Origin of the sequence: Lactobacillus sp. W8093, from assembly GCF_016100925.1 — a bacterium.
In the GTDB taxonomy this organism is placed as follows: Bacteria; Bacillota; Bacilli; order Lactobacillales; family Lactobacillaceae; genus Lactobacillus; species Lactobacillus helsingborgensis.
The window spans coordinates 1-115,343 of the sequence record NZ_JACFRL010000003.1; the positions used below are offsets into that span (position 1 = coordinate 1).

The window sequence follows — 115,343 nt, forward strand, 5'->3', positions numbered from 1 at the left end:
AAGGTAAAAGAAAAAGAACCAAGCAGTTTTTTAGCTGCTTGATTCTATTCATTTAAGCTCTATCAACAGGATTTGACAAAGAGCCTGATTTATTAGCCTTTTGTGTATGTATTATTTATTTTTCTAATTCATTGTCAGTAGTGGTTTCGTGCCAGACTTTAGCAGCAGCTGGAATTGAACCTAGATTAGTTACATTATCCTTGTCGACTACTATGAGGTTATTGGGTCCTTTTGCCAAATTATTGAAACTGTCCAGACTTTGATTTTTAAAGTAGCCGTCGCTTGCTTTTGCGAGACTTGACTGCAATTGGTTGATCCGATAAGCTTCAGCATCGGCTTCTGTTTTGACTGCCTCAGCTTTGGCTTTAGCTGTCGCGATCAATGCTTCGTTTTTAGCCTTAGTCGTTAACTCAATATTTTTAGCTTCACCCTCGGCTTTTTCAATAGCAGCAATTTTTTCTCTATCAGCTGTTAATTGCTTGTCCATTGCTTTTTGTATTTCAGTGCTGGGCAATAGTTCATCAATATTGACGCGGACGACCCGAATGCCGTAAATATCAGTGAGATCACCTATTGCTTCTGATAGTTGCGAGTTAATGCTGCTGGTGGAACCTAACGCATCATTTAAGTCCATCCGACCAATAATATCCCGTAAATGCCCTCTGATTAATTCAACCATTGATTTAACGGAGTCGGTATTGTTGTAAAAATATTTGTATGAATCAGTCACCAAGTAGTTTAGGGTCAAGCTGGTAGTAATTTCTGCATTATCTTTGGTAATAATAGAATATTTGGAAATTTCCGCCGGAAACATGGCTAGAGAAACTTTACGTAACCTTTGAATTACCGGGATAATAAGAACTAATCCAGCTTTAACAGTTCTTGAGTATTTGCCCAAAGTTTCAATTAAGCCCTCATTGTTTTGCGGGACTACTCTACAGCATGCCAACACTATACATATGATTATCATGATTAAAAATAAGTATTTCATGAAAGTCCTCCAAAAAAATAATATTTTATTCTATATTTATTAATTATAGGACTTTTTATGATTTTTACTAGACTTGTTTTCTTTTTCTGTTAGGTGATTACCAGATACAGATTCTGGAATCGTTGTAATCTCATATTCTCGTCCTTTTAACTCAACTGCATCTGTTTTGTAAAGACTGGTAGTTGATCTGCGGTGTTTGGTTATTAAAGCAGTTGACTTATTTTTTAAACGGTATCTGAGATTTTCCATTTGAATATAATTGGTTAAATAGTCAAATTCACTAGGATCAACCGGCTTGAAACCTTTTGGAGTATAGAAGCGGAGCAGATTATGGTTATTCAATAAATCGGAATATTTCAGCGACTGTTTTCCTTCTTTTGCTAATTTGGTGATTTCGTATTTTTCCTTCGCGGTAAAATTAATAATCTCTTTACCGCTTTTACGGTCATAAACAACACCCTTAAGCCCCTTGCCGCCAATAATGACGTATTTTTGACTAACAATAGTCCCATTTCTAAAAACCAACCACGGGCGGTATTTTGGCGCTAAAAGATCGCTGCCAAATTGAATATAATTCTTGTTAGATATTCCTAAAAGATGCAGCAGAGTAGGTAAGACATCAATTTCTCCTGCAACTTCATGCATAATTTTTCCTTTCAAATTGGGCGAATAGATCATGAAAGGTACGCGCTGCATTTGCACGTTATTATAGCTGTTCCAGGTGTCAGAACTTTCTCCAACAATTGGCGCTAGAGTTTCATTTTCAGAATTAGTCAGGCCATAGTGGTCGCCATAAATTACTACCATGGTATTTTTAATTAATCCCGATTTTTTTAAATAAGTGAAAAATTCACGAATTGCCTGATCAAGATAATGGGCAGTTTCAAAATAATTATTAATGGACTTATCCGCTGTATCGCTGGTTTTAAAATTTGGATCCAGATCTTCTTCATCCATATCAAAAGGGGTGTGGTTAGTTACGGTGATAAATTTTGTATAAAAGGGCTGCTGCATTCTTTCTAAGTACTTAATACTCTCTGCAAACATGACCTTGTCTTTGATACCATAACCAATATGGTCATTTTTATCATGGCTGAAATAGTTCTGGTCAAAGAAATAATTATAGCCCATGTTTTTGTAAACATCATCACGGTTCCAAAAAGAACCGACATTGCCGTGAAAGACAGCAGAAGTATATTTACCATGTTGCCGTAAAATTTGCGGTGCAGCCTGAAAAGTATTGGAACTGCCCATTGCAGTGAACAAGGAACCATCCGAAATGCCGTAAGTTCCTGTTTCCAGCATATTTTCGGCATCACTGGTGCGGCCAATACCGACTTGATGGTAGAAATTAGCGAAGCCTAAAGTATGTTTATCATGGTAGATGGAATTAAGAAAAGGCGTAACTTCTTTACCGTTAATCTTGAGATCAATTAAAAATTGTTGGAAACTTTCCAGATGGATCACGATTACGTTTTTACCCTTGGCCTTACCAAAATATTGCGAATTTACCGGCAATTTATTTTTTTTAGTGTAAGACAGGATTTTATTCAAATCGGCAGTATTCGCATTCTTGTTTACTTGTTCTGTTTGTTCGTTTTTTATGCCGTCATAAACGGTATAAGTATCAATTCCCAGATACTTTACGATATATGAACGATCAAAAGTAGTACCTAAAAGTCGTGGTCTGGATAACTCAGCCATAAAAATATTAAGGACTAAAACAAAGGCCCCAACAGAAGTTACGGCAAATGGTGTCAGCAAGCCATAGGACTTTTGGTCAATTTTTATTTTGTGCGCTATTAGTAAGCCCGTTATTACAATTAAATCCAGCCATAATAAAAGATCTGACGGCTGGAGCAAAGCGACAGCACTTTTTCCCAATCCCGGCGCTACTTTACCAGCATTGTTAATTGTTTTTACAGTAATAAAATCTGAGAATTGCCGGTAATACAAAATATTGGCAAATAACAGACCTGAATTTGCGACGTCAAGTAAGAGCATAGCGCAGTATGAAACTATTGGTTTAGAAAAATAAAGTCCAATACTAATTAACAAAATTGCGCTGCCAATGGGGCTAATCCACATGATGATGTGTTGATATGGATCTGAAATACCCAGGTTGAAATCATGATACGCAGCAAAAATGTATTTTAGAGTAAATAAAAAAACTAAAAGGCAAAAAAAGCCAGTACGAGTCTGAATGAAATTAGTCAGATTTTTTTTATTCAAAATAAAAACTCTCCCTTATCTGACTATTTTAAAAGTTTCTGGGGTTTTAGACAATCTTTTTCGTATTGTTAGTCCTTTTTTAAGAATTAATTGACCAAGATTGAGTATAATTTAAATGAACGCTATTTTAGGAATTGAATGAGAATGATATTTTTAGGACCACTATATAACCTGCTTTCGCAACTTTACGCTACTAAAATTAATCATTTTGCTTTGATTAAGCTGATAATATTGGCACTTGATAAAACGATGTTTTATTTTTTGTTTTTCATGGTAATCCGTTTGATCTGGCTAATGACTATTAGAAGTAGGCGGACAATCAAGTCAGAAGCAGCAGTATGGTTATTTGCTTTTTACTTAATCTTAGTATTAATGTTGACCACATTTCGCAATACTTATTTCCCGTGGAATTTGACTTTTAACTTGCACAGACCACTTAATGAAATCAATTTTGTATTTTTAAAAGAAACTTGGAAGATGTATCATGCGCAAAGTCGGTTAGATTTTGTCTACAATTCCTTTGGTAATGTCCTGTGTTTCGTTCCGTTTGGCTTTTTATCACCCTTTGTTTTTGCAAAAAAACAAACTTTTGGTCGAGTACTGCTTGCGGGGCTGATATTTTCGTTATTTATAGAAACAATGCAATTTTTGCTTGAAACTGGTGTTAGCGATATTGATGATGTCTTTTTCAACAGCTGCGGGGCAGCAATTGGCTACTTCTTGTATTGGGTTGTCATGCTAATTAGAAGAAAGTCGAAAACTATTTAAAAGCACTGGTAATTGCAAATTAAGATTGCTAAAATATTCTTGTGAAATAAATATTTAATTCAGTAAGGAGAGCGTATTTTATGAGTTTAATAAAATTTGATAGCACTAAATTAACGCCGTTTGTCCACGAAAATGAACTAAGTGAAATGCAGGCTATGGTTAATGCTGCTGATAGTGAACTAAAAAACGGTACTGGTGCAGGTAGCGATTTCCTAGGATGGGTTAACTTACCAGTTGATTATGATAAAGATGAGTTTGCCAGAATAAAAAAGGCAGCAAAGAAGATTCAAAGTGATTCTGAAGTTCTAGTTTGTATCGGTATCGGCGGCTCTTATTTAGGCGCTCAAGCCGCCATTGAATTTTTAAATGGTGCTTTTTATGGCAGAGGCAAAGATAAGCATACTACTGTGGTATTTTGTGGTAATTCTTTGTCAGGTTCGTACCTACATGACTTGATTGAATGGCTTGGAGACAAGGATTTCAGTGTTAATGTTATTTCTAAATCTGGTACTACTACAGAGCCAGCCGTTGCTTTCCGTATTTTTAAAGATAAATTAGTTAAAAAATATGGTGCTGCAGAAGCTAAAACCAGAATTTTCGCTACCACTGATCGCGCCAAAGGTGCATTGAAGACTGAAGCAGACGCCGAGGGCTACGAAGAATTTGTTGTGCCAGATGATATTGGTGGCCGCTACAGCGTTTTATCAGCTGTTGGTCTTTTGCCAATCGCAGTTTCTGGTGCAGATATTGACCAATTAATGAAGGGTGCTGCGGATGCCAGAGCAGATTATAGCTCTACAGACTTAAGTGAAGCTACTCCTTATCAATATGCTGCTTTACGTAACATACTTTACCGCAAGGGTTACACTACAGAAATTGTGGAGAACTACGAACCAACTTTGAGAATGTTCAGTGAATGGTGCAAGCAATTAATGGGCGAATCCGAAGGTAAAGACGGTAAGGGTATTTGGCCTGCAAGTGCCAACTTCACTACTGACCTTCACTCACTGGGTCAATACATTCAAGAAGGTTTGCGTAACCTGTTTGAAACTGTCATTAGGGTTGAAAATCCTGCAAATGATGTGGAAATACCAGCTGATGACCGTAATTTGGACCAATTGAATTTCTTGTCAGGCAAGACCTTGAACTACGTTAACGAACATGCGTATGAGGGCGTGGTTTTAGCTCATACTGATGGTGGCGTTCCGGTTATGACAGTCAATATTCCTGATCAGACTGAACATACTTTGGGTTACTTAATTTACTTCTTTGAATTAGCTATCGCAATTTCTGGTTATCTTAATGGTATCAACCCATTTAGCCAACCAGGCGTTGAGGCATATAAGCGTAACATGTTTGGTTTATTGAACAAGCCCGGCTATGAAGAATTACATGATGATCTTGTAGCTCGCTTTAAGGAAGAAAAATAATTAGATAATTGCTAATTTCATGAATTAATACTATTATTATATGGAACCTATTATTGATAAAATTAGATAGTATTATTCATCCTGTACATTTTAAATTATTGATGTAATACCAATTATGGAAAGGGTAAAAGTTTAGGCTTTTAACCCTTTTTTATTAAGGAGAGAAATATGGAAGCAAAAAGAGAAACGCCAAAGAGGGTACTGGCTATAATCAGTTGTGCTTTAATGGCATTTGTGTCGATTTTGACTGAGACCAGTTTAAACGTCACTTTTCCTACACTAATGAAGCAGTTCCATATTAGTTTAGGCCTGGTGCAATGGACTACAACCGGTTACTTATTAACAATTTCTGTAATAATGGTGTCAAGTTCATATTTAAATGACCGCTTTTCAGCTAGACAGCTGTTTTTGACCGCCGCCGTGGCTTTTATCGCGGGCTCAATAGTTGCGGAGCTTGCTCATAATTTTTGGGTATTACTCGCTGGACGCATAATATCATCTGTGGGAGCCGGTCTGTCAATTCCGTTAATGTTTAACATGGTCGTAGAATTGATGCCGCAGGAAAAATGGGGCTTTTACATGGGTCTTACTGGTCTAGTAATTATTTTAGCTCCTTCTTTAGGACCTACATTTGGTGGTACTGTGGTTTATTACTTCGGCTGGCCTTTAATATTTGAAATTGTGGCTATCATTGCTGTAATTATCATGGTTCTGGGTTTGTTTGTCGTTGAACAATATCATGAAAAAAAGCATCCCAGTTTTGATTGGTTAAGCTATATTGTGATTGCCAGCGCTATGATTATTTTTAATTTAGGTTTTAATCGTATTAGCAATGGTTTTACAGATTGGGGTTTTTGGCTAAGCATGGTCGTGGTTGCGCTTTTGCTATACGTATTTATCAAATTGTCTCGATCAAGTAAAAAGAAATTGATTAACTTAGACATATTTAAAAATAAGCCCTTTATTTTTGCCATGATTTCTTATCTGCTTTTGCAGTTTATTAATATTGGTACCAGCTTTGCAATTCCCAATTATGTTCAAATTGTTAATCACGCCACTTCTTTAATTGGGGGACTAGTTTTGCTTCCCGGCTGCATTATCAGTGGTCTATTGAACCCTTGGTTTGGGCATGTTTACGATAAAAAGGGGCCACGGTTGCCACTTCTAACCGGAACTGTCTTTTGTCTAACAGCTTGTCTGCTTTTTGCCATTTTTAGCTTAAAAATCAGTACGTTAATGGTCGGCGTTTTTTATGGCATTATGATTATTGGCAGGCAAATGGCCTTTAATAATACCATGGCAGAAGCGTCCAAATTGCAGCCAGAAGAATTACATACAGATGCCACAGCGGTTTTTCAAACTGGACAGCAATATGCTGGCTCAATGGGGACAACCGTCATGGCTGCCATCATTTCTTCTTGGCAAAAGAGACCGGGCAATTATGGTGCACTGACAGCACAAGGTAGTCAAGAAGCGTTCTTGTTTTTAACTTTTGTTAGTGTAATTATCTTGCTCAGCTACTTAAATTTATTTAGACTTGAGAAAAAAATGAACATCAATTAAAGTCAAAAATTGCAGCAACCTAGTTATCTAGGCTGCTTTTTTTTAGCTGAAATTAAACATAATTAGAAAATATTAAGTTTTTTGTGTACTTTTTTAAATAAAATGATAAAATACTTAATAATTAAATTTAAGGAGGAAACAATAATGCGACGAATTTCACTTCACCATATTTTGATTTTGTCCCCAATTATTTTGCGGACAAAGCGTACCTAGAAAAATCTGAATTTTAAGGAGTATGAAATATGGCTGATTCAACCAATTCTAATAAACTAACAGTAAAAACTTTTCTTAATAAAATACTAGCTGGGACGGCAACAGGAATTATAGTGGGCTTAATTCCCAATGCCGTACTCAGTGCAATTTTGAAATTATTTGGGCAGAACCCAGTAGCAACATCATTAAACCAAGCTTTGCTAATTTTCCAGTGTGCAACACCATTGCTCATCGGTGCCTTGATTGCTATTCAATTTAAAATGGTGCCTTTGGACGTGGCTATTGTAGGAGCCGCAGCTTATGTTGGTTCCGGCGTGACCAAGTTTGTGCCACAGATCGTAAATCCAGCTACAAAAGCTCAAGGTGTATTTGTTTCTGCAGGAACCGGTGATTTGATTAATACGATGATTACCGCCGGTCTGGCTGTGGGGCTTTTGCTACTAGTGGGTCAGCATTTTGGTTCGATTAAAATCGTTGCCGCACCAATTTTAATTGGTGGTGGAGCCGGTTGGATCGGGATGCTAATTTTGCCTTATGTTAGCAAGATTACGACTTGGTTAGGTACAGTTATCAACTCTTTCACAAATTTACAGCCTATCTTTATGTGCATCTTAATTTCTTGCATGTTTGCAGTGTTGATTATTTCCCCCATTTCAACAGTTGCAATTGGTATGGCTATTCAATTAAATGGCATTTCAGCTGGTGCGGCGGCAATGGGAGTAGCTGCCACCACATTGGTTCTGGTAGTGCATTCGTGGCGGACTAATAAGTCGGGTGTGACCATTGCTATTGCATTAGGTGCAATGAAAATGATGATGCCCAATCTTTTCAGACATCCAATTATTCTCCTGCCGACATTAATTACTGCTGTCGTTTCAGCTATTCCTGTGGCCCTATTCCATGTTAGCGGTACGCCAGCTTCAGCGGGTTTTGGTCTTGTCGGTTTAGTCGGGCCGCTAGCTTCTTTAGACGCTGGAAAAGCCAGCATTAATTTTGTATTGGCGCTAGTGGTCTGGATTGTAATTCCTGTAGTAGTTGCACTTATCTGCCGTTTTCTTTTTGAAAAAATATTCCATGTTTACGATGAAAAAGTAGCCTTTGCATATTTAGGCGAATAGTTCTTATTAAATATCTGTCATTACACTTACATCAATTTATTTAAAATAAAAACCCGTGAAAAAACCTTTCAGGGCTATGGAGTGCTCCATAATAGTTGGCCATTAATCTGACTATTAGGAGCACTTTTTAATGACTAAGTATTTGATTATTTTGAAAGTTGCAGTTGCTTGTAAGTATCTAGCAGGCTGAAACTTTTTGAAGCCGAACGAAAACATTACTTTATGCCACTTAATTGGTACTTCTGATTTAATTTAGCAGATTTTTTTTGCCAATGACAAAGAACAGCTATCGATATTTGCAGCAGGTGACGTGCTTGTCACCTTATTTTTAGCAAAACCAATTTGCGTGCCCGTTAAGTTGTGAGTCTTAAGACCTAGTTCTGCGATATTTTTCTTTCAAAAAATCTTTAAACTGTCTTGCTTTGTTCTTCATTTTAACTTAATGTAAAAAGTAAATTATTGTTAAATTACATGAAAAAATGTCTATTTCACAGAAGTTATAACACGAATAAAAAGGTAGCCCAAATGCACGAAAAAATTATCCAAATGTTGCGTCAGAATAATGGTTTTCGAGATTGGAATATGGTCTTGCAGAATTTTAGATCTGGTGATTTCAAATTAAAAATTGCTGGTCATATCAATAGCGAGCCAATTTATAAATTTTTCAATACTTATTCCGATAATTTTGTACTAAACAACAGCTCAATCACAATTTCTGTTCAACCTGTAAAATCATACATTCCGTTTCATATTCATAATTATGTTGAAATAAAAATTCCTTTGGTAGGTAATTGTGTGGTGGTAACAGAACACGAGCGGATTAAGGTGAAACAAGATAACATGATTTTTATCGGTATCAAAACCCCTCACAAGGTTGAACCGATTGATGAGAAAGGGGTAGTTTTAAACATCGCACTTCGTACTTCCGCTTTTTCATTAAATGTGCTCGATTTTTTACAGTCTAAGGGCAATGGTATATCTATTTCAAGTTTGCTTTTTTCCTTACTATCCGATGAAGATCACGGTGAAGGCCGTTACAGTTTGTTTGAGATTGATCACGACCCTAAAATTACTGCAATAATCTACGATATTATTGATGAATATTATGCTGATAAAATTCAAGCGGACCAGATCATTAAATTAGAAATGTTGACAATGTTTTCTTTATTAATAAGAAAAGCATATTACCGTCAACCGCCAGTGACTGGTGCGAAAAATAAAAACAATAATTTATTGTCGTTACTTCTTTACATTGAAAAAAATTATTCCGAGATCAAGTTAGAAGAAATGGCACAACATTTTGGCTTTAATCCTAACTACTTGTCGGATCATTTAAAAAATGAAACCGGTTTGTCATTTATCAAGTTAGTGCAACTGCAAAGAGTGAATGTTGCTGCCAAATATCTAAAGTATACCAAGGTTTCAATTGAAAAAATTGCTACCAGCGTAGGATATGAAAATGCGTCTTATTTTTATAAAATTTTTAAGCATTATTTTGGTATTTCTCCGGCAAAATACCGTTCTAACGCGAGATGAGAGGGCGCAATAACTTAGGGTGAAATACCATCCTGCAAAGTCGTGACTTAGAAAAAGATTGATGAGTAAGCTTAAATGTAAAAGGTTATTTTGTAAAAACTTTTCTGAATAATATTTAAATCACGTCAAAGAGTACTTGCGGTAATCCAATTAATTTTTAAATAATAAAAGAACTTTAAACTATTGTGCTTAAAGTTCTTTTTTATAGTTGCAAAAGCAATTAAATTACATAACAAATAAAAATCAGTAAAGTGCTTTCATCAAAAAAATTATTTTACAAAAAGTTTATTAACGCTTACGAATGTAAACATTTTTATATAATAACATTTATTGTAAATAATTTTGGCAAAACGACTTTTAAGTGATTAAATAACTAAAAAAAGCCCCAATTTTTGCATAAAAAAAGGTATAATTTGAAATGAATTGAAGGGAGTTTTTTTACAAATGATGTGTGATAATTTGTTTTTCAAAATTTTGTGGGTAGTCGTTTACGCTATTACCGCTTATTATACCTTTACCGGCAATATGATGATGGGGATGTACTGGATGGCAGGCGGTATGTTGGCTCAAGCAGTAGTTGACCTTGTCTATCATTTTTGGCCAAATCGTAAAAAGTGCTAAATAAGTTTTAAATATAAATAGCGTAAGTTTATTAAGGATTAATTTTTAACTCAGTGGGTAAAGAATTGTCCTTTTTTGTTTTCCTTGATAATAAAAACCCCGAAACTTATCCAGTTTCGAGGTTTTGTTCTTAGCTAATTTAATTCTTAGCAACATTCACTTTGCGGATGTAACGGTTTTTGCCAATACGGTAGAAGGTTTTCTTCTTAATACGGTAAGTTTTGCCGTTGATTTTGACGTATGAGCCTTTCTTAAGCAGTTTCTTAGATACACGTTTACCCTTGCGAGTATAGCGGTAAGATGCTTTACGCAATCTTACTACTCGTGACTTAGATTTGCTTGAAGTGGATGAACCAGATGAATTTGGCGTGTTGCCACTAGTCGATCCGTTATTACCATTAGATGAGTTAGATGAGCCAGAGTTACTGTTATTGCCAGAATCTGAATTACCACTTACGAGGTGACCAGTCTTCTTGTAGCTAGCAACGGCATCATTGATTTCTTTAGTTAGAGCATCAACACTCTCCTGAGTTGCACCCATAGCTTTAGCAGCATTATAACGGTCTGTAAAACGATAAATTTTTTCACGATCTTGTCCAACCACGGAAGATTTACCAGCAATTCTTGTCAAATCAGCGTATGCTTCTTCTAGCGCATCAAGATTTGCACAAGGTACATCAGGATTGCTACTATCTACAGGATGAAAATCACTAGATTTTAAATCATTGTAATCTTCGGTATTTTGTACTAATACGGTATAATCTGATGGATAATCAATTTCATGCCAGTCTTCATAATTAACATAAGCCTCAGCAATCTCACCGCCACCAACGTCTTGTAATAGCTGATTGCCGGGAATGCCACCAATAACAAGTGTCAAATAAAATGGACGACCGTGCATTGAAATAGGTGGCTTAGCATCGTCACTAAGTTCACGTACTACTTTAGTACCAGCAGGATATACTCTACCTGATGGCCCTTTTAAAGCATACTTTAAAGTACCATATTGGAGCCAAACTTTGGTTCCTTGGTGGTTGGCTGAAACGGTTTGAACATTGTCAAAGTTGAAGACTGCTGTCATTGGCGCAGCCAGACTTAAAGCGGCAATTGTCGCAAAGATTATGCGTTTATTCTTCTTCATTTTTTCACTCCTTATAACAAAAAAACTATTGCTTTACTGGCAGAACTGATATCAACGAACTGGGAGTAAAATTCTGTCTTCTTCTACCAGTATACTACAAGCTAATTTTGAAAAGGAGTGCCAACTTCAGCTGTAATGCGATTAAACTATTTTTTTATTGATCGTTTTCTTTTAAAAAACTCTGAATAATTCTTTCTCTCATAGTTAGAAAGACCTGATTATGACCAGTAGGGTGAATACGATTGGTTAAAAGAATTAGACCAGACTTTTTTACACGGTCAAGAAGCATAAGAACACCAGTGAAGCCTGTATGCAGAATTAGGGGGTAATGCAACTGAGGGTCAAAGCGCAAGTCCCAGCCCCATGAGCGCGGTTTGACGCCCGCCGGATTTTTATTATCGAATAACATTGCGACAAGTTCTTGACTGAAGGGCAGAATTTGTTTATCTAAGCCCAAGTAACCTTTACTTAATTTAACCAAGTCATTCATTGTGGAGAAAAGTCCTGCTGAACCGCAATCACTGCCAAGCTGGCGTGCTTTAGGATCGTGCGGCTCACCCTGCAAAACTTTCCCTTGGTAAACAGCAGTGGGCACACATAAGTCCTTAGGGGGATTGAATGTCGTGTTTTCCAAACCAGAAGGCTCGATTATTAATTTTTGACCAACTTCTTGAACTGGCTGCCCAAATATTTTTTTAACAACCAACCCCAACAAGATAAAATTCGTATCGGCATAGCGCATTTTATGTTCAAACTCGTCTGTGACAGGTAAATGAATGATGGCATTGATTAATTCGTCGTGGGATAATTGATCTCGCTTTTCAATCCAGCCACGGATTCCGCTGGTGTGGGTAAGCAGATGAAAAAGGCGGACACGTTCATCTTTAAATTCAGGAATAAAGTCGTGCAGTGGTTCAGTAAAATTGAGCTGTCCGTCTTGATATAATTTAAGCAAAATATTTTCAGTAATAATTACTTTGGTCAGACTGGCTAAATCATAAAAGGCAAATGGGCTAAGCTGAGTAACTGTCGGGTAGGTACTTGCAAAGCCGACAGTTGAAGTGAAAACTTGTTCATTTTTAAAAAAAGCATAGTTTACGCCCGGTACAATGCGTTCTGTAACCATTGATTCAATTAAATTTTGGGTGTTTGAGTAGTCAATCATAAAATCTGTCTTTCAGTTAATATTTCTAATTATATTATATCTAACTAAATGACATTTATTATCTTTTCACGCAGTTTGATACAAAAAAACTTGAAAGCTAATCAGCATTCAAGTTTTTAAATATTACTATTATTTTTATTTAGGGATTTTTTCGTTTAATTGCTCAACCATTCTACGAGAAAAGAACATGGTGGCAAGCCAGATTATGAAGTAAACTACGCAGTAGTTGAGGGTGTAACCCAAAAAAATTGTGAGATTAAAAGGCATTCCCGCAAGGATAGACAGGGGCGTCACCAACATATAGGTAATGAGAAAATGACTAAATGTTTGGTGGGTAATGCTCCATCTGTCTTGTTCAAAAATTATGGTACTGCCACCGTAAATCGCACCCATTAGCGCCCATATAATCATGGATACAAAAGTTGCCTGCACCGGATTAGCAAATAAACTGACAAAATTTTCAGTAGATGGGGTAAATTGTGGCTAGTTATTTACTTGACAAAATATAAGTGCAAAAATTAGCCCGATAATCACTCCGATCGGTGCAGAGATAAGGGAACGGCTAATTATAGATTTGAGATTTTTCATGATAAATACTCCTTTTTGATTTTTTGCATATAACGGCGGGAAGTGTAAGTCATTTTGCCGTTTTTGAGAATAACTTGATAAATTCCGTTTTGAGCCAGTGCAAATTCTTGAATGTAGCTGAAATTAACAATTTCTGAACTGGATATTTGTACAAAAAGTTGTGTTGGAAGCAAAAACTTGACTTCATAAAGACGTTGCTTTATTCGGTACACATCTTGCTCAGTTTCGCAGACGACTTCCTTGTTTTGTGTATGAATTGAAATAATTTGGTGAAAAGCAATAATCTTTTTCCGTCCAGATTTAAAACCGATGAGGATTTGCTCATTTAAAAAGCGATCCAGATTATCACGCAGATTAGTGCTGTTCTCATCAATTTGGGGTGTATTGACTGTCACGAACAATTCTCGCTAGTGAGAAATTGCTTTTTGATTTACTAACATGGCTTAATTTCCTTTCCTTAGCATCTAAGATAGCAAGGGAGCATCATTTTGTGAACAAAATTTGTATAAATGGTAGTTTTTCTATGACAACTGGAAGATGGGGGATAAAGCTTATTACAGCAGGCTTTAGCGTCTTTATTCAATCAGAATTGCTAAAAGGTTAGCAAAATCTTTCTTTTAGAGTAAAAAGCACTTGACATCGGACCCCGCTTCAAGCATAATAATTACTGTTGATTTTGCCCGCTGGTCAAATGGTTAAGACGCCACCCTCTCAAGGTGGAGTTACGAGTTCAATTCTCGTGCGGGTGATTTAACACTGGGATATAGCCAAATGGTAAGGCACAGGTTTCTGGTTCCTGCATGTTTCGGTTCGAGCCCGGATATCCCAATAAAAACAGCTCAACGGCAATCGTGGTGGTAGCTAATACCCATCAGAGCGTTAAGAAAAGCTAGATGAATCATATTCATCTAGCTTTTTTGGTTTTATGAATTAGCCTAAATGGGCTAAAACTTTAATTTTTTAAATTGATTGGTAAGTGGATTAATCTATTAGTATTTAGCTAAAATAAAATCTCAATTTTGTTTTAAATATAAAAGCTACCTCAAAGTATAAAATTAATGTCTATATACCGATACATGCTTTTTATTAATATGCAAAATATCTTTCTAACTGAAAAATAGCGCAAGTCCAAAAATTAGTATTACTGTTAAGAAACTAAGTGCAGACCAATTAAAAATTTTTTCCTTTTTATCTATTTTCTTTTCTTTTTTATCATCTTTATCAATTTTATCATCTTTTGTTAGATTGATTTTTGAAATCCAAATAAACAGTATTTCAATAAGTCCCCACAAGGTAAAGCCGAAAACGGAAACAAGAATTAGAGCTTGACCTAATGAAGCATGTGTACTTCTCATATTCTGGAATAAGTTGCTAAGTAAGTTCATTCCACCGAAAATGGCAAAAGTAATAGCGGTGAAGATACCCAGAATTGCAATGAATTCTGGATAAAGCTCCTTTTTAATATTGTTTTCTGCCTCTATAATATTATTTTTTATATTATTTTTTGCATCTATACTATTATTTTTGACTCTTCGGTCTATGTCATCGAGTCTATCCTTAATATTAGTCAAATTCCCTTTTTTAGTTATAACACTATAATATCGTTTATATGAAGTGATTACATTGTTATAAAGCTCTTTACCATCAGAAACTTTAAGATCTTTTAATATTCCCAGATAAAGTGGTAAGTTATTTTTATTAACTGGCTCCGAATCTGATTTGTCAAGTTCATCATAGCAATTTTTTAATATTTCCTTGAATCCTTTATCATTACCAATAACAGTGTTATAGATAAGATCTTGAATATCTATATCAATGTACCTTAAAGCGATCTCTTTACCGTTGAGCTCTTCAGCAAGTTTCTTTAGGTTTTTTACTTGTTCCTTTGTACAATATTTACCTGTAAATACAAGTTCAACCAAATCGAACGCATCTTGCTCAACATTTGGATCTGTTTTGTTTTCTGAATCTGGCTCTTTACCCTGTTTAGCATTTTCCTTTGATTTTTCATTCATTTTCCTCACCTCAAAAATAATTATACATTAATAAATACCATTTTTTTATGAATATTTAGAATAGTAGTTTACATATAGTAAAGTAATTAATAAAATTAGTTTTGTCAATTAAATTTTTAATTAATGTCCAATTGAGCAGAAAAAATATGAACCGTATTTTCTCACTCTCAATCAAGGTTTGCGAGACCAAACAATTAAATTTGCATAGATTACCTAATAAAAAACTAGATGCGCTTTGCTCATCTAGCTTTTTTGTTTATTTTAAATTAGTTTGCGTTTTAGATACCAGCTTATCGTCAGTAAACGAAAAACTGGCACTTGCACCAGCATTCTTAGCTTTAATTCCAGTGAAGTAAACTGCGGTGACATTTTTCTTACCCAAAACCACATTTTCACTCAGTCCGTCAGGTTCACCATAGGTGTTTACGACAGTACTATAAGAGCTGCCGTCTTTCAAACTATTAAATGCTTTAAGTGATAGCTTATTGCTGCTGCGAGTCCATTTAAAACCCGAAACTGTCTTAGTGATAGCCTTTTTATGACTGAATTGCACCAAAATAGTAGTGTCATATTTGGTCCAAGAATATGATTTCACCTTAAAACCCTTAACTGCAGTGGATGAAACCGACTCAGGCTGACCCAAAATGCCTTTAACATCTTTAATGGTGCTGCCACCGTTACCTTGTTGCATGACATCACCAACTTTAATCTTGTCGTATGATTTTCTAAAAGAAGTTTTTTGAGTATTAGTTTTCTTTACTTTCTGGCTGCTTTTGGGCTTACTGCTGCCAGATTTACTATTATCAGAACAGCCAACTAAAGATAAGGCAATCATACCAGTTGCTGCCACTGTCAAAATCTTCTTGAACTTTTTCATTACTTCCTCCTGAAGTGCTATTGCCGTAGGTTTAATGTCACTGAAGTGGTGGACAAAACAGAAATTAATGTTTGCTCATAGCATTAATGAAATATTTTTGAATTCAAAACCACATTTCATCATCAATTTCTAATCCGGTATAATTTAATTTTATCCTAGAAACTTATTAAGGTAAATAACTCAAAAGCTTATTTTGACAAATATGAGAATGACTAGTTTTTCGGCTAGAATAGGTCTAACAGCAGTAATGAAGGGGAGTTTAGCTATTAGTGCCTTTTAAAAAATTAAGATAAAATCTAATGAAAAGATAAACAAAAGTTATAATCTGTAAAAATTGGAGCTGATTTTAATTAAAAAGCAGAATATCTTTTATCGCTGCAGTATTTCTCTAATTAAAGATAGTAGTTTTGCTTTCTGATGAGATAGGCAGGCCAGATCGTATCTAAAAGCTGCTCTGGAAGAAGAATTTGGAAAAAAGTTTGGTTCAACCAATCTGAAGAAATAACTAATAAGTGTCAGGCTGTTTAAGCAGTCTGGCACTTTTTAGTTTAAAAATGATAAACAAGAATATTGAGAGTTCACCGCAAAACACAAATTCACTAATGAGCATGACAGAAATTGGACTTAATTAGTGATTTAGCAGTATGTGTAAGCGCTTATAATCGAATTGAGCGGAAGGAGGTGAATGAATTGAGCAGCCAGAATAAAGAAATTTTAGTAAGAATAGCGAAAGAGGGCACAGTTACTAAAAAAGAGCTTAAGGAACAGTTCAAGTTGACGGATAGGCAGGTTAATTATGCTATTGCCAACATCAACAGCTATCTTAAACTGCAGAAGTTACCATTAATTGTCTTAAAAAACAAAACTTATTTTGCCAAGAGAGAACTGGTTAATTATTTTGCTAATCACAAAGAAAAAAATAATTTACGTACTTTTTTACCTGACGAAAGAGTGTGGCTTCTCCTAACTCTGATCTTGAGCAGAACCAGTCCACTCTTTCTAAACGATTTTGTTTTTGAATTTCATGTTAGCAAGAACACCGTTTTAGCCGATCTTAAGAGGACCCGCTCCCAAATTGCAGACCTTGGACTAAAGATTACTTTTTCCCGTAAAAACGGCTATCGCCTAATAGGACACGAATGGGATAAACGTATGCTGCTGTATAAATGTATTTTAAAGATTTATACTGCGCTGGGTTTTGATACCTGCCTCCAGCTGTTACCAGACATCAATGATAACTACCTTGCAATTGAAAACAGCTTGTTGAAAATAGAAGAACAGCTCGGGAAAAAATATACTGATGATGACTTCTTTCTTCTAATTTTGTTTTTAACAGCAGTCACTAATCGGATCAAGCAAAATAAAAATTTGATTGCTAATGAACTGGCTAACGATGAAGAAATTAAGCAAACAGCAGAATATCAGGCCCTCGAACAAACTTTTTTTGATAAATTTTCACTTCAGGAAAAAAGTTTTGTTGCTCTTTTTATTTTAGGGGCAAATGTTAAGCAGCAGCAAAAAATATCCGCTTCTGTGCAAACAAGATTGATTAACGCATTGTGGGAATTTTTGAATGAATTTGAATTAAAGTCATTTATTGTGCTGCCGAATAAAAAGGATCTGTTAAAAAAGCTGATTGATCATTTTAGACCAGCTTATTACCGCATTAAATATAAACTGCCAGATAACAATCCTATGTTTAAGGAAATTATCGCTAAATATCACAGCCTGTATGAGATTGTGGCGCAGTCAATGACACCTTTAAATAATTTTTTTGGTACTCAAATTTCGCCTGACGAAACTGCTTTTGTGACTATTTTTATTGGCGGTCACCTCATGGAAAATAAGGTTAATGACCGCAAAAGAAAAATAGGTCGGGCAATACCGGTTTGTCCTAACGGAGTTTCAACCTCAAAAATACTGGAAAATAATCTGCGGGTGGCTTTTCCTGAGTTATCGTTTTATCCCGCTTGCTCTGTGCGTGAATATAAAAATTTTGTTTTGCCTTATGATGTGGTTTTTTCCACGGTGCCGCTTAAATCGGAAAAAACAGTTTTTGTTATCAGTGAAATTTTAAATGAGCACAGTATTACCAAACTAAGAAATGATGTTTTTAAAAAATTGTTGAACTTAAACTTCTCTAATATTGATATTCCCCAAATCATGAAGGTAGTTGCTGACTTTGCTGAAATAAAGGATAAAAAAGGTCTTGAAGACGGTTTGACCAAGCTACTAATACCGGAAAGTAATTTATTTGACGAGATGTCACAAGAACAGTCAAAGAGCAAACCTTATATTAAGGTCATTTTAACCCACCAGCAATATTCTTGGACGAGGTTAATAGCAAAAATTTCGGAGCCAATGATTAAAAGCAAAATTGTGAATGACGTTTTCTTCCTAGCTTTGAAAAAAGAGTACCGTGATCAACCCGACTACATTTTGTTAAATAGGCAGATACCACTGTTACATTTAGATCCAGACGTTTATCCCCAACAATTAGGACTGACACTATTAGTTTCCGCAAATCCCGTCAAATACGGGTCAGCCAAGGTCAATGTTGTCGCTCTGTTGACTACACCGAATAAGACAGATCATTTACCTTTACTTTATCAAGTTAAGAATATGGCGGAAGATACGGCCTTTATTCACAAGCTGTCTCAATCTGCAAATACCAAGGAAGCAGAAAAATTAGTCCAAAAGTTTCTTACCGCTTAAGAAAGGAGCAAATAAGTTTTGCAATTAACCGATTATGTTAAAAAAGATACGATTTTTTTGAATTGCCAAGCTCAAAGTAGGGCAGAACTCTTTTCAAAAGTGTCAGACAAGCTTTTGAATGAGGGTTATGTCAAAAAAGGCTTTTTAGATTTTATTAATCACAGAGAGGATAACTATCCTACGGGGCTGCAGCTGCAAAACCATACTGTAGCAATTCCACACGGCGATCCCCAGTTTATCAATAAGCCTTTTGTAGCTGTTATTACATTGACTAAACCAATTACTATGAGACGCATGGATGATGCGACAATTAAATTACCCGTAGACACACTATTTACGCTTGGTCTCACTAATGGTAGTGATCACCTTGATTTACTTAAAGAAATTATGAAATTACTGCAGACCGATTCATTTGTTCAGCAAATCAAAAATTGCACAAATAAAGACGAAGTGGAAACAGTAATTCGCGTTGCAGAAAAGAAGAGAAAGGAAAATTCTGATGACTGAAAAATTAAATATTTTAGTTGCTTGTGGCAGTGGGGTAGCGACTTCAACTATTGCTGCAGACGATATTAAGGATGTTTGCCGAGAATATGGGATTACTAATTATGCCATTTCCAAATGCAGCATGACGGAAATGCCCAGTATGAGTCAAAACTTTGACATTGTGTTTACCACTAATAATTACCGCGGCAAAATTGATACGCCCTTAATGAGCGTCACCGGCTTTATTACAGGGATTAATACTGCAGAACTAAGGCAAAAAGTAGGCGAAAAATTGCTTTCTTTAACAAAGGACAGGGAGTGAAATTATGGAAATACTAGGACAAATTTTTAAGACCATTATTAATATTGGCGCTACAGCTCTGCTGCCAATTATCATTTTCATTCTGGGCATGATTTTTAGAATGAAAATCGGGGATGCAATTAAGTCTGGTCTAACTGTCGGCATCGGATTTATGGGACTTACTTTAGTTGTTAATCTGTTAACTGCTTCGTTAAAACCTGCTGTGGACTATTATTCTAAGTTAGGTACCGGCTACACGATTACTGATATTGGTTGGCCAGCGGTTGGTGCCGCTTCGTGGGTAGCACCTTTTGCTGGCTTGGCAATCCTATTAGGAATAATTATCAATATTGTTTTGGTGCGAACCGGTTTAACAAAAACAATGAATGTCGATATTTGGAATTACATGCACTTCTTAATACCAGGTTCATTAGCTTATGTTTTATTCAATAACTTTTGGATTGGTTTGCTGGTGACGGTGAGCATGTCAGTTATTGCGCTTTTCATTGGCGATAAATTAGCACCAAAATGGCAAAATTACTTCGGTTTAGACGGCACCACCTGCACTACGATTATCTATACTGCCTGGGTCATGCCTTTTGCTTGGCTAATCAATAAATTAATTGATTTTATTCCTGGGTTAAATAAGGTTGATCTGAGTTTAGAAAAAGTAAACAAAAAGTTAGGTGTTTTTGGCGAATCTTCAGTTATTGGCACCATAGTCGGTATTTTACTTGCACTTTTAACCCGCCAAAATTTGGCTCATACAGTTACTATGGCGATTGGAATAGCCAGCGTTATGGTTTTGATGCCAAAAATGGTGGGAGTGTTAATGGAAGGTATTTCTCCAGTTGGCAAAGCGGCACGTTCAACAATGACGAAACAAATGGGTAAAAAGGCTAATTTGAACATTGGAATGGATATTGCTTTAGGCTTAGGCGATCCAGCCACTGAAACTGCCACTGTCATCACCATTCCGCTGGTGATTCTCTGTGCTTTGTTTTTGCCAAATATTAGATTGTTCCCAGTGGGCCTTTTAATGTCAATTATTTATATTTCGGTTGCGGGTACTTTAATGACTAAGGGCAACTTGTTTAGAACTATTTTGATTGGTGTGATTTTCTGTAGCGTAACCCTGTATTTGGAAGCTTATGTTGCCCCCGGCGCAACCAAAATGATTCAAACCGGCGGCGTCCATGTCAGTGGATTGTCATCTGACCTGACACTGTCGGAACCGTGGAATGCACTAATTTACTGGTTAAGTACTATTTTTTAAAAAGATATATGGGGTTATCCAAAATATGAGTGAAATATTACCGTCAATTTTTGGCGCAGATATTCTTAATCTGCAAAAGGAAATTGACATTTTAGAAAGTGAAAACGTTAGGACTTTGCACGTAGACATGATGGATGGCAATTTTGTTTCCAACATTGCTTTTGGTCCTAATCAGGTTCAGGCGCTAAAAGAATACAGCAATATGAAATTTGATATACATATGATGCTTGCTCAGCCGTTGGCACATTTAGATGATGCTATTGCTACAGGTGCGGAAATGATTTGCGTTCATTATGAATCGACACCGCACATCCATTTTGTTTTACAGCAAATTAAAAAAGCTGGTTGCAAAGCTGGTGTTGCTTTAAGTCCCGGAACGCCCGAGGCAGTCTTGAAATACCTCTTAGATGAAATTGACTATGTATTGGTCATGTCGATTAATCCTGGTCAGCCTGGGCAAAGATTTATTCCGCAAATCGTTGACAAGATTAAAAACGTACGGAAAATGGTCAAGGGACGCGACATCAAAATTGAAGTGGATGGTGGAATAAATGATAAATATGCCGCACAGTGTGCTGCTGCAGGAGCAGATATGTTGGTAGTAGGTGGTTATTTATTTAATGGTAACCAAGTGAAACAGCAACTGCTTAAGCTTAGAAATGCGGTCAAATAGTGATGAAAAGAGAAAAGAAATTGCAAAATTACACATTAAAAATTTTAAACCAGTTGACACATTATGCGGAACAAGAAGATACAGCTGATATTGCTTTAGTTGTGACTGAAATATTGCATGCTAATCATATATTTTTAGCAGGTGCTGGCCGTTCTGGCTTGGCTGTGCGGGGCTTTGGCAATAGGTTGTTGCATTTAGGATTTGCAGTTAGCATCGTCGGAGAAATCAGTTCACCCCATTCACAGCCGGGAGATTTATTAATTATCTGTTCCGGCTCCGGAGAAACTACTAGTTTAAAAGCCTTAGCGCAAAAAGCTGCAGCCGCCAAAGTAAAAATCATCTTATTTTCTACGACTAAGGAATCTACTATTGCGAAAATTGCAAATTATACAATGATTATTCCGGGAAAAACCAAGACAGCGCAGGATAAAACTACTGGTTTTACGCAACCAATGGGCTCGGTATTTGAACAACTATCATTTTTAACTTTTGACGGCATAGTAATGAATTTAATGGATCAGACCGGTGAAACTTCAGCTTCAATGTTTCAAAGACACGCGGATTTTGAGTGAGAGAAAGGATAGATAATATGAAAAAGTTTGACGGACAGGTTGTACTGGTAACAGGCGGCGCTAACGGTATTGGTAAAGGAATAGCAGAAAAGTTTGCCGCAAACGGTGCGAATACGGTCATTGTTGATTATGACAGTGAAAAGGGAAAGCAAACTGCGGCAGAGATAACAAATAAATATCAAAGATCTCTTTTTATTAAAACGGACGTTTCTAACTATCAGGATTTACAAAACGTTCATGACCAAGTAATGGCTGAATTTGGTAGAATTGACGTCCTTGTACTTGATGCAGGTATTGCCTACGCTGATAAAGTATCCGAAATAACACCGGCAGAATGGCAAAAAGTGCTTAATATCAACTTAAGTGGTTACTTTTACACTGTTAAAGCCTTTTATCAAGAATTTCTGGAGAACAAGGGCAGTATTGTATTTATCAGCTCTGGTTCAGCTCTTAGTGGAACTGGCGGCGGCGTAGCTTATCCTGCTTCAAAAGCTGGCGGAGAAGGACTGATGCGCGGTCTTGCTAAGGAACTGGGACCAAAAGGGGTAACCGTTAATGCTATTGCACCACGGGTAATTGACTCCGGCTTGTTAAGCGTGCATTATCCTACTAAGGAAAGTTTGGCGCCTTTGCTAAAACAAATTGCGGTTAGAAGAATTGGCACAGTTTCGGATGTTGCCAATCTAGCATACTTCTTAGCTAGTCCTGAAAATTCGTATATTCAGGGTCAAACAATTTTGCTTGATGGCAACAGAACGGTTAGATAATTTAGTTTTATAATACCCCCGAATTAAAAAGATTTGGGGGTATTATTGTGTCTATATTTTCATACGCTAACTAAAAAAGGGACTATTAAACGCATTTAGTTATAGCAAAAATCTTAGTTAAATTTGCAAATCAACCTGTTAGACTTAATCATTTGTACCAATTTCATATTTGGCCTAAAATGCAGTCAGTTAGAATTTTCGTTACTAAAATGATAACTAAATATGCACTTTTTATAATAAGATTACAAAGATGGAGTTAGGTAAATGATTAAATGGCAGGAAGACTGGGCTTATAACAAATACTGGGTAATGGCTCACTCTCAAGCATGTTATGAGCAGATTCGATTGTTAGCTAAGGATAATATGTGGTCAGAACAAAAAGAAACTGAATTTGAGCACTTGCTAGCACAAGCAGCCAGTCAAGCGCCCACTACTAAAACATTAACCAATGCCTATCAGCATGTCTGGGGTTATTTTAAGAAAATTTGTACACCTCAAGAAAAACAAACTTATTTACTCTTGTTGCAAAAATTGACGCCGCAAGACGATGAATTAGGTCCGTTTTTAAGCGGTCTAACCAACAAATATCAAGTTACCTACTTATTAAATTCGCGGTTAATGCAGGAGGCTCAAGCACAATCATGAGATTATGGCACCAAGAACTAATCTGGCAATTGCCCCGGCAACAATTATTAGGGCAACACCGTGAAATTGCTGCTTTACGCGGGCGTGGCTGGGGTAAACCTCATGCCACTGTTAACTATGTTTTTCAATATTCGCCCTATAAACTCTATCAATTTCATTTATTGGTATTAGCTGAAATGGCGAGGCGCCACTATCATCCGGATATTAAATGGTTTGATCCATATTATCGCGGACAGTATTGTGCTAGATACGAAAATTTAGCTGCTATTCCTTGGACAGATCCCATCTATCCAGAGCATGATGCTGCCTATTTAAAAGCTTGTTTGGCTAATTTGCACCAAAAAGGCATTGACTTAAATATAGGTAGGGACAATTAGTTTTAACCATTCAAGTGTTCTAATTAAGTTAAAAAATAAAAAATATCCACAAAACATACAACCAGCGTTTTGCGGATATTTTTACTTAAATAACTACATGCCTGCCTTAACGATTTTCTTTTCAGCCATAGTTTTACGTAAAGAAAGCATAGCAGTATAGGTAGATAAAATGTAAACTTTTTTAGTTGGCAAATTGGCAATATTGGCGATTACTTCCTCATTATCTGTGCAGGTAACCATTTTACCGGGGTCAAAGCCGGCGACTTCAAGACGAAAACCCATGTCATGCCAGCGCTGTCCACCAACCAGAATTTTTTTAATTTGATCGTGATTTAAGTCTTCAAATTGACCGTCCCATATCCAAGAAGTGTCGATGCCGTCAGCGTGATTAGCATTGAGCAAGGCAACTAGGGAATAGTCATCTTTTTCAGTGTTAAGCATGTGGAGTACTTCGTCTAATCCCACAGGATTTTTAACCAAGATCAGATCAATTTCTTTTCCTTCATATTTAATTAACTCTTGTCTACCAAAAATACGTTTATTTCTGGCAAAAGCTTGCGCAATTTCATCTTCGCTTAAGCCAAAATGACGTGCCACAGAATAAGCTGCCAAAGCATTATAGATGTTATAAGTACCACCAATCTTTATAATGTAGTTTTTGCTACCCATCTGAAACTCAAGTTTATTCGGCGTTTGTTCAATAATCCTGTTAACAGAATATGTTAGCTCCGGTCTGTGGTATTGGCAGTTGGGGCAGAAAAAATCACCCAAGTTAGCGTAAATGCGCTCGTGATAATGCAAAATATGATCGCATTGAGGACACAGGATACCGTCAGTATTAACGGGAGCCTTCAGATCATTTTGCGGATTATCATCTGGCAGTTTAAAGCCGTAATAGATTTTTGGATTAGGCAAGTCAACGGAAGAAAAGATACTGGCATCACCATTTGCAATGATGGTTGCTTCAGGTGCTAATTTAATTCCAGCAACAATTTTTTCGTAAGTAGTATAGATTTCACCGTAGCGATCCATTTGATCGCGAAAAATATTGGTTAAAACAAAAACGCTGGGATGAACCAGTTCCGTTACCATTTTGACGTTAGCTTCATCAACTTCCAGTACTGCTATTGGCCTCTTGGCCTTTTTCTTCTTGTGTGCCAAAAAGGCGGTAATGATTCCCTGCTGCATATTAGAGCCGGACGGATTGGTCAAAACGTCGCCGTATTTTTCCCGCAGTGCTGCTACGATTAATGCCGTTGTCATTGTTTTACCATTTGTTCCGGTAACAATAACCGTTTCGTAGCCCTCAGCTAATGTTTTCAAAATTGCAGGATCAATATCCATAGCTAACTTGCCGGGGAAACTGGTTCCCCCTTTAAGTACATTATGTAAAAACCAGTAACTTGATTTGCCGGCAACTTTAGCAATTCCAGATTTAAAACTCATATTCTTCCCTCGCTTTAAAATCATTAACAACTATAGCATAGCCACGAACTGAAAACGAGTTTTTAGCGACTATTTAACTGCACTTATTTTATTTTTACATTATACTAGATGAGTTAGGTGAATTTAAATGAAACAAAGGAGCAAGAATGGCACAACTATTTTTTGAGTATGGCACTATGAGCAGTGGCAAAACTTTGGAAATACTGAAAGACGCTCATAATTATGAGGCTCAAGGTCGGAAAATTGTTTTATTAACAAGCGGTATTGATAATCGCAGTGGAGTTGGTACCGTGGCGTCAAGGATTGGATTACACAGAAACGCAGTTCCTATAGATCACGACTTTGATATTTTTGCTTATATTAAGGAAGTAAACGAGCAGGAAAAAGCGCGCGGAGATGGTGAAATTGCCTGCGTGTTTGTTGATGAAGCACAATTTTTAGAACGGCATCATGTAGTGGAATGTGCCAAAATAGTTGATGATTTAGGTATTCCGGTAATGACTTTCGGCTTAAAAAATGACTTCCAAAATAATTTATTTGAGGGAACGAAAAACCTGTTGATTTTTGCTGATAAAATTAAAGAAATAAAAACAATTTGCCACTACTGTGGTAGAAAGGCTACAATGAATCAACGGATACATAATGGCAAGCCGGTTTATGAAGGAGAACAGGTACAAATAGGTGGGGATGAAAGCTACTACCCAGTTTGTCGTTTTCATTATTTTCACCCAAGTCAATCAAGATAGAGAGGGATTAATAGAACATGGATAAAATTATGGCGCAGCTTGAAGGTCTTGTTGCTCATTATGATGAACTGCAAGAGATGATGGCCGATCCAGAGGTTATCAATGATACCAAGAGGTATATGGAGGTATCAAAAGAAGAAGCAGATCTGAGAGATGTGGTTCAAAAATACCGCAAGTTTAAGGCTGATAAAAAAGAAATTGCGGATAATAAAGATATTATTGCAAGCGAAAGCGATTCTGATTTGGTAGAAATGGCCAAAGAAGAAAATAATGATTTGGAAGATGAAATCGCCCAACTTGAAGATGAAATTAAGATCTTAATGCTGCCTAAAGACCCTAATGATGATAAAGACATTATTATGGAAATTAGAGGAGCAGCAGGTGGGGATGAAGCTTCTTTATTTGCCGGTGATTTGCTCAGAATGTATGAAAAATACGCGGAAAGACAAAACTGGCAGGTTTCTGTAGTTGATAGCGAACCGACAGAAGTTGGTGGCTATAAGCGGATCGCAATCATGATTACGGGCGATAAGGTTTATTCTAAGCTTAAATATGAAAATGGCGCTCACCGTGTGCAAAGAGTTCCTGTGACCGAATCACAAGGTCGTGTACATACTTCAACAGCAACTGTAGCGGTTATGCCTGAATACGAACAGGTAGACCTTGATTTAGATCCAAAAGATATTCGGGTTGACGTCTACCGCTCAAGTGGTGCCGGTGGTCAGCACATTAACAAAACTTCCAGTGCGGTCCGCATGACGCACCTGCCAACTGGTATCGTTGTCGCAATGCAAGACCAACGTAGTCAACAACAAAACCGTGAAAAAGCGATGCAAATTTTGAAATCACGTGTTTATGATTATTATGAAAGTCAAAACCGTGATCAATATGATGCTAAACGTAAAAATGCTGTCGGAACTGGTGACCGTTCAGAACGGATTAGAACTTATAACTATCCGCAAAACCGCGTTACCGATCACCGTATCGGTTTGACTCTGAATAAACTTGACCGCATAATGAACGGCGAGCTTGACGAAATTATTGATGCTTTAATTTTATATAATCAAACTAAGCAATTGGAGGAGCTGGCCGAACAAAATGTCTAAAATTGACACTTTAAAAAGTCTGCGGATATGGGCAGCTGAAACAGCACCAGAAGCAAGACCTGAGGATATTGACTTTTTACTGGCTGAAAGGCTGGAGTTAAATCCGAGCGGGTTCCAATTGAAACAAGATCTGCAGCTTACTCCGGATCAGGTTAAGCAAGCGCAAAAAGACGTTAAAAAGCTGGCTAAAGGAATTTCACCCCAATATATTTTGGGCTACTCGTGGTTTTTAGGCTATAAAATTTTGGTTCAGCGGGGAGTTTTAATTCCGCGCTTTGAAACTGAAGAATTAGTAGAATGGGCCTTAGCAGATTTAACTACTGGTGATAAGGTGCTTGATTTGGGTACTGGCTCAGGCTGCATTACGGTGGCTCTAGCTAAAGAAGCAGCCAAAAAGAATATTACAAAGCTTGATTTATATGCTTCTGATGTTACTGATGCTGCTTTAAGAACAAGTGAGGAAAATTTCTTAATTCATAATGTTGATGTGACAGTACGCAAAGCAAATATTTTAATTGGTCTGGAAAAATTCGCTAAAATCATTTCCAATCCTCCTTATATTAAGGAATCGGAAAAAGATATTATGGATCAAAATGTTTTGCAAAACGAACCGCAAGAGGCACTTTTTGGCGGTCAGAATGGGATCGAATTTTACCAGAAATTTGTCAAACAGGTGCGCGATCACCTCAATACTGGCGGAGAATTTTTCTTGGAATTTGGCTTTAGTGAAAAAGATCAGCTGGCAGAACTATTTGCTCAAGAATTACCTGATTTTACTATTGAGTTTAAAAACGATTTGTCTGGCAAGCCGCGGATGGTTAAAGGGAAGTGGAATAAATAATGGAAACTAAAATTTTTTCACAGAATCAAATTGATGATGCAGTAAAATTACTCGCTCAAGGAGATTTAGTCGCCTTTCCCACTGAAACAGTTTATGGCTTGGGTGCAATTGCTACTAACGAGCAAGCTGTTAAAAATGTTTATGCAGCAAAAGGTCGTCCCAGTGATAATCCCTTAATTGTCACTGTTTCTGATGCCACTATGATGGCCCAATACGCTAAGGAAGTTCCAGAACGTGCGCAAAAATTAATCAAAAAATTTTGGCCTGGTCCATTGACTTTATTACTTTACGTTAAGCATCATAGCTTGCCTAAAGCTGTGACCGGTGGACTTGATACGGTAGCTTTTCGGTGCCCTAAGGATAAATTAACACATGAACTAATCAGTAAATTAGGCTACCCAATAGTCGGTCCTTCAGCCAACACTTCGACTAAACCAAGTCCCACTACTGCCGAACACGTATATCACGACTTGAAAGGTAAAATTGCTGGTATTATTGACGGCGGGCCAACAGAGGTGGGATTAGAATCAACCATTATTGACTTGTCAGTAGCAACTCCTATTGTTTTACGTCCCGGTGCTATTACGCCTGAAGAATTAAGTGATGCTTTAGGAGAAAAAGTTTTAATTAATACGGGCAAAGTTGCCGATAAAGATGTACCTAAGGCTCCCGGTATGAAGTACCGTCACTATGCTCCTAGTGCCCCAGTTGTCGTTGTTGATGATCCCAAGGATTTTGCTCACCTCAATTTGACTAATGAAACAGGGGTAATGGCATTAAGTAAAATTCTCAATGAGATTGAGTTGCCAGCTGCTAATAAATTTAATTTGGGTAAAAATTTGGCAAATGCTGATCATAATCTTTTTGGAGGATTACGTTACTTTGATGATAAACCTAATATTAAACAAATATTTGTGCAGGGTTTTTCTGGCAGTGAAGATACTTTGGCTTACATGAATAGGCTGAATAAAGCCGCTGCTGGTCATCACTATATGCCAAAATAAAAATTTGATAGCAAAGGACTTTAAACCCTTTGCTTTTTTTATTAAAATACTCGTAAACGTAATTATGTTTATAGGAGGAAAAAGATGGGCAAATTTACGGTTTTGAATCATCCGTTAATTCAACACAAGTTAACAATTATTAGGCGTAAGGAAACAAGTTCCAACGAGTTTAGACGCATTGTTGGTGAAATTGGTGGGCTGATGACTTACGAGATTACCAGAGATTTGCCACTAAAAGATGTTGAAATTGAAACACCAATTGGCAAGACCACTCAAAAAGAGATTGCCGGTAAAAAGCTGACTATTGTGCCAATTCTGCGTGCAGGTATTGGTATGCTTAACGGTGTAATGGAAATGATTCCATCAGCTAAAGTAGGAGTAATTGGCATGTATCGGGATGAGGAAACTCTTAAGCCGCACGAATATTTCTGCAAGATGCCTAAGGATGTTGCAGAACGTGAATGCTTAGTAGTTGACCCAATGCTTGCAACCGGTGGTTCTGCAAATATGGCAATTGGTGCTTTGAAAAAGCGTGGAGTAAAAGATATTAAGCTTGCAGTTTTGGTTGCCGCACCTGAGGGAGTTAAGGCTATACAAAAAGAAAATCCTGACGTTGATATTTATACAGCAGCAGAAGATGACAAATTATTGCCAAATGGCTACATTACTCCCGGTTTAGGTGATGCTGGCGACCGGTTATTTGGCACTAAATAAATTTTTTTGCGTAAAATAATCGTATAATTCGCTTTCATTTTTCACAAAATTATTGAATGGTGTTAATATTGTATGAGTGTTCGATAATTTGGGCACAAGAAGGGAGGTCACGAAGTATTGGAGAGATCATTTGTGTTTAAATTCTTGGGTCTTAAATTTGATTTAACAGGAATTATAGGCTCAACATTGATGGCAGTTGTGGTTTTGTTCGTTTGCATTTGGCTTTCGCGCAAAGTTGAAATGAAGCCAAATAAAAAGCAAAATGTGTTAGAATATCTGATTGATTTTACTGATGGTATTGTTAAAGACAATGTCAGTGATCCTGATGCCAGAAGGCACCTTTCACTTTATGCTTTTGTTCTGTTTATCTATATTTGGTTTATGAACCAACTGGGACTTTTCTTGGAAGTTAAAGTAGGCGACACTATGATTGTTAAATCACCTACGGCAGACCCAGTGACAACAATGTCATTTGCAATGATGACCTTGCTTCTTTCATTCACTTTCGGAATGCAAAAATTCGGTACTGGTGGCTATTGGCGCAATTATGCCGAACCTGTTAGTTTCCTGTTTCCAATCAATATGATTGAGGAGATCACTAACTTCTTGACATTGTCTTTGCGTTTATATGGTAATATTTACGCTGGTGAAGTGTTATTAACTTTAATAGGAAATAGCTTTGCTCCCAGCTTTGGTGTTACCACTTTGGTTTTAGCAGCACCGTTAGCTATGATCTGGCAAGGATTCTCTGTCTTCATTGGCTCTATCCAGGCATATGTTTTCGTAACTTTATCCATGGTCTATGTCGGAAAAAAGGTTACAAAAGAATAATTTTTTGGAGGTTTAAACATGTCACAAGCTTTTAAATATATCTCAGCAGCTATCGTAGCTGGTATTGCTGCTTTAGCAGCTTCTTGGGGTAACGGTAAAGTTATTACTAAGACAGTTGAGAGCATGGCTCGTCAACCAGAAAGCGCAGGTAACTTAAGATCAACAATGTTCATTGGTGTTGGTCTGATTGAAGCCGTTCCTATTTTGGCGATTGTTGTTGCTTTCCTGATTCTCTTCGTTTAATTTTATTTAAAATAATTTAGGTAAAAGAGAGAAGGGCAGTAAATGACATTTCATAACTTATTTGCAGCCTCAGCAGGTCATATTTATCTAGGTAATACTTTGTGGTATCTGATTGTTTTCGCAATTTTGCTTCTTTTGGTTAAACATTATGCTTGGGGACCAGTTTCCGACATGATGGAAAAAAGACGCCAAAAGGTAATTAATGACCTTGATTCAGCTGCAGACAATCGCAAAAAGGCCGAAGTTTTGGCTAATGAGCGTGAAGCTGCCTTGAAGAATTCAAGACAAGAAGCAACGCAAATACTTACTGACGCAAAAGCAAATGCGGAAAAAACAAGTACGCAGATTGTGGCAGAGGCTAATAATAATGCTGCTTCAATTCATGAAAAGGCAAAAGCCGATGCTGCACAAGCAAAAGCTGATGCGTTAGATGAAGCTCGTGCACAAGTTGCAGATATTTCTGTGACGATTGCGGAAAAAGTAATTGCGAAGAATTTATCTGCTGATGACCAAAAAGATTTAGTCGATCAATTCATTAAGGGGCTGAATAAATAATGGCCTTAAGTAAAGCAGAAATTGCTGCACGTTATGGTACTGCACTATTTGATTATGCACAGGATATGGATGCTTTAATAGCTGTTCATGCAGATTTGCAGGAACTGGCAGAAGCCATTTCAAACTATCCTCAGATCTTGAAAGTTTTTAGTGATCCAATTTTTAATAGCGCAGAAAAAGCTCACTCACTTTCTGTGATTGCACAAGGTCTGACTAAGGAAGTTCAAAATTTTTTGAATTTACTGTTAGATTATGACCATTTTTTGGAACTGCCTGCAATCATTGATTGTTTTAATAGTCTATACAATCAAAAAGAAAAAATTGCAACTGGCGTGGCTATTTCAGCCGTTGCACTAGATGAGCAGCAATTACAAAAATTGGGTGCTGGCTATGCCCAAAAATATGGCCTTAAAAAAGTCATTCTTAAAAATGAGGTTGATCAAGGTCTGATCGGCGGCGTAGTTTTAAAAGTTGGTGATTGCGTAATTGATGGTTCAGTCAAAAATAAACTGAATAAGATTCGTGCGCAGTTAATTAATAAAAATTAAAAGAGGTGAAACCATTGAGCATAAAAGCAGAAGAGATTAGCTCTTTAATCAAGCAGCAGCTTGAACACTATGATGATAAACTCGACATTAATGAAGTCGGAGTTGTAACATACATAGGTGATGGTATCGCCCGGGCTCACGGATTGAACAATGTTTTGGCCAACGAACTATTGGAATTTGATAATGGTTCTTATGGTATTGCACAAAACCTTGAATCAAATGATGTTGGTATCATTATTCTAGGCAATTTTGATGATATTCGTGAAGGTGACCAAGTCAAAAGAACCGGTCAAATTATGCGTGTACCGGTTGGTGATGCACTAATTGGTCGCGTTGTTAACCCATTAGGACAGCCGGTTGATGGACTTGGCGAAATAAAAACGTCTAAGACTCGTCCAATCGAGGCTTCGGCACCGGGTGTTATGGAACGCCAGTCAGTTAATCAACCGCTGCAAACGGGTATCAAGGCTATCGATGCTTTGGTCCCAATCGGTCGCGGTCAACGTGAATTAATTATTGGTGACCGTAAAACTGGTAAGACTAGTTTGGCAATTGATACTATTTTAAACCAAAAGGGCCAAGATGTAATCTGCATCTATGTCTTTATCGGTCAAAAGGAATCAACTGTCAGATCCCAAGTAGAAACTTTAAAACGCTTTGGCGCAATGGATTATACGATTGTTGTTGAAGCCGGACCAAGTGAACCAGCACCAATGCTTTATATAGCACCGTATGCTGGTACGGCAATGGGTGAAGAATTTATGTACAACGGTAAGGATGTTTTAGTGGTCTTTGATGACCTGTCCAAACAAGCCGTTGCTTACCGTGAACTTTCTTTGCTTCTCCGTCGTCCGCCTGGTCGTGAAGCTTATCCTGGTGATGTTTTCTATTTGCACTCACGTTTACTTGAACGTAGTGCCAAGTTGAGCGATAAATTGGGTGGCGGTTCTATGACTGCCTTACCATTTATTCAGACTGAAGCGGGAGATATCTCAGCTTATATTCCAACCAACGTGATTTCAATTACCGACGGACAAATTTTCTTGCAAAGCGACTTATTCTTTGCGGGAACTCGTCCAGCCATTGATGCGGGTAACTCAGTTTCCCGTGTTGGTGGTAGTGCTCAGATTAAAGCGATGAAGAAGGTAGCTGGTACCTTGCGTACTGACCTTGCCGCTTTCCATGAGTTAGAGAGCTTTGCCCAATTCGGTAGCGACTTGGATCAGGCAACACAAGCAAAATTGAACCGTGGACGCAGAGTTGTGGAAGTATTAAAGCAGCCACTCCACGCACCTATTCCAGTTGAAAAGCAAGTTGTTATACTTTACGCTTTAACTCATGGATATCTAGATTCAGTTCCTGTTGATGACATTGCCAAGTTTGAAAAAGAATTATATGACAATTTCGACAGCAACCATGCTGATCTGCTAAAACATATCCGTGAAACTGGTGAATTGCCGGATGAAAAAGAATTGCAAACAGCAATTGAGAAGTTTGCGGATAGTTTTTCACCAAGTAATAAATAGGAGGTAGCTTTATGCCTGCATCTTTACTTGCGTTGAAGAGAAAAATTGCTTCAGTTAAGCAAACTGGTAAAATCACTGAAGCCATGAGAATGGTTTCCGCGTCAAAGTTGAACCAAACGGAAAAGCGGGATAAAGGCTACACGATTTATAATAATCATGTGCGGCAAACTTTATCGCGTTTAATGAGTGCCGAGGTTGTAAACCACTTGCATAAAGCAAATGTGGCGATTGACAATGAGAGCATTAGCAAAATCGATTACGAAAATGTTTTCGGCTTAGGTATTGTTTCCGATATGGTTCAAGCACGGAAAAAGGTTAATTCCACAGGTTATTTGGTCATCACTGGTGACCGTGGTTTAGTTGGTTCCTATAATAGTGCTGTCATCAAAAACATGATGGGATTATTTGAAGACTCTCGCGCTGAACATAAAGACATCAAAGTTCTGGCTGTAGGGTCTGTTGGGGCTGACTTTTTCAAGAAAAATAATCTGAATGTTGTCTATGAAAATGACAATATTAGTGACGTGCCGACCTTTGATGAAGTTTTACCAATTGTTTCAACTGCGATCAAAATGTATTTGAATGGAGTATATGATGAGTTATATGTTTGTTATACTCACCATATTAACTCTTTGTCATCTGCATTTAGGGTTGAAAAAATGTTGCCAATCGTTGACATTGATATTGGCGTCAAAGAAGCTGAAGCACATAAAGATTTAGAATACGATATCGAACCAAACGTTAATGCTGTCTTAACCACATTAATTCCTCAATATGCCCGTTCAACTATTTACGGCGCAATTCTGGATGCCAAGACTGCTGAACACGCCAGTTCAATGACTGCGATGCAGAGTGCTACGGATAATGTTGACGATTTGGTTTCGAGTTTAACTACTAAATTAAACCGTGCAAGACAAGCAGAAATCACTACTGAAATTACTGAAATTGTCAGTGGTGCTAATGCTTTGAAATAATTAAGAAAAGGAGGTAGATGTTTTGAGTGAAGGTGAAGTTGTTCAAGTAATCGGCCCTGTTGTCGATGTTAAATTTCCGCTTGACAAAAATCTGCCTGATATCGACAATGCTTTGCGTGTTATCAAATCGGATGATGAATCTATTGTCCTTGAAGTTACGCTGGAGCTTGGCGACGGCGTTTTAAGAACAATAGCCATGGAATCTACCAATGGTCTTAAGCGCGGCATGAAGGTTGAAGATACCGGTGGTCCAATTTCTGTACCTGTTGGTAATGATACTTTGGGGCGCGTCTTTAATGTTTTAGGTGAACCAATTGATAACGGTCCTAAATTTGAAAAAGATCATGCGCGTGAAAGTATTCATAAAAATGCCCCGAAGTACGATGAACTGACTACTAGTCAGGAAATTTTGGAAACAGGTATTAAGGTTATTGACTTGCTTGAACCGTATGTTCGTGGTGGTAAAGTTGGATTATTCGGTGGTGCCGGTGTTGGTAAAACTACGATTATTCAAGAATTAATTCATAATATTGCCCAAGAACATGGTGGTATTTCAGTCTTTACCGGTGTTGGTGAAAGAACACGTGAAGGTAATGATCTTTACTTTGAAATGAAAGCATCTGGTGTTTTAAGTAAAACCGCCATGGTTTTCGGTCAAATGAATGAACCGCCTGGTGCCAGAATGCGTGTTGCTTTAACCGGCTTAACATTAGCTGAATACTTCAGAGATGTTGAAGGTCAAGACGTTTTACTCTTTATTGACAACATTTTCCGGTTTACTCAAGCTGGTTCCGAGGTGTCAGCCTTGCTAGGACGTATGCCTAGTGCCGTTGGTTATCAGCCAACATTGGCGACTGAAATGGGGCAACTACAAGAGCGTATCACTTCTACCAAGAAGGGCTCCATTACTTCAATTCAGGCGGTTTATGTGCCAGCCGATGACTATACTGACCCAGCTCCAGCTACTACTTTTGCTCACTTGGATGCTACGACCAACTTGGAACGTAGCCTAGTTGAACAAGGTATTTATCCGGCTGTTGATCCGTTGCAATCCACTTCTAGTGCTTTAGATCCTGAAATTGTTGGTCAAGAACACTATGAAGTTGCTACTCGGGTACAACATATTTTGCAACGTTATCATGAATTGCAAGATATCATTTCCGTTTTGGGAATGGATGAGTTGTCTGATGAGGAAAAGGTTATTGTTAGCCGTGCTCGTAAAATTCAATTCTTCTTATCACAAAACTTCTTTGTGGCAGAACAGTTTACTGGGGTTCCCGGTTCTTATGTTCCCATCAAAGAAACCATCAAAGGTTTTAAGATGATTTTGGAGGGACACTTAGATGATCTTCCAGAAGATGCTTTCCGTAGTGTCGGCCCAATTGAAGATGTCTTGAAGAAGGCTAAGCAAATGGGTGTAACTCCTAGCGATCCAGAAGCTAAAGCATTATTAGAAAAGTAAGGTGATGTCAAATGGCAGATCCAGAAAAGCTTTTTATGGTAAATATTGTAACTCCTGATGGTCTGATTTTTTCCCACCATTCCAGCATTGTAGAAATGCGAGCAATAGACGGTCAACGCTCGGTCATGTATAATCACTTGCCGATTTTGACCCCACTTGCAATTGGTGAGATTAAGGTTAAGAGAAGCCGTGAAATGAACAATGTGGTCAACCATATTGCAGTTAGTGGCGGTTACTTTGAATTTTCCAATAATGTAGCTACAATTATTGCTGATAGCGCAGAACGTGCCGGTAATATTGATGTGTCTCGAGCTAAGGCTGCTAGGGAACGTGCTCAAAATGCCTTGAAGAAGGCTCAAGCAGAGCATGACCAGAAGTCTCTTGAAAGGGCACAAGTTGCATTAAGAAGGGCAGTAAACAGAATAAGTGTTTACAACTCAGACAAATAGAATTAAAGTTTTAAGCGGATGCACTACTTTGTGTGTCCGCTTTTATTGTGACTTAAGAAAAGTGAGAAAAAATATGTTTCAACTTGGCGTTCATGCCTTAATTAGTATAATAATTTATTTAATTACGATTGGCTTGTCCTTTCAAATTATGAAAAGCGTACGTATTGAAAACATAATTCGTAAGAATAAAGTATTTGAAGCCCAGCTGTTTCTGATTTTTGCGGCTATTGCCTTAGGCTTTCTGGTAGGTAATTTCTTCATTACCTTAATTGACACTTCTATGCAACTGAGCAATTTCTTTTAAGACTTGGTAAAGCGGGTAAAGTCGCCCACAAACTTAAAATCTTTATGGTAAAATATACATTGAATATGATGGAGGATTATCGTGGCACGAGATATAGGAATAGATTTAGGAACAGCTAATGTGCTTATTAACGTTTCCGGTAAGGGAATTGTTTTAAATGAGCCTTCAGTTGTTGCTGTTAATACAAGTACAAATAAAGTGGTAGCTGTTGGAACAGAAGCTTATAAGATGGTAGGACGGACCCCTGGTAACATCAGAGTAATTCGTCCTTTAAAAAATGGCGTGATAGCAGATTTTGATATCACAGAGGCAATGCTGTCCTACTTTATTGAAAAATTAAACGTTAAAGGCTTCATGTCCAAGCCAAATATTTTAATTTGTGCTCCTACAGGAGTAACATCAATTGAACAGAAAGCAATTATTCAGGCTGCTGAAAAGTCTGGTGGAGGCAAAGTCTATCTTGATTTTGAGCCTAAAGTTGCTGCTGTTGGTGCGGGCCTTGATATTTTCAAACCTCAAGGTAACATCGTAATTGATATTGGTGGTGGTACTACCGATATTGCTGTTTTATCAATGGGTGAGATAGTTACGAGTCAATCACTGCGCTATGCCGGGGATCATATGAATCAGGCAGTTGTTTCTTACATTAAGAACAAACATAATTTACTGATAGGTTCTCGCACAGCTGAACAAATTAAAATTGAAATTGGTAGTGCTTTTGAACCAGATAAAAACGAAACTATCACAGTACGTGGTCGTGATGTAGTTGATGGTTTGCCTAAGCAAGCAACAGTGTCTGCTCCTGAAATTCAAGAGGCACTGCACGATGGCTTGATGACTATTATTGCAGCTACCAAAGAAGTTTTAGAAAAAACTCCGCCTGAGCTTTCTGCTGATATTATCGACAGAGGAATTATGCTGACCGGTGGTGGAGCATTGCTTAAGAATATTGATAAGCTAATTTCTTATTACCTCAAGGTGCCTGTGTTAACGGCTGATCATCCACTTGAAGCCGTAGCGCTGGGAACTGGAATTTTGCTCAAGAATATCGAAAAACATCAACGCCACTAGTTTTTGGAGGCCCGATTTGCGAAAAATTTTAATTTATTTAGTTAAAATCTACCAGAAATTTATTTCTCCGGCTTTGCCAAAATCGTGCCGTTATTATCCGACTTGCTCAACTTATATGGTTGACGCTTTAACTAAGTTTGGTCCTATTTTAGGACTAATTATGGGTATTGCTCGAATTTTACGGTGCAATCCTTTTGTGCGCGGCGGTGTTGATCCGGTACCAGATAAATTTACTATATTTCGTAATCCTCATCCAGAAAGATATGAAGATGAAATTATTGCAAAGAAATTTCATCCAAATATGAAGTAGGAGAATTTATGTCAAAAAAACCTGAAAATATTAATGTTGAAATTAACGAAGTCAAAGGCAAGGAAAACCCAACATGGGAAGTAGTTATTCCCCAGAAAAAATCTATTGGTGTAATTGAAAAGTTAAGCGGACGATACCGTGCGACGACTGGCAAAACCAATAGTATCTTGTATGCTAAAAGTTTAGAAAGCATTATTAATGACTTGCTCTCATACTTTGCTTTGCATGAAAAATAATAGGTTGTGATAGTTAATGGTCAAAGTACAAAATAAAACCAATCTTTTTGATCGCATCGCATGGAATATTGTTGTCCCTGTGCTGCTTTTAGCAGCAGTGGGCCTATATTCCATTTATTTTGCGGCAATTGATGACCCTAGTCACATGGGCAGCCCAGTAAGAGCTGTGGCAATGCAGGCTCTCTGGTATATTATTTCATTTACCATCGTGATTTTTGTCATTCAATTTGATGCTGAACAGCTCTACCGGATTGCACCTTATGTATATGGATTAGGAATAGTACTTTTGATTGCGGTTTTGTTCTTTTACAATCGCAGTATAGCTGCAGATGCCGGTGCCAAAAGCTGGTTTAAGCTAGGACCAATTTCTTTTCAACCGTCAGAGGTCATGAAACCGGCATTTATCTTGATGCTGGCGCGGGTTGTCCGTGAACATAATGACAAGTTTACTCATACCATTAAAAACGACTGGATTTTAATTGGGAAAATGCTTGCTTGGTTGCTACCAATTGCCGTACTTTTAAAATTGCAAAATGATTTCGGCACGATGCTTGTCTTTTTCGCTATAGTTGGTGGGGTAATTATTGTTTCAGGAATATCTTGGAAGATAATAACACCAATGTTTATAGTAGTTGCAATTATGGGTGCAATAGTGATTTTTATGGTCACTACACCAGGCGGTCAAGTTATTCTAAGTCATTCTTTTCAACCGTACCAATTTGCTCGTATCATGTCATGGCTGAATCCATCTACGGACACGTCTAAAGCAGCATATCAATTGTGGCAGAGTATGCAAGCGATTGGATCAGGACAGATTTTTGGTAATGGCTTTGGAAATCTAAGTGTTTACGTACCAGTTCGTGGCTCAGATATGGTTTATTCAGTAATTGGTGAATCATTTGGTTTTGTCGGTAGTGTAGCAGTTATTTTGCTTTATCTATACTTGATAGTCCAAATGGTCCGGATAACATTTGATACTAAGAACGCATTTTATTCTTATGTGTCGACCGGCGTAATTATGATGATCCTTTTCCATGTTTTTGAAAATATCGGTATGAGTATTGACCTTTTGCCATTGACCGGTATTCCATTACCATTTATTTCCCAGGGTGGATCAGCCTTAATTGGAAATATGATTGGTATTGGAATGATTTTGTCCATGAAGTTCCATAATAAAGACTACATGTTTAGCCGGGCAGGAGACTTTTAAAATAAATTAATACATAAAAAACAATTCAATTTTTATTGAATTGTTTTTTTATGTAGTTTAATTTTAATTTCCATTTATCATCAAAGTTGGTTTTATAAGCTTAATTTGTATATTAAACATAATATTCAAATACCGGATTAATATTAAATTATACAAAACTTGACAAAAATGACTAAAAAAGTAAAAATGTATACATAAACTGACCTATAGATTAAAAAAGGAAAGGGAAAATAATGACTGTATTAGAAAACTTCATAAATCATCAGGCTGATCCAAAATTACCAGGTTTTCTTTCGAATTCTATCAAAAAAGGATACAGTTCATTTAATGAATTTGTGAAAAGAGAACCTGAATTACAGTTGTACGAGTCACGTAATGTATACGGCTATTTACGTCATATATTTATTGATATTATACTCAAGCGTGATGCTCATAATTCAGGTATTGATCTTAAGGTTAAAACTAGAGAAATTCCCGAAAACGGTTATACTTATTTGGTAATTGAACATAAAAATTGTATAATTACTGTTCACAAGACGAGTTTAAAAAATAGTCTTCCGGCTAAAGCAGTTAATAGAACTATGCGGAGTAAAATTAATAATGGAATTCCGAATATAGATCTACAATTATCATTGTTTGAAAATCCCCCGTTAGAAAAGGAACAGATTAAAACGGGACAAATTTATTTGATGGTTACATATGGTGGATCACATTATAAGCTAGAATATGTAAACTTAGGAATGCCTAATGATGGAGTTACGCGCTGGTTGGATATTAAAAATATTACTAATTCTCTTACTACTACTGAAGATGTAAGTGAAACAGAGCAAGCACAAATTAATTTGGAATTTCAAAATGAAGTAAAACGTATGTTAGAAAGAGAGAAAAAAAATGGAGGTCAAATTTAATCCTAACCAACTTAAAAAAGCCAGACTAATGAGAGGACTTAGCATGACAGAATTGGCTGCTAAATCTTCTCTTTCGCGGGAATCAATCAGTAAGTATGAGTTAGGTGCTACTAAGCCTCGTGGAGAATCAATTTTAAAGCTTGCAAATGCTTTAAAATTTCCAGTTTACTTCTTTGGAAAACCAGATATCGTTATTCCAATGGGTACTGTGTTTTTTAGAAGTCAAGCTGCAAGTACAAACAAGTTAAGGGAAATGCAAAAAATCAGATTAGAATTGGCGGCTCAGAGTTTATTATATATATCTAAATATATCAAACTACCGAAACTGAATATCCCTGAACCATTAAATCTTAAAATTGAAAAAATTACGCCAGAAATAATACAACGTTTAGCTTCGAAAACACGTAAGATGTGGCAGTTAGGAAATGGACCAATTAAAAATCTTACTAATGTTATGGAGGCAAATGGTATTATTATTACTGAAACGACTATGCATAGTGAAAAAATGGATGCCGTTTCTACATGTATAAATGATGTACCGCTTATTGCATTAACAGATAATAATGAATCTGTTATGAGAAGACGCTTCAATTTGGCACATGAATTAGGACACATATTACTACATAATAATGTTGAAAATATTTTTGACCTGAATAACAATAAATATAAGAACTTATTGGAAAAGCAAGCTAATCAATTTGCTTCTTACTTTTTAATTCCTGATGAGTCGTTTATTGACTATTTAGTGTCTGGTAGTATGAATTTTTTTAGGCAAGCTAAATTATACTGGAACGTTTCTATTGCTGCTTTAATATATAAAGCCAATGAATTGCACTTATTATCCGAAAACCAATACATTTATCTGCAAAAGCAAATTTCAAAAAAACATTGGAGGAAACATGAACCTGATGATAATAAGTTACCACAAGAACATCCAAGTATTTTCAAAACTGCTTTAGATATGCTTTTAGATGCAAACTTAGTAACTAAGCAGGATTTAATTTCAGTTTCAGGTTTACCTATCGAAGAACTAGAAGCTATTTTTAGAACGTCTTTCATTGAAGATAACATTAATATGTCAACTAAACCATATTTAAGGTTAGTCAAATAAAAATATGAGCTTTGGATTATAAAAGGTATGAATAACACACAAAAAGAGCATTTCAGATATGAAATGCTCTTTTTTACTTAGTTAGATTTTCATTTGAACGGCAAACCAAAACGTCACAATCTGCTGTTCTGGTTACATATTCAGTTACACTGCCGATCAATATTCGTTCAACGGCATTAAGTCCCGTTGCGCCTAACACAATTAAATCAATTTGGTGCTTTTGCGGAAACTGATGGGCAATAATTGCTTTGGGAGAGCCAAATTCAATTGAGTAATGAACTTCCTTAACCCCAGCTTCTGTAGCTTTATTGTAGTAGTTCTGCAGTTTTTCTTTAGCATCATTAGACACTTGTTCTACCATCTCGGAATCAAAACTAGACACGTTTTGAAAAGATCTAGTATCAATGACATGTAAAATTTCCAAAGCAGCTTCGTTTCGCTTAGCAGCAGCGATAGCTTTTTTGAAAGCTAAATCGGCTTCTTTTGAGCCATCAACTGCAACTTGAATACGGTGATATTGTTTCATCATTAAAAACACCTCTCTTACCACTATTTTACCAAATTTTAGTCCAATTAATCATCCTTTTGATTAAGTAAAAGGCTAAAAATTAAAATAGTAACTGTACTAAGTGCCAAGGTAATGAGGTTAAGATATTCATTAGACTGGAAAGCCAGAAATATTCCTATCAGACTTTCGATAACCAGTAGGATAGCAGTTCCAGTCATAATTGAACTGAAATTAGCAATATTCTTGCTGTTATATATTAGAAAGTGAGTCTTGCGATTATGCCAGAGATAATAGGCAGTTAAAAGCAACACAGCTAAATAAATTATGATAGCAACTTTGATAATCATAAAAACTCCAATAAAAAAAACGGTCAACAGACCGTTTCCTAAAATTCTCAAGAAATCCGAGTCGTCGAAACATAGCAAAACAATGCTTGTTGAACCCGCAGTGTTCAAAAAATGAGAAGTAGCGCAACGAATATGGATCCTATCGCAAAAGATAGTATTCCGATTCGAAAGTTATTTACTATCTCGCATGTCTTATGTTTGACCGGTCAACCTTATACAATTAAGCTAGTCGATCAACTCAGATCAATTATTATACTACTAAGCATGACTTCATTTGTCAAGATAGAGATTTCAAATATCCAAATTCCTTATGATAAAAAATAATTTTTTCTCATACAATTATGGTACTAATTTATTATTTTATAGTTTGTATTTATTTTTTAATAGCAAAATAGATTAAAAAAAAATCGGTATGAAGCGCGTTTTTTATTATTAGTTTTCTTAAAGATAAAAATAAAACAAGTTATTAAATTTTTATGAATATGTTTGAGTATGAAAGTATAGATTTATTTTAAATTTTTTGGTTTGTTATGAAATCTACTTAATTTTTATTCTTTCGAAACCCCTACTAATATCACTAAAAAGTTTTAAAAATAAAGCATAATTTAATGTTTTTAGTAATTATAATACAAATAGTTTTAAAAATTATTATATTATATTTATCAGAAAATTATTCCGGATAAATATTTAAAAGTCAATTTTAATGCTCTTTATTATGTTATTTTTAGCAGAAAAATTAAGAGCTTAATAAAATATTTAGCAAATATATCGTTTTTTCTTTTTTAAAATTTATCAACTTAAATTGTGTAGTTATTTATAAATACAACATTAGTTATATATATTATATTGACATTAATATTTGACTATTCTAGAATAGTATTCGAACATACTAAACATACATACTTTTTTAGGAAGGATAAATATGCTAGGAAAAAATAATTATAATGAGAGACTAAGGAAGATGGAGATGCAGGACAAGCAGGACCACTTCTCAATTCGTAAATTGAGTATTGGTGCTGCTTCTGTTTTGCTGGGTTTTACTTTCTTTGGTTTGAATAGCCAAAGCGTAAAAGCTGATACTATAGATCCATCACAAAATATCACAGAGGAGTCGAACAGGGATAACTCTAATACTGAAACTAAGCAAACAGGTACTAAGGATAAAACCAAGTCAGACGCTGCTGCGTCTAAAAAGAAGAATGAAACGGACTTGTCAACTTTTTCAGGTTTGAGTTCATTCTTAAAAAGCTCAAAGACTGATGAAGTAAAAGATACCAGTTCTAAGGACAAGACTGATACTACTGCTAAAGATAAAACTGATAAGGATAAGCAGGAAACTCCAGATTCAACTGGCAATAGTGCAACTACTCCTGCAACCGGCTCAGATGAAGGCAATCAAGATACCACTACTGATAAAACTCCAACTGACATAACTGGTTCAGATGATCAAAATTCTGATAGCAGTAAGTTGCCGGCTGATGTGACTGGCGATACTACTAATTCAGGTAAAGATACTGATACTACTCAAGATTCAAAAGCTAATGAAGCTAAGAAATTGGCTAATGATACAGCTAACGACGATAAAACTGGTGACACTCCAACTGTCATAAATGGAATAGCACATGTTTATAATTGGAATCAGCTTGTTTATGCTCTTGATAATAAAGAGTGTTTTGATAAAGATAGACAAAACCCTGATGAGACTAAACGTATTTCTGAAATAGATATTATGAATAATATCGTAGCGGATAATAAAGGTGGTCAAAATGGGTTAGACGTATATGGTAGAACTTTATTGATAAAATCTTATGATGCCGATGGTCGTACGAATAAATACAAAATAGACTTTAACGGTTACCACCCTAGAATTAGAGGAAACAGCTCTGAAGTTACTAACTTAACGTATAGTAACCTTGAACTTTGGTGTGCCGATTATTGGGGCATTATCATGACTGACCGTAATAATAGTTCAAGTAAGCCTCATGATGGTAAGGGAGAAAAAATAGGTGTCTCCAATCTAACATTTAATAATATTGACTTCCATGGTTCTCAAATGGTTCACTCTGCTTCGGACACTCATATTACATTTACAGGGACAAATACCGCTGAAACAATCTATACTCCTTATAAAGATGGGGGAGCAAGCAGTGCCAATCACCAACAATTATTTGAATTTGGTGGAAGTGATAATAGTATCGACTTTAAAGGCGACTTTACCGGTGCCACATTTGGTGGTAACGTTATCGAAATGGGGGGCAGTAACTGCTACGTCACAGTCGAAAAAGACGTAACAGTAACCTTAAATCCAAGACTTAATTCTGACGGGAAAACGTTAGGAAATAATCCAGCAGAAAATACTGGTGCAGTCCACGCAATCTATATCTCAGGTACTGGAAAAGTTGACGTTAAAGGTGAATTAAATATTAACGTCGGAATTGAAAAAGGAGATAACGCTTACCAAGGCAAACTTGATGCAAATAGAGCTACAGCCATCAGATTAAATGACAAGGCATCTCAGTTTACTGTTGAAAGTGGTGGCTCGGTTAAAATTACAACAAACGGTGATATTTCAGACTCTAACAGTGGCAACCTGATTTATGACGGTGGTAATTTTACTGTCAAGCCTGATGGAAAATTAAGTATTATCGGTAAACATATGGGTGATTATAAGGGTACTTTGGTTCAAATTGCTGGAGTAGCTAATGTCCAAAACGGTACATTCGAAATCAGACTTGAAGAAGACCCGAACCATCCTTATGATAAAAGCGATCCAACCAGTGCTCAAAATAAGGATGCTCAAATCTTTGGTGCAGGAACTAACCCAATTGTGTTAGTAGACGTTACTGGTAGTGATAGTAAATTGATTGTGAACAACCCACAGTCACTTGTACTTGATTCACATTTAAACACAGCAACAGGCACAAGTATTATTGGTGATAGTAGTGCTGTCACGATTACCAATGTCCGCCAGAAATTAAACTTTTTAGGTAATAGTCTAACTTTGCCACCATTCCATACTTTACAAGTTAGCAAAGATAGCAAAACTAAAAATATTGTAGTTGATAAACTTGTACTACTTAATGGACAAGGTGGTAAGAATGGCGAATATATGTTTACACCTGAGTTGTGGGCGAAAGTTAGTGAATTACCTTACTTTAAAATTCCAGCATTAAAGAACATTAAGACTTTATTAGATGAATTGGCTGCAGAAGGCAACCCAATAAACTATGATACAATTTTCTCAAAAATTATTGATGCTGCTTTCTCTGATCCAAAGAACATTGGATATAATGACATTGCCTTTGGTCCGGCTAATAGTTCTGGATTTTTAGATATTAAGCCTGAAAATGTCACTGCCACAGCAAATGTTGATGCTTCAGGTAAAAAAGATGGTTCCTGGACAATTTCTGGAACTGTAGATGGTTATAAGAGTGATAAAGATGGACCTGATTCAGATCTCAAAAACCCATTTAGAGAGTTTTTGAAGTTGCCTCTTGGCACTAAAGCATATATCATGGCAGAGATAGATTATGGAAAAGGCACTACAACTTTAAGCTTAAATAATAATATCGAAGATCCTCCATATCAATATACAAATAATGGTGATAACGATTTGCCAACTGCTTTTGCTGGTGAAGTTACCAAATCTGAAAATGGTAATTATATATTTAAGGTGAATGTACCTGCTGATGTTGTGGGCAAGATTAATTCCAATACTAAAATCAAACTAACACCTACTGCTAACTTTATTGACTACAATCCACTGGATAAAGACAGTAAAGAACGTCCAGTAATTGTAAGCATCTTAAAAATAGCACAAGATACTGCTGCTAAAAATATCAAATCAAAAGTAAACGCAGCTAATGATTTAGATAATCAATTCCCTAAGTCAGATCCTAAATCTAAAGAACAAGTTGCTCTTGAAACTGCAATTAATAATGCAGCAGAAGTTGCAAAAACTGCACTGGATCCTGGTTACGAGTCTGGGAAATCTGTATATGGTGCGGGAAATGTAAATGAAGTATCTCAGCGTGAAGAAAATGCATTAAAAGATTTACAAACAGCTATGGATGCAGCCCAGAAAGTGGTTAAACAAATTCATGACGCTGAAAAGGCTAAAGAAGAAGCACAAAAAGCTATCACTACTGCAGCTAATAACGCGATTTCGCGTGTAAAGCAGCAATCAGCCTTAACTGATGCGGAAAAAGCACAATACATTGACGCCATTAATAGCGCTGAAAAGGTCGCTCTGGAAAACCCTTCGACTAACAAGAATTCAATTTACAATCCTGCGAATAAGCCAAGCGATATTACAAACATCCAAAATGCATTTGAAAACAAAGTTAATAAAGAAGCAGCAAAAGCCGAAGTTGCTGGCTATACTGAAAACGGCAAGAAAACTTTAGGTGTTTCTTCAGATGAAATTGATGAAGCTTTGTCTGAACAACTTAAGGCTATTGACGATGCTACTGACGTAGTTAAGGCTGAAAATGATGCCAAATCAACCATTTTAGGCAAACTAAAGGCTTCAGCTAAAGCTAAAGTTCAAAAAGACGCTAGAGATGCCAAAACAGGTCTTGGAGTTGAATCCGACAAAAACATTGATAAAGCAGTTAGTGATGCTGAAGCTGACATTGATGGTCACACTGATTTTAATGAAATCAAGAAAGATATGACTAATGGTCAGAACAACGTCTTAAGCAAATATAAGGACGCTGCTAAGAATCAGCTTGCTGAAGTTGCTAAGTCCGATAAAAAGGCACTTGGTGTAGAATCTGACTCTAATATTGACCAAGCTGTTGATAACGCCAATACTTTAATTGGTCAGGCTAGCTCGGTTGAATTAGTTACTGAAGATTTAAACAGTGCTAAGTCCAATATTGCGGACAAGTTCAAGGACTCTGCTAAGAAGCAAGTTCAAGATTATGCCGATGAAGCTAAGAGCAACCTCGGTGTTGACACAGATACTGGTATTGATGCTGCTGCTAAGACGGCTGAAGATGCTATAGATGGTGACACCGCAGCAAGTGCCATTGGTACTGATATTACTAACGGTAAGAATGCTATTTTAGCTGCCTACAAAGACTCGGCAAAGAAGCAACTTGATCAAGCTGAAAAGGATATTGAAAGCAAACTTGAAAACGTCAAGGGCTTGACTGCTGATGATATTGAAAAAGCTAAGAAAGTAGCTAAAGGTCTGCTAACTAATAACGAGAAGACTGGTTACAAGGACAAAGTTGATGCTGCTGAAACTTTTGAAGATGTTAATACTGCCACTAAGGATGGTATTGCTGCTCTAAACAAATTATTGACGGACAAGTCCTCTCTTGGTAACAAGAACGATGCAATCGATGCTATTAATCAAGCAAGAGACAAAGCTATTAATGATATTAATGATAAAACTAAATATCCTAACTTATCTGATGAAGATAGAAATTCATTAATTAACACTATTAAAGATGATGCTACTGAAGGTGTTGACAATGTCAACAAAGATACTGATCCTGCTAAAATCAAAACTGATAAACAGGCGGCAATAGACAAAATTAATAGTGTCACGGCCACAGCTTCAAGCAAAGATTTGGCAGATCTTAAGAATGAGCAAAAATCACAAACAGCAGCTTTACAAGATGCAGCTGCAAAAGCTAAGGAAACTATTGACCAGATTGATAACAAGTATCTTAGCCCAAGTGACAAGCAGTACTACAAAGATTTGATTGATAAGCATGCTGCTTCCGCAACTAACGCCATCAACTCAGCAAGTAACAAAGATGATATTGATACTGCTGAAAAAGACGGTGAAAGTAACATAAATAGTGATCTTGTTTCAGCCCAAGTTGCTGCTGCTAAATCACAAGCAATTGCGGAACTGAATAAGGCAAAGAGTGATGACAAGAAAGCTATTAATGATGTTCATAAGAACGGTACACTTTCTGACGATGACTGGGAGAAAGCTCTTGATGCTATTGACAATGCCTATACCACTGCGATAACTGCTGTATCTAATGACCATACTCCAGCCGATATTGTTACTGACAAGAACACTGGTATCAATGCTATGCAGACAGTTGTTGACAGCGTTTCTGGAAATGCAGAACAGGCTGAATTAGCAAAAACTAAGAATAAAGCGATTGCAGATCTGAAAGATCAAGCTCAAGAACTGCATGACCATATTCAAGCAGACCCTAATTTATCTAACACTGAAAAGAACGATTACCTTGACCAGGTTGCTTCTGCTTTGAATAATGCAGAACAAGCTGTTAGCGCAGCTGATAAGAACACTGTTAATTCAGCACACAATGCAGGTATTGAAGAATTAAATAACATTAGAAATAACGCTGACTTGCAATCTGCTAGAGACAAGGCTCTAACTGATTTACAAAACGAATTCAATACTGATAATGCAGCTATTGACGGCTTAACCAATATTAGCACTGCTGGTAAAACTGGTATTAAGACGGACCTGCAAAATGCGTATAATGAAGCCGTCAACAAGGTTAAAGATCCAGCTTCTAATACTATTGCTTTGATTAATTCGGCAAGTGATGCTGGCATTACCAATATGGAGAATATTCTGGGTAAGGCCAAGGGCTTAGACCAGACAATAGCTGATGATCAGCAAAAGCTGGAAGACTATGCTCAAAAAGCAATTGACCGGATTAACAGTTCAACTATGTCAGACGCTGATAAAGGAAAAGCCATTAAGGATATTCAAAATGCCCGTGATGATGCTCAAGGAGAAGTTGGCAACAAACTTACCGTTGAAGATGCTAATCAGGCCGAAAAAGATGGTGAAACCAGCATCCAAAAAGCTGAAGCTAATGCTAATCAGACAGATTTGAACAAGGCCAAGGATGCAGCCAAAGCTAGAATTGATGGTGCTAGAGACAAAGCTTTACAGAACTTAAAGGATGTATATGATACTCTAACTGACGATGAAAAGAAGCAAGCTCAGGCTGCATACAATAAGGCTGTCAAAGATATTCCAGCACTTGCTGAACAAGCTGAGGCCGCAATTGATAATGCCTTTGACAAAGGTGCTATTAGTGACTTAACTAACGATACCATCAATTCAATTAACTCAACTGGTGACACAGCCAACGTAGCAATGACTAAGGTTGTCGCTGTTCAAGCTGTTAAGGATGCTGCACAAGCCGCTAAGGATAAATTGACTAACCCAAGAGACAAAGCCGGCGTTGATGATGTTGCTAACTTAGGAATTGCTGATATTAATGCGGCAACTACCAGTTCGACAGTACTTGACATCAAAGATAATGCCCTTAACAGTATTAAGAACATTAAAGATTCTGGTACTGGTGATACAGATAAAGATAATGCTCTCTGGGATAAGAAGAATAAGGCTAATGCTGAACTTGCTCAAGAATTAGCCGATACTACCGCTGCTATTGACAAGCTGACTGATCTAACTTCTGATCAAAAGAAGCAATTTAAAGCTCAGGCTCAGGCTGCTCACGATAGAGCACATATCAGAATTGAAGGTGCTGCTGAGGATCAAATCGATTCTGAAAAAGGCCTTGGCAAGACTAATATTGATAAAGCACTAACAGATGCTAAACTGCAAGCTGTTAAGAATGTTGCTAAAGCTGATGTTGACAAGACCGCTGATGATGCCATTGATCAAGTTAATAAGGACGATACTATTAATAAAGATGATAAACAAAATATCATCGATAATATCAACAAAGACCGTGACAAGACTAAAGAAGACATTGATAATGCCGACACACCTGATAAAGTTAATAATGCTAAAAACGATGGTGAAGGAGAAATCAAGGGTCACGTTGATAATGGTACCTCATCAGCTAAAGAGAAACAGACTGCTAAAGATAAGCTTGCTGCTGCCGCTGATAAGATTTATGACCGTCTAAAGAATGACAGGGATAGTGGAAAGCTAGATTATAATCAATATCAAGACCTGAAAGACAAGGTAGATAATGCTGTTGATGCAGCAAACGGAGCTATTTCAAATGCTGATGGTACATCAAACATTAATGGTGCTGAAAGTGATGGTGAAAGTGCCTTAAGCGGAATTAATACCGATATAGATAAAGTCGAAGCAGTTAATACCGCTTTAGGCAAATTATCTGATGCGGTTAACAAAGCTAATGATGCAGCTGATGCGGTTGCTAAAGAAGTAGGCAAGACTGAGAAAGAGCAGAAAAAACTTGCCAAACAAATGAAGGATGCTATCGAAAAACAGCGTGCTGCTGCAGCTAAGAACATTAAAGATGCTCAAAATGCAGCAGATGATCCATTAAATGCCATTAAGACTGCTGGTCAAAAAGGTGTCGATGCCATTACTGGTCTGACTAATGATTACACCGCTAAGGTTGACCAGATTAAGACCCTGAAACAAAAAGCCGATGCAGCTAAGGATGATCTTAACAATCTTAAGACAGATGAAAATGGCAACCCTGTACTTACTGCAAGCGATGTTGCACAAGGTGAAGCTGATATTGACGACGCTGTGCAAACTGGAATCAGCGATATTTACCAAGCATCTTCTGTAGATGATGCAAAAACAGCGGAACAAAAAGCTGAAGAAGCGGTTGAGTTAGCGAAATTACCAACTGAACTTCTCGCAGAAAAGAACAAACAGATTGCTGCTATTAACCAGTATGCTGCTGATGCTGACAAGACAATTGATGGTTTTGCTCAAACCGATCAGAATAAGGATGGTCTACCAGCTGATACTATCGCAGAACTTAAGGCGCAAGTTGAAGCTGCTAAGAAAAAGGCTATTTCTAAGATTAATGGTGTTACCTTAGCAGAGGGCGCAAGCCAAGATGACTTTGACAAAGACAAAACTAAGGTTGAAAATGCTGAAAAGGGTGTTCCTGAAGATGGCGAAACAGTCGACTTTGGTGAAGCTGGAATTGACAAAGTTAAGAAACTTGCTCAACAAAAAGCCGATATTGTTAAGGCTAAGAATGACGCAATTGCCAGACTTGAACAGGAACACGAAAAAGAAATCAACGCCATTGAAAATTCTGGTATGTCTGATGCCGATCAAAAGCCTTTGAAAGATCAAGTCCAAAAGCTCGTTGATCAAGCTAAGGATCAGATTATTAATATCTCTGACACAGATGATAAGGGTGAAGTTAAGACTCCTGAACAGGTAACTTCTGAAGCAAATACAATTATTCAGAATACTGTTGATGGTTTCGATGAAAATGGTAATAAAGTAACTGGAATCAAAGATATTGTTGATCAGGCTAAACTTGAGGGTGCTAAGACCTCAGCTGAGACCATACTTAATGATAAACGTGCTCAAGCTCATGATATTATTAAGGGCTCACAGTTAACTGCAGACCAAAAGCAAAAAGCCAATGAAGCAATTGACGATGCCTTTAATACCGAAAAGTCTGCTATTGATGGTAAGACTAACATTAAGGATGTTCCAACTAATAAGGACGAGATTGGTCAAGCAATCGATGCTATCTGGACCAAACCTACTTCTTCTGATGAAAAGAATGAATGGTTCAATGACGAAGAAAAGAATGCTTTGTCAGGTACAGATGGTGTAGCTGGTTTAGAAACTGGTTTTAAAGAATTAACTAAAAAGCAAAAGGATGATCCTGATTACAAGGATTACCTCGACGATATTACTAATGCCATTGCAGCAATTAAAGATGCTAAGAACATTAAAGACGCCAGTTCTGCTTACGACAAGGGTATGACTTCACTTAACAAGTTGAAGGCTCTTGAACAAGTTAAGACTGATGCTGATAAGGCTAAAGGTGATATTGATAGCAGTAAATTAAATGATCCAGCTAAAAAACGTCTAGAAGGTGACGTTGATAAAATTGTTGAAGACACCAAGGACAAGCTTAACCAGATCGATTCTTCTGTCGGTAACGCGTCAACTAACAAGGACAAGATTGATCAGATTACTCATGATGCTCAAAGCGATATTACCACCATTGAAAACGACTTCGGTATTGAAGACCAGTCTAATGATGTTATTGATGCCAATAATCAAATCTCCCAGAACCATAGTGATGCGGTAGATACGATTCACAATGAGTTTGGTGATGACAGCAAGACGCCTAAGACAGATGATGCTTATGAAAAGAACAAACAAGTTCATAGTACAACTGATGAAGGTATCAACTCTGATAAGACCAACGCTGATAAGGAAATTTCTAAAGGCGCAATTGACGATGCAGCTGATATTGCTAAAGATAAAGTCAATCATCTGAAACATGAAGACGGTACCGATTACACTGATGCAGATAAGAATAAGATTAATGAGCAGATTGATAAAGATGCTAAAGATGCCAAGGATAAAATCGATAAAGCTGACAAAGTAACTGATATTGATAATATTCGTGATAACGGTATCCACCAAATCCATCAGGATTGCTCTGACCCAGCTACAATTGATAATATTTTGCATGGTAATAGCAACAATGGTAATAACGGTGGTGGCGGAGTTGTTGCTCCTATTCAACCAGCAAATCCTGCTAAGAAGCCGACTACTACTAACACTTCTGACAAGGATAAACCTAACGGAACCAATGTTGATTTGAGCAATGCTTCAGATGTAACTTTGATGCACAACGCATATCTTTATGATGAAACTGGTAAACGTGCTAACAAGATTACTCTTGGAGCTGGCTCGGTCTTGACTACTTACGGCACTAAGACCATCAACGGTAAGGACTACTACGTTCTTGTAGACAAGGGTGCTAACAACAAGAAATATTATGTTGCTGCTGGTAACATTGTTGCGGCTACTCGCAAACTGAAGCATAACGCATATATTTACAATCAATTTGGCAAACGGGTAAAGAATACTGGTGTATTCAAGAAGGGCAAGCTAGTTAAGACCTTCGGTAATGCTGTCAAGATTCGTGGCAAGAAGTACTTCATCATTGACAAGAACCGCTTCATTAAAGCTGCTAACTTTGCTAAAGGGGTTGTTACTGTAAGCACAGCCAAAGTTGAAGTAGTTCCAACCAGTGCAGTTGCGGAGAAGCCACAAACTGTTGTTGAAAAGACTTTAATGCATAATGCTTATCTGTATGATCAAAATGGTACTCGTGCTAACAAGTTGATCTTCCAAGCAGGTTCTCAAGTTGGAACTGTTGGTAAGAAGACAGTCAACGGCAAGGTTTGTTACGAACTTCCAGATGGTATGTTTATTGCAGCCGGCAATATTGATGCCAAGAAGTTGAAGTTGAAGCACAATGCCTATGTATACAACCAATATGGTCATCGTGCAAATAAGAAAGTGCTGAAGAAACGTAAGCCAGTTAAGACTTATGGTAATTCAGTCAAGATCAACGGCAAGAGATATTTCATTATTTCAAAAGGACGTTTTGTTAAAAAAGCTAACTTTTAAATTGAAATAGCTTAAATAAAGTGTCGCGAATTGTTAAAAACAACAATTCGCGGCACTTTTTTTGCACTTTTTTAAATTTTCTATAAACACAGAGTATATAAATATCATTTTATATAATATTTATTAAAACGATAGATTTAATTTTAAAAAATTAAGCTATTAACGGGTTTGCATAAATAGTTGAATATAGTAAATAATATTTAAAATCATGTATAGTATATATAAATATATGAAGATATAGAGTAATGAAAATATTTCTTATATACATAAAAATATTAAAAATTTCCGTTTTTTTATAAATTATTAATGTTATTTTATATCAGAATAAACCTATTATTTATAGTAAAGTTAAGATATTTTAAAGTTATTTAAAAAAACTAAAGTTTTATTTTTTATCTATATGTTATTTAAGATTAGTTTATAATAAATACTATATTGACAATTATAATGCCTAGCATTAAAATATTGCTATAAATAGTATTTTTGAGAAAGGATTATTTTATGCTAGGTAAAAATAATAATAAAGAAAGAATACGTAAAATGGAAATGCAGGCAAAGCAAGACCACTTCTCAATTCGTAAATTGACAATTGGTGCTGCTTCTGTCTTGCTCGGTTTTACTTTTTTTGGCTTGAATAGTCAGACCGCTAAGGCTGATACTGTTGATCCTGCAAAGGAAGAAATTAATACTAAAACTAATGAGTCTCAGACTGAGCTTGATCAAACAGCAGATAAAGCCCAAACTCCAAGTGAAAACAAGCAAAGTAACTCAACAAAAAAGGATGCAGACTTAACTACATTTTCTGGTCTGAGTTCTTTTTTAAAGAGTACCGATACTGAAAAACCGATCACTTCAGGAAAAGATTCTACAGACAAAACTGAGGATTCCAAGACTGATGATCCAAAAGATAAGGACAAGGATAAGGGTAATACTGTTGACGACAGTTCAAAAACCCCTGATCAGGATCAAAGTAATGCTAAGGATCCATCTAAGACTGATGATGACACAAATCAGGATACTTCAGAAACGAATGATCCTGAAAAAACTGATTCTCAGGATCCTGAATTAGTTGATAAAGATGCAAAAAAAGATGCTACCAGTACAATTGCTGAGGTAAAAAATTGGGACGCTTTTTGTGATGCTTTACTTAGTGCAAATGTGAGCGAAATTCGTATAATGAATGATATTGCTCCCACAAAAGATGGTGGACACGTGTCTATTGGTAGAGTTCCCGGAAGAACGCTGCGCATCATATCCGATGGGGATACGCGACATTTAATTGATTTTAAAGGATACCATCCTGAAATTGTTACGAATAGTTCATTTGACGTAACTTTTGAAAATGTTGCAATGAAAAGTGCAGACTATTATGGCGTATTTGACACTGGTGGGCTAAATAGTAGACAAAATGCCAATATCACATTTAAAAATACGAAATTTGAAGGTTCTCAGCTAATTTATTCTGGTCGAAACACTCACATCTTCTTTCGTGGTGATAATGAAATAAGAACGATTAAAACACCTTATTATGATGGTGGACCATCTGACAGAAACAACCAGCAGTTATTTCAATTCACGGGTTCAAATTGTAGTGTTGAATTTGTAGACGGTACATTCACAGGCTCTACTTTTGGCGGCAGCATGATTGAAATGGAAAGCGATAATGACGTTGTTACGGTTGATCAAGGTGCCATTGTTAATTTGACGCCCTTATTAGAGTATGACGGTTCTCATGGTTCAAATGGTGAATGGGGAAGACCATTTACTGTTATTGCTATTACTGGTAGTGGCACCGTAAACGTTGCGGGTACACTAAATATTAATATGACTGATAACTCAAAGGCAAATCCATATAAAGGAACTCGCAATGACAATAAATGTAGAGCCATATATTTACGGAATTCTAAATCTAGCTTCAATATTGAAACCAATGGTACAGTGAATATTACCACTAATGGTAACATCAGTGACGCAAATGGTGGTGGCTACCTTATTTATGATGGTGGTAATTTTAACATTAAACCTAAGGGTACCTTAAATGTCAAAGGTCAGGACATGGGTGACTATAAAGGAACTTTAGTCTTAGTTAAGGGTAAAGCTGATGTTGAAAACGGTGCTTTTAATATTGTTCTCGGTGGTTCCACCGACATTGATAACCGGCCAAGCGCGGGAAATGGCGCTATTACGTTAGTAGACGTTCAGGGTGGTACTTTAATTGTCAATAACCCCACCTCTCTAATTTTGAATGCGCAGGCTAACAAGAATCCAGATACCAGTATCGTTGGTGAAAATAATATTACTATAACAAACGTACGGCAACAATTCGATCTTACTAATTTAAACATTGGACTTGGCAAACTTACTTTACCGCCATTCCACGTTTTAAATGTTAGAAAAAAACGGGGAGGCACCATTCTTGTAGACAAACTTGAGCTATTGAATGGGAAAACGCAGCTAAATGTTGATAAATTAAATGAATTAAAAGCCAAGATAGCACTTGCTGGTATTGATTTTGCAAAATTACCTCAAGATGTGCAAGAATCTTTAAATGAAACTGCAGCCAGCAATAAAACTTTTGATGATCTCTTTATTGATATTATTCAAAGAGCATTCAACAATAGCAAAAACTTTGGCTATAATAATATTGCCTTTATTCCTGCTAACCCAAGTGGTTTTATGGACATTGACACCAGTAAAGTCACTGTCACTAGAAATGACGATGGTTCAAACACTATTACGGGTGCTGCAGGTAGTGTAATAAATTATAGCCCTGATATAGATGGTCCGGATGATCCTAAAGGCGACCCGAAAAAGTTTAAAAATCCATTTAGTTTGATTATGCCTGTGGCTACTAAGGCTTATATTGTTGCCAATATTGTTGATGATAAAAATAAGAAAACTATCTGGGCAGATGATTCTATAGCAAGTCCGTACCAGAATACGGTTGACGATGCCAAAAATGATACTCATAACCCCTCACTAAATCCTCTGCCAAAATTTTACGCTGCTGTGGTCAATGACGATGGTTCATTTACCATTAATATTCCGGCAGATAAAACCATTAAATTTAATAAAAATTATAGTATTGAGTTGTCTCCGAGTGCTAACTTCATTGGATATGATCCGACTGATACCAGTAAGCCTGTCAGAATAGGTTTGGATATTCTGACATTGAGTGAAGCTCGCGATCAAGCTGCCCAGGCTATTAATGATGCAATTAACACTGCTAAAAATAATAAGCCTAATAATTTGACAGATGAGCAAAATAAAGCATTTAATGACGCGATGACTCAAGCTGCTGCAGCAGCTTCAAAGACCATCAATAGTGCTAACAAGGACACATCTGTTTACTCCTCTGATGCAAATACGATTTCGATTGTAAACAAGCGTCGGGATGCTGCTTTAAAGATTATTGATGATGCGATTAAAGCTGCTAATGGCTCAGCTCAAATTGAAACTAATAAAACTAATGCCATTAATGAGTTGAATAATGAGGCAAGCAAACAATCTGGATATTATCCTTCACAAACTCAGGCAATTAATCAAGCGCGAGATAAGGCAATTGACCAGGTTAAGGCTGCACAAAATAACGATGATGTTGCTAGTGCTAGAGACGAGGGAATAAAGGCAATCGATCAGGTTGCTCTTGACTATAAGGCTTCTATCAAATCTGATCTTAATAAGCAGATTAAACAGGTAAAAACTGATATAGCAGAAACTGCAAAAGATTCTAACTTAAGCGACACTGAAAAAGAAGAGGTTAACAGCTTAGTTGATAGACTTAAGCGTCCAGAAGCAATTGCTGCTGACAAAGGTGACATTGATAAGGATTCTGATGAAAATTCGGTTAAAGGTCACCAAAAAGAAGCTCAAGATACGATTGATGCTCTTAAGAACACTATCAGTGCAATTAAAAAATTGCAAGATGCCGCTAAAGATGAAATTTCTAAGCACAGCGACAAAACGACTGATATTCAAAATTCTTTAAATGATGCTGTACATAAAGTCATCAATGGTGATGATCCTGACGGCACAAAGGGTCTTGAAGCGATCAAACAGGTATATGCAGATCAAGAAGCTGCCAATATTAATAAAGCAGCTGAAGCAGCCAAAAAGAGAGTGCAGAAATCAGGACTTGCAGCAGCAGATCAAGCAGATTACTTAAATGCAATCGATAATGCTGCTAAAATTGCTACTGCTAAACCTGGTGACCCAAGCTATGATGCAAGCAAATCTATTTACGGTACGTCAGATGGTGCGGCTATAAAGCAAAGAGAAGCTATAGCACAGACAGCTTTTGATAAAGCTGCAGCAAAGGCTGAAGTTGCAGGTTTTGCTGTTACTAACCAAAATGATTTATCAGTTAACTCAAATAGCGATATTGCAAAAGAAATTAGTGATGGGTTGGCAAATATTGATAAGGCAGCTGACTCTAGCGCAGTAGCAACTGCAGAAGATACTGCTAAAAAGAATGTGCTTAAAGCAATTTCTAAACAAAAATTAGCTGATGTCGAAGCTGATGTTGAAAATCAAATCAGCAACATTTCCGGCTTGACCGCTCAAAATATTGACGATGCCAAGAAGCAGGCCCAGAAGATTTTAAGCAATAATACCAATCCACTAGGATATACTCAAAGGGTTGATCAAGCTGACTCGCTTACAACAATTGACGGAGCCAGAAATGACGGTATCACTGCTCTGAACAATCTGTTGACTAAGCAGCAAGAGTTAGGTAAGCGTAACAATCAGGTAAGTGACGCTGTTGCACAAATTAGGAAAAAGCAACAAGAAGCAAATGATGCTATTGACAATACGCCAAACCTAAGTGACGAAGATAAAAAGACATACCATGATCAAATTAAGAAGGTTGCTGACGACAGTATTAACGGTTTAAGTAATATTGACACTGCAAAGATAGATGATGCCGTTACAACAGCCAAAGGTAAAATTGACAGTATAGTTGCTGATGCGCAGAATAAGGGCGATAGTGTAATCAAAAAGGCTCGTCAAGAAGCTACTCAGGCAATTGACGATGCGGCAAAGGCTGCCAAGCAAAAGATTGAAAGCATACCTGAGAGTCAACTTAGTCAATCAAACAAGAAACACTATGAAGATTTGATTGATCAAGATGCGCAAGCTGCCAAAGATAAGATTGCTGCTGCTCAAGATGAAGACACTGTTAAATCAGCTACTCAAGATGGTGCAAACAATATTACCAGGGACTTAAACGATGCACAGGTTTCTGCGGCACGTGCTAAAGCAATTTCTGATTTGCAAACTGCCAAGAATAAAGCCAGAAAGACCATATCTGACGCTCATGACAATAATGGCCCGCTTAAAGACAAGGACTGGGAAGACAAATTAAACCAGATTGACAATGCCTATGACCAAGCTGTTCAAGCAGTAACAGGTGACCTTAATGTTTCAGATATTAATGATGATGCTGATAAAGGCAAAAAGAATATTCAAAGCATTGTTGACAGTATCTCGGATGATGAAGCAACAAAAGATTTGGTAGCAAAGCGTGATGATGCTATTAAGAAATTAAGACAGGCTCGCGATAATGCGAATACTCAAATAACTACTGATCCTAATTTAAGTGTTACCGAAAAGAACGATTATTATAACCAAATCTCAAATGCCTTCAATAATGCTCAATCGGCTATTCAGTCAGCGGGTAAAGACGATATCGATGACGCTCTTACAAATGGTACGAGGAAGCTGACTGAAATTCAGGAAGCTGCAAACTTGCAGTCTGCCAAAGATCAAGCTCTAAATGACTTGCTTGCGGAAAGAAGCAAAATTAGAGAGCAAATTGGCAATATGGATCAAGTTACAAGTGATAATAAGAATCAGTTACGTAATAAAGTTGAAGAACAATACAATCAGGCAGTCAAGAACATTAATTCTGCAAGTACATCTTCTATTCAACAAGTTACTCAAGCAGCTCAACAAGGCAAAGCAGCTATTGATGATGTCATCAGCGATCTAAACATTAATAAAGTTATTAACAAGCAAAAACTTGATGAGTATGCTCAAAAAGCTATTGATCGCATTAGCAATGCAACAGATATTACTCAAGCTGTGAAGGATTCCACTATTGCCGGAATTAATGCTGCTCGTGATGAGGCGAAGGCTAATGTCGATAATGCAGAAAAGATCCCAGCTTCTAATCTTGCAGAACAAAATGGTGAACTGGCAATTGATGCGGCTGAAGCAAAAGGTAACGGTCTTGAAGGCTACAAGGAAAGTGCCATTGATCAAATTTCTACTGCCGCAGATGACGCTACTTCCCGTTTGACTGAAATTTATAATGGTCTTAGTGAAAGTGAACAAACAGCTGCTAAGGACGCATTTGATAACGCTATTAATACTATTCAGCAAAGTTCAAACGATGCAATTGATAGTATCAGGAACGCAACTAATAAAGACCAGGTAGAAAAAACTACTAAAGATGCAATAGCTACTATTAACAAGGCAGAAACAAGTGCTGACTTGGCTGCAGCCAAAGCTACCGCAATAACTGCAATTAAAGAAACGGGTGCTAAAGCAAATACCCAACTCACAAACCAAAAAGATAAGGATGCAGTCAAAGCTGTTACCGATCTTGGTGAGAAAGATATAAACTCAGCAAGTGATATTGCAACAGTTAATAAGATTAAAGGCAATACTATCCAAAGCATACAAAATATCCTTGATATTGCTTCTGCTTCTAATGCAGATGAAATAAGAGATCAACGTAATCAAGCAATTGATGAACTTGACCAAGCGCTTAATGGCGGCGGAAATTATGTTGGAGTCACTAATCAAATTGATAGCCTAACTGATCTAAGTAAAGACGAAAAGGATAAGTTTAAGAACCAGGCTCAAGAAGCGCATGACCGTGCTGTAGCCAAGGTTGATGGTGCCACTGCTGACCAGATAGATACGGAAAAGAATACTGGATTAGTGGACATTAACAAGGCACTATCTGATGCTAAATTGCAAGCAGCTAAAAACAAGGCTAAGTCTGACTTGGACCAAGCAGCAATTGATGCTGGTAAAAATGATCCAACTGACCAAGATGCTATTAACAACGAACGTGATAAGGCTAAAGACAAAATAGATCAATCAGATACTATTGACAAAGTTAATAAAGCTAAAGAAGAAGGCCAAAGTGCTATTACGGGTATAGAGCAGACAGGTAAGGATACTCAACTTGCAAATGATAAAGCTGCAGCTAAAAATGATCTAAAAAGTGCTGCGGACAAGCTGCAACAACGGATTGATCAAGATTTAGCCGATAAGAAACTGGGTCAAGACCAATATGATAAGCTGAAAGAAAAAATTGATCAGGCTCGTTCAGATGGTGAAACTAGGATAAACTCGGCCACCGATAGAGGTAGTTTGTCTAATGCCCAGAACCAGAACAAAAATGATCTAAGTCAAATCGGCGCTGAAATTGGTAAAGAAGAATCACTGACAAATGCGTTAACTCAGTTGCAAGATGCCGTCAATAAGGCTTCTGCTGCAGCAGACGAGATCGCTAAGGATGATCAAAATCTGGCTGATCAAATGAGAGATCAGATCAAAGCTGAACGCGATCAAGCTGCGCAAAACATTCAAAGTGCTAAAAATGATGTAAATGATCCTAACAATGCTATGAATCAGGCCGCACAAGATGGGGTTTCAGCAATCACTGGCTTAACTGATCGTTTTGAGGAAAAGAATACTGCCATTAACAAGCTAAAGGATTATGCTGAACAAGCTAAGAGCAGCTTACAAGGTAATAATCTTGATGCTAATGAAATTAGCCAAGGCGAAAAAGATATCAATAACGCTCTGCAAGGCGCTATCAGCAACATATATGGCGCTAAAGATAGTGACAATTTAGATAATATTGAAAAGGCCGGCGAAAAGGCCATCGATCAAGCTAAGTTGCCAAGTGATTTGCTAGCTGAAAAGAACAAGCAGATTGCTGCTATTGATGATTATGTCAAAAGAAAAGATGATATCAGTTCAGTTGCCTCTAGTTTAAGTGATGAGCAAAAGGCTGATTTGCAAAAGCAACTTGATGAAGTTGTGCAAAGTACCAAAGACAAAATTAGCAAAGTTACCTTACCTGAGAATGCAACTGCATCTGACTTGGAGGCAGCAAAGAATAAGCTGTCTAATATCGAAAAAGGTGTTCCAGAAAATAATGAGCCAATTAACTTTGGCCAAGCCGGTGTAGATAAGATCTACGATATAGCTAAGAATAAACAGGATATTTACGAAGCTAAGCAAGATGCTATCAAAGAGCTGCAAGATATTAAGGATGAAGCTGATAAAAAGATTGAAGATTCTGGTTTATCGGCAGCTGATCAAGATACGGAAAAGCAAAAAGTACAGGATATCTTTGACAAGAGTAAGACAGAAATAAATGATATTCCTGTCAAAGGAGAGGATGGTACTACCGATAGAACTGCTGATGAAGTCAAAAACGATGCTCAAGCTATAATTGATAAGGCCAAGAACGGCTACAAAGATCCTTCAACTGGAAAAGATGTTCCTGGTATTTCAAATATTATTGACCAAGCAGATCTTGCCGGAGCCAAAACCCAGGCAGAAGGCCATTTGAAAGACAAGCAGAATCAGGCTCATGATATTATTAATAAGTCGCAGTTAACTGATTCTGAAAAGAAGGAAGCTATTAAGGCTATTGATGATGCTTATGATACTGAAAAAGCAAAAATTGAAGCTATTAAAGATGTTGACAATGTTCCAAAAGATAAAGATCACGTTGGAACTAGCATTGATCAGATTTGGCAAAATTCTTCTGAATGGGTTGTTAAAGATAAGCATGATGCTGTAAATGGCACTAATGGTTTGCAAAATGAATATGACAAATTAACTAGTGAGCAAAAAGCTAATCCAGACTATCAGGACTATATCAATGATATTATTGCTGGTCTTGCCGATATTAATAAAGCTGACAATATTCCGGATATCAGTTCTGCCTACGATAAAGGCATTACAGCTTTGAATAAACTTAAAGCTAAGGAAGAAATTAAAAATGCTGCTGACAAGGCAAAAACTGAGATTAAGAATAATAAAGATTTAGACGATAAAACTAAGCAAGATTATATTGATAAAGTTGATCAGCACGTTACAGAAAGTAATAAAGCAGTTGATCAAGTTAATGCACCTAGTGATGATCCAGCCGGTAAGAAGACTAATATTGATAAAGTAGTTGACACAGCTAAAAACGATATCCAAGTTGAGGTTAACAAGACAAATCAAATTAGCAAAGACAAGGCTGATCAGGAAATTGCTGATAAAGCAAAAGAGGCTATCGATAAGATTCATAAAGAATTTGGAGAAGATGCTGATACTTCTTCAATCCAAAATGCTTTTGATAAAAACAAACACACTGAAGGCAATTCTTATGATGAGATTCAAAAGAATAAACTGGAAGCGGAAAAGGAAATTGCCAAAGGTGCCGTTGATGATGCTGCTAAGAACGCTAAAAAGGATGTTGACAATAATAAGGGCAAACACCAAGATGGCACTGACTTAACTGACGGTGAAAAACAAAAGGTTAAGGATGAGATCGACCGTCAAAAAGATAATGCCAAAGATAAAATTGATCAATCAAATAGCAGTGATGATGTAGACAAGCACCGTGATGACGGGATAGATACTATTCATCAAGATAGTTCTGATCCGACAACAATTGATAAGGTTATTCAAAGCGGAAATAATAATGGTAGTGGTTCAGGTACTGGCGGTGGTTCTGCAGTAACTCCTGTAACTGATCCAAATAAGAAACCTGACGATAATGCCAACAACAATAAAGATGACGGTAAGAATAATGGTTCAGATGTTGATTTAAACAATTCTTCTGCAGTCGAATTGCTGCATAATGCCTACCTGTACGATGAAACTGGCAAACGGGCTAACCGGATTACTCTAGGTGTTGGTTCAATCCTGACTATCTATGGCACTAAGACGATAAATGGTAAGGAATACTACGTCTTAGTTGATCAAGGTGCCAAGAATAAGATGTACTATGTTGCTGTAGGCAATGCACAGGCTACTAAGCAAAAATTGACTCACAATGCGTATGTTTATAACCAGCTGGGCAAGCGGGTTAAGAAGGCAGGCGTTTACAAGAAGGGTCAGACGCTGAATACTTACGGCGATGCCGTTAAGATCCGCGGTAAGAGATACTTTACTATTGGCAAGAACCGTTTTGTCAAAGCAGCAAATGTTAAGTTGTTAACTGCTGCAAAATCAGCAAACGAAGAAGTTACGCCAACAAATGTCAATACTGTTGAGAAACCTGTTCAAACAGTTGCTAAGAGCTTAAAGCATAATGCTTACCTCTATAATGAAAGCGGCAAACGTGCGAATAAGCTGATCTTTACCGCAGGTTCCGTAGTTGAGACTACTGGCAAAAAGAAGATCAATGGTCGGACATACTATGCTTTACCTGATGGATTATATATAGCCAGTGGCAATATTGATGCCAAGAAGTTAAAGTTGAAGCATAATGCTTACACATACAACAAGTATGGTCATCGCGTAGGTAAGACAGTGCTAAAGAAACGTAAGTCAGTTAAAACTTATGGTAATTCAGTTAAAATTGGTCATAAAAAGTACTACACGTTAAGTAAAGGGAGGTTCGTTAAGAAAGCAAACTTTTAAATAACTAGAGTTTTAAAACATAAAGCTTAAATATCATGAAAGAAGTGTCACATTTGTGGCACTTCTTTTGTATTTGCGAATCAAAGATAATAAAAATCTTAATAAGGACTACAATTAGTTATTTTTAAAAGAGACGTGGTTTCCTCTTTTTCTGTAAAATCTAGTTAAAAAGCGTATAAGTCAAACAGACAAAAATGATATAAACAAGTCAGAAAAAATTATGTTTACCTAATTAATCGTGTTAAATAAATCACAAGCATATTCATGTATACACAGCAAAACAGTATTTTGTATATTATATATGAATATTATTTCTTAACTAAATTGAGCTTATAAATCATATATAAAGTGTGTATAATCAAATTTAATTATTGTTATTTTAATCAAAAATATGTTTATAAAACTGCATTGAATCATAAAATATAGTTATTTAATAAACCAAAACTTTAAATTTAATTACCTATTTTAGTGCATAATAATGTTACTAAATTGACAGTAAAAATAATAGGACTTAAAATTAATATGTAATCATAATTTTGAGAAAGGATTATTATGCTAGGTAAAAATAATAATAAGGAAAGAATACGTAAAATGGAAATGCAGGCAAAGCAAGACCACTTCTCAATTCGTAAATTGACCATTGGTGCTGCTTCTGTCTTGCTTGGTTTTACTTTCTTTGGCTTAAGCAATCAAACAGTTAAAGCTGATACAGTTGATCCGGCAAATGAAGAAGTAAATTCTCAAAAAAATGAGAATGAAACAACTAAAACAGAACAAACAAAGGGTACCTCAAAAACTGTAACTACAGAAAAGCAGTCAAGTCAAGATAATACAAAGCACGATTTAAGCACTTTTTCTGGTTTAAGTTCGTTTTTAAAAGATAGTGACTCAAAAGCTAGTCACAGTTTTTCAACTGGTCAGGAAAAATCAGAAAAGACAACCTCTGAGCCAACAAATAGCTCGGAACAACAGTCTAGTCAGGATCAACAAGCCAATGATGTTTCATCCCCTAAAGGAGATACAACAAAGCCTGTTGATTCAACTGATGTAGTAGCGGAAGATTCAAATGCTGCTGAAAACACAGAAATAAATACTAGGGATGTTGGTGTAGCACAGGTCCATAACTTTACTGAACTTATAGCTGCATTTCAGAACGAATCTATTTCAGAAATTGACGTCATGAACGATATTACTGACGGACCAGAGAATGGATCACAAGCATACTACTTCTATGGCAGGAAAATGCTGATTAAATCCGCCGGCAATGGTAATACCAGATTCAAGGTGGATTTGAAAGGTAACCACCTCCAATTAAATAGTGGAAGTACGCAGGATTTAGATATAATTTACGATAACCTTGATTTATGGAGTGCCGATATCTGGGGCGTCATCATGACTGATGATTACAACAAGGACGGGCATTTTTCAAAAGTAACGTTTAATAATGTTAATTTCCATGGTTCGCAAATGGTTCACTGTGGTAACAATACTAAAATTTACTTTACAGGAACTAACTATGGTGAAGTGACTCATACACCATATCCTGGCATTACAATCTCAAGTGGTGATGTTCAACAACTATTTGAATTTACAGGTTCAAACAACTCAATTGATTTTAGCGGTACTTTTACCGGTAAAACCGTCGGTGGTAACGTATTAGAAATGGCTGGGAGCAACAATGTTGTTAATATTGCCAAGGATGCCAAGGTAACACTTGCTCCTCGAATCTATGTTCCTAATAATAACTTAGGCTCTAACGCTGCTGAACATACTGGGCTTCCTTTGGCCATCGCCATGTTAGGTAATAATGAAGCCGTCAACGTTGATGGTGAGCTGAATATTATTACTGGTAGCGATCACTATAGTGGCACAAATGACAACGATCAATCCAGTGCAATCCTGATCAATGATGGCAACTCTGTTTTTAATATTAATAGTGATGCGAAAGTCAATATTACTACTAACGGTGATATAGCTAATAACTGGGGCAATAGAAACCTGATTTATGATGGTGGTAATTTTAACATTTTACCAGGAGGATCGTTAAACATTAACGGTTCAAATATGGGCGACTATTCTGGCACGTTAGTTCTTATTAAGGGTACGGCTAATATAGAAAACGGTGGTTTCAATATCGTTCTTGGAAAGCTAGGTCCAAATGGTAGATACGTAGATGGCGGTAATGGCCAAATACTTTTGGTAGATGTGCAAGGCGGGAAGTTATTTGTTAATAATCCTACCTCATTAATTTTGAATGTCCAGGGCAATACCAATCCTGCTACGAGTATTATCGGCACAATGCCGATTACCTTAACAAATGTGCGGCAGCAGTTTGATTTGAGCTCAACACAAACTGGGGTTGGTAAAGTAACATTGCCACCATTTCACGTTTTAACTGTTAGGAAAACTGACAATACAATTGCAGTTGATAATATTGAGTTGCTTAATGGTCAAGAAAAGCTAACTGCAGATAAATTAGCAGAAATTAAAGCACAGGCAGCCAAAGCTCATATTTCACTTGATAAATTGCCGGCTGATGTTCAAAATTCGTTGACTGATGGTATTAAGAACGGCTGGACTTACGATCAAATCTTTTCGGATATTATTCAAAAAGCATTCAACAATAGCAATAATTTTGGCTATAACAACATTAGTTTTATTCCAGCCAATCCGAGTGGTTTTTTGGATATTGATCCTGGTAAGGTACAGATAACCAGAAATTCTGATGGTTCACAAACAATTTCCGGTGAACCAGGCAGCGTAATTAATTATAATTCTACTGTTGATGGTCCGGATTCAGATCCAGAAAATTTGAAAAACCCATTTAGTTTGATTCTCCCAGTTGCGACTAAAGCATATATTATGGCTAATTTAATCGATAGTATGGGAGTAAAAACTGCGTGGACACCAAAGGATCAAAATGGCAAGAATTTAATTGACAACCCATATTCGCAAACAAAAGACACCATAAGAGATTCAAGCAACAGTTCTTTGAACCCTTTACCAACACAATTTGCAGCAATTGTAAATGATGATGGTTCATTTAGTTTTAATATTCCAGCCGATCAAACGATTAAGTTTGATAAAGGCTACTCTGTAGAATTAACTCCAAATGCAAACTTTGTTAGCTACGATCCGTCTAGTGTAGCTGCAGGACGTCGCCCAATAATTAAAAACTTGGATATTCTAACTTTATCAGATGCTCAAGATCAAGCTGCAAAGGCAATTAGTGATGCGATAAGTGATGCGAAAATTCATAGACCTAATAATCTATCTGATGCTCAAGTTAAAGACTTTAATGAACAGTTAGATAAAGTTGCGTCTGCTGCATCCAAAACAGTTGATACTAATAACGAAAAAACTTCAGTTTATGCTTCAAGTGCAAATACTTTAACAGAAGTTAACAATCGTAAGAATGCTGCCCTTGATGCAATTAAGAATATCGTGAGTCAGGTGCAAAATTCTTCCACTATCGAGGCGTCTCGCGATAGCGCAATAACTAATTTAAATAATGAAGCCACATTGCAGTCAAAGAGATTTCCTACAATGATAGATGCAATTAATGCTGCACGTGATAAAGCAATTAATACTATCAAAGGTATTCAAGCTGATAAAGGTATTACTGAGGCAATGAAGAATGGTATTAATGCAATTGATCAGGCAGCTTATGGCTATAAAAAGAGTATTGAAACTGATCTTAAGCAAAAAATTGATCAAGTCTATGTTGATGCTCACAAGCTTGCAAATGATCCTAACTTAAGTCAAGAAGAGAAGGATGAAGTAGTTAATTTACCGACTCGTCTGGCTCGTGCTCAGGCTATCGCTCAACCAGAAGGCGATATTGAAAAAGATCTTGACCAAGTATCAGTAGATGGGCACCAAAAAGAAGCTCAAGATATAATTGATAAAGTTAACAAAACAATTCAAGCACTAAAAGATTTACAGGCTGTTGCTCAAGATGAAATTAACAACCATGCCGATAAGACTGCAGAAATAAGGGATTCTTATAATAAAGCAGTTCACAATATTATCACTGGTGATGATCCCGATGGTTCCAAGGGTAAGGAGTCTATTAAAGATATAAATGCTGATCAAGAAGCAAGTAAAATTAATGCTGCAGCGGCGGCTGCCAAACAGCGAGTGCAGAATTCAGGCATTAGCTTAGATCAACAGACTCCTTTATTAGATGCAATTGATCAAGCAGCAGAAGTGGCAACTGCTAAACCAGGAAGTTCTAAATATGATGAGCAAAAGTCAATTTACGGAACATCTGATAACACTGCGATCCAACAAAGAGAAACAGCAACACAAACTATTTTTGATCAAAATGCCGCAAAAGCTGAAATCATGGGATATGCAAATGCTAATGAAAATTCGCTAGGCGTTCCTTCAAACTCTGAAATAGAAAAAACAGTAAGTGATGGTTTGACTAATATTGATAAAGCCAGCGATTCTGCTGCTGTTTCGACAACTGAGGAGTCAACTAAGCGGTCAATTTTAAGACAGCTTTCTAAGATTAAACTTGCTAAAGTAGAAAGCGATATTGAAACCCAACTGCGTAGTTTGCCGGGCTTGTCAGCAAATGATATTGACGATAGCGTGGCAAATGTACAGAAATTGCTCAATAATTCAAACACTCCTCTTGGTTATAATCAACGCATTGATCAGGCAGACAGCTTAACTGCAATTGATTCAGCGCGTAATGATGGTATTGATGCCTTAAACAACTTACTGGCTTCAGCTAAAGCTAATGGTGAGCGTAACAATTCTTTGGCTGATGCTATCAAGCAGATCAGACAAGCGCAAACAAACGCTAATAATCAAATCGATCAGACAAGCAATCTGACTGATGAACAAAAGAAAGCATATCATGATCAAATCAGCAAGGTAGTTAACGACAATATCGATACTTTAAACAAGGTCGATAGTTCTAAAATCGCTGAGACAGTCACTAACGCTAAAAACAGTATAGATAATATTGTAAGCGATGCACAGGGTACTGCCAATAAAGAGGTAGAAGAAGCTAGAACAAATGCTGCTCAAGACATTGATACAGCTGTTAATGATGCAAAAGCTAAAATTGAAAGCATTGATGATAGTCAACTCAGTCCTTCAAATAAGAAGTATTATGAAGACCAAATTGATCAAGATGCCCAGGCTGCAAAGGCTAAAATTGCTTCGTCTCAAAATGTTTCTGATATCATTTCGGCAAAGCAAGAAGGTCAAAACAATATTCTTAAAGATTTAGGTGCTGCTCAAATCACAGCCACTAAGGCGCAAGCAATTAGTAAACTGCAACAGGCCAAGGCTAATGCCAAAAATACTCTTGCAAATTCTCATCTTGATCCGGCAATAGTTCAAGCAAAACAGGACCAAATTGATGCGGGTTATGATCAAGCAATCCAGGCGATCACTAATGACCATACAGTAACTGATATTAACACTGATGCTCAAACAGGAATTGATGCCATTAATTCTGTTATTAATTCTCTTTCTCCTGATCTCGAAGCTCAGGCCTTAGAACAACAGCGTCAAACTGCAATTGGAAAATTAAAAGATGCGCGTGATTCTGCAAGCAGTCAGATTACTAATGATCCTAATTTAGGAGTAACCGAAAAGAATGACTACTATAATCAGATTACCAATGCCTTCAATCAGGCTCAAACTGCTATTCAAGGTGCAGGTAAAGATGATATAGATGCAGCATTAACTAAAGGTAAAAACGATTTAGCAAACATTCAAACTGCAGCAAACTTGCAGTCTGCAAAAGACCAGGCTTTAGCAGCTCTAATGGATGAGCGTAATAAAGTAAAAGAGCAGATTGGCAATATGGATCAGATTACCAGTGCCAACAAAGCAGAATTACGTGCAAAAGTAGATGCTACTTATGATATTGGTGTTAATGGAATTAATGATAAAAACACCACTACCAATGAGCAACTTAATAAAATTGTCCAAAATGGTAAGTCATCAATTGATGATGTGATTAGTGACGTAAATGTTAATAAGATCCTTAATAAACAAAAGCTTGATGATTATGCTCAAAAGGCGATTGACCAAATTAATAATTCGTCAGACATTACCAATGATGTCAAGACAACAACTGTTAATAACATTACATCTGTACGCGATAATGCAAAATCAATAATTGATTCTACAAATGCTGTCTCTGATGCTAATATAGCTGAGAAAAAGGGCGAATCAGCTATTGATGCTGCAGAAGCTGCAGGTAATGGTTTTAATACATCTAAAACTGATACTAAAAATAGTATTGCCAATGCTGCTACCAGTGCCAAGAATCGTTTAAGTGACATTTATAGCAAATTGTCTGATGACCAAAGAAATAAAGTAAAAAAGCAATTTGATGATGCAATTAGTCAGCTTGAGTCAATCCCAACGGATGCAAATAGTAAAATTGACGCAGCCACAAATAAAGAACAACTAACTGGAATTTATCAAGATGCATTAAATAAAATTAATAACATTGAATCTGCTGCCAAGTTAGCTAGTGATAAAGTTGTTGCCACCGATTTGATTAAAAATACAGCATACGCGGCTCGAGCTAAACTAAATGATTCACGAGACCAAAATGCAGTTTTTGCAGTGGCTGATTTAGGCATTAATGATATTGGCGCGGCCAATGACAGCGCTACAGTTGAGAAAATCAAAAATAATACCTTACAGGGAATTAGTAACGTAGTTGCTAATGCAAGTAAGAGTGATGCAGAGGATATCCGTAAGCAAAGAGATCAAGCAATTAAAGAACTTGATAAAGCTCTTGGAAAAGGCTCAAGTGATACCGGTGTTCTACCAGAAATAAATGGTTTAAGTGATTTAACCTCTGATCAGCTGGCTAAGTTTAAACAACAAGCACAAGATGCTTATAATCATGCTGTTGCAAACGTCAGTGGCGCTCTATCTGAAAATATTGATACAGAAAAGAATACCGGTCTAAGCAACATTTACCAGGCTTTGGCTGATGCTAAACTGCAAGCAGATAAAAATAAGGCAAAATCTGCTTTAGATGATAAAGCCCAAACTTCAATTGCTAAAGACGCTAAAGACACATCTACAATTGAAAGCGAGCGGGATAAGGCAAAAGCAAATATTGATAAAGCTAAAAATCAAGATGATGTGCAAAAGGCTCAAGATGAGGGTAATAAAGCAATTGAAGCAATTGTTGATACAGCTAATGATGAGAACATTACTAACGCTAAGACTTCTGCTAAAAATGATTTTGATAATTCAACTAATAAATTACAACAGCAAATTGATCAAGACTTGGCTGATAAAAAATTAGGTCAAGACCAATATAATGATTTGAAGAATAAAATTGATCAAATTCGTCAGTCAGGTGAAACTAGAATCAACTCTGCTACCAACCAGGATCAATTATCTGATGCTAAAGGTCAGAATAATGCTGATTTGAATAAAGTTAATAATGAAATCATCAAAGCAGAATCTGTCAATAATGCGTTGACTAAGTTGCAAGATGCAGTTAACAAGGCAAACGAAGCTGCAGATAAGATTGCTAAAGATAATCCTAGTTTGGCAGATCAGATGAGAGATCGCATTAAGTCAGAACGTGATAAAGCTGCTCAAAATATTCAAGCTGCTCAAAACAATGCGACTGATGCAAATAGTGCAATGAATCAAGCAGCGCAAGCTGGTAATGATGCAATTACTGGCTTAACTCAGCGATTCGAAGAAAAGAACAAGCAAATTAATACTCTGAAAGAATATGCTGAAGCTGCTAAGGCAAAATTACCAAGTTCAGGACTTGATCCAACAGAAATAAGTCAAAATGAAGCTGCAATAAATAACGCAATGCAAAAAGGTGTTAGCGACTTATATGGTGCTGATGATAATGCAGACTTAGGTCAAGTTGAAAAAGCTGGTGAAGCCGCTATAGATCAAGCAGGTATTCCAGCCAATTTACTAAGTGAAAAGAATAAGCAAATTGCGGCTATTGATAAGTATGTCAAAGATAAGGGCAGTATTAGCCAAGTTGCCAGCGATTTAACTGATCAGCAAAAGGCGGATTTACAGGATCAACTTAATCAGCTGGTTCAAAAGACCAAGGATGAAATTAGTAAAGTTGCTTTACCAAGCAGTCCGACAACAACAGATCTCGAAAATGCTAAACAAAAATTGCAAAATATTGAAAAGGGGCTCGATAGCGAAGGACACCCAATCAATTTAGGTGAAACTGGAATTAACCAGCTTTATCAAACTGCCCAAGATAAAGAAAAAATATATCAAATTAAGCAAAATGCTATTAATAATCTTCTTGAGCAAAAAGCAGAAGCTGATAAAAAGCTTGAAGATTCTGGTTTAGTAAACTCTGATTTACAAAAACAAAAGCAGAAGATTCAGGATATTTACGATCAGAGCAAAGCAAAGATTAACGCAGTTCCAACAATAGATAAGAACGGAAATGAACGTTCTACAGATGACGTCAAAAAGGACGTTGACCAGATTGTCAACAATGCAACTCAAGGATATTCTGATAATAATTCCGGCAGTCATATTCCTGGCTTTGCTGATGTCGAAAAAGATACTGATCTTGCTGCTGCCAAAGCAAGGGCAGAGGATATTTTACAAAGAAAATATGCAACAACTCACAATATTATTGGCTCATCTCAACTAACTGCTGCTCAAAAGAAAACATTAAACAAGATAGTTGATGATTTATATGCAACTGAAAAAGCAAGCATAGAGCAGCAAACTGATATCAACAAAATTCCGACTGACGAAAATCAAATTGGTTCTAAGCTAACTGATACTTATCAAAATACTTCTGAATGGTTTGATTATAATCAAGCTAATGCCTTAAAGGGTGCTGGAAATGAAGTAACAGGTTTAGAAGCCGGATACAATGGGCTAACAAAAGAACAAAAAGCCAATCCTGATTATCAAAGGAATATTCAGGCTATACGTGAAGCAATTGATGCAATTAAGCATTCAACAAATATTGGCTCTACAACCCAATCGTATAGCAAAGGAATCAATGCTTATAATGAGCTAATGGCCAAAGAACAAGTTAATGATATGTTTAATAAAGCAAAGGACACGCTTAATGATATAGATAGTCTACTTCCTGAGGATAGAGATCATTTCAAAAATAGACTTGATGGCATACACGGAAGTATCAACACTGTGCTTACTCAGGATGCTCAAGCTGATGCATCTTATGAAAATATTGCCAATCAGATGAACCATGATATTGACATGACAAGACAAGCAATTGATCAGTTAATGCAGCAAGCATTGTACACAGTTAAGAGTTCTGCCAATAGGGATATTGAGGCTGAGTACAAAGGTGCAGTTGCTCAGAACCAAAAATACTTTGGTGAGTCTGCATGGATTTATGCAACTAACAGTGAGCATGATAAATATAAATATATATCTGGTAATTCTTACGATGAAGTTTCGAATAATAGACTAACTGGAATACGGGAAATTGCCAAAGCTGCTGTTTCTGATGCTGCTACTAATGCTAAGAAGAAAATTGATAATAACAAAGTAAAGCATGAGAATGGTGATAATTATACTAATGATGAAAAAGCTGTGATTAAGACTGAAATCGACCGCATTTTAGCTGATGCTCAGGAAAAGATTAATCAAAATAATACTCTAACTGATATTGACGGCAAGCGTGACGATGGTATTGAGACGATTAATAAGGCTTCATCGGATTCAACTGTCATTGATAAAATTATTAAAGATAGTGCCAACAATAACAACAATGGCAATAATAACTCTAACAACGATGGAGGCAATTCTACTTCTAACAGTAATGGTAATACGACTTCCAACCCTGTAAATCCACCTAAGCAGCCAACTACTGATAAAGAAAATGGAACAAATGGTGCGCCAAATGACTTAGGTGAAAGCACTAATGTGACTTTAATGCACAATGCTTATCTTTATGACGAAGATGGTAAACGCGCAAACAAGGTTACTTTAGGAGCTGGCTCTACAGTTATCACTTATGGTACCAAGACAATTAATGGTAAAGAATACTACGTTCTAGTTGATCAAGGTGCTAACAATAAGAAATATTATGTTGCTGCAACTAATGGTCAAGCTACTACCCAAAAAGTTAAGCATAATTCTTATGTATATAATCAAGTGGGTAAGAGAGTTAAGAAGTCTGGAGTGTTCAAGAAAGGTAAAACAGTTAACACTTACGGTGCAGCAGTCAAAATTCGCGGTAAGAAATACTTTACTATTGGTAAAAATCGCTATATCAAAGCTGCTAACGTTGCACCAGTCACGGCAGCCCAAACTGCTAAGGAAGAAGTGACAGCAACAAGTAGCAATACTGATACTCCAACAACTACTGTAGTCAAAAAGTTAATGCACAATGCTTATCTCTATGATGAAAACGGCAAACGTGCCAACAAGTTAATCATTAATTCTGGTTCAGAAATAGAAACTATTGGCAAAAAGACGGTTAAGGGCAAAACATATTATGCCTTAGCAGATGGTCTACTGATAGATAGTGGCAATGTTGACGCTAAGAAATTAAAACTGAAACATAATGCTTATATCTATAGCAAGTATGGTCATCGTTTAGGTAAAAAAGTTTTGAAGAAACATAAAGTTGTAAAAACTTATGGTAATCCAGTTAAAATCGGTCATAAGAAATTTTATGTTGTAGCTAGTGGTAAATATGTGAAGAAGGCAAACTTTTAGGCAATTAATCTTTAAGATTGACTAGTTGCTAAAACCACAAAATACTCCAAATTTAAGGTAAATTTGGGGTATTTTTGCGTCTGGACTTTTTATTAAAACACTATTCTAGCTAATTACTGCTAAAAAAGGTTTGCAGCTTTAAGCTGCTAGTTGCTTTAACATAAATAATTGGATATTACAGCGCTTTGCTTTCTGGCAGTAATTCCAGACAAGTAATTTTAGTTTAATAGCAGGAAAAGTAACGGATAATAAATAGCCACTGAAATTTTAAAAGAAAGTCTTAGTTATTAAGTATGTGACTGTTGATTTGCTATAGTTTTAATGCCGGCAAAATGATCATAACAAAAGAAGTTACATTTCCAGACTAAAATTAGCACTTCCAGGGTTAGAATCAAGCGAAAATTATTTTGATGACCAGTCAGAGTAGAAATTAAAGGTCATCATTTCGTGTCTGTTAACGAAGTGATCAAGTCGCAAAATCACCTATTTAAAAAAGTTATTTCAGTTTATTTAAATGATATTACTCCCAAGTTTTGGCCAGATTTGGGAGTATTTTTGTGGGCCAAAATTTACTACTAATTTAAATAACATAGTTAAAAATAATAAATAAATAAGTTATAACTAAAAATAATTTGTATGTGTTATTTAATATACGAAAACACACTAGATAAATTTGTATCACAAATGTAATAAAAAACATTTTTAAACTAATTTACAAAATATTTTTTCCTTTAATCACTTTTAGTTATTTTTATTTAATTGGCTTAAATGTTAGTAAAATAGTAACTTGTAAAAATAATAAAGTTATTTTTAATCAGAATTAACAATTTTTAAAAATAACGGTTATTTATAGCTTAACACCTATTGCTAAATACTATATTGACAATTAATAACGCTAGTTATAAAATTCAAAGTGTATTTTTAATTCAAGAAAGGACAACTTATGTTAGGGAAAAATAACTTTAAAGAACGACTAAGAAAAATGGAAATGCAACAAAAGCAAGACCGCTTTTCAATTCGCAAATTGACGATCGGTGCCGCTTCTGTTTTGTTAGGATTCACTTTTCTAGGTTTGGGTAGTCAAACGGTTAAAGCCGATACTGATCCATCAACCCAACAAGTCGATAGTAAAACTGAAACCAAGTCATCCGAGTCTGATTTGAGTAATGCTGCAACAGAAAATAATAAGGCTGCTTCTCAATCAACTCAGGATGATAAACAAACCAAAAAGACCGAAAAAGAGCCAAAATTATCTACTTTTTCAGGCTTATCTTCATTTTTGAAGAGTAGTGATGAAGACTCGAAATCTGTCAGCAAGACAAAAACCACAAAAGAGCAGACAAAGAAAGATAGTAAAGAATCCGATCAATCTACTGCTGTTAAGCAGCCAGATACTGAGGCAAATGATGCAAATGCAGTCACACCGGGAAAAACTGATTCAACTGGTAAAGACACTAACACTGATATTACCTCAGGAGACAACACAGCCAGTGATGGCAAATTGCCAGAAGATTCACAGGCAAATGTGATTAAGCCGGGTGATGATACTAGCAATAATGATGAGCAAAATAACAGCACGGATAAAATTGCGCCTGCTAAAAATAAAAATCCATTAGTCAAGGATGCTGGCGATGGTTTTTCTTATCAGGTTTATAACTGGAAAGATTTTCAAGATGCGCTTAACAATATAAATATCACTGAAATTATTTTAATGAATGATGTTAGCGCAGATCCTAATAATGGCAATAATAGATTTAATGTTCCTGGGCGTACTCTCTTAATTAGATCAAACGGAGATGCCAAATATAAACTTGATTTCACTGGCTATTCACCTAGACAAAGCCGTGGTACAAATGCAGATATTACTTATCAAAGTCTTAATATGCGCAGTGGGGACTATTACGGTGTTTGGGATACCGAATATGTAAGTGATAATTATCATGCCAACATTATGTTTAAGGATTGCTCGTTTGAAGGGTCGCAATTAATCTATGCTGGTAGCAATACTCACATCTTTTTTACCGGAAATAATGACGTTCATACTGCAAAATGGCCCAACCGTAGTGATCAACAAATGTTTGAGTTTACTGGTGGTAAGGAAAATGACAGCATAGAATTCTTGGATGGTGAATTTGTCGGTTCAACGTACGGTGGCACTATAATCGAAATGAAGAGTAAGACTAACACTGTTAAAATTAACAGAGGTGCAACCGTAACACTTAATCCCGTGCAAGACTTTGATGAAAACAGAAGCACTGGTGAGGGGGGCAAACCTTTTAGCGCCATTTACATGGAAAGCGGCGGAATTGTTCAAGTTGGTGGCGTCTTGAATATTAATATTGGCCTAAATAAAGTGAGACCTTATAAGGGCACAAGAGATGCCGGTAAAGCCAGGGCTGTTTATTTAAAAGATTCTGGTTCAACATTTAACATTTTACAGAATGGCCAAGTCAATATTAATACGAATGGTAATATTACTGACGCTGCTTCAGGAAATCTATTTTATGATAACGGTAATTTGAACATTAGTCCTAATGGCGAATTAAATATTCTGGGTAGTAACATGGGTGATTACTCAGGCACACTAGTTTATGTTACTGGCTCTGCTGATGTTGAAAATGGTGCCTTTAATATCAGATTAGGCGATGATCCAGGCACAGGAGCAATTAAACTACTTGATGTTCAAGGTGGAACTTTAAAAATTAACAACCCGACATTATTTATTTTGGATTCTCATAATAATAAAAACACTGCAACCAGCATTATTGGCAATAACAAGATCACAATTACTAATGTTCGCCAGCAGCTGCAAACTAACTCTGGCAGCAGATTCACATTGCCGCCTTTGCATGTTTTACAACTGCAGAAATCAGCGAAGGGTATTTCTGTAAATACTATCGAAATGCTTGATGGCAATAAGACTTTGACTCAAGAGCAGTTAGATGAAATTAAGAACGATCCTGCCATTAAAGATATTATTAACGACAGAAAATTTGGTTCTTTCTTAACTGCTGCTGAAGCTGCTGTTAAGAATCCAGAATCTAATAGATTAGATGATATTATCAAAAATGCTTTAGAAAATGCTCTCAGCAGTTCAGATTCTGACAGCTATAATAACGTGACCTTTGTTCCTGCTAACCCAAGTGGATTCTTGGATATTGATGATGATAATTTACAAGTTATCAAGAATAACGATGGTTCTAGGACTATCAAAGGCAAAGTTAAGAACTACACCGAAGCAGAAGATGGTCCAAGTAATGATAATGCCTTTTATAAGTACTTCCCTAAGGGTACTAAGGGTTATGTAATTATTAGATACATTAGCAGCAATGCTAAATATAACCAGGTTATTCAGGAAGATAAAAATCTGAAGCCTTATGCCAATACTAATGATACATACCGTGGCAATATTATTGACCGGGTTCCGGAACTGCCTAAGGTCTTTACTTCCGCAATTAACCCAGACGGTACTTTTGCAGTAACAATACCTGCTGATATTACCCTAAATATGAATAAGGGTGATAAAGTTGAAATAACACCTAACGCCAATTTCGTTGAATACAGTCCAGAAGTTGTCGCAGTAGGTTCTCGTCCGATAGTTAAGAGTATAGATATCCTTACTTTATCAGAAGCTCAAGACGACGCTGCTACTACGATTAGAAACGCGGTAAAAGATGCCGAAAGCAAGAAGCCAACTAATTTAAAAGAAAGCCAATCACAGGCCTTTGAAGATGAACTGGCTAAAGCACTGGCAATGGCAGATTCAGTCACTGAATCTAATAAAGACACAACAGTTTATGGTGCAGATACAATTGCTGAAGTCAACAGACGTAGAGGAGCGGCTCTTGATCTTGTGAATAAAGCTTTGCAAATTGCTAATGAAGAATCAGCAGAGCAAGATAAATTAGCTTCAGCCAAAGAAGCTGCTAAACAAGCACTTGAAAATGAACTTAATGGTAACGGTACTTCCGGGATGCCGGGTGTAGTTAACCAAATTGCTGATTTAGCAAACAGTGGTTTAACTCAGGACAACGTTAAGATATATCAAGATCAGGCTCAAAAAGCATACGATGCTGCAAAGAAAGCTATTGATGACTGTGACAGTTTTGATGAAATCACTAAAGCGCAAGCTAAGGGTGTAGCAGACATTGATCAAGCTTTGACAGATGCTAAAACACAACAACTTATTGATAAAGCTGCAAGTGACTTAAAGACTGCTAAAGAAGACGCTTTGAAGGAATTAGCAGCTGAAAAGGCAACTGTTGAAGATAACATCGCTAATTTAAAGAATATCAGTACTGAAGCTAAAACTGCATTTAATAAGGAAGTTGAAGCTTACTATCAAGACGCTGTTGACAAAGTTAATAACCCGTCACCAGCAAGCGTTGAACAAGTAGACATTGAGAAGAACACTGGGATTATAAACATTGACAGTGTTTGGAACAAAGCTGCAGCACTGGATAAGGAAATTGTTTTTGACCAGAAAAAACTTGATGAATACGCCCAAGCTGCAGCAGACCGCATCAATAAGACGGACATGTCTGAGGAAGACAAGCAAAAAGCAATAACCGATATTAACAAGGCGCGTGATGATGCCAAGATAAATGTGGGCAAACAATTAACGGCTGAAGATGCAGATAAGGTTGCAGATGATGGCGAAAAGGCGATAAAAGCAGTTGAAGACAACGCAAATGCAGCCAACATTGAAGCTATTAAAACTTCTAACATTGCTAACGTTAACGCTGCTGCTGATAGCGCAATTGACCGTGTGAATAAAGCTTATAATAGTTTGACAGAAGCTGGTCAGCAGGAAAAAGCTGCTGCCGATAAAGCGGCTGCAATTTTAGCTATTAATCAGGCTAAAGCCGCAGCCACCGAAACGATTAACGCTGCTACAACCAAAGATGCAATCATCAATGCCTTTAATGCTGCTAAAAACAAGTTTGACAATGCGGCAACTACAGCTGAAGTTGCTTTTGCCAAAATAGCAGCTATTGATGCCGTCAAAAAAGAAGCAGACAATGTCAAGCCGAATTTAAGTGCAGCTGATCAACAGACAGTTGATGGTATCGTAGCAAAAGCTAATAGCGATTTCCAAAAAGCGACAACAGTCGACAAGGTCAACAGCATTAAAGATCAGGCAATTAAAGATATTGCTAATGTTAAAACTACTGCTGATGTAGTTAAGGAAGCCGAAATCAAGGCTAACAAGGATACGCAGACTGCTAATATCGATACGGCAGCCACAGCAGCCAAGAAACGGATAACTGATGCTTACAATAAGTTGTCACAGGCTAACCAAACTAGTTACCAAGAATCGTTACAGAAAGCTTTAGATGATATTGACCAAGCTGCAAAAACTGCTAAAAATAATATTCAGAGTGCCCAAAATGTGGCAGACATTATAACTGCAGCAGAAAAAGGCACACAAGCAATTGCTGCTATTGAAACTAAGACAGAAGTAACATTTGCCCAAGCTGATGCTAAAGAAGCAATTGCAAATGAAGCTGCTAAGGTTAAGCCGAATTTAAGTACAGCTGATCAACAAACAGTTGATGGCATTGTGACTACAGCTAATGGCAAAATTGATGCGGCTACCGATATTCCAACAATTAATAATATTAAAAATCAGGCTATCAAAGATATTGATCAGGTCAAAACCACCGCTGATTCAAATTCAAAGGAAAAAGTTGAAAAGGCAAAAGAGCTGAATAGGACTAGTATTGATGATGCAGCTAAAGCAGCGGTTGCTCGCGTTGAGGCGGCTTATAAGAACTTAACACCTGCTGAACAGTCGGCTAATAAAGCTGCTTTTGACAAAGCTGTTACCGCCATTAAGAATGCCCAAACTACAGCTGAAGCCAAGATTGCAGCTGCGACTACTGAAACTGAAGTTGCTGCCGCAGCAAGTGAAGGTACAACAAACATTAATAAGCTGGCAGATGCAGCTGAATTAAACTTTGTCAAGATTACTGCTAACGACGCAGTACAAGCTGAAGCTGGAAAGGTAAAACCTAACCTCAAAGAAACAGCTGATCAAAATAAAGTAGATGAAATTGTTGACCAAGCAAAAGCCGACATTGGCGCTGCTGAGACCGTTGATAACGTAAACAGAATAAAAGAGAATGCAATCAAGGCAATTGACAACGTCAAAAGTAATGCAGAACAAACAATTCAAAAAGCACAAGAATTAAGCAAGGCAAGTGTTGATGCCCAAGCAGATGCCGCTAAGAAGCGGGTCAAAGATGCTTATGATAAGCTCACAGCTGATGAGCAAAAGACGACCGCAGTTCAAACTGCTTATAACGCAGCTAATAATGCCATTGATAAAGCTAAGACTGTAGCAGAGACTGCAATAGCTGCCGCACAAACTAATTCAGAAATCACAACAGCTGTTGATAATGCTAATAAAGCCTTTACACAAGCAGCTTCTGACGCCGAATTGGCCTTTGCCAAGGTGGCTGCGATAGATGCAGTTCAGAGTGAAGCGGACAAAGTCAAGCAAGGCTTAAAGCAAACAGTTGATCTTAATAAAGTAGATAGTATAGTAACCCAGGCTCAAACTGATTTGAACAATGCTGATAGTGTTACCAAAGTTGACTTCATTAAAGACCAGGCAATTAAAGATATTGATAATGTTAAAGCTACAGCTGATGCAGCTGTTGACAACTCCCAAACAGTCAATAAAGCTAATATTGATAAAGCGGCAGCTGAAGCAATTCAACGGGTTCAGAATGCATATAACGAGTTATCTGCGGCTGAACAAGAGCAGGCTAAGTCAGAATACAATAAAGCTGTCAGTGATATTAATGAGGCAAAGAATTCTGCGGATGCGGCAATCCAAGCAGCAAAGACAGTAGATGATGCGACAAATGCTGCTACAGCAGGAATTTCTGCAGTTAATGATATTGCCAACAAGGCAGAACTATCATTTGCAAAATTGGGAGCTAAAGCTGAGGTTAAAGCAGCCGCAGATGAAGTCACTAAACGTCTTGATAATGAAAACCAGCAAAAGGTACAAGAGATAGTAACTACAGCAAATACTAACATTGACAAGGCTACTACTATAACTGACGTGGTTAAATTTAGGGACCAGGCTATCAATGATATTAAAGGTGTCAAAGCTGTAGCAGACGCCGTTCAAGAAGCACAGTTAAATGAAAACAAGAAAAACAACACCGCTAATGTTAATGAAGCTGCTGATGCTGCTAGAAAACGTGTCAATGATGCATATAGTAAGTTGAATGAATCTCAAAAGAATGCTAATCACCAGACTTACCAAAATGCCCTTGATGCGATTGATAATGCTGCAAATAGTGCAAATAACCAAATTACACTGGCACAGTCAAGTGATCAAATATCAGAAATAGTTAAAACTGCTAAGACTCAGTTTGATAATGCAGCAACAAAAGCGGAAGTAGCTTTTGCTAAAGTAACAGCTGTTGCAGATATTTTGAATGAAGCTAATAAGGTTAAACAAGACCTAAAGGCTGATGCTGATAAGAATCGGGTTGACAATATTGTTAACACTGCTACTACCAGTATTAATAGCACTAATACTGATACTGTAGCTAAAGTAACCAGTATTAGGGATCAGGCTATTAAAGATATCGACGCTGTTAGAGCGGAAGCTAATGGTGGTGAACAAGCCAGTCTGGAAGAAACTAAGAATAATCGGACTAGTGATGTTAACAAAGCAGCAGCAAACGCTAAGGCTCGGGTTGATATGGCTTACGGTCAGCTGACACCTGCTGAACAAGATGCAACAAAGCAGACTTATACTGATACTCTTGCTGCAATTGAGAGCACTCGTCTTAAAGCAAATAATGATATTGCCAGTGCTGAAAATAAGGATGCGGTAAGCCATATAGCAGCAGCTGCTGAGCAGGAACTTGATCAAGAAGCAACAAAAGCAGAGGTGGCATTTGCGAAAACAGCTGCTAAAGATGCAATTCAGGCTGAAGAGCAGAGTGCTATTGCCGACCTTAAAGGTCAAGACGATAAGACTTCTGTGCAGAACATCGCTAACAATGCTATTAAAGAAATTGACCAAAATTCGACAGATACTGTTGCCAAAGTAAACAGCATTAAAGATAGCGCAATTAGTGCCATTAAGGCTGTTAAAAACACGGCAAATGCAGTAGATCAAGCAATTGTTGAAGAAGCTCGCAAAGACAGCTCTGCAAATATTAACGAAGCAGCTGAAGCAGCTAAGAAGAGAGTTGAAGCAGCATATAGTAAGCTGACGGGAACTGAACAAGCAGTTGCCAAACAGGCTCATGATGACGCTCTTAGCGCAATTGCAAGTGCGCAAAAAGCTGCTAACGATGCAATTTCTTCATTAAATTCAAAAGCAGAAATTACTCAGGCAGCAAATGAGGGTATTAATAAGATTGATGCAGCAGCAAACGAAGCAGAAGTAGCTTTCGCCAAGGTAGCAGCTAAGGATGCAGTTCATGAAAAAGCCAAATCTGTCATAGATCAGTTAAATAAATCTGATGATAAGAAAAAAGTGCAGGAAATTTCTGATCAAGCAGATAAAGATATCGACGCAACTGGAGCAGATACTGTAGATAAGGTAAACAGCATTAGAGATAAAGCAATCAATGATATAAGTAATGTAAAAGCAACTGCGGATGACAATGAACAGAAAGAACTGGAGCAAACAAAGGAAAATAATAAGGCTAGTGTTGATGATTTAGTTAAAGCTGCTAAAAAACGTGTTCAAGATGCTTATGACAAACTCGGAAAAGACGAAAAAGTTTTAGCTGCAAGTGAGTACAATAAAGCCATGGCTGACATCACTCAAGCCCAAGCAACAGCAAATGATGCGATTAGTGCGGCTGCAAATGCGGATGCAATTGTTAAGGCGGTAAGTACTGCGTCTACTGCCTTTGATGCGGCAGCTACAACAGCTGAGGTGGCATTTGCTAGAGTGACAGCTAAGACTGCAATCCAAGCTGAAGCTGATAAAGTCAAAAAAGGTTTGAAGCAGGAAGTTGACCAAACAAAAGTCGATAATATAGTGTTACGGGCAGAAAATGATCTTGCTGCAGCTGTAAGCGTAGATAATGTAAATACTATTGCGGCTCAAGCTATTAAAGACATTGATGCCGTTAAAGATACTGCTGAGGGAAATGAGCAGAAGGATTTAGCTAAAGTTAAGGATGATTCTAAGCAGAGTATTGATCAAGCTGCCACAGCTGCAAAGCAAAGAATTAAGGATGCATATAATACTCTTAGTGCAGATGAACAGGCAGCAACTAAGACAGATTATGACAAGGCAATCCAAACCATTACCGATGCTCAAACTGCAGCTCAAGCTGCTATAGAAAAAGCAACGGACAAGGATGCCGTAAGTAAAGCTGTCGGAGATGCAGATCAGGCTTTCACCCAAGCAGAAACGGAAGCTAAATTAGCATTTGCCAAAGTAGCAGCTAAAGATGCTGTTGATAAAGTGGCAAGTACTGTTAAGGGTAATTTGAGTAAGGATGCTGATAAGAAACAAGTAGATGTAATTTCAACTCAAGCTGATACTGCTATTGATAAAGCTAACGATATCACAACGGTCAATCAATTAAGAGATAAGGCAATTAGCGACATCAATGCTGTTAAAGCAACCGCCGAGGCAGTCGACAAAGCTACCTTGGAGCAAGCTAAGGATAATGGTAAGACCAATGTTAATGGTGCTGCTGCTGATGCTAAAAAACGGGTAGAAAATGCTTATAATAATCTTAATTCTGACCAAAAGAATGATAATTATCAAGCATACCAAAATGCTCTTACTGCAATTGACAATGCAGCCGATGCAGCAAATATCAAAATTGGTCAAGCCCAAACTGCTGACGAAATTAAAGGGGCAGTTGATGATGCTAAGACTAAGTTTAATGATATTGCAACCAAAGCTGAAGTAGCCTTTGCTAAAGTTATAGCTAAAGCTGCTGTTCAAAAGGAAGCAACAAAGGTTAAGAATGACCTGAAGTCTCAAGCTGATAAAAACAAGGTTGATGGTATTGTTAACCAAGCTAATATCCAGTTTAACGACAGTGCTACAGACACAGTGCAAGAGGTAAACAGTATTAGGGATAAAGCAATCGATGATATCGATGCTGTTAAAGACGCAGCTAACGGCAATGAACAAGCAAGCTTAGAAGAAACTAAGAATAATCAAAAGGGTAATATTAACAGTGCAGCAGACGCAGCTAAGGCCCGAATAGAAAAAGCTTATAATGATCTGGAAAAAGATCAACAACAAAAAACTAAGCAGGTTCATGATAATGCAATTACTGCAATTGAAAATGCACTTCAAAAAGCAATTGCCGATATTCAAAATGCTGAAACTAAAGATGCTGTGGTAGCCATAGCAGCAACAGCAGAGCAAAAATTTGATCAGGAAGCAACAAAAGCAGAGGTAGACTTCGCAAAAGTGGCAGCTAAAGATGTAGTTCACAAAGAAGCTGCTAACGCTCAAAGTCAGTTAAAGAACACTGCTGATAAACAAAAGGTTCAAAATATTTCTGATCAAGCAGATACCGATTTTGATGATGTTGCAACAGATACGGTAGACAAAGTAAATAGCATCAAAGAAAACGCCATTAATGCAATTAATGCTGTTAAAAATACTGCATCAGCAGTAGATGAGGCTTTGCTAGAGCAGGCTCGTAAAGACAGCACTCAGAACATCACTAATGCCGCAGAAGCTGCTAAGAAACAAGTTGAAGATGCTTATGAAAAACTAAGTTCAAGTCAAAAGGCAGCAACAAAACTTGACCATGATAATGCGCTTACCGCAATTGAAAATGCCCAAACTGCAGCCATTGATGCAGTCAATGCAGCAACAAGCAAAGATGCTATCACTTCAGCAGTTAATGATGGAGTTAACAAGATTAACGCAGCAGCAACTACCGCAGAGGTAGCTTTTGCCAAAACAGCTGCTAAAGATGCGGTTCAAGCTGAAGCTGCAAATGTGATTAAGAAGCTAAAAGACAAAAAAGATCAGGAAACAGTTCAGAAAATCGCTGACGATGCAGTGACAAATATTGACAGTGCTTCAACTGATACAGTGCAAAAGGTCAATGACATCAGAGATCAAGCCATCAATGATATTGATAAGGTGAAGAATACTGTTGATACCGCTGAACAAGCTAAGTTAGAAGAAGCTAAAGACAATAGTCAGGCAAGTGTTGATGAAGCTGCTGCAGCCGCTACAAAACGGGTTGAAGATGCATATAATAAGCTTAGTTCGCAGCAACAAACCAAGACTAAAGCAGATCATGATGCAGCTATTACTGCAATTAAAAATGCACAAAAAGCAGCAAATGAAGCTATTGCGCAAGCAAAAGATAAGAGTGCAGTGGCTGGAGCTGTTTCAACTGCAAATACAGCCTTTGATCAGGCGGCCACTCAGGCTGAAGTAGCTTTTGCAAGGGTAGTTGCTAAAGAAGATATTAGGAATGAAGCAGATAAGATCGAAAATGGGTTGAGCCTTGAAAGTGATAGGACTAAAGTTGAAGGCATTGTCAACGAAGCTAATACACAGTTAAATACAGCTGATACAGTGCAAAAGGTCAATGATATTAGAGATCAAGCCATCAGTGATATTGATACTGTCAAGACAACTGCAGATCAAACTGCTGCTACTAAGCTTGATAATGACAAGAAAGATGCAATTACTGCTTTAACTAACAAACAAACTGAAGTTAAAAATGGCATCGATTCCCTGAAAAATGTCAGTGCTGAAAACAAGACCGCTCTAAAAGATAAAGTAGATCGCTTCTACCAAGATGCAGTTAACAAGATTAAAGATGTAGGTACAACTACTTCTGACCAAGTTAACAGTGCTAAACAAGAAGGCATCGATAACATGAGCAAAGTTCTTGAGGATGCAAAAGCTTTAGATACAGCTATTGCAAATGACCAAAAGAAATTAGATGATCATGCTTCTGCAGCAATTGACAAGATTAATAAGTCTGATTTATCTGACGCTGATAAAGAAAAGGCTATTGAATCAATCAATAAAGCTCGTGATGATGCTAAAGAGACTGTTGCTTCACAGCCAACTGTCGAAAAGGCAGACGCAGCTGAAAAAGCTGGAGAAAGTGCAATTGATACAGCTGAAAAAACTGCTACAGATACAGATTTAGGAAATACTAAACTAACCGAAAAGACCAAAGTCGAGGCTGCGGCAGACAATGCTAAGAAACAACTTGATGATGATTATAATAAGCTGACTCTTGACCAGCAAAAGGAAGTTAAAGATAAGTATGACAAAGCTAAAGCAGATATTGATCAGGCTAAAGCTGATGCTGAAAAAGCAATAGATTCAGCTACTTCCAAACAAGATGTCAATAATGCTTCTGATAAAGCTAAGACTGACATTGACAAAGCTAAAAATGACGCTGAATTAGCTTTTGCTCAAGCTGCAGCTAAAGACGCAGTTAAAGCAGTTGCTGAAGATATCAAGAGTGGCTTAAATAGACAAGAGGATAAGAACAAGGTTGACGATCTTGTTACTCAAGCTAATAAAGATATTGACGCTGCAACTACAATTGATTCTGTAAATAGCACTCGTGACAAAGCGATTACTGCAATTAAGGGTATTAAGAATTCTGCAGATCAATCAGATAAAGATGACTTAGCTGTTATCAAGTCAACTAATAAAACAAATGTTGACCAGGCAGCAACTAAAGCTAAAAACCGTGTTGATGAAGCTTATAACAAGCTTAATGACACTCAAAAAGCAACTACTAAAGCTGATTATGACAATGCTTTAGCCGCTATTGAGGATGCTAAGAAAGCAGCCGAAACTAAGATAGACAGTGCTACTAATGCAGACGCGGTTGCAGCAGCAGTTGACAATGCTTCTAGACAATTTGATTCTGCAGCAGGAACAGCTGAACTAGCCTTCAGTAAAGTGGCTGCCAAAGATGAAGTCAATAAAGCAGCTTCTACAGCTAAGCCAAGCTTGAGTAAAGATAATCAGGATCGGGTAGATGAAATAGCAAAACAGGCAAGTGTTGATATTGATTCAGCTGAAACTGTTGCCAATGTTGCTAGAATTAAGCAAACCGCTATTGATAAAATTAATGCCTTAAAAGGTAATGATGAAAAAGACTTAGCTCAAGCTATCTCAAATGCCAAAGCAGAATTGAGCAAAAAGCATGATGATGCGGTAGCAAGACTGAAGGATAAGTTTGGTAATGATGCAGATACCACTGAAGTAGATAAAGCATTCAACTCGAATAAGGACATCACTGGAGCATCGGTTGAAGAAGTTAAAGAGCACGAATTAGCAGCCGAAAGGGAATTGGCTAAAGGCGAAGTTCAAGATACTGGCACAAATGCTAAGAAGAAAGTTGATGAATTAAAGCACAAGGATGGTACTGACTATACCCAAGCTGAAAAAGATGCTATCAAGAACCAAATTGACAAAGATGTTCATCACGCTATTGATAAGAATGGTACTATTGATCAAGCAAGCGATTCAGCTGGTGTGGATAAAGCTCGTAAGGATGCAATTGACAAGATAATTGGTGAAACAATTCCTGACAGTCAGGAAGTTATCAACATCATAAATCAAGATAAAGAAGTTCTCAGTCAAAGACTTGCTAAGATTCGTGAAGCTGCTACTGCATATTTGAAGCAGAAGTTTGGTCCTGACACTGATGATAGTGCCATTCAGCAAAGTTATGAAGCTGCACTAGCAAAACTTAAAGCAAATCCTACAGACTTAACAACCGAACTTGAAGGTGAAAAACTGATAGCCAAGGGCGCTTTAGCAGATGCCCAAAAGGCTGCCAATAAGCGGGTTGATAGCGACAATAATTATGATTCTTCTGCTAAAGCTCAGATTAAGCAAACTATTCAAAAAGATTACAACGATCTTCTAAATAGTATCGAAGCTAGTTCGGCAGTTAGTGAAATAATTACGGCAAAACGTAATCTCGGAATTGATCAACTATATCGTGATGCTACTGAAGCTAATGTTCATGTCACTAACATTGTAGAAAATGGCGGTGGTGCTCAAACTCCTGGAATATTGCCAAATCAACCAAATAAGACTGATGATAAAGATAAGGATACTGATAAGAAGAATGAAGACTCTGAAAGAGTTGTCTTGATGCACAATGCTTACCTCTATGATGGCAATGGCAAACGTGCAAACGGTATTACTTTGGGAGCTGGTTCAATTCTTGATACATATGGTATTGAAACAATTAACGGTGACCAATATTATGTCTTAATTGATAAAGGTGATAATGATAAGAAATACTATGTAGCAGTGGGCAACATTAAGAGCACAGCCCAAAAGCTGAAGCACAATGCTTACATTTATAACCAATATGGCAAGCGGGTTAAGAAATCTGGCAAACTGAAGACCGGTAAAGCTATTGCCACTTATGGCAGCAGCGTCAAAATTCGCGGCAAGAAGTACTTCACTATTGCTAAGAATCGTTATATCAAGGCTGCTAATATTGCTAGTCAAGATGTATTGCTTAAGAGTGCAACAGCAAAACAAGGAGCTGCAGTTGCCAGCGGAGATCAATCACACATCCTGATTAATAAGAAAGTTATGCATAACGCATACCTTTACGATCAAAAAGGTATTCGTGCCAATGGCTTAATCATTAATGCAGGTTCAACAGTTGATGTGGTAACTCAAAAAGTTGTTAATAAGAAGATCTATTATGTTCTTGAAGATGGTTTGTATATTGCCGCAGGCAATATCGACTCTAAGAAACTTAAACTAAAACGCAACGCCTACATTTACAATCAGTATGGCAGTCGTGTTGGTAAAAAAGTGCTGAAGAAACATAAGTCCGTAAAGACCTATGGTAATCCAGTTAAGATTAAGGGTAAGAAATATTACACCGTAGCAAAGAATAAATTTGTTAAGAAAGCTAATATCAAAGGATAATCAATTTCTTAACTAAAATAAAAGTGTCACAATTGTTAGAAATAACAGTTGTGGCACTTTTTGAATTCGTTTATTTTTTCTTTAAACCATTTTTTTGTAATTCATGCAGGGTTTCGTACTGCTTTTTTAAGCCCTTTTCAATTTTAGAATTGCCCTTAGGCTGGAAATATTGTTTACCCACTAATTTATCTGGTAAATATTGTTGGGCTACCCAATCATTTGCAAAAGAGTGGGGGTAAATATAGCCCTTGCCATGACCTAATTTTTTGGCTCCTGAATAATGGGCATCTTTTAAGTCTGCTGGTATGCTGCCATAATCCTTATTTTTAACATCCTGCAGGGCAGCATCAATCGCACTAATTGCACTATTACTCTTAGGAGATATTGCTAACTCAATGACTGCGTTAGCTAGAGGTATTCTGGCCTCAGGAAATCCGAGATTCTTTGCTGCTTGAATAGCAACTTGAGTATGCTGAACAGCGGCTGGATTAGCCAGTCCAATATCTTCATAAGCTATCACGCTTAGGCGCCGGCAAATTGCTACTAGATCACCTGATTCAATTAATCTCGCCAGATAATGCAAGGCGGCATCTGTATCAGAACCGCGAATTGACTTTTGAAAAGCAGATACTAAATCATAATGGCCGTCACCTTTGGCATCAAAGTTTTGACTACGCATTTGAATCGAATTTGCCATTTCGTCTTGATTAATAGTCAGGCTTTCAGTTTCAGTTTTACCAGCTGCAACCAGCTCTTGCTTTGTTGAGCGCACAGCTAATTCAAGTCCGTTTAGAGTTGCACGTAAATCACCATTGCCTTTTTGTACTAAAAGATTTCTAGCATCATGTGTTAATTTTACTTGGTATTTTCCCAGACCATTTTTATCATCGGTTAAAGCACGGTCAATTGCTTTACTGATGTCTTCTGCAGCAAGAGGCTTAAGTTCGAAAATTTGGCACCGGGAACGAATAGCAGGAGAGATAGCTATATACGGATTTTCAGTTGTTGCACCAATCAAAATAATTTGTCCAGATTCTAGCAATGGCAAGAGAAAATCCTGTTTAGTTTTGTCTAAACGGTGAATTTCATCTAATAATAATATAACGGTGCCACTGAGTTTTCCTTCTGCCGCCACTTGTTCTAACTGCTTTTTACTATCGGTTGCCGCATTCAACTGGCGAAAAGCATACTTGGTTGAACCCGCAATTGCACTGGCAATACTGGTTTTGCCGATGCCAGGGGGACCATAGAGTATCATAGATGACAGCATCTTGGCTTCAACCATACGCCGAATAATTTTACCCGGACCAATTAAATGTTGTTGACCAACAACTTCATCTAAATTTTGTGGTCTCATTCTGTAAGCTAATGGCTTCATTTAATTGTCTCCGTGAAAAAGCCGGTGCCAGAAGCCAGCCTTTTTTTGATTAGTATTGCTAAGCTGGGTTTTAGGCATTTCCGGCGGATATACCTGATTAATTTCAATCCGCATCTTGTTAATTGCGGCTGGTGCCACTACTAAAATGGCTGAGTCATCTGGACCGGTTTTAGCAGTTTCGTTGTTAACAATAGTAAAAGCAATCTCGTATTTACTACAATAAGTTTCTACTTGATCTACAAAATTATCATGCAAGTTGCCATTTATTAGTATGTTGTACCCTGTATAATCTTTAAAGTGTAATAAAAATAGTTTAGTTAATTTGGGGTCTTGTACTTCAGTATTAGTCATTCTAACTAAAACCCGTTCGCGAAGAGAACCTAAAAATCTTCTTCGCTCATCAGGTCTTGTTTGCGGAGTAATCCCTTGAGCAGCGTTCGATACTCTGGTATTTAAATCCTCAGTCATCAGTAGCTTTTCCTTTCGGGTAGCAAAAACCCCTCTCCAAGTAGGAAAGGGGTTTTGTAAAATGTGGAAATTAAAGTAACTTGTTGTAGTATTCAACAACTAAAGCTTCGTTAATTTCTGGTTCCATTTCATCACGTTCTGGGAGACGAACAAGTGAACCTTCCATTTTGTTATCATCAAATGAAACAAAAGATGGGCGGGATACAACTGCTTCAAGTGCATCCTTAACTTGTTGCAAGTTCTTTGACTTTTCCTTGAGGCCAATGACTTGACCAGCCTTAACTTCGTAAGATGGAATATCAACACGCTTGCCGTCAACAGTAATGTGACCGTGGTTAACTAGTTGTCTAGCTTGTTCTCTAGTAGTAGCAAAACCTAAACGGTAAACAAGACTGTCTAAGCGGCATTCAAGCAAAGCCATGAAGTTAGTACCGTGTTCACCTTCACGGATCTTGCCGGCACGTGTAAACAAAGTTCTAAATTGACGTTCGTTTAAACCGTACATCCAACGTAGCTTTTGCTTTTCGTGCAATTGCTCGCCGTATTCTGATAAACGACCACGTGAATTAGGACCATGTTGACCAGGAGCATAGTTACGACGACTAATTTCCTTGCCTGTGCCTGAAAGTGAAATTCCTAATCTTCTAGAACGTTTCCAACTTGGACCTGTATATCTTGACATAAAATCCTCCAATAAAATCTGATAACAGTTTTTGGAGTAAAATAGTTACGTATAAGTTTAACATTCGTGCATCTTAATTTTCATTTTCGCCTATTGCAGCGTCGGTTACTCGTTCACTAAAACGTATTAAGATGTTGACGTTCTTGCCACTTATAGCTGCAAATATTTTACACGCTCTATATTATAGTTGTCTCAGTGTATTAAAGCAAGAAAAACATTATTTACTTTATTTAATAGGAAGAAAAAAGAAAAACCAGTTTTAGTTAGCGCTCATACTAAACAATTTCCCTTTAAAACTAGAGTGTATTTATTAATAGTAACTAAATTTTCTCGGCAGAATTGGATTATTTTTGCCAGTAAAGAAAACTCATACCCACAATAATACAGAAATTTGTTATAATTGGGTTAGTTTTGGAGGAAAATTATGTCACCAGCTCAATCCATAGTTGTAATCATAGCAAGTTTAATCATTATTATAATTGTAGTACTTATGATAGTAGTCAACCGTCGTCAATTGCGGGAAATTTTGGAATTGGACGACCAGATCTCAGAAATAGAAAAAATGCATTTGGAAACAGATATAATTAATCTGGATAAAATGGATTTAGCAGGTGAGAGTCTGACTACTTTGACTACATGGCGCAAGAATTATACGCAGGCAGCAACTGAAAAAATACCTGCAGCGCAGACTTTTCTCGAACAAGCAGCCGACCAAAATGCGCATTATCATTTATTTAAAGCGCATAAAAACATCAAACAAGCTCAGGAAATTATGACGCAAACTTATGATGATGCGAAAAATACTAAGGAAGTTTTCACTGAACTGCTCGAATCAAATAGAGAAAACCAAAAGCAATATGATGACTTATTTAATCAGTATAAAGACCTGCGCAAAAATGTACTTGCTGATTCTTTTGAATATGGTTCTGCCCTTGATCAGATTGAAAATGAGCTGACAGCAATGGAAAATGACTTTTCCGAAGCTAAGAGTTTAACTGCTCAAGGCGATCAGGTAGAAGCAAAACGTATTCTTTCAAAAATTAAAGCTGCTTTGGCAAATGTAGGCTGCCTTTTACCCCAAGTCAGAGAGGCAAGGCATCAACTTGATCAGGTATTTCAAGATCAATTAGATGAATTATCTGATACATATAAAAAGATGATGTCTTCCAAGTTTTATATTACTGAGCTTGATGTTTTAGCCGAAATTAAGAAAGTCCGTGGTCAAGTTACCGATGCTGGTAAGCTATTAACCGAATTAAAGATTTCTGCTTTGAATAAAGAAATTGCTAAAATCAAACAAGAAATATCGGCCTTGTACGACGTTTTGATTAAAGAATACAAGGCACGTCCATTTGTAGAGGAAAACCAGGAGAAAATCCAACGCTTATTGGCCCATGAACAAGTAGAGTCTAAGAATTTGGTCGCTAAATTACGCCATATTGATGAAAGTTATGAATTAACGCATAATGAATTAGCTACCAGTAGGCAATTAGAACAAGAAGTTAATGATATGGAGCGGCAATATACGGTTGATACGCAGAATGTGGCTGATGGTAAAGGAGTATATTCTGCAATTAAATCGTCGTGGTTAAGTATGTTGGACCGTTTACGCGAAATTAGTGCGCAACAGAAAAAAATGGCGCAAGATGTTGATGGGTTATATGATTCTGAAAATGTGGCTAATGATTCAATCAACCGTTTCAAGCAGGAAGTTTCTCTGGTTTATCGGCGTTTGGAGCGTAAAAAGCTGCCGGGAAACCCCGATGCCTTTGTCCAGATGTATACGTTAGTCGTCAATGAAATTGGGCACGTGGCTAAAGAGTTAAGCCAAGTGCGATTAAATATGGAAAAGATTTCACAGGAATTAATTCAGATTTCTGATGACGTTGAAAGGTTAAAAAGAGAGTCAGACGATATTATCAATTCTGCGGACTTAGTTCAGCTTACCTTACAATATTCAAATAAATATTCAAATAATGGGTCAATTAAAGCTGCTCAGAAAAAGGCAATGCAACTTTATGAAGAAGAATTCAATTATAAAGATGCTCTTGATACGATTGCGACTGCTATTGAAAAAGTCGAACCAGGTTCATATCAGCGTTTAGAAAACTTGTATTATTCAGATAAGAAAAACAATTGATTATACTTTAGTTACCAATTATAATTATCAAGCTTTAAGATTAGCAAATGATTTTAAAGCTTTTTTAGTGTAGCTGCATTAATAATTGAAGCTTTAGTTAATTTAAGTTACAATTTATAAGTTAATAGCTAATCATGTAGTGCTTTGGGGGAGAGAAACTTTTGATATACTTTGACAATAGTGCCACGACCAAGATTGACCCTTCTGTTTTAGCAACCTATGATCAAGTTGCGCAAACTATTTGGGGCAATCCCTCCAGTTTACATAAATTGGGTGACCGTGCTTTTCAACTTTTAGAAAGTTCACGTAAGCAAATTGCTGCACTTTTAAAGGTTAAACAGGATGAAATATTTTTTACATCAGGTGGTACCGAAGCGAACAATTGGGCAATAAAAGGGACTGCTTTTCAAAAACGTGAATTTGGTAAACACCTCATTACTTCAAGTGTTGAACATGCCTCCGTCGCTAATGCTTTTAATGCTTTAGAATACCTGGGTTTTCGGGTAACTCGCTTGCCAGTTGACAAAGAAGGGCGCGTTAACGTTAATGATTTGCGTAATGCACTGGATTCTGACACTACTTTGGTATCAATTATGGGTGTTAATAATGAGATTGGAACTATTCAGCCCATTGAAGAAATTAGTGATTTGTTAACTAATTATCCGACAGTCAGTTTTCATGTTGATAACGTCCAAGCTTTAGGTAAAAATATTTGGCAGCGTGTTTTTACTCCCCGCGTGGATTTTTCCAGTTTGTCTGCTCATAAATTTCATGCTCCAAGAGGTACGGGTATTCTTTACAAAAAAGAAGGAAAAATGCTCGCACCACTTCATGATGGCGGTGGTCAGGAAAAAGGGCTGCGGTCGGGTACCGAAAATTTGCCGGCAATTGCAGGAATGTCTAAAGCTATCCGCCTTCTGTTAGAAAATGAAGCGGCTAAAGCTCAAAAAGAGTCTGCTATTAAAGGCAAAATTGTAGCATACTTACAAGATAAACCGGGGATAACTATTTTTTCACCTGTTTCTGCTGACTTTGCACCGCATATTTTATGTTTTGCACTTGAAGGGATCAGAGGAGAAACACTAGTACATACACTGGAAGAACATGATATTTATACTTCAACGACTTCTGCCTGTGCCTCGACTAAAGTTGATGAGGCTAGCACATTAGTGGCAATGCACATTGATAATAAAGTTGCAACCAGTGCTATTCGCCTTAGTTTTGATGAAACTAACACTCTTGCAGAAGCTGATGAATTTATTAAAGTCTTTGATCAGATTTACCGGCACTTTGCCACAATTAATCATTTAGGAGAATAAAATTAGATGAAATATACTGAGATAATGGTTCGTTACGGTGAACTTTCAACGAAAGGGAAAAACCGCAAAGATTTTATCGGTCGCTTAGCCGGTAATGTCACTAAAGTGCTGCGCGATTTTCCGCAAGTTGAAATTCATCCGCGTCATGATCGGATGCACATAGTTTTAAACGATGCTCCTTTTAAGGAAGTGGATCAACGGCTGAAAAAGGTTTTCGGCATTCAAACTTATTCACCTACCATTAAAGTTGAAAAGACATTAGAAGCAATTGAAAAGACCTCGCTTTCTTTAATGAACGAAACTTTCAAAAAGGGAATGACTTTTAAAGTTAATACCAGACGAAGCGACCACCAATTTTTATACGATACCAATGAATTAAATAAAATAGTGGGTGACTACCTTTTTGCCAACATGAGTGATTTGAAGGTAGAAATGAAACATCCTGATCTGGTCCTCAGAATTGAGGTGCGTAAGGATGCCGTTTATATTTCTAATCAATTACTACATGGGGCTGGCGGTATGCCTGTTGGTACAGGCGGGCGCGCTGTCATGATGCTCTCAGGTGGTATTGACTCACCGGTTGCTTCATACTTAGCTTTAAAACGTGGCGTTGATATTGATATGGTTCACTTTTATAGCCCACCGTATACTACAGAAAAAGCGCTAAATAAGGCTAAAGAATTAACCGGTATCTTGGCTAATTATGCAGGGAAAATCAATTTCATTGCAGTACCTTTTGCGGAAATTCAAGAAACTATTAAAGAAAAAATCCCTGAAGGCTACTTAATGACTGTTCAGCGGAGGTTTATGCTGCAATTAGCTGATAAAATCAGAGCCAAAAGAAAAGGACTGGCTATTTTTAACGGTGAGTCCGTCGGACAAGTAGCTTCACAAACTTTGGAATCAATGGCCGCAATTAATGATGTTACAACGACGCCTGTTGTTAGGCCGGTTGCTACAATGGACAAGACTGAGATTATCCGTTTAGCTGAAAAGATTGGTACTTTTGACCTGTCAATTCAGCCATTTGAAGATTGCTGCACTATCTTTGCGCCGCCGCGCCCAAAAACCAAACCTAGAATTGATAAGGCCCGTGAATTTGAAAACCGTTTGGATGTAGAAGGCTTAATAGAAAGAGCTTTAGCAGGTATTCAAGTTACAGCAATTTATCCTAATGACAAGTTTTTAGCAGATAAAGCGGCAGAAGATGCTGCACTGCTATAAAAAAAGTGTTATAATACCTGCAAAGCAATAATTGAGAGGTATTAACCTTATAGATAGAGAAAGGCTCATGGTTGGTGAAAAGCCGAATGAAGGTTAATTTGTAGCTTGATTTGACTGGTTGGCTGAACTTAAAGTAAGCTGGCCCGGTAAATATGCCGTTATCATTTTTAAGAGAAGCAGAAGTAGTTCTGCTTAATCTTAGGTGGTACCGCGGTTAATCATATCGTCCTAGACATTATGTCTAGGACTTTTTTATTGGGAGGAGAATTATGACAGATTTAGCGCCAAAATATGACCCACGTGAGGTCGAACAGGGTAGATATCAAAAATGGCTTGATCAAGATTTGTTTAAACCGTCTGGAGATAAAAAGGCACATCCATATTCAATTGTTATTCCACCACCAAACGTTACTGGTAAGCTTCATTTAGGACACGCTTGGGACACAGCAATTCAAGACACTTTAATCAGGTTTAAAAGAATGCAAGGCTATGACACTTTGTATTTACCAGGGATGGATCATGCCGGGATTGCAACTCAAGCTAAAGTTGAAGCAAAGTTGCGTAAACAAGGTAAAGATCGTCATGAAATGGGTCGCGAAGCCTTTGTTAAACAGGTTTGGGATTGGAAAGATGAATATGCCGCTATTATTAAAAGCCAGTGGGCTAAACTAGGGTTATCATTAGACTATTCACGTGAACGTTTTACTTTAGACAAAGGATTATCTAAAGCTGTTCGCCGCGTCTTTGTCCAATTATACAATGAAGGTTTAATTTATCGTGGTGAATACATTATTAATTGGGACCCCGAATTGCAGACTGCTTTAAGTGATATTGAAGTTATTCACCAAGACGATAAGGGTGCCTTTTACCACATTAAATATCCGTTTGCGGATGGTTCGGGATTTGTCGAAATCGCAACTACTCGTCCTGAAACTATGTTTGGTGATACCGCGGTTGCTGTGGCACCTGGTGATGAGCGCTATAAAGACCTTGTCGGTAAAGAATTAATTTTGCCAATAGTTGGTCGTCATATCCCAATTATTGAAGATCAACATGTTGATCCAGAATTTGGTACCGGATTAGTTAAAATCACTCCTGCTCATGATCCTAACGACTTTTTGGTTGGCAATCGTCATCACTTAAAACGAATTAACGTCATGAATGACGATGGCACAATGAACGAAAATGCCGGTAAGTATGAGGGCATGGATCGTTTTGCATGTCGTAAAGCATTAGTTAAAGACCTGAAAGAACAGGGTTATTTGCTCAAAGTTAAGCCGATTGTGCACTCGGTTGGACATTCAGAGCGTTCTGGTGTTCAAGTTGAGCCGCGTTTGTCAACACAATGGTTCGTTAAGATGAAACCACTTGCTGATAAAGTTTTAGCAAATCAGAAAACTGCTGGCAAGGTTAATTTTGTACCAAAAAGATTTGAACAAACCTTAGATCACTGGATGGAAGATGTCCATGACTGGGTAATTTCACGCCAGTTATGGTGGGGGCACCGGATTCCTGCTTGGTATAATAAAAAGACTGGTGAAATGTATGTTGGCGAAGATGCTCCCAAGGACATTGAAAACTGGAAACAAGATCCAGATGTTTTAGACACATGGTTCTCCAGTGCTTTATGGCCATTTTCAACTTTAGGCTGGCCTGATGAAAATTCTGCTGATTTTAAGCGCTACTTCCCAACTAATGCCTTGGTTACTGGTTATGATATTATCTTTTTCTGGGTTTCACGAATGATTTTCCAGAGCTTGCATTTTACACATGAAAAACCTTTTAATGATGTTGTTCTTCATGGTCTGATTCGTGATGAACAGGGACGTAAAATGAGTAAATCTCTGGGTAATGGGGTAGACCCAATGGATGTCATTGACCAGTACGGTGCTGATGCTTTACGCTGGTTCTTGCTCAATGGTACAGCTCCAGGACAAGATACTCGCTATAATCCTAAGCAACTAGCATCTGCTTGGAACTTCATCAACAAGATATGGAATGCTGCTAGATTTGTGATTATGAATTTACCAGAAGATGCGCAAGCTGCTCATATGCCTGATACTAGTGAGTTTGATTTGTCTGACAGCTGGATATTCGATCGTTTAAATCACACTGTTAGCGAAGTAACTCGTTTATTTGATGATTATCAATTTGGTGAAGCTGGTCGAGAATTATACAACTTTATTTGGAATGACTTCTGTGACTGGTACATTGAAATGGCTAAAGTTGCTTTAAATGGTGATAATCAAGAATTAAAAACCAGAAAACAAGATAATTTGATTTGGATTCTTGATCAGATCTTACGCTTGCTTCATCCGATTATGCCATTCGTGACAGAAAAATTATGGTTGTCCATGCCACACGATGGTGAATCAATTATGGTTGCCAAATATCCTGAACCACATGCTGAGTTTGAAAATGAACCAGCTCGTCGTGACATGGCTTTCTTAATCGAAATCATTAAGGCAGTACGTAATATTCGTATGGAAGTAAATGCTCCGTTGTCTTCTTCAATTGACATTATGATTCAATTAGAAGACGCAAAGAATGAAAGAATTTTAACTGACAATGAAGATTACGTTAAGAACTTTTTGCATCCAAAAGAATTAACCATTTCAACTCAAATTGCTGCACCAAAACTTGCTAAGACTGCCGTGATTTCAGGTGCACAGATCTTTGTTCCGTTAGCTGATTTAGTCAATATTGCAGACGAGATCAAGCGCATGACCAAAGAAGAAAAAGATCTGCAAGCTGAAGTTGAACGTTCAACTAAGAAACTAAGTAATCAAGGCTTTGTCGCACATGCTCCTGAAGCTGTGATAAATAAAGAAAAAGCGAAAAAAGCTGATTACGAAAATCAACTTCAAAGCGTTCAGGAAAGAATTCAAGAATTAAAGAAGAGTGAATAACGTGACTTTTACTAAAGCTCAAGATGTGATTAATTATTTATACTCACTTCCTAAACTGCACGATAAGGCAGATTTATCTTATATTAAAAGGGTTCTAGCCTTTTTGGGCAATCCGCAAGACCAAATAAAAACTATTCACGTTACGGGCACAAATGGTAAAGGCTCAACTTCTTATTATTTAAGTAGTCTACTGCAAAAGGCCGGTCAAAAGACTGGTCTTTTTGTTTCTCCGTACGTGTTTGAATTTAATGAACGTATTCAACTAAATGGTCAAAACATTAGTGATAACAAATTAGTGGAAGTCGCTAATACTGTAGAGGCAGCTTTAACTGCAATCCGCCAAATAGATAGTCAATTTTCTTTAGTTACTTTCGAATATGAAGTGGTAATGGCCTTTCTTTATTTTTCATTGGAAAAATGTGATTATGCGGTGATTGAAGTTGGAATTGGAGGAGAACATGATAAGACTAATGTAATTACACCTGAAATCAGTGTCATTACTACTGTCGGATTAGATCATGAAAAAATAATTGGTCCGACAATTGAAGATATTGCCCGTGAAAAGAGCGGGGTGATTAAGAAAAATCGTCCCGTTATTTTAGGTAATATTCCTCAAAAAGTGCTGCCTATCATAGAGCAGAAGGCTAAATCAGAACATGCAACTGTTAAATTGCTGGGACGGGATTTCACGGTTTCAGACGAAAAACAATTGCTTTATAAGGATCATTCTCAAAAAATATCATTTTTACCTAAACCGCTAGTTGAAGGTTATGATATCGGCGTTGCGGTTCAAGCATTTAGTTTGCTAGATCTAACTTTGTCTGCAAGTGACATTCAAGATGCTATTAATCACACTGTTGTTCCCGGGCGCTACCAAGTCCTGCAAAATAATCCGTTAATAATTTTAGATGGTGCTCATAATATTCAGGCTGTCCACAATTTGCTGGATTTTGCTCATCATAAACAAGAAAAAAGACACGGTCAAATTAGGATTTTGATCATGATGATGAAAGATAAAGATATTGCACAGGTTTTTGATTTATTTAAACCGACGGATCAGGTCTATTTGACTACTATCAACTATCCACGAGCAGCCAAGCAAGATGATTTTCCCGCCTGGGTTCAAGAAAGATACCCTTACTTTTCTGATTGGCAAACTTCCTATCTAAATCTAAAGCAAGCAAGTCAAACAAATGATATACTGCTAGTAACAGGTTCTTTTTATTTAGTGGGGGAAGTTTTGCAAAGGGAGAAACATAATGCGCGTTCACGGAATTAAAGAAGATATTAAAGGCATTCTTTTTGATATGGATGGCTTATTGGTAAACTCGGAAAATTTATATTGGCAGGCGAATATTCAGGCGGCAAAAGAGGCACATATAGGTACACCTGATGATATCTACCTTAAGCTTGTAGGTTCAACTAACACAGATATGAATGACTTTTACTTACAATATTTTGCGAATACCGAGCAGCGCGATCAATTCATTAAACGCACAGACGAACTGGTGTGGCAATGGACAGATGAGGGTAAGTTGAAATTAAGACCCGGTGTACAAAAAGCCCTTGATCTGTTTCAACAAGCTGGCTTACCAATGGCAGTTGTAACTAGTAACACTGAAGATGTGGTTGAACATAATTTGTGGGCAACTGGAGCACGCAATTATTTTCAATTTCACTTAAATTATGACGATGTGCAGAAAAACAAGGTCAAACCCAAACCAGCACCTGATATTTATCTTTTAGCTGCAGACAGACTCAATGTGGCAAAAGAAAACATTTTGGCTTTTGAAGATTCAGAGCCAGGCTTATTGGCTGCTGTTAATGCCGGTTTAAAGTGTGTGATGGTTCCCGACTTAATTCCTGCGTCTGCCAAAGATAAGCAAAAAGCGACCTTTGTCTGTCAGGATTTTTACGAGTTTTTGAAAAAAATTTACTAGATTTAAGCGTACTTAAATAGTGAAAGGATGGTTTTATGGAATTAATAAAATCTAAACACTATTTGGTAAAAACTGACTGGGAAATTTTAAATGATTTTGTCAATGAATTAAAAGAACTGGGAATAACAAAGTTTGATCAACTTGCTGTGAAGCTTAAAGAACTTAATATTAAAAACTTTGATGAATTGCTAAAATATATCTCTGGCAGCCAATGTAATGACGACTTGGCTATTTTAGCTGAAGGATTACTGGAAAGAATACGAGCAGCAGTTCCTGACCGTGATTTAATCATGACTTCAAGTAACGAAGTGGGAACATACCTGACTGATAAATTAGCTGGACACAAACAAGAAGAACTGTGGGCACTATATATAGATAATAGTAATCATATTATTGCTGAAAAAAGATTGTTTCAGGGAACTTTGGATAAGTCAATAGCTCATCCGCGGGATATATTCCGTTGGGCTGTGATATATGCATGTGCAGGGATATTTATTGTTCATAATCATCCTAGCGGTAACTTAATTCCATCTAGAAGTGATATTGAATTAACTAAAATGTTACAGGCAGCAGCAGACTTATTTCATATTGATTTTTTGGATCATTTCATTGTAGGTAAGGGACAGTATTTAAGTCTGCGTGAGCGACAATTATTTTAAATTCATCTTAAAGTTACATTCCATTTTCTTTTTTAAGTTGCACTTTATGCTATAATTATTCAAGATTTAGAGACTGCAATAATAAGGAGAGATTTTCGTGTTTGGATTAGGAGCAAAAAATATTGGCATTGATTTAGGAACTGCCAATACCCTTGTTTACATGGAAGGCAAAGGCATTGTCTTAAGAGAGCCTTCTGTGGTGGCAAAGAACACCCATACTGGGAAAGTAATCGCGGTTGGCTCAGAAGCAAGAGAAATGATTGGTAGAACGCCTGAAAGTATCGTAGCAATCAGACCAATGAAAGATGGTGTAATTGCTGATTATGATACAACAGCGTCAATGTTAAAATACTTTATCGAAAAGACAGTAGGTAATTCCAAACCATCAGCTATGATTTGTGTACCTTCAGGTGTCACAGAGGTTGAAAAAAGAGCAGTTATTGATGCTGCACGGGTTGCTGGCGCACGTGAAGCTTATGTGATTGAAGAACCATTTGCTGCAGCAATCGGTGCTGGTTTGCCAGTAATGGATCCCACCGGCTCAATGGTAGTTGATATTGGTGGCGGTACTACTGATGTTGCAACTATTTCACTAGGTGGTATTGTTTCCTCTACTTCAATTCGTCAAGCCGGCGACAAATTCAATAATGCTATTGTCAATTATGTTCATTCTAACTTTAACCTTCTAATCGGTGAAAGAACTGCTGAAGATATCAAGATTCAAATTGGTTCGGCTTCAGTTGAAAAAGCTGAGGGCATTGAATCAGTTAATATTCGTGGTCGTGATTTAGTCACGGGCTTGCCTAAATCAGTTGATGTTAAAGCTGTTGATGTTTCCAAAGCTATTCAAGATGTTGTACAAGATATTATTGTAGCAATCAGAGAAACTCTGGAGCAAACTTCTCCCGAAATTGCAGCTGATGTTATTGATCATGGTATTGTGCTAACTGGTGGTGGTGCTTTACTTAAGAATTTGCCTGATGTTATTTCAGAAGCTACTAAAGTTCCAGTTTTCATAGCACAAGATCCGTTAGATTGTGTCGCAGTTGGTACTGGTGAGTCTCTGAAAAATATCGAAGTAATGCGTAAAAGTCGCAGATAAATAAACTAGTCGGCTATTAGTGCCGACTTTTCTTTAGGGACTGTTTCCATATGAAGAAATTTTTACAAAATAAGAAATTATTATCAGCATGTATAATAGTGGTCTTGATTTTTGCTATTCTAGGTGGCAGTGTTTCTATGCGTAACAAGCGAAATACTCCCATGATTATTCAAAGTTTTGGTAACGATGTAGTTGCTGTTGGTGCAAGGATAATTGATTTTCCTCTTAGTTTTGTTTCTGGCAGTTTGAATAATGTTCACGATCTTATGAATACTCAGAATGAAAACAACTATTTAAAGAGTAAAGTTACTGATTTGGAACAAACAAAAACTCGGAATGCCACCCTTGAAGCTGAGAATAAGCAACTTAAATCAGCCCTTAAATTAAAAGAAAGTTTGACAGATTATGAGAAAATTCAGGCTTCAGTTATTTCTCGTTCGCCAGACAGTTGGTCAGATCTTTTAATCATTAATAAAGGGACAACAGCAGGATTACGTAAAAATATGGCAGTAATGTCTGGAGGAGGCGTTATTGGTCGTCTTGTAGAGGTGAATGCTGCTTCGGCTAAAGTTGAATTAATTACTACGAGTGATAAATCAGCTAACCGTTTTGCAGTTGAAGCTCAAGCTGTAAATGGTAAAAAAGTGCACGGCATCATCACTGTTATTGGTAATAATACTTTAGCTTTTACGCAAGCAGTTGACGGTAAAAAGTTAAAGCGTGGTACAAAGATATACACCAGCGGTATGGGAGGTAATTCTCCTAAAGGACTGCTTGTGGGTACAATTGCAACGACAACACATGATACATTTGGTCTATCTGACCTAGTTAAGATTACACCAGCTGGGGAATTAAATGACCCTTCTGTTGTTACAATTATCAAAAGAAAGGTGGATGACTAATGAGGTCTTTGCAAAAATTTAGTCTTGCTTTTGCCTTGTTTGTTGCTCTAGCAGTAAATGGCAGTCTGTCATTTTATCTCCACCAATTCTTTTCATTTGGTAATGCGTCAAATTTGTTGTTACCTGTAAGTATGATGCTAATTGCACTTTTTGATGATACGAATGCAAAAGAAATTTGGCTCGCTTTGGGTGCTGGCGTTGTTAGTGACATATATTCCTTTGGCATCATTGGTATTTATGCAGTTTGTTTGCCACTACTTTGCTGGCTTTTACAAAAGATCGCACGTTTTTTACCCGAAGTTTTTTGGGCTCGGATTTTAGCAGTTTTAGTTGCAGCAATTTTAGTTGACTCTTTTACTTGGCTTGTTCTCAATGTAACCGGTCTGTCTAATATTGCTTTTACAAGCCTTTTGCAAAGTATTTTTCCTACTTTAATTTGGTCTTTTATTTTTGCAGCAGCTACATATAGATTATGGTGGAATTTAGCACGAGACCATCCATTTATGATTAATTTAGAAAATTATCGCTAATAAAAAACGTGAGAAATTATTCTCACGTTTTTTTATTGGATAAAGCCAAGGGCGCCTACAGCTTGCATTACAACTGCTGCTAAAGTAATAATCGCCATTAACCAAGCCATTGCGATCGTCAGTTTTTCAAATTTAGATCTTTTTTTCTTATGTCTTCGCGTCATTGATAGACCTCCCTATTTGAACAATATTTTATGCTACTTAATTGTTTTTTTCAAACGACTAGTAGGATAAAATAGAAATTAATAAACGAGGTTATAATAAAAATGTTTTCAATTTTGATAATTCCATTAATAGGACTTGCATTGGCTTTTATTGTAAATAAAATTTTTCCCCGAGCAAAGTTTAGGGGCTATGACTTATTGCCCATATTTTTTATATATGGTTGTCATTTGATAACTAAACAGCAGCAAAAACCCGAATTTTTACCCTATGGCTTTTTTGTTTTTTTCTTTTTGGTAATCTTGCTTGCCATTTCCGATGCTGTCAAAAACAAAAACCTTTCCTTAGGCAAAACAATGCGTAAAATCTGGAACTATTTAACAGTGAATACAATTTTTTGGTATTTAGGCCTGTTATTTATGATGATATAGTCAAACTTAAAATAAAAAAATTAGCAAAAATACTAGTCGCAAACCCGAACAGGTTTGCGACTTTTGCTTTTTGTGTCATTAAAAAATAAATATTTAGCTTTTTTTGACTAAAAAGTGGTAGGAAGTGGTGAATTGTGGTAAATTATTCAGTGGAAGGGGGCTAAGCCATGTTCATGGGTGAATTTCATCACAATCTCGACAGCAAAGGACGTTTAATTATACCTGCCCGTTTGCGTAGTCAAATTGGTGACAAGATGATCTTTACCCGCGGAATGGAAGGCTGTATTTTTGGCTATACTACTGAAGCATGGCAAAAAATTGAAGCTAAATTAGCGCAACTTCCATTAACTAAGAGAAACGCTCGTAGTTTTACGCGTTTGTTTTACTCTGGTGCGATGGAATGTGAATTTGATAAACAAGGTCGTGTAAATCTGACCACAACGTTGAAGAAACACGCAGCCTTGGTTAAAGAATGTGTCATTGTAGGAGTTTCTGACCGAATAGAGATTTGGTCGAAAGAACGTTGGGAAAACTTCAGTGATGAAGCAAACGAAAACTATGATGATATCGCAGAAAATTTGGATGATATTGAACTATAACTATGGAATTCAAACACACCAGTGTACTCTTACACCAAACAATAGAAAATTTAAAACCAAAAAATGGTGGTCTTTATGTAGACGCGACATTTGGTGGTGGCGGACATGCAAAATATTTACTAGATCAACTTGCAAATGGCACTTTAATCGGCTTTGATCAAGATGAATATGCAATAAATTCGGCCAAGTTAAACTTTGCTGATTTACTCAAATCTGAGGCAAAACCTAAATTACAACTAGTACACGACAATTTTAGTCATTTAAAAATTAACTTGGTTAAGCTGGGTTACCAGAATGGCATTGACGGTATTTATTATGATTTAGGCGTATCTTCACCTCAATTCGACCAAGCACAAAGAGGCTTTTCTTACCGCTTTGATGCTAGGCTGGACATGAGGATGGATCAAACTCAAAGTCTTGATGCATATCAACTTGTCAATAATGCAAGCCAAAAAGAGTTAGCTGATATTTTGTATCAATTTGGCGGTGAAAAATTTTCTCGTCAAATCGCCCATAAAATTGTTCTTAAAAGACAAAAACAGCCAATTGAAACAACCTTTGAACTAGTTGAGGTTATTAAGGAAGCAATTCCAGCGTATGCACGTCGAACTGGTGGACATCCCGCAAAGAAGACTTTTCAAGCTTTACGTGTCGCTGTAAATCACGAGCTTGAAGTTTTAAATAAATCGCTTGAGGAGGCTATTGCGCTCCTTAGGCCCGGTGGTCGGATTTGCGTGATTACATTTCAGTCTGATGAAGACAAGATCGTGAAAAATATTTTTAAGAAATATTCTGAGGTTGAAGTTCCAAGAGGGATGCCTGTGATACCAGATGATATGAAACCAACACTTCGTTTGGTTAACCGCAAACCAATTGTAGCTTCTGCTGCAGAGCTTAAAAATAATAACCGCTCACACAGTGCAAAGTTGCGGGTTGCAGAAAAATTATAAAGAGGAAAAGGCAATGGCTGATAATTTAGCAAGAAAAGTAGAGTTTAATCCTAGTGAACAAAAAGTTCTACAACAAAGACAACGTCAGGTTCTTAATCATCACAATGTGGCCTGGACTGGCTTTGAGAAGTTCTTGCTTGCAGTAGGAATGATGATTACAATTGGCTTAATGACAATGCTTGTTTCTTCCAGTATTTCTGCTACTTCAGCTCAACATGAACTTACAAATGTGCAACGTTCTGTTGCTAAGAGTCAGAGTCAAGTTGGAGATTTGCATCAAGAACTAGGAGAACTAACTTCGAGCTCGCGCATGAATAAGATTGCTCGCAGCAAGGGGTTGGCTTTGAATGAAAAAAATATTAGGACTTTACGCTAATGAAAAAACGCGTTAGTAATTCGAATACTGAACAATCCAAAGCTCACGGATACCGTTTTACAGTCGGGAGATTTCTCGAGGTAGCTGTTGCTTTGGTTTTTCTTGTATTTATAGGTAGATTTTTATATATTGGTATTTCAAATAAAGTTAATGGGCAGAATTTAACAGCCAAGACTGAGCAGTTATATATGCGTAACCAAGTGCTAAAGGCTAATCGCGGCACTATTTATGATCGTAATGGTTTGGCAGTGGCTCAAGATTCTCACTTGTACACTATTTATGCAATTCTTGACAAGTCTTCTATCAATTATAAAAATAAGCCGGAGTATGTAGTAGATAAAAATAAAACTGCCCAAAAATTGTCTCAGGTCTTACCCCTTAAAGCAGACAAAATTTTAAATTATCTTAACCCATCACATTCTGTTTTTCAGGTACAATTTGGTACTGCAGGTTCTAATTTGACCAAAAAGCAAAAGGTTCAAATTGAAAAAATGAAACTGCCTGGAATTAAATTTTTTGAAACCCAGTCGCGTTTATACCCCAATGGTAACTTTGCCTCTCATATAATTGGCATGGCTACACCCAAGTTTGATGAAAAGACCAGACAACAAAATTTAGAGGGGACAATGGGGCTGGAGGCATGGTATGATGATGTGCTTACTGGCAAAAACGGTTACCAGCTATCAGCTGTCGATGCTTCGAACTTTCAAACACCTAACAGTGCCCATACTTATAAGGCACCTGTAAATGGTAACAATATTTATTTGACTATTGACTCACAGCTGCAAGCATATCTTGAAAGTAGATTGTCGTATGTGCAAAATACTTTTAACCCTGTTTCTATGACTGCTGTTGTAGAAGATATTAAAACAGGTAAAATTTTAGCTGCTTCTCAAAGGCCAACTTTTAACCCGCAAACAAAAAAGGGCTTGAAAAAGTCCTACCGTAATATTTTGGTACAAGATACGTATGAACCAGGCTCTGTTTTTAAAGTATTAACACTTTCATCATCTGTTAATAGCGGAAATTACCATCCTAACCAATATTATAATTCTGGTTCTGTTACAGTTAATGGTTCCGTAATTCATGATTGGCAACCACGTGGGTGGGGCAGCATACCTTTTTCACAAGCTTTCCCCCGCTCAAGTAATACTGGTTTTGTTCATATTGAGCAGCAGATGGGAGCGAAAACGTGGAAGAAATACCTCAAAAGATTTCATATTGGTCAAAAAACGGGAGTTACACTACCTGGCGAACAGGCGGGAACCATCGCCTTTAATTCTCCAATTGATCAAGCTGTTACCAGTTTTGGTCAGGGCGTTGACGTAAATGTCATGCAAATGATGCAAGCTTTTAGCAGTTTAGCAAATAATGGTCAAATGGTGAAGCCGCAATTTGTTGAAAAGATTACTGATGCCAATAATCATACTATTACCGGCTATCAAATTAAAAATGTGGGTCAGCCAGTTTATACTAAGGAAACAGCGGAAGTTGTGCTTAAAAACATGCGCCGGGTTTTAAATAAACGAATTGGTACCGGTGCAGCTTATCAAATGAAAAATCAAAGTATTGCTGTTAAAACAGGTACTGCGCAAATAGCTAACCTTAAAGGTGGGGGCTATTTGAAAGGTAATAATAATTATATCTTTTCTGTTGTTGGGGTGACACCGGCGAAACACCCGCGCTATTGCATTTACATTACTGTTAAACAACCTCGCAGGATGAGTAAACCTGCAGAAGTCATTCTCTCATCAATTTTTAAACCAATGATGAACAGAGTGATCATGATGTCAAAAAATGACCTGAATAGCTCAACGGTAGTTAAAGTGCCGGATATGAAGGGTCTAAGCTATGAAGAAGCTGAAAAGGTCACACAGCGTGTCGGTTTGAAACTGTTAAAAATTGGGACAGGCACGAAAATAACAGAGCAGTCTTATCCTAAGGGACAAAAGCAGCAAGCTGGAAAAACTATTTTGGTGCGGACGAATGGCAAACTTATTTGTCCGAACATGAAGGGCTGGAATCTTGATGAATTACATCAATTTGCTGACTTAACAGGTGTCAAATTAAGCATCAAAGGCTCAGGCGTGGTTCATAAGCAGAGTATTTCTGCTCAAAAGCCTCTAAAAACAGGAACCAAAATCAAAATACAATTAAAGGAGTAGCATTTTATGCTGATTATTAGCATTATTGCATTAGTAAGTTCGTTGGCATTCACAGGAATTGTTTTACCTTGGATGATTATTTTTATGAGGTCACATCATGAAGGACAGGAAATTCGTGATGAAGGACCAAAATGGCATGAAAAAAAATCCGGTACACCAACTATGGGCGGAGTGGTTTTTGTTTTAGCAGCAACCATTTCTACTATTTGGGTTTCTGCATGGCAACATGAAGTATCTAAGATGATGTGGATATTGCTAATAAGCATGCTGGGTTACGGTATTATTGGCTTTTTAGATGATGGCATCAAGCTCTTTTACAAACGTAATTTAGGTTTACGTGCGTGGCAGAAATTTTCCTTGCAAATTTTAGTTGCTCTTATCATCGTGATGATAGCAACAACTGATCATTTTAAATTTAATCTTTATCTGCCGTTTTTAGGTATGGTCAGCAGTGTTGTCATTTTTACCTTATTCGTCGTTTTCTGGTTGGTAGGTTTTTCTAATGCTGTTAACTTGTCAGACGGTTTAGATGGCTTGGCTACCGGTCTATCACTTATTGCTTATGCTACTTATGCCTATATTGCATTCAAGCAAAAAAACTTTGCGGTATTAATTTTCTGCATGAGTATTATTGGCGGCTTAATATCATTTTTTATTTTTAATCATAAACCTGCTAAAATTTTCATGGGTGATGCCGGATCATTAGCCTTAGGAGGCGGACTGGCAGCTGTCAGTATCTTTTTGCATAGACCGTGGTCGCTCTTATTAATCGGGATTGTTTTCGTTTGTGAAACTGCGAGCGTGATTTTACAAGTAATTTCATTTCAAACAACGGGTAAACGTATTTTTAAGATGACACCGATCCATCATCATTTTGAAATGCTGGGTTACTCCGAGTGGAAAGTTGATATTATTTTTTGGTTAGTTGGCTTAATAGGTAGTATTTTATATTTAGTAATATGGGGTTAAAAAATAATCAATGAGGCAAGTTAAAACATATCAGGATAAAAAAATTTTAGTTTTAGGCCTCGGTAAAAGCGGTTTTGCAGTAAGTAAATTACTGCTTAAACTTGGTGCAAAGCTGACTTTGAACGATAAGGCTGATTTAAGTAAAAATCAAAATGCGCAAATACTTGAGAAAATGGGTGTGCGCGTTATTGGCGGTAAGCATCCAGTTGAATTATTGAGTCAGGAACATTTTGACTATCTTGTTAAAAATCCTGGAATACCGTATGAAAATCCAATGGTGCAAGAGGCACAAAAATTAAATCTGCCACTAATTACTGAACCAGAAATAGCTCTGAGTGTCAGTGAAGCACCATATATTTGTGTCACTGGTTCTAACGGTAAAACTACCACTGTTATGTTGACACAGCAGATACTCGACCGCTATTTAAGCCGAAAAGGTCACCATGCTTATGCTGTAGGCAATATTGGCGTTCCTATTTCTTCTGTCGTAGAAAAAGCTACCAAAGATGATATTTTAGTTTGTGAAACCTCAAGCTTTCAGCTTCTTGGTGTAACCGATATTGATCCTGTTATTGCAGTAATTATTGATATTTATAATAACGTGCATTTAGATTATCATAAAACGTTCACCAATTACGTTAATGCCAAACTAAATGTTACTAGAACGCAATCAAGTGGACATTATTTCTTAGCCAACTTTGATCAAAAGGATATTTTACAAAAGGAAAAGCAAGCGACGAATGCTCAGGTTTTAACTTTTTCTGAAAATGATCGCACGGCAGATTATTTTATTGCCGATGGTTATTTACAAAATCAGCACGGAAAAATCATGAAAACTGCGGCTATGAAGCTGCCTGGTATACATAATCAGCAGAATGCTCTGGTTGCAAGTGCAATTGCACAATTAATGGGTGCTGCTGATGAAGACATTAGGGCAGTTTTAGCTAGTTTTACTGGTGCGAAGCACCGTTTACAGTATGTCATGACCCTTAACGGTCGGAAAATTTATAACGACTCAAAGTCTACCAATATTGAAGCGGCCTCAGTAGCGATTCCCGCCTTTTCTGAACCTGAGGTTTGGATTGCAGGAGGACTAGATCGCGGCTTTACCTTTGATTCATTAGTGCCCCTTTTAAAAAAACACGTGAAGGCTGTAGTTTTATATGGCGAAACCCGTTATTTGCTTGCAGATGCAGCACGTAAAGCAGGTATTACTAAAATTGTAATTGAAAATACTTTGCAGGAAGCAGTGCCTAAGGCGTATGATTTAACAACTGCGGGTGATGTTTTACTGTTCTCACCGGCATGTGCGTCATGGGATCAATTTAGGACATTTGAAGAACGCGGCGATTATTTTGTTAACTTTGTGAAGGAATTAAAGACGAAATAAAATGAGAATAATATTTACTGGTGGGGGAACTGGTGGACATATATACCCCATTATGGCACTGATTGAACGATTAAAAGAACGTAATTTAGCAACTAATGATGAAATTTTATTTGTTGGAACTAAAACCGGTCTAGAAGCAAAAATTGTTCCGGCAGCAGGGGTCAATTTTAAAACTATTGAAATGCGTGGTTTTTCTCGTAAACATATATTGAGTAATTTTGCTACAATTAACCTATTCTTAAAAGCTACAAAAAAAGCAGAGAAAATCATTACTGATTTTAAGCCTGATCTGGTTATGGGAACCGGTGGCTATGTTAGCGGGGCAATGGTCTATCAAGCAGCAAAAATGAAAATTCCTACGATGATCCACGAATCAAATTCCGTTGTCGGAGTTGCTAATAAGTTTTTAGGTCATTATGTAGATAAAATTTGCTACACATTTGATGATGCGGCTAAGCAGTTTAGAGAAAAAAAGAAACTGGTCAAAACAGGCAACCCGCGTTCACAGCAGGTGCTCAATTTATCTGCAACCAAGGTTGATATGCAAGAAGAATGGGGTCTAAATCCGCAAATACCGACTGTTCTGGTATTTGGTGGTTCTCGGGGTGCTTTAGCTATCAATAGGATAATGCTGAAATCATTGACTCGACTTGAAAAGAAACCTTATCAAGTTATCTGGGTAACAGGAACATATTATTATAAGGAAATTGAGCAAAAATTGGCTGGTGTCGATTATGGCAACAGTATAAAGGTTTTGCAATACGTAAAAGATATGCCGGCTCTATTACCAAAAATGATTTGTGTAGTTTCTCGGTCGGGAGCTACCAGTATTGCTGAGTTTACTGCCTTGGGTGTTCCCGCAATTCTAATACCTAGTCCCAATGTAACTCATAATCATCAAATGAAAAATGCACTTGATCTTGAAAAAGCAGGAGCTGCAACGGTGATTGCGGAAGATGATCTTAATATTAATAACTTCATTTCTTCAATAGATCATATTGTGCTTGATCGCAAATACTATAATGAGATGAGTCAGGCATCCAAAAAACTGGGTGTTCCAGATGCTTCAGATCAAGTAATTAAAGTAATGCAAGAAATTTCCCAATAAAAAGGAGGTGGGGCAGTTGACTAAAAAGCGCGTAACCAAGATAGATCCAAAGGAAAAGTTGTCACCTTATTTGGACCATCAATCTAATCGACAAAAGAAAAAGACCAAAGCTAAAACAAAGATCTCTGCCTCGCTTTCCCAACTACGTAATGAAAGAAAGTCAGCGTTATTAAAGCGTTTAGGTCTCCTTGTTGGTATATCACTTTTTGCGATTTTAGTTTTAGGTTATTATATTTCTCCTCTTGCCAATGTTAAAAGTGTTCAAATAGAAGGAGAAACCGACCTGCCAGTAAAAGATGTAGTTACTGCTACCGGAATAAAAGCCAGTGATAAGGTCGTTGACTATCTTTTTAATAAGCAAGTTGTAAATAACAAATTATCCCAGAAATACTCTGAAATTAAAAATGTCAATTTTCGGGTGAAACATTTTAATAATTTAGTAATTAAAATTGATGAATATCACACTAAAGGATATATCAAAACAAATAAGGGTTATCGCAAGATACTTTCGCATGGCAAATTAGGTAGCCAATATATTCCTTGGTCAAAAGTTAGCTCAGATAAACCGGTTTTTGTCGGATACAATCACGAAATTTCCTTAAAGGAAACTTTAAATTTGTTCAACAGCTTACCGAGTGATTTTCAAGATCAAATCAAATTATTAAGTGGCAATACTCGCAGAAAATCCCAAGTAATATTTTTAATGAAAGATGGAAATGTAGTTATTGGCAACGTTTCTACCCTCAAAAGCAAATTAAAGTATTATAATAAAATAAAAACTAAAGTGGGAAAAAATACTTTGATTGATTTGGAAGTAGGTGCGTTTAGCAGGCCACTTACACCAAACGAAAAGCGAGCTTATGGTTTAACTTAGGCTGATTTTGAGCTCCTTTTATGGTAAAATTTTTTTAAAAGCAGCAACAGGGGGTAAATTTTGGACAATTCAAATTTATTAGTGGGCTTAGACATTGGTACCACAAGTGTGAAAGCGGTTGTAGCCGATTCAGGCAAGGTAATTGGAGCAGTTGCGGTTCCTAATCAAGGGATGCGGCATGGTAATATAGTTGATATTGATGAAACAGCATCTGCTATTAGTAAAGCATTAAAAGAAATAGCTAAAAAAACAAATGCTAATATTTATCGAGTTGTAACTGGTATACCTGTAGGAATGTTGCAGCTTGAAACTGCAAGCGATTTGGTTAATGTAGGCGATAATGGTCAAGAGGTTGGCAATCAGGATGTAATGCGTGTTGTACGTGCTGCAGTCAGATCTGCCGTTAAAAATGAACGAGAACCTATTGCCTTTTTGCCAAGCCGTTTTTTAATTGATGGCAGAACTGAAGTTGATGATCCCCGCAAAATGATTGCTCATTCGCTTTCCGTACAGGGTATCATGCTGACTGCCCCGGCTAGTCCTTTGCATAATATTAAAAAAGCTATTGAACGTGCTGGCTATCGTAACAACTTTTTTATTCCCACCCCACTTGCAATTGCCAGCGTAGCCTTAACTGAAAGTGAACGTCATTTTGGCTCAATTATCCTTGATTTAGGCGGGGGTGTTACTACTGCTACTGTAATTCACAATAATCAGATTAAATATGCCAATATCGATTTTGAAGGTGGCAGCGATATTAGTAGTGACATCTCAGTTGTTCTCAGCACCTCAAAAAGAGACGCTGAACAAATTAAATTAGATTATGGTTATGCCGATCCTAATTTAGCCTCAAGTAAAAATAAATTTGCAGTAAATAGCGTCGGTTCCAACG

The 115,343-nt window shown here is 37.1% G+C and carries 74 protein-coding genes and 2 tRNA genes (1 of these 76 running past the window's edge); 61 read left to right on the forward strand and 15 right to left on the reverse strand.

The window, feature by feature from the left end:
• Positions 1–115 precede the first annotated feature (115 nt).
• A complete protein-coding gene (locus H3T47_RS02485; RefSeq protein ID WP_046326987.1) occupies positions 116–991 on the reverse strand; it encodes an SPFH domain-containing protein in 876 nt (291 codons plus the stop codon).
• 39 nt (positions 992–1,030) lie between these two features.
• Positions 1,031–3,223 (reverse strand): LTA synthase family protein, encoded by a 2,193-nt coding sequence (locus H3T47_RS02490; protein WP_199282446.1) that lies wholly within the window; start codon positions 3,221–3,223, stop codon positions 1,031–1,033.
• Between the two features lie 144 nt (positions 3,224–3,367).
• Between H3T47_RS02490 and H3T47_RS02495 the strand changes: the two genes are divergently transcribed.
• The 6 genes from H3T47_RS02495 to H3T47_RS02520 all read left to right on the forward strand — a co-directional run bounded on the left by H3T47_RS02495 (position 3,368) and on the right by H3T47_RS02520 (position 10,472).
• Complete coding sequence (locus tag H3T47_RS02495; RefSeq protein WP_199282553.1) at positions 3,368–3,991, forward strand: VanZ family protein; 624 nt, start codon at positions 3,368–3,370, stop codon at positions 3,989–3,991.
• 80 nt (positions 3,992–4,071) lie between these two features.
• Positions 4,072–5,421, forward strand: a complete 1,350-nt coding sequence (locus tag H3T47_RS02500) for a glucose-6-phosphate isomerase (protein ID WP_046326990.1) — start codon at positions 4,072–4,074, stop codon at positions 5,419–5,421.
• Positions 5,422–5,589: 168 nt separating this feature from the next.
• Positions 5,590–6,984 (forward strand): MFS transporter, encoded by a 1,395-nt coding sequence (locus H3T47_RS02505; protein WP_199282447.1) that lies wholly within the window; start codon positions 5,590–5,592, stop codon positions 6,982–6,984.
• Between the two features lie 242 nt (positions 6,985–7,226).
• The gene (locus tag H3T47_RS02510) at positions 7,227–8,315 is read left to right on the forward strand and encodes a PTS sugar transporter subunit IIC (RefSeq protein WP_187159104.1); all 1,089 of its coding nucleotides are present in this window, start codon (positions 7,227–7,229) and stop codon (positions 8,313–8,315) included.
• 471 nt (positions 8,316–8,786) lie between these two features.
• Positions 8,787–9,851 carry an AraC family transcriptional regulator gene (locus H3T47_RS02515; RefSeq protein WP_233335820.1) on the forward strand — a complete coding sequence of 355 codons (1,065 nt, stop codon included), beginning with the start codon at positions 8,787–8,789 and terminating at the stop codon, positions 9,849–9,851.
• Positions 9,852–10,295: 444 nt separating this feature from the next.
• Positions 10,296–10,472, forward strand: a complete 177-nt coding sequence (locus H3T47_RS02520; RefSeq protein ID WP_162833769.1) for a hypothetical protein — start codon at positions 10,296–10,298, stop codon at positions 10,470–10,472.
• Between the two features lie 139 nt (positions 10,473–10,611).
• Here H3T47_RS02520 and H3T47_RS02525 read toward each other — a convergent pair whose 3' ends face one another.
• The 4 genes from H3T47_RS02525 to H3T47_RS02540 all read right to left on the reverse strand — a co-directional run bounded on the left by H3T47_RS02525 (position 10,612) and on the right by H3T47_RS02540 (position 13,761).
• The gene (locus H3T47_RS02525) at positions 10,612–11,613 is read right to left on the reverse strand and encodes an SLAP domain-containing protein (RefSeq protein ID WP_038522142.1); all 1,002 of its coding nucleotides are present in this window, start codon (positions 11,611–11,613) and stop codon (positions 10,612–10,614) included.
• 154 nt (positions 11,614–11,767) lie between these two features.
• Entirely contained in the window at positions 11,768–12,778 is a 1,011-nt protein-coding gene (locus H3T47_RS02530; RefSeq protein ID WP_199282448.1) for a serine hydrolase, read from the reverse strand.
• Between the two features lie 135 nt (positions 12,779–12,913).
• On the reverse strand, positions 12,914–13,210 hold the full coding sequence (locus tag H3T47_RS02535; RefSeq protein WP_370567561.1) for a DUF3021 domain-containing protein: 297 nt from the start codon (positions 13,208–13,210) through the stop codon (positions 12,914–12,916).
• Positions 13,211–13,362: 152 nt separating this feature from the next.
• Positions 13,363–13,761 carry a LytTR family DNA-binding domain-containing protein gene (locus H3T47_RS02540; protein ID WP_199282450.1) on the reverse strand — a complete coding sequence of 133 codons (399 nt, stop codon included), beginning with the start codon at positions 13,759–13,761 and terminating at the stop codon, positions 13,363–13,365.
• Between the two features lie 282 nt (positions 13,762–14,043).
• On the opposite strand from H3T47_RS02540, the gene H3T47_RS02545 reads away from it, so the two are divergent.
• Positions 14,044–14,115: transfer RNA gene (locus H3T47_RS02545), tRNA-Glu, on the forward strand.
• Between the two features lie 8 nt (positions 14,116–14,123).
• A tRNA-Gln gene (locus tag H3T47_RS02550) sits at positions 14,124–14,195 on the forward strand.
• 277 nt (positions 14,196–14,472) lie between these two features.
• On the opposite strand, the gene H3T47_RS02555 is transcribed toward H3T47_RS02550, so the two are convergent.
• Positions 14,473–15,381 (reverse strand): hypothetical protein, encoded by a 909-nt coding sequence (locus H3T47_RS02555; RefSeq protein WP_199282451.1) that lies wholly within the window; start codon positions 15,379–15,381, stop codon positions 14,473–14,475.
• A 256-nt stretch (positions 15,382–15,637) separates the two neighbouring features.
• Positions 15,638–16,258 (reverse strand): DUF3862 domain-containing protein, encoded by a 621-nt coding sequence (locus H3T47_RS02560; RefSeq protein WP_199282452.1) that lies wholly within the window; start codon positions 16,256–16,258, stop codon positions 15,638–15,640.
• A gap of 690 nt (positions 16,259–16,948) precedes the next feature.
• Between H3T47_RS02560 and H3T47_RS02565 the strand changes: the two genes are divergently transcribed.
• The 9 genes from H3T47_RS02565 (at position 16,949) to H3T47_RS02605 (ending at position 24,070) form a co-directional block, all read left to right on the forward strand.
• Positions 16,949–18,973, forward strand: coding sequence for a transcription antiterminator (locus H3T47_RS02565; RefSeq protein WP_199282453.1), 2,025 nt, complete (start codon positions 16,949–16,951; stop codon positions 18,971–18,973).
• A gap of 18 nt (positions 18,974–18,991) precedes the next feature.
• Positions 18,992–19,480 (forward strand): PTS sugar transporter subunit IIA, encoded by a 489-nt coding sequence (locus tag H3T47_RS02570; RefSeq protein ID WP_038522178.1) that lies wholly within the window; start codon positions 18,992–18,994, stop codon positions 19,478–19,480.
• A complete protein-coding gene (locus H3T47_RS02575; RefSeq protein WP_199282454.1) occupies positions 19,473–19,781 on the forward strand; it encodes a PTS sugar transporter subunit IIB in 309 nt (102 codons plus the stop codon). The genes H3T47_RS02570 and H3T47_RS02575 overlap by 8 nt, the downstream gene beginning before the upstream one ends.
• 4 nt (positions 19,782–19,785) lie before the next feature.
• Positions 19,786–21,036, forward strand: a complete 1,251-nt coding sequence (locus H3T47_RS02580) for a PTS transporter subunit IIC (protein ID WP_199282455.1) — start codon at positions 19,786–19,788, stop codon at positions 21,034–21,036.
• A gap of 25 nt (positions 21,037–21,061) precedes the next feature.
• Positions 21,062–21,709 (forward strand): ribulose-phosphate 3-epimerase, encoded by a 648-nt coding sequence (rpe, locus tag H3T47_RS02585; RefSeq protein ID WP_199282456.1) that lies wholly within the window; start codon positions 21,062–21,064, stop codon positions 21,707–21,709.
• Positions 21,710–21,711: 2 nt separating this feature from the next.
• Complete coding sequence (hxlB, locus tag H3T47_RS02590; protein ID WP_199282555.1) at positions 21,712–22,281, forward strand: 6-phospho-3-hexuloisomerase; 570 nt, start codon at positions 21,712–21,714, stop codon at positions 22,279–22,281.
• Positions 22,282–22,298: 17 nt separating this feature from the next.
• Entirely contained in the window at positions 22,299–23,048 is a 750-nt protein-coding gene (locus H3T47_RS02595; RefSeq protein ID WP_199282457.1) for an SDR family NAD(P)-dependent oxidoreductase, read from the forward strand.
• A gap of 264 nt (positions 23,049–23,312) precedes the next feature.
• The gene (locus H3T47_RS02600) at positions 23,313–23,693 is read left to right on the forward strand and encodes a YbgA family protein (RefSeq protein ID WP_046327006.1); all 381 of its coding nucleotides are present in this window, start codon (positions 23,313–23,315) and stop codon (positions 23,691–23,693) included.
• Complete coding sequence (locus H3T47_RS02605; protein WP_199282458.1) at positions 23,690–24,070, forward strand: TIGR02328 family protein; 381 nt, start codon at positions 23,690–23,692, stop codon at positions 24,068–24,070. Before H3T47_RS02600 ends, H3T47_RS02605 begins: the two co-directional genes overlap by 4 nt.
• 93 nt (positions 24,071–24,163) lie before the next feature.
• Here the strand turns inward: H3T47_RS02605 and H3T47_RS02610 are convergent, their stop codons facing one another.
• Positions 24,164–25,516 carry a Mur ligase family protein gene (locus H3T47_RS02610; protein ID WP_199282459.1) on the reverse strand — a complete coding sequence of 451 codons (1,353 nt, stop codon included), beginning with the start codon at positions 25,514–25,516 and terminating at the stop codon, positions 24,164–24,166.
• 146 nt (positions 25,517–25,662) lie between these two features.
• Here H3T47_RS02610 and H3T47_RS02615 point away from each other — a divergent pair, with 146 nt between their 5' ends.
• From H3T47_RS02615 to H3T47_RS02710, 20 genes are all read left to right on the forward strand, one after another.
• The gene (locus tag H3T47_RS02615) at positions 25,663–26,262 is read left to right on the forward strand and encodes a thymidine kinase (protein ID WP_038522204.1); all 600 of its coding nucleotides are present in this window, start codon (positions 25,663–25,665) and stop codon (positions 26,260–26,262) included.
• Positions 26,263–26,279: 17 nt separating this feature from the next.
• On the forward strand, positions 26,280–27,368 hold the full coding sequence (prfA, locus tag H3T47_RS02620) for a peptide chain release factor 1 (RefSeq protein WP_038522207.1): 1,089 nt from the start codon (positions 26,280–26,282) through the stop codon (positions 27,366–27,368).
• On the forward strand, positions 27,361–28,209 hold the full coding sequence (gene prmC / locus H3T47_RS02625; protein WP_199282460.1) for a peptide chain release factor N(5)-glutamine methyltransferase: 849 nt from the start codon (positions 27,361–27,363) through the stop codon (positions 28,207–28,209). The genes prfA and prmC overlap by 8 nt, the downstream gene beginning before the upstream one ends.
• Positions 28,209–29,213 (forward strand): L-threonylcarbamoyladenylate synthase, encoded by a 1,005-nt coding sequence (locus H3T47_RS02630; protein ID WP_199282461.1) that lies wholly within the window; start codon positions 28,209–28,211, stop codon positions 29,211–29,213. Before prmC ends, H3T47_RS02630 begins: the two co-directional genes overlap by 1 nt.
• Positions 29,214–29,297: 84 nt before the next feature.
• Positions 29,298–29,927 (forward strand): uracil phosphoribosyltransferase, encoded by a 630-nt coding sequence (gene upp, locus H3T47_RS02635; RefSeq protein ID WP_109918277.1) that lies wholly within the window; start codon positions 29,298–29,300, stop codon positions 29,925–29,927.
• A 117-nt stretch (positions 29,928–30,044) separates the two neighbouring features.
• The gene (gene atpB / locus H3T47_RS02640; protein WP_199282462.1) at positions 30,045–30,758 is read left to right on the forward strand and encodes a F0F1 ATP synthase subunit A; all 714 of its coding nucleotides are present in this window, start codon (positions 30,045–30,047) and stop codon (positions 30,756–30,758) included.
• Between the two features lie 18 nt (positions 30,759–30,776).
• Positions 30,777–31,001: a F0F1 ATP synthase subunit C gene (gene atpE / locus H3T47_RS02645; protein ID WP_034981200.1), complete on the forward strand. Its 225-nt coding sequence runs from the start codon at positions 30,777–30,779 to the stop codon at positions 30,999–31,001.
• 42 nt (positions 31,002–31,043) lie between these two features.
• The gene (gene atpF, locus H3T47_RS02650; protein ID WP_038522228.1) at positions 31,044–31,556 is read left to right on the forward strand and encodes a F0F1 ATP synthase subunit B; all 513 of its coding nucleotides are present in this window, start codon (positions 31,044–31,046) and stop codon (positions 31,554–31,556) included.
• The gene (atpH, locus tag H3T47_RS02655; RefSeq protein ID WP_199282463.1) at positions 31,556–32,104 is read left to right on the forward strand and encodes an ATP synthase F1 subunit delta; all 549 of its coding nucleotides are present in this window, start codon (positions 31,556–31,558) and stop codon (positions 32,102–32,104) included. Before atpF ends, atpH begins: the two co-directional genes overlap by 1 nt.
• Before the next feature lie 14 nt (positions 32,105–32,118).
• Positions 32,119–33,630: a F0F1 ATP synthase subunit alpha gene (gene atpA / locus H3T47_RS02660; RefSeq protein ID WP_038522233.1), complete on the forward strand. Its 1,512-nt coding sequence runs from the start codon at positions 32,119–32,121 to the stop codon at positions 33,628–33,630.
• An 11-nt stretch (positions 33,631–33,641) separates the two neighbouring features.
• Positions 33,642–34,604 carry a F0F1 ATP synthase subunit gamma gene (locus tag H3T47_RS02665; protein ID WP_109918281.1) on the forward strand — a complete coding sequence of 321 codons (963 nt, stop codon included), beginning with the start codon at positions 33,642–33,644 and terminating at the stop codon, positions 34,602–34,604.
• A gap of 22 nt (positions 34,605–34,626) precedes the next feature.
• Complete coding sequence (gene atpD / locus H3T47_RS02670) at positions 34,627–36,066, forward strand: F0F1 ATP synthase subunit beta (protein ID WP_038522239.1); 1,440 nt, start codon at positions 34,627–34,629, stop codon at positions 36,064–36,066.
• Between the two features lie 11 nt (positions 36,067–36,077).
• Positions 36,078–36,515 (forward strand): F0F1 ATP synthase subunit epsilon, encoded by a 438-nt coding sequence (locus tag H3T47_RS02675; protein WP_038522241.1) that lies wholly within the window; start codon positions 36,078–36,080, stop codon positions 36,513–36,515.
• 73 nt (positions 36,516–36,588) lie between these two features.
• Positions 36,589–36,819 carry a DUF1146 family protein gene (locus tag H3T47_RS02680; RefSeq protein ID WP_046327016.1) on the forward strand — a complete coding sequence of 77 codons (231 nt, stop codon included), beginning with the start codon at positions 36,589–36,591 and terminating at the stop codon, positions 36,817–36,819.
• Between the two features lie 81 nt (positions 36,820–36,900).
• Positions 36,901–37,890, forward strand: a complete 990-nt coding sequence (locus tag H3T47_RS02685) for a rod shape-determining protein (protein WP_038522248.1) — start codon at positions 36,901–36,903, stop codon at positions 37,888–37,890.
• Between the two features lie 16 nt (positions 37,891–37,906).
• A complete protein-coding gene (gene yidD, locus H3T47_RS02690) occupies positions 37,907–38,200 on the forward strand; it encodes a membrane protein insertion efficiency factor YidD (RefSeq protein ID WP_046327017.1) in 294 nt (97 codons plus the stop codon).
• Between the two features lie 8 nt (positions 38,201–38,208).
• Positions 38,209–38,436 carry a DUF2969 domain-containing protein gene (locus H3T47_RS02695; RefSeq protein WP_046327018.1) on the forward strand — a complete coding sequence of 76 codons (228 nt, stop codon included), beginning with the start codon at positions 38,209–38,211 and terminating at the stop codon, positions 38,434–38,436.
• A gap of 16 nt (positions 38,437–38,452) precedes the next feature.
• A complete protein-coding gene (locus H3T47_RS02700) occupies positions 38,453–39,646 on the forward strand; it encodes an FtsW/RodA/SpoVE family cell cycle protein (protein ID WP_046327019.1) in 1,194 nt (397 codons plus the stop codon).
• A 233-nt stretch (positions 39,647–39,879) separates the two neighbouring features.
• Positions 39,880–40,554: a hypothetical protein gene (locus tag H3T47_RS02705; protein WP_046327020.1), complete on the forward strand. Its 675-nt coding sequence runs from the start codon at positions 39,880–39,882 to the stop codon at positions 40,552–40,554.
• The gene (locus tag H3T47_RS02710) at positions 40,538–41,665 is read left to right on the forward strand and encodes an ImmA/IrrE family metallo-endopeptidase (protein WP_046327021.1); all 1,128 of its coding nucleotides are present in this window, start codon (positions 40,538–40,540) and stop codon (positions 41,663–41,665) included. Before H3T47_RS02705 ends, H3T47_RS02710 begins: the two co-directional genes overlap by 17 nt.
• Before the next feature lie 73 nt (positions 41,666–41,738).
• On the opposite strand, the gene H3T47_RS02715 is transcribed toward H3T47_RS02710, so the two are convergent.
• Both H3T47_RS02715 and H3T47_RS02720 read right to left on the reverse strand, forming a co-directional pair.
• Positions 41,739–42,194: a universal stress protein gene (locus H3T47_RS02715; RefSeq protein ID WP_038522258.1), complete on the reverse strand. Its 456-nt coding sequence runs from the start codon at positions 42,192–42,194 to the stop codon at positions 41,739–41,741.
• Positions 42,195–42,238: 44 nt separating this feature from the next.
• Entirely contained in the window at positions 42,239–42,520 is a 282-nt protein-coding gene (locus H3T47_RS02720) for a hypothetical protein (RefSeq protein WP_038524976.1), read from the reverse strand.
• 967 nt (positions 42,521–43,487) lie between these two features.
• On the opposite strand from H3T47_RS02720, the gene H3T47_RS02725 reads away from it, so the two are divergent.
• The 4 genes from H3T47_RS02725 to H3T47_RS02740 all read left to right on the forward strand — a co-directional run bounded on the left by H3T47_RS02725 (position 43,488) and on the right by H3T47_RS02740 (position 90,174).
• Positions 43,488–53,888, forward strand: a complete 10,401-nt coding sequence (locus tag H3T47_RS02725; RefSeq protein ID WP_199282464.1) for an SLAP domain-containing protein — start codon at positions 43,488–43,490, stop codon at positions 53,886–53,888.
• A gap of 501 nt (positions 53,889–54,389) precedes the next feature.
• A complete protein-coding gene (locus H3T47_RS02730) occupies positions 54,390–64,556 on the forward strand; it encodes an SLAP domain-containing protein (protein WP_199282465.1) in 10,167 nt (3,388 codons plus the stop codon).
• A 552-nt stretch (positions 64,557–65,108) separates the two neighbouring features.
• Complete coding sequence (locus tag H3T47_RS02735) at positions 65,109–75,257, forward strand: SLAP domain-containing protein (RefSeq protein ID WP_199282466.1); 10,149 nt, start codon at positions 65,109–65,111, stop codon at positions 75,255–75,257.
• A 943-nt stretch (positions 75,258–76,200) separates the two neighbouring features.
• Positions 76,201–90,174 carry an SLAP domain-containing protein gene (locus tag H3T47_RS02740; RefSeq protein WP_199282467.1) on the forward strand — a complete coding sequence of 4,658 codons (13,974 nt, stop codon included), beginning with the start codon at positions 76,201–76,203 and terminating at the stop codon, positions 90,172–90,174.
• Between the two features lie 70 nt (positions 90,175–90,244).
• Here H3T47_RS02740 and H3T47_RS02745 read toward each other — a convergent pair whose 3' ends face one another.
• The 3 genes from H3T47_RS02745 to rpsD all read right to left on the reverse strand — a co-directional run bounded on the left by H3T47_RS02745 (position 90,245) and on the right by rpsD (position 92,702).
• Positions 90,245–91,552: a replication-associated recombination protein A gene (locus H3T47_RS02745; protein ID WP_199282468.1), complete on the reverse strand. Its 1,308-nt coding sequence runs from the start codon at positions 91,550–91,552 to the stop codon at positions 90,245–90,247.
• The gene (locus H3T47_RS02750; RefSeq protein ID WP_199282469.1) at positions 91,553–92,020 is read right to left on the reverse strand and encodes a YueI family protein; all 468 of its coding nucleotides are present in this window, start codon (positions 92,018–92,020) and stop codon (positions 91,553–91,555) included.
• A gap of 70 nt (positions 92,021–92,090) precedes the next feature.
• Positions 92,091–92,702, reverse strand: a complete 612-nt coding sequence (gene rpsD, locus H3T47_RS02755; RefSeq protein WP_046327029.1) for a 30S ribosomal protein S4 — start codon at positions 92,700–92,702, stop codon at positions 92,091–92,093.
• Positions 92,703–93,126: 424 nt separating this feature from the next.
• Between rpsD and ezrA the strand changes: the two genes are divergently transcribed.
• The 10 genes from ezrA (at position 93,127) to mreD (ending at position 105,427) form a co-directional block, all read left to right on the forward strand.
• On the forward strand, positions 93,127–94,842 hold the full coding sequence (ezrA, locus tag H3T47_RS02760; RefSeq protein ID WP_199282470.1) for a septation ring formation regulator EzrA: 1,716 nt from the start codon (positions 93,127–93,129) through the stop codon (positions 94,840–94,842).
• Positions 94,843–95,003: 161 nt separating this feature from the next.
• Positions 95,004–96,161, forward strand: a complete 1,158-nt coding sequence (locus tag H3T47_RS02765) for a cysteine desulfurase family protein (protein WP_046327031.1) — start codon at positions 95,004–95,006, stop codon at positions 96,159–96,161.
• A gap of 6 nt (positions 96,162–96,167) precedes the next feature.
• Positions 96,168–97,385: a tRNA uracil 4-sulfurtransferase ThiI gene (gene thiI, locus H3T47_RS02770; RefSeq protein ID WP_046327032.1), complete on the forward strand. Its 1,218-nt coding sequence runs from the start codon at positions 96,168–96,170 to the stop codon at positions 97,383–97,385.
• A gap of 269 nt (positions 97,386–97,654) precedes the next feature.
• Positions 97,655–100,294 (forward strand): valine--tRNA ligase, encoded by a 2,640-nt coding sequence (locus H3T47_RS02775; RefSeq protein ID WP_199282471.1) that lies wholly within the window; start codon positions 97,655–97,657, stop codon positions 100,292–100,294.
• Between the two features lies 1 nt (position 100,295).
• A complete protein-coding gene (locus H3T47_RS02780; protein WP_199282472.1) occupies positions 100,296–101,573 on the forward strand; it encodes a folylpolyglutamate synthase/dihydrofolate synthase family protein in 1,278 nt (425 codons plus the stop codon).
• On the forward strand, positions 101,554–102,234 hold the full coding sequence (locus H3T47_RS02785) for an HAD family phosphatase (protein WP_199282473.1): 681 nt from the start codon (positions 101,554–101,556) through the stop codon (positions 102,232–102,234). The genes H3T47_RS02780 and H3T47_RS02785 overlap by 20 nt, the downstream gene beginning before the upstream one ends.
• A 35-nt stretch (positions 102,235–102,269) precedes the next feature.
• Positions 102,270–102,893 carry a RadC family protein gene (locus tag H3T47_RS02790; RefSeq protein ID WP_199282474.1) on the forward strand — a complete coding sequence of 208 codons (624 nt, stop codon included), beginning with the start codon at positions 102,270–102,272 and terminating at the stop codon, positions 102,891–102,893.
• Between the two features lie 97 nt (positions 102,894–102,990).
• Positions 102,991–103,995: a rod shape-determining protein gene (locus tag H3T47_RS02795; protein ID WP_038522305.1), complete on the forward strand. Its 1,005-nt coding sequence runs from the start codon at positions 102,991–102,993 to the stop codon at positions 103,993–103,995.
• Between the two features lie 50 nt (positions 103,996–104,045).
• A complete protein-coding gene (gene mreC, locus H3T47_RS02800; protein ID WP_199282475.1) occupies positions 104,046–104,897 on the forward strand; it encodes a rod shape-determining protein MreC in 852 nt (283 codons plus the stop codon).
• Positions 104,897–105,427, forward strand: a complete 531-nt coding sequence (gene mreD / locus H3T47_RS02805; RefSeq protein ID WP_199282476.1) for a rod shape-determining protein MreD — start codon at positions 104,897–104,899, stop codon at positions 105,425–105,427. The genes mreC and mreD overlap by 1 nt, the downstream gene beginning before the upstream one ends.
• 32 nt (positions 105,428–105,459) lie before the next feature.
• On the opposite strand, the gene H3T47_RS02810 is transcribed toward mreD, so the two are convergent.
• Positions 105,460–105,591 carry a DUF4044 domain-containing protein gene (locus H3T47_RS02810; protein ID WP_084608687.1) on the reverse strand — a complete coding sequence of 44 codons (132 nt, stop codon included), beginning with the start codon at positions 105,589–105,591 and terminating at the stop codon, positions 105,460–105,462.
• Positions 105,592–105,693: 102 nt separating this feature from the next.
• On the opposite strand from H3T47_RS02810, the gene H3T47_RS02815 reads away from it, so the two are divergent.
• From H3T47_RS02815 to ftsA, 10 genes are all read left to right on the forward strand, one after another.
• Positions 105,694–106,020, forward strand: coding sequence for a DUF3397 domain-containing protein (locus H3T47_RS02815; RefSeq protein WP_199282477.1), 327 nt, complete (start codon positions 105,694–105,696; stop codon positions 106,018–106,020).
• Positions 106,021–106,187: 167 nt separating this feature from the next.
• Positions 106,188–106,619: a division/cell wall cluster transcriptional repressor MraZ gene (gene mraZ / locus H3T47_RS02820; RefSeq protein ID WP_038522316.1), complete on the forward strand. Its 432-nt coding sequence runs from the start codon at positions 106,188–106,190 to the stop codon at positions 106,617–106,619.
• Between the two features lie 2 nt (positions 106,620–106,621).
• Positions 106,622–107,569 (forward strand): 16S rRNA (cytosine(1402)-N(4))-methyltransferase RsmH, encoded by a 948-nt coding sequence (rsmH, locus tag H3T47_RS02825; RefSeq protein ID WP_199282478.1) that lies wholly within the window; start codon positions 106,622–106,624, stop codon positions 107,567–107,569.
• Between the two features lie 13 nt (positions 107,570–107,582).
• Positions 107,583–107,945: a cell division protein FtsL gene (ftsL, locus tag H3T47_RS02830; RefSeq protein WP_038522321.1), complete on the forward strand. Its 363-nt coding sequence runs from the start codon at positions 107,583–107,585 to the stop codon at positions 107,943–107,945.
• Complete coding sequence (locus tag H3T47_RS02835) at positions 107,945–110,110, forward strand: penicillin-binding transpeptidase domain-containing protein (protein ID WP_038522323.1); 2,166 nt, start codon at positions 107,945–107,947, stop codon at positions 110,108–110,110. The genes ftsL and H3T47_RS02835 overlap by 1 nt, the downstream gene beginning before the upstream one ends.
• A gap of 6 nt (positions 110,111–110,116) precedes the next feature.
• A complete protein-coding gene (gene mraY, locus H3T47_RS02840) occupies positions 110,117–111,079 on the forward strand; it encodes a phospho-N-acetylmuramoyl-pentapeptide-transferase (protein ID WP_038522326.1) in 963 nt (320 codons plus the stop codon).
• A gap of 10 nt (positions 111,080–111,089) precedes the next feature.
• Entirely contained in the window at positions 111,090–112,469 is a 1,380-nt protein-coding gene (gene murD, locus H3T47_RS02845; RefSeq protein WP_038522329.1) for a UDP-N-acetylmuramoyl-L-alanine--D-glutamate ligase, read from the forward strand.
• Position 112,470: 1 nt separating this feature from the next.
• Positions 112,471–113,577, forward strand: coding sequence for an undecaprenyldiphospho-muramoylpentapeptide beta-N-acetylglucosaminyltransferase (murG, locus tag H3T47_RS02850; RefSeq protein ID WP_038522332.1), 1,107 nt, complete (start codon positions 112,471–112,473; stop codon positions 113,575–113,577).
• A 16-nt stretch (positions 113,578–113,593) separates the two neighbouring features.
• Positions 113,594–114,451 (forward strand): cell division protein FtsQ/DivIB, encoded by an 858-nt coding sequence (locus H3T47_RS02855; protein ID WP_038522334.1) that lies wholly within the window; start codon positions 113,594–113,596, stop codon positions 114,449–114,451.
• A 60-nt stretch (positions 114,452–114,511) separates the two neighbouring features.
• A protein-coding gene (gene ftsA / locus H3T47_RS02860) for a cell division protein FtsA (RefSeq protein ID WP_038522337.1) crosses the window boundary here: on the forward strand, positions 114,512–115,343 show its 5' portion. The gene runs 527 nt beyond the window's last position; the window shows 832 of its 1,359 coding nt (coding positions 1–832); its start codon is at positions 114,512–114,514; its stop codon lies beyond the right edge, outside the window.

Excerpts from the sequence above, each read along its gene's own strand:
- H3T47_RS02485 (WP_046326987.1), bottom strand. The coding sequence starts at position 991 with ATGAAATACTTATTTTTAATCATGATAATCATATGTATAGTGTTGGCA.
- H3T47_RS02495 (WP_199282553.1), top strand. The coding sequence starts at position 3,368 with ATGATATTTTTAGGACCACTATATAACCTGCTTTCGCAACTTTACGCT.
- H3T47_RS02500 (WP_046326990.1), top strand. The coding sequence starts at position 4,072 with ATGAGTTTAATAAAATTTGATAGCACTAAATTAACGCCGTTTGTCCAC.
- H3T47_RS02505 (WP_199282447.1), top strand. The coding sequence starts at position 5,590 with ATGGAAGCAAAAAGAGAAACGCCAAAGAGGGTACTGGCTATAATCAGT.
- H3T47_RS02510 (WP_187159104.1), top strand. The coding sequence starts at position 7,227 with ATGGCTGATTCAACCAATTCTAATAAACTAACAGTAAAAACTTTTCTT.
- H3T47_RS02515 (WP_233335820.1), top strand. The coding sequence starts at position 8,787 with ATGAAAAAATGTCTATTTCACAGAAGTTATAACACGAATAAAAAGGTA.
- H3T47_RS02520 (WP_162833769.1), top strand. The coding sequence starts at position 10,296 with ATGATGTGTGATAATTTGTTTTTCAAAATTTTGTGGGTAGTCGTTTAC.
- H3T47_RS02525 (WP_038522142.1), bottom strand. The coding sequence starts at position 11,613 with ATGAAGAAGAATAAACGCATAATCTTTGCGACAATTGCCGCTTTAAGT.
- H3T47_RS02530 (WP_199282448.1), bottom strand. The coding sequence starts at position 12,778 with ATGATTGACTACTCAAACACCCAAAATTTAATTGAATCAATGGTTACA.
- H3T47_RS02555 (WP_199282451.1), bottom strand. The coding sequence starts at position 15,381 with ATGAATGAAAAATCAAAGGAAAATGCTAAACAGGGTAAAGAGCCAGAT.
- H3T47_RS02560 (WP_199282452.1), bottom strand. The coding sequence starts at position 16,258 with ATGAAAAAGTTCAAGAAGATTTTGACAGTGGCAGCAACTGGTATGATT.
- H3T47_RS02575 (WP_199282454.1), top strand. The coding sequence starts at position 19,473 with ATGACTGAAAAATTAAATATTTTAGTTGCTTGTGGCAGTGGGGTAGCG.
- H3T47_RS02580 (WP_199282455.1), top strand. The coding sequence starts at position 19,786 with ATGGAAATACTAGGACAAATTTTTAAGACCATTATTAATATTGGCGCT.
- rpe (WP_199282456.1), top strand. The coding sequence starts at position 21,062 with ATGAGTGAAATATTACCGTCAATTTTTGGCGCAGATATTCTTAATCTG.
- hxlB (WP_199282555.1), top strand. The coding sequence starts at position 21,712 with ATGAAAAGAGAAAAGAAATTGCAAAATTACACATTAAAAATTTTAAAC.
- H3T47_RS02595 (WP_199282457.1), top strand. The coding sequence starts at position 22,299 with ATGAAAAAGTTTGACGGACAGGTTGTACTGGTAACAGGCGGCGCTAAC.
- H3T47_RS02600 (WP_046327006.1), top strand. The coding sequence starts at position 23,313 with ATGATTAAATGGCAGGAAGACTGGGCTTATAACAAATACTGGGTAATG.
- H3T47_RS02605 (WP_199282458.1), top strand. The coding sequence starts at position 23,690 with ATGAGATTATGGCACCAAGAACTAATCTGGCAATTGCCCCGGCAACAA.
- H3T47_RS02610 (WP_199282459.1), bottom strand. The coding sequence starts at position 25,516 with ATGAGTTTTAAATCTGGAATTGCTAAAGTTGCCGGCAAATCAAGTTAC.
- H3T47_RS02615 (WP_038522204.1), top strand. The coding sequence starts at position 25,663 with ATGGCACAACTATTTTTTGAGTATGGCACTATGAGCAGTGGCAAAACT.
- prfA (WP_038522207.1), top strand. The coding sequence starts at position 26,280 with ATGGATAAAATTATGGCGCAGCTTGAAGGTCTTGTTGCTCATTATGAT.
- prmC (WP_199282460.1), top strand. The coding sequence starts at position 27,361 with ATGTCTAAAATTGACACTTTAAAAAGTCTGCGGATATGGGCAGCTGAA.
- H3T47_RS02630 (WP_199282461.1), top strand. The coding sequence starts at position 28,209 with ATGGAAACTAAAATTTTTTCACAGAATCAAATTGATGATGCAGTAAAA.
- upp (WP_109918277.1), top strand. The coding sequence starts at position 29,298 with ATGGGCAAATTTACGGTTTTGAATCATCCGTTAATTCAACACAAGTTA.
- atpE (WP_034981200.1), top strand. The coding sequence starts at position 30,777 with ATGTCACAAGCTTTTAAATATATCTCAGCAGCTATCGTAGCTGGTATT.
- atpF (WP_038522228.1), top strand. The coding sequence starts at position 31,044 with ATGACATTTCATAACTTATTTGCAGCCTCAGCAGGTCATATTTATCTA.
- atpH (WP_199282463.1), top strand. The coding sequence starts at position 31,556 with ATGGCCTTAAGTAAAGCAGAAATTGCTGCACGTTATGGTACTGCACTA.
- H3T47_RS02665 (WP_109918281.1), top strand. The coding sequence starts at position 33,642 with ATGCCTGCATCTTTACTTGCGTTGAAGAGAAAAATTGCTTCAGTTAAG.
- H3T47_RS02675 (WP_038522241.1), top strand. The coding sequence starts at position 36,078 with ATGGCAGATCCAGAAAAGCTTTTTATGGTAAATATTGTAACTCCTGAT.
- H3T47_RS02680 (WP_046327016.1), top strand. The coding sequence starts at position 36,589 with ATGTTTCAACTTGGCGTTCATGCCTTAATTAGTATAATAATTTATTTA.
- H3T47_RS02695 (WP_046327018.1), top strand. The coding sequence starts at position 38,209 with ATGTCAAAAAAACCTGAAAATATTAATGTTGAAATTAACGAAGTCAAA.
- H3T47_RS02700 (WP_046327019.1), top strand. The coding sequence starts at position 38,453 with ATGGTCAAAGTACAAAATAAAACCAATCTTTTTGATCGCATCGCATGG.
- H3T47_RS02705 (WP_046327020.1), top strand. The coding sequence starts at position 39,880 with ATGACTGTATTAGAAAACTTCATAAATCATCAGGCTGATCCAAAATTA.
- H3T47_RS02710 (WP_046327021.1), top strand. The coding sequence starts at position 40,538 with ATGGAGGTCAAATTTAATCCTAACCAACTTAAAAAAGCCAGACTAATG.
- H3T47_RS02715 (WP_038522258.1), bottom strand. The coding sequence starts at position 42,194 with ATGATGAAACAATATCACCGTATTCAAGTTGCAGTTGATGGCTCAAAA.
- H3T47_RS02720 (WP_038524976.1), bottom strand. The coding sequence starts at position 42,520 with ATGATTATCAAAGTTGCTATCATAATTTATTTAGCTGTGTTGCTTTTA.
- H3T47_RS02725 (WP_199282464.1), top strand. The coding sequence starts at position 43,488 with ATGCAGGACAAGCAGGACCACTTCTCAATTCGTAAATTGAGTATTGGT.
- H3T47_RS02730 (WP_199282465.1), top strand. The coding sequence starts at position 54,390 with ATGCTAGGTAAAAATAATAATAAAGAAAGAATACGTAAAATGGAAATG.
- H3T47_RS02735 (WP_199282466.1), top strand. The coding sequence starts at position 65,109 with ATGCTAGGTAAAAATAATAATAAGGAAAGAATACGTAAAATGGAAATG.
- H3T47_RS02740 (WP_199282467.1), top strand. The coding sequence starts at position 76,201 with ATGTTAGGGAAAAATAACTTTAAAGAACGACTAAGAAAAATGGAAATG.
- H3T47_RS02745 (WP_199282468.1), bottom strand. The coding sequence starts at position 91,552 with ATGAAGCCATTAGCTTACAGAATGAGACCACAAAATTTAGATGAAGTT.
- H3T47_RS02750 (WP_199282469.1), bottom strand. The coding sequence starts at position 92,020 with ATGACTGAGGATTTAAATACCAGAGTATCGAACGCTGCTCAAGGGATT.
- rpsD (WP_046327029.1), bottom strand. The coding sequence starts at position 92,702 with ATGTCAAGATATACAGGTCCAAGTTGGAAACGTTCTAGAAGATTAGGA.
- ezrA (WP_199282470.1), top strand. The coding sequence starts at position 93,127 with ATGTCACCAGCTCAATCCATAGTTGTAATCATAGCAAGTTTAATCATT.
- thiI (WP_046327032.1), top strand. The coding sequence starts at position 96,168 with ATGAAATATACTGAGATAATGGTTCGTTACGGTGAACTTTCAACGAAA.
- H3T47_RS02775 (WP_199282471.1), top strand. The coding sequence starts at position 97,655 with ATGACAGATTTAGCGCCAAAATATGACCCACGTGAGGTCGAACAGGGT.
- H3T47_RS02785 (WP_199282473.1), top strand. The coding sequence starts at position 101,554 with ATGCGCGTTCACGGAATTAAAGAAGATATTAAAGGCATTCTTTTTGAT.
- H3T47_RS02790 (WP_199282474.1), top strand. The coding sequence starts at position 102,270 with ATGGAATTAATAAAATCTAAACACTATTTGGTAAAAACTGACTGGGAA.
- mreC (WP_199282475.1), top strand. The coding sequence starts at position 104,046 with ATGAAGAAATTTTTACAAAATAAGAAATTATTATCAGCATGTATAATA.
- mreD (WP_199282476.1), top strand. The coding sequence starts at position 104,897 with ATGAGGTCTTTGCAAAAATTTAGTCTTGCTTTTGCCTTGTTTGTTGCT.
- H3T47_RS02810 (WP_084608687.1), bottom strand. The coding sequence starts at position 105,591 with ATGACGCGAAGACATAAGAAAAAAAGATCTAAATTTGAAAAACTGACG.
- H3T47_RS02815 (WP_199282477.1), top strand. The coding sequence starts at position 105,694 with ATGTTTTCAATTTTGATAATTCCATTAATAGGACTTGCATTGGCTTTT.
- mraZ (WP_038522316.1), top strand. The coding sequence starts at position 106,188 with ATGTTCATGGGTGAATTTCATCACAATCTCGACAGCAAAGGACGTTTA.
- rsmH (WP_199282478.1), top strand. The coding sequence starts at position 106,622 with ATGGAATTCAAACACACCAGTGTACTCTTACACCAAACAATAGAAAAT.
- ftsL (WP_038522321.1), top strand. The coding sequence starts at position 107,583 with ATGGCTGATAATTTAGCAAGAAAAGTAGAGTTTAATCCTAGTGAACAA.
- H3T47_RS02835 (WP_038522323.1), top strand. The coding sequence starts at position 107,945 with ATGAAAAAACGCGTTAGTAATTCGAATACTGAACAATCCAAAGCTCAC.
- mraY (WP_038522326.1), top strand. The coding sequence starts at position 110,117 with ATGCTGATTATTAGCATTATTGCATTAGTAAGTTCGTTGGCATTCACA.
- murD (WP_038522329.1), top strand. The coding sequence starts at position 111,090 with ATGAGGCAAGTTAAAACATATCAGGATAAAAAAATTTTAGTTTTAGGC.
- murG (WP_038522332.1), top strand. The coding sequence starts at position 112,471 with ATGAGAATAATATTTACTGGTGGGGGAACTGGTGGACATATATACCCC.